The following is a 114,883-nucleotide window of genomic DNA, read 5'->3' on the forward strand; positions in this document are numbered from 1 at the left end:
CGCCAGCACGATGGCGACCACGTATGGCAGCTTCAATTCGCCGAAGTAGTAGAACAGGGCGTAGCCGCCCAGCATGGCGAAACTGCCATGCGCGAAGTTGACGACTTTCATGATGCCGAACAACAGCGTGAAGCCGAGCGCGATCAGCACATAGATCGCACTCAGGCTCAAGCCATTGATCAGCACCTGCATCAGCACAGGTGCGGAGAACATGAGCATTCCTCGAAACGGGACGGGCTTATTCCTTGACCGGAACCAGGGAAGTCAGGGCATGCGGCTTGCCGTTCTTGATCTCGGTGATCCAGAACTTGTTCAGCAATTGATGGTTGACGCCATAAGCGCGTTCGCCGCCCCAGACCACCGGGCCGTAAATGCCGGCGTCAAAGCCGCTGATGCTCTCCATCGCCTTGCGTACCTTATCGGTGTCGCTGACCGTTCCCGCTTCTTCGATGGCCTTGAAGAGAATCCGCGCCGAGTTGTACCAGCCGGGCGTCTGGGCATTGATGACGCCGCTCCAGCGCTTTTTGTAGTTTTCGACGAACTTCCTGGCGGCGGGTTCGTTGAAGTCGAACACGTCATAGGACATGAAGCCCTCGGCCAGGGGGCCGGCGATATCGGCGACCTCATCGATGCCAGGGCCGCCCACCTGCCAGATGATGCCCTTGTAGCCGATCTGGCGAGCCTGTTTGACCAGCAGGCCGGCCTCGCCTGGCGCGTTCAAATTCAGGTCCAGCACATCGGCATCCTGGGCCATCATGCGCATCAAGAGCGGCGTGAATTCTTTGGAGCCGCGCTCATAGCCTTCCGACCACACGCTGTAGCCGGCGTCTTTATAGGCCTGGCCCAGCGTGGGCATCACGACTTGCCCGGTGGCGTCATTGGGCACGATCAGGGCCACTTTCCTGGCTTCCGGACGGTTCTCCTTCAGCCACTTCACCATGGCCGGGCCGAACTCGACATTGCTGTTCATGGTGCGGAAGTTGTAGCCGTCCTTGCCGTTTTGCTTGAGGATGTCCGGCGCATAGCCATTGGACAGCATGATGACGCGGCCCTGATTGACGATGGGAACTGCCGCCATGACCGACGGCGTGCCGATGGGCCCGACGATGAACTTGACCTTGTCGTAATTGACCAGCCGTTCGGCGGCCGTGCGCCCACCGGTGGCGCTGTACTTGTCGTCATACATCAGCAATTCGGGCTTATAGGTCTTGCCGCCCACCTTGAGGCCGCCTTGCGCGTTGACTTCGTCGATCGCCATCTGCACGCCGCGCTGCACCGCCAGGCCCCACGCGGTGCCTCCACCCGACAGTGGCCCGATACCGCCGATCTTCAGTGTCTCCTGGGCGTGGGCGCCCAGGCTCAATGCACTCAAGGCCAGTGTGGCCAGGATATGTTTTGCGTTCATTGGTATTCCCCTTGTAGTCGTACTGCGGTTGACTGGATTCACGAGGCAGGCGGCGGTTGCAGCGCCTCGGTCACAAAGCGGGCGGCGGCGAGCAGGCGCGTGTCCTGGCCATAGGGGCCAATGAGCTGCGCGCCCACTGGCAGGCCGCCCGGGCCGATCTCCAGCGGAAAGGAGATGCAGGGCAAATGCAGCAAGGTCCAGATCGCGCCATATCGGGGCGAGCCGGCAGACTGGTGGCCGGCTTCTGCTTCGCCTTCGGCGGCGGGATACAGCAGCACGTCGTAATCGTTGAACAGCCGGCGCGCACGGGCGCGCAGCCGCGCGGCCTGTTGCAGCATGAGGGTGTACTCGTCCAGGCCGATTTCGGTGCTGAGCCGGGCAGCCAGGCGCGGGCTCAGGCGATCTGCGTGTTGGAGACGTTCCTGCGCCAGGGACAGGCGAGCCTCGAAGGCAAAGATGCGCAGCTGAAGCGCTTCCAGCGCTTCGAACTCGTCCGGCAGCCAGAAGCGTTCAACCGTGCAGCCCTGGCGCTGCAATGCGGCGGCGGCGCGCTCGATGGCGCCCAGTGTTGCCGCTTGCGCATAGTCCCATTGGCGCGACAGGCAGAGCCCCACGCGCGGGCGTGCGCCCGTCGCGGCCATGACGTCGCGCGCGGCATGCAGGCCCAGGGTGAAGAACGCCGCGTCGGCCACATCGCGAACAATCACCCCGACCGTGTCTTGCGAGGGGCTCAAGGCCTTCATGCCCGCTGAGGCGATCAGGCCGAAGCTGGGCTTGAAGCCCACGACGCCGCAGTAAATGGCGGGCCGGACAATGGAGGCGGTGGTCTGAGTGCCGAAGGCAACCGGCACCATCCCATCCGCGACTGCGGCCGCAGAACCGCTTGAGGAACCGCCAGGCGTATGGCTCACGCGCAGCGGATTGGCGGCGCGGCTGGGCGTTTGCGTGGCAAATTCGCCGGTGGCGACTTTGCCCAGAAGCATCGCGCCATGATGGCGGGCCATGGCGATGCAGCTGGCGTCGGTGGACGGGCGATGGCCTTGATAGATGGGGGAGCCATACTCGGTTGGATAGTCCGCCGAGTCGAAGATGTCCTTGGCGGCAAACGGCACGCCACGCAACGGCGCGCCGGCCAGCGGCGTGACACGCCGGGCTTCCGCCAGGACGCGCTCGGGGTCATGCGCCACAAAGGCCTGTATTTCGTCGTTGCGCTCGGCGATACGGTCCAGGCAGGCCCGCGCCACCGCTTCGGGGGTGGTGTCGCCGCGGGCGATGGCGGCGGCCATGTCGCAGGCCGTCCATTGATTCAAAGGCTTCACAGTGAGATCCGTTGTGGGCTACGTCACTGAGAACTTTATGGTTGGCCAATTGGTATGTCTAATACAATAAAAAACAGCAATTAAGATGAAAACTGACCTAATGTTCGGGGTAAACCATGTCCTTGGTTTCACGCGCGCTGCGTGCGTTTGTGGTGGTGGCCGAAGAGCTGCACTTTGGCCGGGCGGCAGTCAGGCTCAATCTCAGCCAGCCGCCGCTTAGCCAGTTGATACGCCAATTCGAGGCCCAGGTCGGCACCGAGCTGTTCGTGCGGTCCACCCGGTCCGTCAAGTTGACCAAGGCGGGCGAAGTGCTCTTGCTGCGCGCGCGGCGTTTGCTCGACGAGGATGAGGCCGCCGTGCATGCGGCGCGGCGTGCCGGCAGCGGGGATGCCGGGCGGCTGGCGGTGGGTTTTGTCAGCACCGCGGCTTATCAGGTCTTGCCGCGTGTGCTGGCGAAGTACCGCGCGGAGTATCCGGACGTCGAATTGGTGCTGGAAAATGCGCTAACTAGCGAGCTGACGGAACAGTTGATGGCCAATACCATCGACCTGGCGATCTTTCGCCGTTTGCCGCGCGCGGTCGAGCCCGATCTGGTGTTTGAGCGGGTGCACCGCGAGAAGATGATCCTGGCCTTGCCGCCGGGACATCCGCTGACACGTTATGAACGCGTGCCGATGGCGCGTCTTGACGGTCAGGATGTGGTCGGCTTTAAACGTGAGGCCTCGTCGTACTTCAATGCCGTGCAGACGCGATTGTTCCGGGATCACAATGTGCGGCCGCATATCGTGTACGAGAGTGTTCTGCCGACCTTGCTGGCGCTGGTGGAAGGCGGAATGGGGGTGGCCCTGGTGCCGGAATCGGCGGCGACGCTGCGCATTAACGGCGTCGAATACCGGCCGCTGACGGGGCAGCAAAATGCCTTCGATGTGGACCTTTACTGTGCTCGTCGCCCCGATAACGTCAACCCCACGGCAGAGGCCTTCGCCCGGATTCTGCGCGGATCCAAGAAGGGCTTGTCCGCCGGTTCCGAGGCTAAAACGAAGTGACCGCGATTGATGGATGCGTTGAGAAGTAAGCCATCACCAGCGAGCGGTCAGATCGCAGCGGAAGGCGGCAGGTATGCGCCCTGTGTCTGCGCATACGCCTGTTGCGAGGCCAGATAGGCATCGCGCGACGGAATCAGGTGGTCGCGGCACACGGCCATCAGCGCGTCGCGATTGCCGTCCCGCAGCGCCTGGATCATCGTCCAGTGTTCCTGCCGCGCCCGTTCGCGGTGGCCGGCTGTCACCAGCGAGCCGAAGCGGATCGGGTGGGTGCGGCGCGCGTATTCCTCGATGGCCTGCCCCAGCACGGCGTTGTCCAGCAGGCCGACGAATTCACGGTGAAAGTGCTGGTTGCTGCGGAACACGCGGCGCGCGTCGCCCGCCGCCACCGCCGCGTCGTGCTCGCGCTGCACCGCCACCAGCGCGGCCAGCCGCGCTTCGGGCACGGGCAGCGGCATCTGGCGGGCGGCGTGCACTTCCAGCACCTCGCGCAAGGCGTACAGCTCCATGACCTCGCGCACCGAGAACGCGCGCACCACCGCGCCGATGTTGCGCTTTTTCTCGACCACGCCCAGAAGCTCCAGGTCGACCAGCACCTGGCGCACCGCGTGCCGCTTCATGTCAAAGCGCGCCATCAGCTCGTCCTCGGTCAGGCGTTCGCGCGGATGCAGCCGGCCGAAGACGATGTCTTCCTCCAGCGCGGCCACCGCCGCCTGTACGGCGTCGGGGGCGGGTTCCTGCAAGGCGGCGGGCGTGATGGCGTTCATGGCGATGAGGGCAGGTTTACTTCTTGGGCACCGTGTCGTGCGTGACGCCGGCGCGCAGGAAGTCGAAGTCGACGCCTTGGTCGGCCTGCGTCACGGACTGCAGGAAGAGCTTGCGGTAGCCGCGGTCGGCTGCCGGCCGCGTGATGGGTTGGGCGGCGGCGCGGCGCGCCAGCTCGGCGTCGTCGACCAGCAGCGCGATTTCGCGCCGGGCCACCGACAGGCGGATGCGGTCGCCGTTCTGCACATAGGCCAGCGGACCGCCGATGGCGGATTCCGGCGTCACGTGCAGCACGATGGTGCCGGCCGCGGTGCCGCTCATGCGGCCGTCCGAGATCCGGACCATGTCCTTGACGCCGGCGCGCGCCAGCTTTTTCGGGATCGGCATGTAGCCGGCTTCGGGCATGCCTGGCGCGCCAGTGGGGCCGATGCGCTTGAGCACCAGGATGTCGTCGGCGGTCACGTCCAGCGCGTCGTCGTCGATGCGGCGCGCCATGTCCTCGGCGTCTTCGAACACCACCGCGCGGCCTTCGTGCTCCATCAGTTGGGGATTGGCCGCCGACTGCTTGATGATGGCGCCGCCGGGCGCCAGATTGCCGCGCAGCACCGCCAGGCCGCCCACCGGATAGATGGGCGCGGCGGCCGTGCGGATGACGTCCTGCTTGAAGGGCGGGGGGGCGTCGTCCAGTTCTTCGCCCAGCGTGCGGCCGGACACGGTGAGCACGTCCAGATGCAGGAAGGGGCGCAGCTCGCGCAGCAGGGCGGGCATGCCGCCCGCGTCGTGGAAGTCTTCCATGTAGTGCTGGCCCGACGGCTTCAGGTCGACCAGCACGGGCGTCTCGCGGCTGATGCGGTCCAGGCCGGCCAGGTCGATGTCGATGCCCAGGCGGCCTGCGATGGCGGTCAGATGGACGATGCCGTTGGTCGACCCGCCGATGGCGAGCAGCACGCGCAGCGCGTTTTCGATGGACTTGCCGGTCAGGATGCGGTCCGGGGTCAGGCGCGAAGCCGCCATGGCGACGGCGGTGGCGCCGGTGTGCTCGGCCACGCGCACGCGGTCGGCGGTGACGGCCGGGGCCGAGGCGCCGCCGGTCACCATCATGCCCAGCGCTTCGGTAATGCAGGCCATCGTGCTGGCCGTGCCCATGACGGAACAGGTGCCCACGCTGGCGACGAGCTGGTTGTTCACGTCGGCGATCTCGACGGCGTCGATTTCCTCGGCGCGGTAGCGGCCCCAGTAGCGGCGGCAGTCGGTGCATGCGCCCACGCGCTCGCCGCGGTGCGAGCCGGTCAGCATGGACCCGGTGACCAGCTGGATGGCGGGTACGCCTGCCGAGGCGGCACCCATCAGTTGCGCTGGCACGGTTTTGTCGCAGCCGCCGATCAGCACGACGGCGTCCATCGGCTGCGCGCGGATCATCTCCTCGGTGTCCATGGACATGAGGTTGCGCAGGTACATGCTGGTGGGCTGCGAGAAGCTTTCGTGCACCGAGATGGTGGGAAAGTCCATCGGCAGGCCGCCGGCCAGCATGACGCCGCGCTTGACGGCCTCGATGAGCTGCGGGGCGTTGCCGTGGCAGGGGTTGTAGCTGCTGCCGGTGTTGACGATACCGATGATGGGACGCGCCAGGGCGTCGTCCGACAGGCCGGCGCCCTTGATGAAGGCCTTGCGCAGGAACAGCGAAAAACCCTTGTCGCCGTAATTGGTCAGCCCGCGGGCGACGCCTTGCGCCGTGGCGCTGTCGCTGTCGAAGGGGCCCTTGCCGGGCTTGCCGCCCTTGGTCTCGTCCGTCATTTTCAGTCCCGATAATATTATTGATAATCCTGCGGCGACATCATATCCAGCCCCTTGCAACGCTCGCAAGCGGTTTGTGCACATGCCTTCTATTGATCTGAAATGAAGATCAGTCGATAGAAAAATGGCGATTCTTCAATCAAGCACGGCCCCCTACACTGGCGCGGTTGACGAACCGGGCGTCCGTTCATTCCTATACCCATCCCGGCTTGGAGAGACCCTATGTCAGACCTGCGTCTGCGGCCGCGCCGCGCCGTGCTGTTTTCCCTGCTGGCCCTTTGCGCCGGCGTTTCCGCCCCGGCGCATGCCGCCGACGCCTATCCGGACAAGCCCATCCGCATGATCGTGCCTTACCCGCCCGGGGGCGCCACCGACGTGATCGGCCGCGTGCTTGCGCAGGAATTGACGGGCGCGCTGGGCCAGACCGTGGTGGTGGAGAACCGCGCGGGCGCTGCCGGCAACATCGGCGCGGATCAGGTCGCCAAGGCCCAGCCCGACGGCTACACGCTGCTGATGGGTGCGCTGACCAGCCACTCCATCAATGCCGCGCTGTACCGCGGCCGCGTCACGTACGACGTGGAAAAGAGCTTCGCGCCGGTGTCCATCGTCGGCACCGTGCCGCTGGTGTTCGTGGTCAACCCGTCGGTGCAGGCCAAGACGCTGCCCGAATTCATCGCGCTGGCCAAGTCCAAGCCCGGCTTTGTGACCATGGCCTCGGCCGGCAATGGCTCGCCCCAGCATCTGGCTGGTGAAATGTTCAAGCGCGCGGCGGGCGCCGACATCCTGCACGTGCCTTACAAGGGCAGCGGCCCGGCCATGACCGACCTGATGGGCGGTCAGGTGCTGAGCATGATCGAGACAGTGCCTGCCGCGCAGGCGAACATCAAGGCCGGCAAGCTGCGCGCTTTGGCGGTGACCTCGCCGCAACGCGTCGATGCGCTGCCAGACGTGCCCACGGCCGCCGAAGCCGGCCTGAAGGACTTCGAGGTCAGCTCGATGTTCGGCATCGTGGCCCCGGCCAACACGCCGGCGCCGGTCATCGAACGCCTGAATGCCGAGCTCAAGAAGATCCTGGCCAAGCCCGAGGTGAAGGCGTCGCTGCTGAACCAGGGCGCGATCGCCACGTGGACCACGCCCGCCGACGCTGGCGCGCGCGTGTCGGCCGAAGTGGCGCGCTGGACCAAGGTGATCGACGAGGCGGGCGTGAAGGGCGAATAAGCCCATTAGCGCCGGCGCCTTGCGCGCCATCTCCGCCATACGCCGGAAATCCGCCAAGGGTTTCCGGCGTTGTCGTTTTTGCGGGTATTGAAAGGAAGCGAAATAATCGATTCCCGTCGCACGCCGGCTGCGCGGGGAAAGCAACTGTATTTCAGACAATTGCAAAGCTGCGGGAACGGCGGTGCAATAAACCGCAATAAACAGGTTTGCACCGCCGCAAAGATGGTTGACCCCAAATTCAGTAGCCCGTAATGTGTTTCGCGGGCCTTAGGACGGCGGGGGGATACCAATGACTGAGAACCAGGACGAAAAGTCGATCCTGCACACGCATTTCGGTACGCAGAGCCCATATTGGCGGTTGTCCGCCGATAGCGATGCGATTGAACTCGCCGCAGTCAAGGGCGCGACCAATATCGCAATGGCCTTGCGCCCGGATCAGGCCGAGGCCGTGCGCAGCCTGACTGGCATCACGTCCAGCGTGCGCATCGACATCATGCTGTATGGCGATCTGCTGCACCTGCACCTGGTGGGCCGCAAGATCAACCCGAATGAATGGGCCGGCACCGCATCGGCCCACACCGATACCGAATCCGTCGCCAAGGACCTCGTAGAAGGCCTGTCGTTCGCGGAAACGGTGGTGTCGGAAGCCAATTCAGTCATCGTCATCGTCGACCAGAACGGCCGCGTGCAGCGCTTTAACAAGCTCAGCGAGGAATACACCGGCAAGCGCGAACAGGACATCGTGGGCCGCAGCGTCTTCGAGATGTTCATGACGCGCGAAGAAGCCATCGCCTCGCGCCGCAATATTGCCGAGTTCTACAAGCGCGGACAGTCGTATGAGGTCGAGCGCACGATCAACACCGTCAAGGGGCCGCGCCTCTTTCTGTTCCGCAACAAGTTCGTCACCAGCGGCAGCGGCGAAAAGCGCGTCTACCTGATCTGTTCGGGCACGGACATCACCGAGGAACGCCAGGCGCAGGAGCGCCTGCGGGTGCTTGCCAACACCGACATGCTGACCAACCTGCCCAACCGGCACGCGATCACGTCGCGGTTGAAGGCCGCGCTGGACGCCGGCCGGGAAGGGCGGGGCGGGGTGCTGTTCCTGGACCTGGATAACTTCAAGCGCATCAACGACCACTACGGCCACGGCTTCGGCGACCGGCTGTTGAAAGCCGTGGCCGTCGCCATCTCGAACTGCCTTTCCGATGGCCAGACGCTGGCCCGCCTGGGCGGCGACGAATTCATCGTGCTGCAGGAAGAGGCGCAGGCCTGGCAGCTGGAGGCCACCGCGCAGCGCATCATCGACCGGCTGCGCGAGCCCTTCCGCCAAGGCCTCATCGAGGTCTACACCAGTTGCTCCATCGGCATCGCCATGTACCCCGACCACGGGGCCGACCTGGACAGCGTGGTGCGCAGCGCCGACATCGCCATGTATGTGGCCAAGGAAGCGGGCCGCCATACGTACCGCGTGTTCCAGCCCGACATGGACCGCCGCAACGCGGACTACGTGTGGCTGGATACCAATCTGCGCAAGGCGTTGGCCGAGAATCACCTGATGCTGTATTACCAGCCCAAGCTGGTGGGACGCACCGGCGAGGTGGACGGCGTGGAAGCGCTGGTGCGCTGGCGCTCTCCGGAGCGCGGCATGGTCGGACCCGACACCTTCATTCCGTATGCCGAGGAGTCGGGCCTCATCTCGCCGCTGGGTGTCTGGGTGATGCGCGAAGCCGCGCGGCAGGCGGCGGCCTGGAAGCGCGACGGCCTGAACCTTCGCATCGCCATCAACATGTCGGCCCGCCAGCTGGACGACAAGGGCGTGGTCAGCGAATTCATGCGGGCCATCAACGACGCCAGCCTCAATCCCTGCCTTCTCGATATCGAACTGACGGAAAGCTGCCTGATCGACGATGAAGACGCCGCCATCGAACTCATCAAGCAGTTCCGGCAACTGGGCGCGCGCGTACACCTGGACGACTTCGGCACGGGCTATTCGTCGCTGTCGCAGCTGGCGCGCATTCCGCTGGACGCGATCAAGCTCGACGCCAGCTTCGTGCGCGGCGTGAACGAGAATCCGGTGTCGCAGGCGCTGGCGCGCGCCATCGTCGCGGTGGCGCGCACGCTGGAGCTCAAGGTCATCGCCGAGGGCGTGGAGACCCAGGAAGAAACGGTCTTCCTGGACACCCTGGGCGTGGACGCCAAGCAGGGCTATCTGTACGCCAAGCCCATGCCGGCGGAAGAGTTCACCGCCTGGCTGGCGCAACGCCGCCGGCTGCATCTCATTGCGTGACGCAACCGGCGGCGCGCCGCCGGATCAGTGCATGGTGGCCACTTCGGTGGCCTCCGAGCTGCCTGCCGTGCGGCGGTTCTGCGCCATCACCAGCCGTTCCATGTAGGCGCGGTCCTTCGGATCGATGGAGAAGGCCGCCTCGACCCAATCCTCGGTGATATCCATCAGTTCGGAACGCGACAGGCTCAGCACACGCTGGCGGGCGCGCAGCATCGCGCGCATGCCGTTGAGCTTGGGGCGCATGACGTCAATGAAGGTGCGCGTGGCCTTGTAGGCTTCGCCGGGCTCGAACAGCACGTCGACCAGGCCGCGGCCGTGATACCACTCGGCCGTGTGCGATTCACCGGTGCCGATCAGCTCTTCGGCCAGCTTCATGCCCGAGCGGCGCGCGACCAGCGAATAGCCGCCCATGCCGGGAAACAGGTTGAACGCCATTTCGGGAAAGCCCATGCGCGCATTGTTCTGCGCCAGCACGAAGTGGTGGGCCAGCGCGGCCTCGAAGCCGCCGCCCAACGCGGTGCCTTCGATCATGGCCAGCGAGATGGCGCCCGTATCGAAACCGCGCGTGGCGGCATGCACGCAGTCGACGCAGGCGCGGGCATAGGCCCGAAGCGCCTCGCGCTTGCCGGTGCGGATGGCCTCGGCGAAAAAGTTCAGGTCGCCGCCAACGTTGTAGATCTGGGGCACCAGCGAACCGGTGACCCAGAAGTCGATGGGCAGGCCGGAATCCTTGGCGGCGCGCGCCAGGGTCATGATCTCGTCGATGAGTTCATGGTTAAAGCACGGGCGCGGTTGCGCGCGCAGCATCATCCACATGACACGGCGACCTTCCTCGTAATACGCGGAGATCTGCTTCAGATTGCCTGCGGCGGTAAAGGGGTGGCAGTCCGGATGAATGAGTTGATTCATTGCTTTCGTCCAATCGATCAAGGTGAGTCGGAGTACTGCCGGGTCAGGCTAAACCACGGCTTAGGCACTCCGTCTCATGCAAACCTCGTCCAACTGGCCAGACTTTTCTGTAATGCAAAGTCCCGAGCGCGCGATCGGAAAATTTCAAAACCCGCAACAGCCCCTCGGTCCATCGGCCGAGGCACGCATGGGTAGAACGGATGAGGACAGCAGCAAATATGCGGCGTTCAGCGCCGTGAAAGAAAAGCCCGGCCGACTGGCCGGGCTCGTGCGTTGGGATGAGAGCGCGCCGCAGGAAGGCGTCAGCGCTCACGAAAAATTTTCAGGCCACGCCGCCATTCGCACGCACGATCTGCCCATTTACCCACCCGCTGTCCGGTCCCGCCAGGAACGAGACGATGCCCGCGATGTCATCCGGTTGGCCCAGGCGTTCCAGCGGCGGCATCTTGGCGTAGTGCTCGATCAGCTCGGGGCTCTTGCCCTTGAAGAACAGCTCGGTGGCGACGGGGCCGGGGGCGACGGCATTCACCCTGATCTGGCGGCCGCGCAGTTCCTTGGCAAAGACCTGCGTCAGGCTTTCGACCGCGGCCTTGCTGGCAATGTAGACCGAGTAGCCGGGCAGGTTGAGCGCGACGGTGGTGCTGGACACATTGACGATGCTGCCGCCATCGGCAAGGCGGGCGGCCGCCTCGCGCAAAGTGTTGAAGGTGCCGCGGGTGTTGATGTCGAACGTCCGGTCGTACAGGTCGTCGCTGGTGTCCGCCAGCGGCTGCACCTGCAGCACGCCCGCGCTGTTGACCAGCACGTCCAGGCGGCCGAATTCGGCCGTGACGGCATCGAACATCGCGCGCACCGCATCCGGCTTGGAGACGTCTGCACGCACCGCGAGGGCACGTCCGCCGGCCTGCCGGATGTCGGCGGCCAGGGCGTCGGCGTCTGCCGCGCCGGACGCATGGTTGATGGCGACGGCAAAGCCGTCATTGGCCAGGCGGCGCGCGATGGCGGCGCCGATGCCGCGCGATCCGCCCGTGACGAGGGCAACACGTTGGGAAGCTTGGTCGGTCATGGGATCTCTCCGTGAAGGGGTGAGGCGTATGATCGACTATTCCGTTCGAAAGATAATTAGCCTGCGTTTGCTAAGATAATTTCATTTGCGTTAACAATGGGCCTGCGCGGCAGGCAACCGAAGGCATGGATCGATTCCAGGAAATGCAGGTGTTCGTGCGCATTGCGGAGCGCGGCAGCTTTACCAAGGCCTCCGATGACCTGCGCATTCCGCGCGCCACGGTGACCAACCTGATCAAGCGCATGGAGGCCCGGTTGGGCGCACGCCTGCTCGAGCGCACCACGCGCCAGGTGCGGCTGACGCACGACGGCGAGGCCCACTACCGGCGGTGCGTGCGCCTGCTGGCCGACCTGGAGGAGGCCGATGGCGCGTTCCTGGATACGGCCCCCAAGGGGCTGCTCCGGGTCAATGCGCAGGGCACGCTTGCCCGCTTTTTCGTGATGCCCGGCCTGCCGGACTTTCTGAAGCGCTATCCCGACATTGCCCTGCACTTGGGCGAAGACGACCGGCTGGTGGACCTAGTGCGCGAAGGCGTGGATTGCGTGCTGCGGGCGGGCGTGCTGCAGGATTCGACGCTTGTCGGGCGGACGATCGCGCAGATGCCGCAGGTGACGGTGGCCAGTCCCGCCTACCTGGCCCGTCACGGCATGCCGGACAGCGTGCAGGCGCTGGAAAAGCACCTGGCCGTGGACTACGTGTCCAGCGCCACGGGCCGCGCGACGCCGCTGGATTTTTGGGTCGATGGCCGCATCGTGCAGGTGCGCCCGCGCGCGGTGGTCAGCGTGAGCGGCGCCGAGCTTTACACCAGCGCGGCGTTGGCGGGCCTGGGAATGGTGCAGGTGCCGCGCTATCGCGTGGAACGCGAACTGGCGGCGGGGCACTTGAAGATCGTGCTGCCCCACGCGCCGCCCGCGCCGATGCCGGTGTCGGTGTTGACGCCGCAGAACCGGCAGGTGCCGGCGCGGGTGCGCGTGTTCACGCAGTGGCTGGCGGGCGTGTTTGCCGCCGCCTTCGATCAGACGATGCCGGTCAGGTAGAACACGCCGATCACCAGGAACACCGACAGCGTCGATATCAGGGTGATGGCGAAGATGTCGCCATAGGACTGGCGGTGCGTCAGGCCCGTGACGGCCAGCAGCGTGATGACCGCGCCGTTGTGCGGCAGCGTGTCCATGCCGCCGCTCGCCATCGCAGCGACCCGGTGCAGCACTTCCATGGGAATGCCGGCCGCCAGGGCGCCGTCGATAAAGGTCTGCGACATCGCGGCCAGCGCGATGCTCATGCCGCCGGAGGCCGATCCGGTGATGCCGGCCAGCGTCGTCACCGCCACGGCTTCGCCGACCAGCGGATCGGGAATGGCCTTCAGGGCCTGCGCCACCAGCAGAAAGCCCGGCAGCGCGGCAATCACGCCGCCGAACCCGTACTCGGCCGCGGTGTTCATCGAGGCCAGCAACGCGCCCGACACGGCGCTCTTGCTGCCCTCGGCAAAATGCGACTTGATGGCGCGAAACGAGAACAGCAGGATGGTGACGATGCCCGCGATCAGCGCACCCATTACGGCCCATAGCGCCACCTGTTCGTCCGCGTTGACGGGCAGGGGCTTGGGCAGGCCGGGCAAGTCCACTTCGGAACCGGCCGGGTACCAGCCCGGGATCCAGCGCGTCAGCAGAAAGTTCATCACCCCCACCACCACCAGCGGCAGCAGCGCGATCAGCGGATGGTGATTGCGTTCGGCAGGGGGCGTGGCGGGTTCGTTGCGCAGGTCCGTGCCGTAGGTCTCGCCGGCCGCGGCGGCGCGCTTGCGGCGCCATTCCAGGTAGGCGATGCCCGCGGTCAGCGTGAACGTGGCGCCGATGAGGCCCAGCCAGGGCGCGGCCCAGGTCGTGGTCTCGAAGAAGGTCGTCGGAATGATGTTCTGGATCTGCGGCGTGCCCGGCAGCGCCGTCATGGTGAACGTGAAGGCGCCCAGCGCGATCGCGCCGGGCATCAGACGCTTGGGGATGCCGCCCTGGCGGAACATCTCGGCGGCAAACGGGTAGACGGCGAACACCACCACGAACAGCGACACGCCGCCGTAAGTCAGCACCGCGCACACCAGCACGATGGCCACGATGGCGCGCTCGGCGCCGATCAGCCGCAGTACCGCCTGCACGATGGCGCGCGAGAAGCCCGATAGCTCGATCAGCTTGCCGAACACGGCGCCCAAAAGGAACACGGGGAAGTAGAGCTTGGCAAAGCCTGCCATGCGCTCCATGAAGATGCCCGAAAACACGGGCGCCAGCGCCGACGGGTCCGTCAGGAGGACCGCGCCCATGGCCGCAATGGGCGCGCACAGGATGACGCTGTAGCCTCGATACGCCGCCAGCATCAGAAACGCCAGCGCCGCCACCACGATGAACAATCCGGTCATTCGGTACTCCAGGAATGAAGAGACAAGGGGTGTGGGGCTACACCTTAACGTATCGGGCGGTCAGCGCGCTGCCATCAAATCCGCCGCCTTGTGCGCCAGTTCCGCCACCCCAAAGCTCGCGGCCAGCGCGTGGGCATCAAGATCGTCCAGGGACACCCAGCGCGCGTCGCGGGCATCGTCGCCGGCGACCGGTTCGCCTGACACCCAGCGGCACAGCACCGCGATCAGGATGAAGTGGCGGCGCAGGGCGCCTGCGTCGTCGCGGTCGAACACGTCGACGGCGTCGAAGACGTGCAGCGGCTCGGCCGTGACGCCCGTTTCTTCCAGCAACTCTCGCGCGGCCGCATCGGGAAGGCGTTCGCCCGCATCGATCTTGCCGCCCGGAAACGCCCAGCGGTCCTGATCGGGCGGATTGGCGCGGCGCACCAGCAGCACGTGGCCGTCGCGCACGACGGCGGCGATGGTGGCGGCGATGGGGCGCGGGGCGGGTTGGGTCATGCGGGTCTCCAGCGGCAGTCAGGCATGCGGCAAGGATACGCTGGTCCGTTCACACCTCTTCGATGCGTTGGCTGGGGGCGAACGGCGTGCCCAGACCGAGCAGCGCGTAGATGCGTTCGGTGATGCGCTGGCGCCGCGTCGGCCTGCCCATGCGCCACCGAATGTCGAGCCACAGAAGCGGCAACGCAAAGCACAGCCATACCAGCAGGAACATCCCCAGGATGAAGAGCGCGAGTTCCGGAAAATCGCCCTGTAGCGCGTCGGCGTCCATGAACCAGATCAGGCCAATCAGAAACAGCCAGACCGCAAGCATCAAGCCGCCGATGGCCTTGAGCAGGGGCGCGCGCTGGTTCATGCCGACGCCGACCGGCGTGTCGCGGCCGGGAATGGCGCGGAATCGCAGGTGACACAGGTAGGCCCGCCCGTCCTCCAGATTGCGCAGCGCATACACCGCATGCGGTTCGCCCGGAACCGACAGGGCGTTGACGGCCATTTCAACGGCATCGTCCTGCGCCAGGAACGGCTGCCAGCTTCCCAGCGATTCATCGACCGTCATCAGGAACGCGCGGCCCTGGATGGAAAAGCGATAGTGGCCGTAGGTCGGGCCTTTGTGCACATGCCGCGTTTCATGCGTGATCCCGTCGAGCTGCCCCCGGATCAGGAGCAGGGGCGGATCGCCATCCTGCGTCAGCGCAGCGGGTTCCTGCCGGGGACGCGGGGCGGCTGGCGCAGCTGAAGTGGCCGCCATGGCCGCTGGCCGCCGGGTGGGATCGAACTGCGCCTCGCTGGCGAGAATGCGCGGCCGCTCGCGGCGGTTGTGCCAGAGGACATGCAAGGCATTCGCGGCAAGTACCAGCCCCATCAAGGCGATCACCAGCGCGAACACCATCAGGAATACGCGCGGCAGCGTCGCGATCCCGGACAGCCACGCTGCACCCAGCGCGGTCACGCCCACGGCGCCGCAGATCGCGGCCTCGCGCCCGCTGCGCCTTTGCGCGGTCTGGTAGGTGAGCGGAGCAATGGGATCGCCCTGCGCCGGCACGGCCCAACAGAAGCGGTTCAGGCCATGCTGGGCCTCCAGCACGCCAATGCGCACGGCCGTGCCTTTGTCGTGAAAGGCGCGCAGCTGGGCGATGTGCGATGGGTCCAGCCCGGGCCCCCAGAGGGTTTGCGCGCCGATCCGCAGGAAGACATCGTTTCGCCGGACTGGCGTTGCGAGCCGGATCTGGTCAATCTTTCCCTCGATGATGCGGGCTGCGCGGTGTGGCATGTCGGAGCGGCGAAGGCAAAGCCGCAAGGATAACGCGGCGGGCGTTTCCCGCGGCGGGCGTTACCCGCGGCGGGCGTATCCCGCGGCGGGGGTTACCCGCCGCGGATGCCATCAGCCGCGTCCGCCTGCCGCGGGAGCGCCTGCCGCGGGACCGCCTGCCGCGCTACTTCTTCACCAGCGGACACGTCGACCGGGACAGCGGCATGAAGGCCTGGTCGCCGGGCAGCGTGGCCACCAGCTTGTAGTAGTCCCACGGCCGCTTGGACTCCGACGGCTTTTTCACCTCGAACAGGTACATGTCGTGGACCATGCGGCCGTCCTCGCGGATGCGGCCGTTGGTGGCGAAGAAGTCGTTGATGGGGGTGGCCTTCATATGCTTCATGACGGCAGTGGGCTCGTCGGTGCCCGCCGCCTGCACGGCCTTCAGGTAGTGCATCACCGACGAATACGTGCCCGCCTGGCTCATGTTGGGCATCTTCTTGAGCTTGTCGTAATAGCGCTGCGACCAGGCGCGGGTCTGGTCGTTCATGTCCCAGTAGAAGGCTTCCGTCAGCGTCAGGCCCGCGGCGGCGTCCAGGCCGATGGCGTGGATGTCGTTGATGTACAGGAGCAGGCCCGCCATCTTCTGCCCGCCCTTGGTCAGCCCGAATTCGCTGGCCGCCTTGATGGCGTTGACCGTGTCGCCGCCCGCGTTGGCCAGCCCGACGATCTGCGCCTTGCTGGCTTGCGCCTGCAACAGGTACGAGGCAAAGTCGCTGGAACCCAGCGGGTGGCGCGAGGCGCCCAGCACCGTGCCGCCGTTGGCCTTCACGACGTCGGTGGCCGAGGCCTGCAGCGTGTGGCCGAACGCGTAGTCGGCCGTCAGGAAGTACCAGCTCTTGCCGCCTTGCTCGACGGTGGCGCGCGCGGTGGTGTTGGCGAGCGACCAGGTGTCGTAGGTGTAGTGCACGGAATAGGGCGAGCACAGGTCGTTGGTGATGCGCTCGGTGCCCGGTCCGCTGAAGACGACGATCTTCTTCTTTTCGCGCGCCACTTCCAGCACGGCCAGCGCGGGCGCGGAGCCGGCGACGTCCATGATGGCATCGACCTTCTGGGTGTCGTACCACTCGCGCGCCTTGGCGGCGGCGATGTCGGCCTTGTTCTGGTGGTCCACCACCAGCAGGTCCACCTTCTTGCCCAGCACGGTCCCGCCGAAGTCGGCGATCGCCATCTCGGCGGCGGTGGCGCTGCCCTTGCCGGTCACGTCGGCATAGACGCCGCTCATGTCCAGGATCAGGCCCAGCCGCACGACGTCGTCAGAGACGGCGGGCGCAGGCGACTGCGCGTGTGCGCCGGCGGCGGCAGCTATCGCCGTGGCGGTAAACAATTGGATGATCTTGCTGCGGCACTGCATTGAAATCCGGGTCTTGTCGGCATGCTTCATGGTTGTCTCCCTGTATGCCGGATTCTTTTCGGATAGTGCGGGCGCGTGTCCTGGTTTTATTGATCTGGCGCCTTGTGTGGGGTTGGGACAGCGGGCGGGCGATGGGTGGGCGATGGTCTCCTTGAAGCGGGTCAGCGGTTGGTGAGCAGGTCGAATTCCATCCGCACTTTGCGAAACGGAAATTCCAGCCGCGCGAAATACACCACGCGGCCGTCGATGCAGGCATAGCGGCGCAGCTCGGCCACGGGCGAGGACACAGGAATCTGCAGCGATTCGGCCGATTCCTGGCCCGCTTCGATCACATTCAGGACTTGGCGGGCCTCGGAGATGCGCGCCCCGTAGAACTGGTCCAGCACCGGCGCGACGGTGCTCTTCTGGATGCGGGCGCGATGCTTGCGAAAGAGGCCGCTGTCCAGAAAGACCTCGCTATAGCAGAAGGGGCCGGCATCGGTCGTGTGGATGCGCCGCAGGTACTGGAAGCTGCCGCTGCGGTCGGCGCCGCACGGCATGCCCAGCGTGTCGGGCAGGGGGGAGTCGGCGTTGGACTCGACCAGCGACACGGTGCCCAGCTGGTTGCTCAGCTCGACGGTTTCGGCCCAGGTCTTGGGAATGAGCAGCGTGGGCGTTTCCGGCAGCTCGGCATTCACGAAGGTGCCCGACCCGCGCGAGCGCCGGATGAGGCCGTCCTCTTCCAGCAGGCCGAACGCCTGGCGGATCGTCGCGCGCGAGATGCCGTAGGTTTCCATCAGCGATTCCAGCGGCGGAATCTGTTGTCCGGGCCGCCACGTCCGGTTCTGGATGTGGCTGCGAAACAGCGCGGCGGCCTGCAGATAAAGCGGCTGGGGACTGCGCGAAAAAAGCTTGCGGGCGGGCATGGCGGGCGGAGGGTTATGACGCGGAACCCGAAAGCATAGCGTCCGCCATCTCGCGCAGCCGGTGCTTCTGGATCTTGACCGAGTTGGCGCTCTCGACCGACGGAAAGGCGTCCAGCACGGTAAACCCGGCGGGCGCCTTGAAACCCGCCATGGCCGCCTTGCACGCGGCGGTCCAACCGGCCGGGTCGGCCTGGGCGCCTGCGTGCAGCAGCACGAAGGCGTAGGGCACGATCTTGCCGTGGCGCGTGGCGCCCACCACCTGGCAGGCGCGCACGCCAGGCAGGGCTTCGACGACCTGCTCGATCTCCACCGGATTGACCAGAAAGCCCGAGAGCCGCAGCGAATCCCCCATCCGGGTCTGGAACACGAATTGCCGGTCGGTCAGCGTATAGCCCAGGTCGCCGGTCTTGAAGTAGCCGTCGGCCGTCAGGGCCGCGCGGGTGGCGTCCGGATTGTCCAGGTAACCCAGCATCAGGCTGGGCGACAGGATTTCGATCTCGCCGGACTGGCCGTGCGGCAGCACCTGGCCGCTTTCGGGATCGCGGGCCCGCACGCGGGCGCCCGGGTAGATCAGCGTGCCGCCGGGCTGGTGCCGCGCCGACACGTCGCCTTCGGCGGGATCGCGGGGCTGGCCGGCCACCAGCGCGATCAGTTCGCTGGAGCCATACAGGCCGGTGAGCGGGACGCCGGCCGCGCGGGCCAGGTCCAGCATGTTGTCCAGCGCGGGCGTGAAGCTGGCAAACCCGAACAACTGGACGGACGAGAACGTGCCGGGCGCGGCGGCCTGCATCATGCCGACCAGGGCCTCATTGTTGGCGTAGGTGTGCGTGACGGCGTGGCGGGCGATGGCGCGTGCCGATTGGGCCGCATCGAAAACGGGCGCGCAGACGACGGGCACCCCGCGGGCCAGGCCGCCCACCAGCGTGGCAAACCCGAAGGCGCCGCAGAATGGCGCGCTGGCCAGCACGCAGGCCCGGTCGTCGTAGGCGAACGCCTGCGCGACCATGGCGCCGTGCCGCAAGAGGGTCTTCTGGTCGTGCAGGACGAACTTGGGCTTGGAGGTGGTGCCGGATGTGGTGAAGCACAGCACGCCGGCATTGGGGTGGGCGGCGGGCGCGGGGTCGGCGCAGGCCAGCAGGGCGTCGTACCGGTGGACCGGTTTGCCGTGCAGCGATGCCGGGGGCAGTTCGTCCGGTCCGGCCAGCGCGACCGCGCCCTGCAACGGCTCCGCATCCACCGGCGCCACGCCATCCAGGATGCCCTGGAAATCGATGCCCTTGAAGTCGGGCCAGTACACCAGCCAGTCGGCGCGGCCGCGGCCCAGGATGTCGGCCACCTCCACCGACCGGAAGCGCGTGTTGACGGCTAGCACCAGCGCGCCCAGATGGGCGCACGCCAGAAAGGTTTCGACCCAGGCGGCGCAATTGGGCAGCCAGACGGCGACGCGGTGGCCGGGCTGCACACCGATGCGGGCAAGGCCAGCCGCCAACGCGCGGCTACGCGCGCGCAGGTCGGCAACGCGCAGCGGCTGGTCGCGGTCGATCAGCACGATGGCATCGGGCTGACGGGCCGCCAGCGCATCCAGGTGTTGGGAGAACGTAGAGTGGGACAGCGGCATGGCTTACACCGTGGCAATGGGCGTCACGGGCGAACCGACCGCGCCGGGCATGCGCAAGGGCGGGGCGGTCAGCAGGAACCGGCTGCGGCCGTGCGCGTGAAGCCAGTCGGCGAGGTCCTTCAGGTACCACAGCTCGGCCAGCGGCACGCCCAGCTTGAACAGGCAATGATGGTGCAGCGGCAGGATGGAATGGCCCGGGCCGGCGGTGCGCGCGGGATAGGCCTCCACCGCATAGTTGTCGGCGCAGATCGCCGCAATGCCGGACTGCGTGATCCAGTCGAGCAGGGCGGGGTCGGCCCCGTCCAGCACCGCGCCGGTTTCCTCAAGCTTGTGCGGATCGGGCTGGCCGTTCATGGCCACGATGGCTTCGGCGAATCCGGTCCGCAGCACCAGCATGTCGCCGGCCTCGGGCACGGCGTCCTGCTCGCGCATGGCAGCCTGTAGCTGGTCATGGCCGACGAGGGTGCGGCCGGGGCCAAACGCGCGCGCCAGATCGACCAGCACGCCGCGGCCCTGCATGCCTTTTTCGGCGTAGCGGCTGACGCTGAGCTTGCGCGCAAAGGAGCCGCCCGGCGGGCAGCAGGGGGCTTGCGAGTCGTCGGGATCCGCGCCGCCAAACACGTCCACGCCGGCTGCGTAGCCGTTGTAGTAGACGCGTCGCGCCTGGCCGTCTCCCTGGATGTCGAACATCGCGCCCACGTGGCACAGTCCGTCCCATTGCGTGGAGTACTGCATGGACAGGGTGACCTGATCGTCCGACAGGACGTCGACCGCCTCGGGCTGCACCTGCGACATGGCGAAGTTCAAATAAGGCGTGCCCTCGCGGAAGGTGGGCTTGAGCGTGGGCGCGTGACGGCGGGGATTGAGGACGCTGCCGCCGGGCAGATCCAGCGGCAGCGACAGGCAGAAGACCTTGCCGGCTTGCACTTCGCGCACCGCCTGCAGCACCTTTTCCTCGGTCAGGAGGTTCAGGCGGCCCAGTTCGTCGTCGGGGCCGAAGTCGCCCCAGGTGGAACCTTCGGGGCGTTGCGTCCAGCGTTTCATCTGCTTGTCTCCTGTCGGTTTTCTATGTTCTTATGAATATAGTACGTATTTACGTACTTTAAAAAGAAATCCGCAATCAGCGGGTTCGATAGGAGACGAGACCATGACGCATTTGCCGCAGCCGCGCGCCGGATGGCGCATTGCCCTTGCCGCGCTGGCCGTTCTGGCGCTACCCGCAGCCCACGCAGCGGGCTATCCCGAGCATCCCGTGACCGTCGTCGTGCCGTATCCGCCCGGCGGCGGTGCAGACCTCTTTGGCCGCGCCATCGCCAACGCGCTGCAGCCCGGCCTGAAGCAGACGGTGCTGGTCGAAAACAAGCCGGGGGCGGGCGGCAATATCGGCATGGCGTACGTGGCCCGAGCCAAGCCGGACGGCTACACGCTGGGGCTGGGCACGATCGGCACGCAGACGATCAATCAGTTTCTCTACAGCAACATGCCGTTCGATCCCGAACGCGACCTGGTGCCGATCGCGCTGGTGTCGACCACGCCGAACGTCATCGCGGTGAGCGCCAAGTCGCCGTACAAGACGGTGGCGGACGTGATCCGGGCCGCCAAGCAGTCGCCGGACAAGAAACTGACGTACGCATCGCCGGGCATCGGCTCGTCCGTACACCTGACGGGGGCGTACTTCGAGGCCATGGCCGGGGTGACGATGCTGCACGTGCCGTTCAAGGGCTCGTCGGCCTCGCTGCCGGCGGTGGCGGGCGGGCAGGTGGACCTGCTGTTCGACAACCTGCCGGGCGCGCTGGCGCAGATCAAGGACGGCAATCTGGTGCGCGGGGTGGCCGTGACCTCGGCCGCGCGGGATCCGTCGGTGCCGGACTTGCCCACGGTTGCCGAGTCGGGGCTGCCGGGTTTTGACGTGACGGCGTGGTTCGCGCTGTACGCGCCGCGCAATACGCCCCAGCCGGTCGTCGACCAGTTGATCGCCGCCGCGCGCAGCGGGTTGCAGACGCCGGCCATCGCCGCCAATTTTGCCACCATGGGCGCCAAGCCGGGTACGCTGTTCGGCGCGGATCTTGCCGCATTCGAATCCGCCGAACGCACGAAGTGGGGCGGGCTCATCAAAGACCAGGGAATCAAGGCGCAATGAACCCACCCATCGCTCTCGTCACCGGCGCCAGCCGGGGAATCGGCCGCGCCATCGTGGCGCGCCTGATCGAAGACGGCTTTCAGGTCGTCAATTTCAGCCGTACGTCGCCCGAGACGCTGCTGCCGGGGGAAACGTTCCGGTCGGTGGACCTGTGCGACGCGGCCGCAACCATTGCCGCCGCCCGCGAGCTTGCGGCGCAGCAGCCGGTGCTGAATCTGGTCAACAACGCGGGCATGATCCAGGTCGCCAACATCGAGGACATCACGCAAGAGGAACTGGCGCGCACGATGGCGCTGAACCTGACCGCGCCGATCCTGCTGATGCAGGCGCTGCTGCCAGGGATGCGGCAGGCGAAGTATGGGCGCGTGGTGAACATCGGCAGCCGGGCCGCGCTGGGCAAGGGCGGGCGGTCGGTGTACGGGGCGTCGAAGGCGGGGTTGGCCGGCATGACGCGAACCTGGGCGCTGGAGCTGGCGGGCGATGGCATCACGGTGAACACCGTGGCGCCGGGGCCTGTCGCGACCGAGCTGTTCAATCAATCCAATCCGCCGGGTGCGCCGAAGACGCTGGCACTGGAGGCGGCGATTCCCGTGGGGCGGGTCGGCCAGCCGGATGAGGTGGCGCATACCGTGTCGATGTTCCTGGATCGGCGTGCTGGGTTTGTGACGGGGCAGGTGCTTTATGTTTGTGGGGGGATGTCGGTGGGGTTGGTGGGATAGGTTGGAGTGCTGTTGCTGGTAAAGGATTGGGTTCTTTAGGCGCCCGGCGCGGCGTGGGCCTGGGGCGGGCGGGGCTCCGATTGCGGTCCGGAGCCTTCGCTCCGGACTGCCCCATCCTCATCCTCGTTGCCGCCTCCGGCGGCTGCCTTCGGATTCCGTCGGGCGCATCTAAACGCCCCGCCCACCCCAGGCCCACGCCACACCGGGCTCTATGGTTGAATCTTTTCGGGCGGCGGGGGGAGTTGGGTTCTTTAGGTTCTTGCACGCAGTTGGGTGGTAGAGAATGATCTTGCGGGGCCCGCCCACGGGCGGCCGCGCGGGCGGCCTTCGTGGGCTTACGCGGTGTCTTGCGTCGTCGCGATGGCGCTTCGCGTGTGGCTGCTTCTGCTCCTGGTGTTTCTGCGTCAGGTGTCTGACACCCTGGTGAGATTGGCTTCATATCAAGTTCATCTACCAAGGGTGTCAGACACCGGCAGCGGCGGACGATCGGCGGCCGCGCAGATGTGCTGCCCCGACCACGGGGACCGCAACGTCGGGCGGCCTACGACGATCTGACGCTGCCTAGCCATTACTGCCGTGGGCGCTTGTGCACCGGGCCCACGTGTTGCTCGACGGCCTTCCTTGTCATCTTGCCGGCGCTCTCCAAGGCGTCGGCACGCTCCTCGCGCAGGCGTCGCAGGACTTCGGTGGGTGCGACGCCGAAGTGGGCCGCGAACTTGCGTTGGAAGGTGCGGCGCGACATCTGGCAGGCGTCTGCCATGTCGTCCACCGACCAGCGGGCCGATAGCCGCGCTTCCATTTTTTCGACCAGTTCGCGAAACGGCGCGGCCACGCGGTCCTGCAGCCGCAGCGTCTGGCTGTATTGGCGCTGGTCGCCGTTGCGGCGCATGAAGACGACGAGGCGGCGCGCGACCTGTTGGGACAGCGCGGCGCCGAAGTCGCGCTCGATGAGCGCCAGCGCCAGGTCGATCCCGGCTGTGACGCCGGCTGACGTCCAGTATTTGCCGCTTTCGATGAAGATGCGGTCGTCGTCGACGCGCAGGCCGGGGTAAAGCTGGCGCAGCCGGTCGGCCGACCGCCAGTGCGTGGTGACCGCGCGGCCGTCCAGCAGTCCGGCCGCCGCCAGTACGAACGCGCCGGTGCAGACGCTGCTGGTGCGGCGCGTGCCGGCGTCGCGCCGCCGCAGCCAGGCGCGTGTTTCGCCGTGCGCCGCGGCCCGGTCGACGCCGGGGCCGCCGGGCACCAGCAGCATGTCGATGGGCGCATCGCCGTCGGCCTCGAAGGTGCCGTCGACCTGCATGCGCAGCCCCTGTTCCCACGTGGCGACGATGGGCGTCGCCGCGATGGTGTGCAGGGCGTACAGCTGGCGGCCCGCCTCTTCGTTGGCCGAGCTGAAGGCCTGCCACGGTCCGGCCAGGTCCAGCGGCTGGAAACCGTCGTACAGCACGAACATCACGCGTTGTGGCTCGATTGGCGCGATTGGCGCATTTGGCGCGCATTCTGGCGCGCCGTGCGTGGCGCGTTCGCCTATGCTGGGTTCTGGCGTTTCCATGGGAGCATCGTCATGAAGGTGAATATCGTCTTGTTCGAAGGGCTGACCCAGCTTGATATGACCGGGCCGTACGAAGTGCTGGCGAACGCGCCGGGATTTACGGTGGATTTTGTCGCAAAAACGATGGAACCGGTGCGTTGCGACCGGGGATTGTGCTTCGTGCCCACGCAGACGATCGCATCGGCGCAGCCTTGCGACTTGCTGGTGGTGCCGGGCGGGCCGGGCACTGATGACGCCATCGTCGACCCAGAATGGGTGGATTTCACACGCAGGCAAGGGCAGGGCGCCAAGTATCTGTTTGGCATCTGCACGGGTTCCTTGCTGCTGGGCGCGGCCGGGTTGCTGCGGGGCAAGCGGGCGTCCAGTCACTGGCGCGCGCGGGAACTGCTGTCCCGTTTCGGGGCCACGCCGAGCGACGAGCGCCTGTGCGTGGATGGCAACGTGTTCACCGCGGGCGGCGTGACGTCGGGGATCGACATGGGGTTGAAGGTGGTGGCGGCGCTCTGCGGCGAGGACGTCGCCAAACTGATCCAGTTGCAGATCGAGTACGACCCGAAGCCGCCGTTCCCGGGCGGCACGCCGAAGACGTCGGACCCGGCGATCGTGGAACGCTATCTGGCGATGTCGCAGGCGCGTTTCGAGCGGCGCCGCGCGGCGGTGGACAGGGCGGCGGCGGCCATGCCCTGACCGCGCCGCGCCAGCATCACTTTCCGAAGGCGAGCGAGGCAGCGTCCACGTCGTCCGCCTGCGCGGGCGGCGGGACGGCGCCGTCTTCCAGGAGTTCGGCCGGGTCCAGACCCTTCGTCAGCTCCAGCGCCTGGCGCTCGAACAGGCGCCGGTACAGGCCGCCCTTCAAGCGGATCAGCGCGTCATGGCTGCCCTCCTCGATTACGCGGCCATGGTCCATGACCAAGAGGCGGTCCAGCGCGCGGACCGTCGACAGGCGGTGCGCCACGACCAGCGTCGTGCGGCCTTCCATCAGGCGGTCCATCGCGCGCTGGATCAGCACCTCGCTTTCGCTGTCCAGGCTGGACGTGGCTTCGTCCAGGATCAGGATGGGCGCGTCGGCCAGGAATGCGCGCGCAATGGCCACGCGCTGGCGTTCGCCGCCGGACAGCTTGACGCCGCGTTCGCCCACCAGTGTGTCGTAGCCCTTGGGCAGCGCCATGATGAAGTCATGCGCGCTGGCCAGCCGGGCTGCCTGCTCGATGTCGGCCTGCGACGCGCCGGGCCGCGCGTAGGCGATGTTCTCCGCCAGCGTCCGGTGAAACAGCACGGGCTCCTGCTGCACGATCGCGATCTGGCTGCGCAGCGACGCCTGCTTTACCTGGGCGATGTCCTGTCCGTCGATGGTGATGCGCCCGCCATTCACGTCATACAGGCGCTGGATCAGCTTGATGAACGTGGTCTTGCCGGAACCCGAGTGGCCGACCAGGCCCACGCGTTCGCCCGGCGCGATCCGCACCGAGAACCGGTCGTACAGCGCGGTGTGGTGCGACCCGTAGCGGAACGTCACGTCCTCGAAGCGGATCTCGCCCGCCGTCACGGCGATGGCGCCCGCGCCCGGCCGGTCTTCCACGCCAAGCGGCTGCTTTTCCAGCGACACCAGTTCCTCCATGTCGTTGACGGACCGCTGCAGGTTGCGGATGTGCATGCCGACGTCGCGCAGATAGCCCTGCAGGACGAAGAACATGGTCAGCGTGAACGTGATGTCGCCCACGCTGGCCTGGTTGCGCGACCACAGCAGCAGCGACGCGCCCAGGATGGACGCCTGCATCGCCACCAGCATCGCGCCCTGGATGCCGCCGTTGAACGTGGCGCGGATCCAGGTGCGGCGCGTGCGCCGGCGCCACTTGTCGATGACCCGGTCAAGGCGCGCTTCCTCACGCGTCTCCGCGCCAAAGGCCTTGACCACGGCGTTGCAGCTGACGGCGTCGGCCAGCGCGCCGCCCATGCGCGTGTCCCAGGCGTTGCCCAGGCGCGCCGCGGGCGCCACATAGGCCAGCGACAGCGTGGCGGTGACGGCGATGTACAACACCGACCCCAGGCCCACCACCAGCCCCATCAGCGGCCAGTGCGCGCCCAAGAGGGCGGTGGCGCCCACCAGCATGACGACCGACGGCAGCAGCGCCACCAGCAGCGTGTCGTTCAAGAGGTCCACCGCCCACATGCCGCGCGTGATCTTGCGCACCGTCGAGCCGGCGAAGCTGTTGGCATGCCAGTCCGTGGAAAACCGCTGCACGCGGTAGAACGCGTTGGAGGCGATGCCGTTCATCATCTTCAGCGTGAAGGTGATGATGTTCTGGAAGACGGCCTGGCGCAGCAGCGTGCCGCCCACGCCCAGCGCGACCAGCAGCCAGAAGGCCGTGATGGCGGCATTCCAGGCAAGCTGGTCGCCGGCCGCGCCCGACGCCACTGCGTCGACCAGACGGCCGGCATACATCGGCGTCAGCACGTCGGCCACGGCGGACAGCAGGGCCAGCGCCACGATGACCACGATGCGCAAGGGTTGCCGGCCCCAATAACGGAAGGTAAAGCCCAGGACATCCTTGAAGGCCTGTCCTCGAAAGTCGATTTTTTTTCTAGCCATTGCCATGGTCTGGCGGGACGAACGCGCCAGGTTCCTTGTAAGGAAAGAGGGAAAAACACGCCGGGCGCCTATTGGGCGCTGGCCACTGCGTTCAAGGGTTCAGATAGGCACGGCGGACCGGTCGCCAGATACGGAACTGGCGACGGGGCCGCGCGGGCGACGACTTAATGGCGTCGCGGGGACACGCGCGGGACGGCGTTCGGCATGGGGTACATCATGCAGCCTCCCTGTCGGTGGGTGAGGGGGAAAAAAAGAATGGGCAACGGCCCGAATTGCCGATTCTATCGAAGTGATGTAGGCGAATCAACGGGCCGTGCGGGGGGACGGAAGGGGCTGTCGGTTTTTTTCAACGCGGCGTTAGCCGGCCTGCGATGCCGCGGCCGCGTAGCCGCCCTGATGGCTTGCCAGCCGCGCATACACGCCTTGTTTGCGCAGCAGCTGATCATGCGTGCCGGACTCGGCCAGCGTGCCGCGGTCCAGCACCAGGATCAGATCGGCGTCGCGGATGGTGGACAGGCGATGCGCAATCACGAGCGTCGTGCGGTGGCGCATCAGCACGTCCAGCGCGCCGCGCACCTGCATTTCCGATAGCGTGTCCAGGTGCGAGGTGGCCTCGTCCAGAATCAGCACCGGCGCGTTCTTCAGGAAGGCGCGCGCGATCGAGATGCGTTGGCGCTGGCCGCCCGACAACTGCATGCCGCGTTCGCCCACGCGCGTGGCCAGGCCTTCGGGCAAGCGTTTGACGAAGTCGCCCAGCGCCGCCTGTTCCAGCGCGCGCATCAGGTCTTCGCGGCTGGCCTCGGGGCGGGCCAGCCGGATATTGCCTTCGAGCGTGTCGTTGAACAGGTAGGTGTCCTGCGTCACCAGCGCCACGCGCTCGCGCAGGCCGTCGAGCCTGAGCTGCCGCACGTCCACGCCGTCCAGCTTGACCGCGCCTTCGCGCGGGTCCCAGAAGCGCAACAGCAGACTGGCCACCGTGCTCTTGCCGGCGCCCGAGGCGCCCACGATCGCCACGGTGGCGCCGGCCGGCACGGTGAAGCTGAGGTCGTGCAGGGTGTCCTGGCGCTTGCCGGGATAGGCAAAACTGACGTGATCGAAGGCGACCGACAGGCCGTGGGCCGCCACCGGCGCGGGCAGGGGGCCGTCCACGACCGGTTCGGGTTCGTTGGCGACCACGTGCAGGCGGCGCGTGGCGGCGATGGTGTCGGCCAGTTGCCGGCTGACCTGCGAGATCTCCGACACCGGCAGGAACGTGGCCAGCGCAATCAGCACCAGCAGGGGCAGCATGCCGGCGGACAGCGCGCCCGCTTGCACCTGCAACGCGCCCACGACCGCCACGGCAAGGCCGCCCAGGCCCATCGACGTTTCGAACCAGGCGGTCTGGCGCGACAGGTCGCGCAGAATGGCAAGACGCCGCGCGCGGTAATGGTCGGCGACCTTCAGGAACTGGTCGCGGCGCCGGCCCGTGGCCTGGAAGGCGGTCAAGTCCGCGAGGCCTTGGATGGTGTCGGTGGTGTGGGCGCTCATTTCGCCCAATGCCTGGCGCGCCTTGTCGCCCAGGGCGTCCACGCGCTGGCGGCCGCGTACCGGCGACAGCAGCGCGTAGGCCAGGAAGGGCAGCAGCGCCAGCGCAACCGGCCAGCTGTAGAACCCCAGAAAGCCCAGCACGGACAGCGGCACCAGTATCGACACGATGGCCGGCGCGATGGTGTGCGCGTAGAAATACTCCACCATCTCCACGTCTTGGGTGGCTAGCGCGACCAGGTCGCCGGAGCGGCGCTGCAGCAGATAGGCGGGCGCCAGGCGTTCGAGTTTGTCGTAGAGCTTGACGCGCATGTCGGCAAGCAGCTGATAAGCCATTGCGTGCGCCAGCCACGACTCCAGCCAGTGGAAAAGGGCGGCCAGCGGCGCGGCGATCAAGAGGCCAGCGACCAGCGCGCCGGTCTCGCGGCCATCGCGGATGGCGGCCACGATCAGAGCGCTGAACACGCCCACGCCGATGAAGGCGGCCACGCGCGCCACGCCCAGCAGGAAGGTCGCAATCAGCGTGCCGCGCCACGGCCGCACCACCGACAACAGCGTGCCCAGCGTGGCGCGCCAGCCGACCTGTTCGGCGTCGGCGTCCAGCGAGCGCAGGGCGGGGCCCTGGCCGTTGCCGTCGTCCGGGACAGCCGCCCGCGCCGTCTCGGGCCGCGCGGCAACCGGTGAGCCCGCGGCGGGATTCCGATGCGCGGCGGCCTGTTCGTGCATCAGCCGGTGGTACAGCCCGCCTTGGCGCATCAGCGCGGCATGGGGTCCCGATGCCGCCACGCGCCCCTGGTCCAGGACCAGGATGCGGTCGGCGCCGATCACGCTGGCCAGGCGGTGGGCCAGGATGAGCGTCGTGCGGCCGGCCATCAGACGGTCAAGCGCCTGCTGAATCAGCGCCTCGTTCTCGGTGTCCACCGACGACAGCGCCTCGTCCAGGATCAGGATGGGGGCATCGCGCAGCAAGGCCCGGGCGATCGCCACGCGCTGGCGCTGGCCGCCCGACAACTGCAGGCCGCGTTCGCCGATGCGCGTGGCGTAGCCGTCGGGCAGCGCCATGATGAAGTCGTCGATGTTGGCGGCGCGCGCGGCCGCGCGCACCTCGTCATGCGTGGCGTCTGGGCGGCCTAGCCGCAGGTTGTCATCGATGGTGCCGTGAAACAGCGTGATGTCCTGGCTGACCAGCGCAAAGTGCGAGAGCAGGAACTGCGTGTCCAGCGTGTTGATGTCGTGTCCGCCGACCCGCACCACGCCGCCTTGCGGCACGCATTCGCGCAGCAGCAGCCGCACGATGGTGGACTTGCCCGCGCCGCTGGGGCCGACCACGCCAACGCGTTCGCCCGCCGCGATGCGAAACGCCAAGCCCTGGTGGGCGGCGCGTTCGGGCGTATACGAAAACGCCACGTCGTCGAACTCGATGGTGGGCGCCAGGCGGGCAGCGCCCGCTCGCACGGCGCCTGCTCGCATGGCGGTGTCCGGGGCGGGCGTCAGCGGCTGCGCGTCCATCAGCGCGTGGATGCTGGCGGCGGCCGATTGGCCCAGCATGCCCCGGTGGAGCACCGCGCGCAGGTCGCGCAGCGGCCGGAAGATCTCCGTGCCCGCCATCAGCACGATCAGCAGCGCCTCGACGCTCATGTCGCCGGCGGCGACGCGCCATGCGCCCAGCGTCAGCGCCAGCGCGGCGCCCAGCGCCACGCCCAGGTCGCTGATGCCGCGCGTCAGCAGGCTGACGGACAGGACCCAGAAGGTGTTGTCCGACAGGCTGCGCGCGCGGGCGGCCAGCCGTTCGCCCCAGGCCTTGCCCTGGCCATACGACTTGAGCGTGGGCAGGCCCTGCACGGCGTCCAGGAATTCTTCGCCAAATTCGTTCAGCGACCGGCTGCGCGCCAGGCTGGCGCGCCGGTCCAGCATGTGCACCGCCATCGGCCCGAACAGCGCGAACAGCGCCGCGGCCAGGAACACCAGGGCAGTCGGCACGTCCCAGAATGCAATGACGGCAAAGATCGCAAACGGCGCGGCCGCGGCGATGGCGACCTGCGGGAGGTACTGTCCGAAAAATGTCTGCAACTGTTCGACGCCATCCACCACGGTGAGCATGACGCCGCCGGTGCGCTGGTTGGCGAACCACGCTGGCCCCAGCGCGACGATGCGGTCGTAGAGGCGCGCGCGCAGCGTGTGCTGGATGGCGGCCGACGTGCGGTTGGCCTGCACCGTGCGCCAGTCGTCCAGGAACGCGCGCAGCAGCACCATGGCCGCCACGCCCAGCGCGGGCGCCGCCCAGTCCTGCCACGGCGCACCGTCGAACACGCGGGCCAGCAGCTGGCCCAGAAACACGTAGCGTGCAATCCCGGCTGCCAGGGCCAGCAGGCCCAGAAAGATGCCGCCCGCCATGCCGGCGCGCAGACCCTCGGTCAGGCGCCACAGCCTCGAATCGAAATACATAGCCATTACTCCATCCAGAGCCTGCATGGTCCCCGATCCGGCCTGCATGCGAAAGCGATGAATTTTCAATCAAGGGTTGAGATAAACTCAACCGATGTCCGACGCCTCCACCCGCACTCCGCCGCTGGCCGCCTTGCGCGCCTTCGAAGCCGTGGCCCGGCTGGGCAGCCTGAGCCGCGCTGCCGCAGAGCTGAATGTCACGAAAAGCGCCGTCAGCCATCAGTTGCGGGCGCTTGAGGCCGATCTGGGGGCGCCGCTGCTGCGACGGGGCGGCACCGTGCGGCGCGCCGAGACCACGGAAGCGGGCGCGGCGCTGCTGGCGTCCGTACAACAGGCCTTGACCCTATTGGAAACAGCCTGCCGCAACGTCCGGGCCAGCGCCCGCGGCAAGCGGCGCTATACGTTGAACGTGTCCGCCAACCCCTCGCTGGCCGCGCTATGGCTCGCGCCGCGCATCGGGCGGTTCATCGAACTGCATCCGGACATCGACATTCAGGTGTATCTGCACGCCAGCCAGGATCCGGCCTGGAAAACCCAGGACATCGATCTGGCCTTCCTGCACGTGCGCGCGATGGGACCGCACATCGCCGCGCCGGGCGACATCCCGCTCATGACCGAAACCGTGGTGCCGGTGTGCAGCCCGGCGCTGGTGCCCGAGGCCGAGCGCAACGATCCGGGCGTGTTTCTGCGCCATCGCTGGCTGGAGGAAAAGCACATCGACAGTCCCGAGACCGACTGGCGAACGTGGCATCCCCGGCTGGGTCTGGCCCCGGACGACTGGCAGGACCCGATGGTGCTGAGCGGCCTGAGCACCGTGGTGGCCGCTGCGGCGGCGGGCGTCGGCATCGCGCTGGGCCGCGCGCCGCTCATCGACGAAGACCTGGCGAGCGGCCGGCTGGTGCCGTTGGCGCCCCACCTGCGCATGGCGGGTTCGTGGGGCTATGTGATGCGCATCCACGCCAACCGGCCGATGGATCCTTCGTTGCCGGCGCTGGTGGAGTTTCTGGCCGAGGAAGGCCGCCGCGCGTAGCAGGGCGTGGGGGAAGGGCGGGGCGCCCCTCGGGCCCCCCCACGCAATTAGTCGGCCGCCAGCTCCATGCTGCGCGTGACTTCCTCCTGCACGCGCTCCCAGATGGCGCGCTTCAGTTCCACGAAGCGGGGCGACAATTGCACGTCGGCGCTGCGCGGATGTGGCAGGTCGTTCTGGATGTCCTGCACGATGCGGCCGGGCTTGGATCCCATGACGGCCATGCGCGTCGACAGGGTCAGCGCCTCGTCGATGGAGTGCGTGATGAAGACGATGGTCTTGCCGCTCTGCTCGTAGATCGACAACAGCTGGTCTTGCAGCACCTGCCGCGTCATCGCGTCCAACGCGGCGAAGGGCTCGTCGAACAGCATCACGTCCGGGTCGTTGGCCAGCACGCGCGCGATCGACACGCGCTGCTTCATCCCGCCCGACAACGCGTGCGGATACTTGTCCGCCGCGTGCTTCAATCCCACCATCTCGATGAATCGGCGGGCGATCGGCGCACGTTCCTGGCGGGACATGCCCCGCATCTTCAGGCCGAACTCCACGTTTTCCTGGACCGTGCGCCACGGAAACAGCGCGTACTGCTGGAATACCATGCCGCACGCGGCGGTCACGTCGGTGACCTCTCTGCCGTTGATCTGCACCGATCCGGTGTTGGGCGTGATGAAGCCGGCCATCAGGTTCAGCAGCGTCGACTTGCCGCAGCCCGAGGCGCCCAGCAGCACCAGGAATTCCCCGCGCTTGACCTCCAGGTTCACCTTGTCCAGCACGGGCACGTCGCCGTAGGCCTTGGAGACATCCGTCAGCCGGATCATCGTGTCGTTTATCGCTGCCATGCCAGCACCCACCGTTCAAGAAGCCGCAAACACAGATCGGTCACCAGCACGGTGAAACTGATCAGCACCATGCCCAGCACCACCGTGTCGGTCTGGAAGAATTCCTTGCCGTTCATGATCATGAACCCCAGGCCTTCCTTGGACGCCACCAGTTCCGCCGAGATCACGCAGGTCCAGGACAGGCCCAGGATGATCTTCATGCCCGACAGGATCTGCGGCAGACAGCCCGGAAACAGCACCTCGCGCATGACCTGCCAGCGGTTGGCGCCCAGGTTGCGCGCGGCGCGCACCAGCACCGGATCGATGCTGCGCGAGGCTTCCATCACGTAAAGCAGGGCGGGCACGAAGGAACCCATGAAGACGATGCTGTACTTCTGCGTTTCGGTAATGCCGAACCACAGCAGCGACAGCGGAATCCAGCTCATGGACGGCAGCGGGCGCAGGAACGAGATGATGGGATCGAAGACGGCGCGCGCCACCTTCGAGGTGCCCAGCAAAATGCCCAGCGGAATCGCGACGATCACCGCGGCCAGAAAGCCCACCATGACGCGGCGCGTCGAGGCCAGCACGTTGTAGAACAGCGTGCCCTGGTCGGACATGGACAGCGCCCGCGCCAGGACCTGGGACGGCGCGGGCAGGAAAATGGGATCGACCGCGCCGGCGCGGCACAGCCCCTCCCACAGCAACAGAAAACCGAGCAGCGAAAACACGCTGACCCAGAGCAGGCGTGTTTCGCGTGAAGAAGAACGTGCGGACATAGGCAGAATGTCCCGGGTTCAGAGATACGCGGACTGGACCCAGTCCTTGACGGCGGGCGCGCGGTCGATCTGCTTGAGCGTCACCAGCATCTCGGCCAGTTTCTGCATGCCGTTCACGAAGTTGCCCGGTTCGATCATCAGGGCTTTCTGGTCCTCGGCCGAATACCACTGCGTCTGCTTGATGACCGCAAGCTGTTCGTCCTTGGACAGGCCCGTCAGCGCCAGCAGCACGCCCGCGGCGTCCTCGGGCTGGTTCGTCAGCATCGCATTGGCCTGGAACACCGCCGTGAGGAACTTGCGCACGGCCTCGGGGTTCTCCTTGCCCAGCTTGGCATGGGTCAGCAGCACATCGGGACCCGGGGTGATGGCGTACTGCTTGTAGAGCGAGAACGCCGTATCGTCCAGCAGGACATGCGTGCCCGGCACGGCCTTGATGCGGTCAAAGGCCGGCGTCCACGCCACGGCGGCGTCGATCTGCCCGCCCTGGTAGGCCGACAGCAGGTTGGTGGCCGGCAGGTTGATGATGGCCACGTCGCGGTCGGGGTTCAGACCGGCCTGGCGCAGCACGTCCAGCAGCAGCACGTGGGCGCTGGAGGCGTAGGTGACGCCGATCTTCTTGCCCTTCAGGTCGGCCACCGACTTGACGTTCTCGCGCACCAGCACGCCCTCGGCGCGGCCAAAGTTGTTCGGGGTCGCGATGACCTGGAACTGGCGCGCGCCCGCGGCCATCAGCGCCAGCGACGACACCACGCCGGTGCCCGCCAGATCGATGTTGCCGGCCATCACCGCGCTCATGCGGTCGGACGACGTGGCAAAGCTCTGCCATTTGATGTCCAGGCCCTGCTTGGCGAACAGCCCCGTCTTCATGGCGATGTAGGCGGAGTAATGGCCCAGCCACGCGGAGCCGCCATAGGTGTAGGACGCGCCCGCGGCGCGGCCGATCATCGGAAAGCCCAGGGCGCTGGCGCCCGCAAGCGCGGCCGTACGCACCAGCATGGCGCGGCGATTCATGTTCATATTTTTCCCCTACTGTCTGTAGATTGGCCGATGGATTCCATGTCGCCGGCACTCTGGGGTGCGGCAGACGAGACTTTCACCCGAGCATCCGGCCGCGGCATGAATATAAGGAGCGGCGATGGTCAACATCAGCGGCGCTTAATCGGCGCACCGCAGGCAGCAAGGGAAAGGCGGGCGCGGCCGCAACGCGCGGCCGTGCCCGAGGCGCCCGTGTCAGATGCCCTGGCCGCCCGAGACTTCGATGCGCTGGGCGTTGACCCAGCGGTTGTCTTCGGACAACAGGCCGGCAATCATCGGCCCGATGTCGTCGGGCACGCCCACGCGTCCCAACGCGGTCATGTCCGCGAACGCCTTGTTGAACTCGGGCGTGTCGCGCACCGCGCCGCCCAGGAAGTCCGTTTCGATGGCGCCCGGCGCCACGGTGTTCACGGCAATCCCGCGGTGGCCAAGCTCCTTGGCCAGGTAGACCGTCAGCACCTCGACGGCGCCCTTGGTCGCGGCATACGCCGCCCAGCCGGGCGCCGACACGCGCGTCAGGCCGCTCGACAGGTTCACGATGCGGCCGCCGTCGGCCAGCAGCGGCAACAGGTGCTGCGTCAGAAAGAACACGCCCTTGAAGTGGACGTCGACCAGCTTGTCGAAGGCCTCGACGCGCATGTCGGCAATCGGCGCCATCTCGCCATGGCCGGCGTTGTTGACCAGATGATCGAAGCGGTCACGCTGCCATGTCCGGGCCAGCGCCGCCTGCAGGCGGGCGGCAAAATCCGGAAACGCGGCGACGTTGCCTGCATCGAGCTGCAGCGCCACGGCCTTGCCGCCCAGTTGTTCCACCTCGGCGACGACCTCGTTGGCCTGCGCCTCGCGGCTTTGGTAGGTGATGACGACATCGTTGCCGTGGCGGGCGAGGGCCAGGGCGGCGCTGCGGCCCAGGCCGCGGCTCGATCCGGTGACGAGAGAAATCTTGCTCATGGAATGGCTCCTTGGTGGCTTGCGGTGAGGCTTCCATTCTGTGGCGGATGCCGCCCATGGCCTTTGCCTGAACGTTGACGCTGTTGGCCCGATCCTCCAAATGTGCGCCCGGCCCGACGAGAACCCATTACGATGGCCCCGTGGCAACCTCTTGCGATTCCTCCATGAACGACGCCTTGCGCGCGGCCGCCAGCCGCTACGCGGCGTGCCACGCCGGGCCGGCCGGTTTGGCACAAACCCCCATCCCGGGACTCGCCGTCATCCGCGCGGTGCAGCCTAGCGGGCTGGACCACGCGATCTCGCGGCCGCTTGCGTGCCTTGTGCTGCAGGGCGCCAAGCGCGTGTCGCTGGGTGCGGATACCTTCGATTTCGGCGCGGGCGATTCGCTGCTGATCACGGCCGACGTGCCCACCGTCAGCCAGATCACGCGCGCCAGCGCGGCGCAGCCTTATCTGTCGCTGGTCCTGGATCTGGATCTGGCCGTCATCGCCGAACTGGCCCTGGAAATGAAGCTGGGGCCGGGAGAGCCCGGCGCGCCGGTGCGGGTGGAGCAGACGGATGCCGAAGTCGCCGACGCCGCGCTGCGTCTGCTGCGCCTGGTTGAACGGCCGGCGGCGCTGCCCATTCTGCAAGCCCAGCTGGTGCGCGAAATGCACTATTGGCTGCTGGCTGGCCGCCACGGGCAGGCGATCCGCCAGTTGGCCGGGCCGGCCAGCGCCGCCCCGCGCATCGCGCGCGCCGTCGCGCTGCTGCGGGCCGAGTTTGCGCAACCGCTGCCGGTCGAGCGGCTCGCGGCCGCGGCCGGCATGAGCGCATCATCGTTCCATCAGCACTTTCGCGCGGCCACGTCGCTGTCGCCGCGCCAGTTCCAGAAGCAGCTGCGCCTGATCGAGGCGCGCCGGCGCATGACGGCCGAAGGCGTGTCCGCCAGCAGCGCGGCGTTCGCCGTGGGCTATGAAAGCGTGCAGCAGTTCACCCGTGAATACCGGCGGATGTTCGGCCTGCCGCCGGGCAGGGATGCCGAGGCGATACGCGCCGCCGCGAGCGCAGCCGCCTGACACCCGGCGCGCTTTTCCAGAACGCTTTTATTAAGTATTCGCGGCGCTTATATTGCCGCGGCTCCGAAAGGCCGGGCCCACACTCGCGGCACTTGTCCTTGGAGCCTTGTCGTGAAAAGTTATGACGTGATCGTGATTGGTGCCGGCGTGATCGGCAGTTCGGTGGCCTTTCACCTGGCCGAGCTCGGCGCGAAGAACGTGCTGGTGCTGGACCGCGAGACCATCGGGGCGGGCACCACGTCGCAGTCGTCCGGCATCCTGCGCACGCACTATTCCGTGCGCGAGAACGTGGAGCTGGCCCAACGCTCCTGGAGCGTGTTCAACAATTTCGCCAGCTATCTGGGCGACGACGAGGCCTCCTGCGGACTGGTCAAATGCGGCTACCTGATTACCGCCGCCGACGACGACAAGCTGGAACCGCTGCGCGGCGCGCTGGCGCAGCAAAAGGCGCAGGGCATCGCGCTGGAATTGCTGGACGCCGCGCAGGCCCGTGAACTGTTGCCCATCGCGTCTTTCGACAACGCCGCGCTGATCGGCTACGAGCCGGAAGCGGGCTTTGCCGACGCGTACCTGGTGGCCACCAGCTTTGCGCGCGGCGCGCGCCGCCGTGGCGTCACCATCCGCGAGAACGTCAACGTCCAGCGTCTGCTTATCGACAACGGCCGCGTGACGGGCGTTTCCACCTCGGAAGGCGACTACCACGCGCCATTGGTCATCAGCACGCAGAACATCTGGACGCCCGAGCTTGCCGGCTGGACGGGCGTTGCCATGCCCGTCGTGCCTGAGCGCCACGCCGTGCTGGCGCTGGAATGCGACGCGGCGCCCTATACGTATTCGATGCCCGTCTTCAAGGACCTGGCGTCGCCCGGCATGCTGTACTGCCGCAGCTACGGCGGCAACCAGATGCTGGTGAGCGAGGGCATCGTGGGCGAGGCGCTGCAAAAGAGCGACGCCGAACAGGGCGACATTCCGCTGGACTACGTGGCCGAAGTCGGCGCCCAGGTCGCCGACCGCTTTCCGGCCTACGAGACCGCGGGACTGGCGTCGTCCTGGACCGGCGTCTACGACGTGACGCCCGACTGGAATCCCGTGCTGGGCCGCGTGCCCGGCGTGCAGGGCCTGATCGTGGGCTTTGGCTTCTCGGGCCACGGCTTCAAGCTGTCGCCCACCGTGGGCCGCGTGCTGGCCCAGGAGGCGCTGGGCCTGGCGACCGACGTGTCGCTTACGCCTTATGAACTTGGCCGCTTTCAGCGCGGCGCGTTGTTGACCGGGAAGTACGGCCTTGGCGCGGTGTCCTGATTTGGCCGCGCCGCAGCGCGCCAGCTGGCTGGCGCTGCCGCCCGAGCCCTGGAAGAACGGCGGCGGCGTCACGCGCACGCTGGCGGCCGACCCGGACGGGCGCTGGCGCGTCAGCATCGCCGATATTGAGCGCGACGGTCCGTACTCGCGCTTTCCCGGCTACGACCGCGTGTCGGTGGTGCTGTCCGGGGAAGGCGTGACGCTGCAAGGGGAAGGGGTTTTGGTGGTGCTGCGGCCGCGCGAACCCGCGCCGTTCGGGGGCGATGACGGGCTGCAGTCCACGATGATCGGCGGGCCGGTGCGCGTGCTGAACCTTTTTGTCCGGCGTGGCGAGGCGGTGGCGTCGGTGACTTGCGCGGGCGTGGCGGCGGGCCAATGCGACGTGGGCGGCTTGCCCGGCGCGATGGCGGGGCGTGCGGTCACGCAGTTGATCGTGGCCGCCGACGCCGGTGGCGCGGGCGGTCAGGGTAGTTTTCCGGGGGAGCTGGCGTCAGGCGAATACCTGCTGTGGCGGGGCGTCCCCGCACCAGACACCCACCCGCTGCCGGCCACCCCGGCCGCCGGATTCGCCGTGATCCTCACCATCGCCGTCTCCGCTGCCAGCCCCGGCTGAACAAGCTGCATCCGTTTCCGCCGTGACGCGGTAACGGCCGTTGATTCCTTTCACTCAGGAGTGTTTCCATGAAGGTACTTGCCGCGGTCAAGCGCGTGGTTGACTACAACGTCAACGTACGCGTCAAGGCCGACCAGAGCGGCGTGGACATCGGCAACGTCAAGATGTCGATGAACCCGTTCGATGAAATCGCCGTCGAGGCCGCCGTGCGCCTGAAAGAGCAGGGCGCTGCCGCCGAGGTCGTGGCCGTGTCCTGCGGCACGGCCCAGTCGCAAGAGACGCTGCGCACCGCGATGGCCATCGGCGCCGACCGGGGCGTGCTGGTGCAGACGGATGCCGCGCTGCAGCCGCTGGAAGTGGCCAAGCTGCTGCGCGCCGTCGTGGAGCAGGAAGCGCCCGCGCTGGTGATCCTGGGCAAGCAGGCGATCGATGACGACGCCTGCCAGACCGGCCAGATGCTGGCGGCCCTGCTGGGCTGGCCGCAGGCCACCAACGCCAGCGCCATCGCCATCGGCGACGGCACGGCGCGCGTCACGCGCGAGGTCGACGGCGGGCTGGAAGTGGTGGAACTGACCCTGCCCGCCATCGTCACCGCGGACCTGCGCCTGAACGAGCCGCGCTACGTCACGCTGCCCAACATCATGAAGGCCAAGAAGAAACCGCTGGATGTCCAGACGCCCGACGCGCTGGGCGTGGATCCCGTATCCCGCCTGCAGACGCTGCGCGTCGAGGAACCCGCGGCGCGCGCGCCCGGCATCAAGGTGGCGGACGTGGCCGCACTGGTCGACAAACTGAAGAACGAAGCCAAGGTGATCTGATGACGGTCCTTGTTATTGCCGAACACGACAATCGGGCGCTCGCCGGCGCCACGCTCAACACCATCGCCGCGGCCTCCCGGCTGGGCCTGCCCGTCCACGTGCTGGTGGCGGGCGGCGACGCGCAGCCCGTGGCCGACGCCGCCGCGCGCGTTGCCGGGGTGGACAAGGTGCTGCTGGCGCAAGCGCCGCAGCTTGCCGATGGCTTGCCCGAAGCCCTGGCCGCGCAGGCGGTCGCGCTTGCCCCCGGTTACTCGCACCTGTTCCTGCCCGCGACGGCGCAGGGCAAGGGCGTGGCGCCGCGCATCGCCGCCTTGCTGGACGTGGCGCAGATATCGGATGTCATTGAAGTGCTGGCGCCCGATACGTTCAAGCGTCCCATCTACGCCGGCAATGCCATCGCAACGGTCAAGAGCGGTTACCCGGTGATCGTCGCCACCATCCGGCCCACGGCCTTCGACCCCGCGCCCGCCGAGGGCGGCAGCGCCACGGTGGAAACGGTCGAAGCCGTCGCTGGAAGCGGGTTGGCGCGATTTGTCAGCCGCGAGATCGCGGTGTCCGAACGCCCCGACCTGGGCGGCGCGCGCGCCGTGGTGTCGGGCGGACGCGGCCTGGGCAGCGCCGAGAACTTCAAGTTGCTGGATCCGCTGGCCGAAAAGCTGGGCGCCGCACTGGGCGCCTCGCGCGCCGCGGTGGACGCGGGCTACGCGCCGAACGACTGGCAGGTCGGCCAGACCGGCAAGATCGTCGCGCCGGAGCTGTACGTGGCAGTCGGCATCTCGGGCGCCATCCAGCATCTGGCGGGCATGAAGGATTCCAAGGTCATCGTCGCCATCAACAAGGATGGCGATGCGCCGATTTTCGGCGTGGCCGACTACGGGCTGGTCGGCGACCTGTTCGAGGCCGTGCCGGCGCTGACGGCATCGCTGCCGTAATCAGGGGCGTCAACGCCGCAGGCTGCGCCACAGCGTGGCCGGCGGCAGCCCCAGGGCCGGCGCAAGTTCCTTCTGGATCAGGCGTTCCATGGCCATCAGGATCACGTCGCGCGCCTCAAAGGGCAGCTTGCCCACTTCCTGCTGGCGCGCGGCCAGGAACAGCGTGCGCGACAGGCTGGGATCGTCGTCCCGCGCCGCGCCCAGGTAGGGCGCCAGCGGCAGCACGCGCAGCTGGTCCAGAAAGTGGCGCGACTGCCAGATGCACAGCGGCGTGCTGATGCCAAAACCCAGGCCCGCGGTGACCAGGCTGAGCAGCGGGTCGGTGTTGTCGAATTCGTAGGTGCGTTCAATCGCCACGCCGTGCGACTCGACCAGCCGGTCGATCTCGGCGCCGATGAACGAACGCGCGCTGTAGCGGATGAACTGCGCGCGCTTGCCCAATTCCTTGAGCGTATCGATCCGGTCCATGTTCATCGAGCGCGGAACGATCAGCACGTAGGGCTCGCTGAACAAGCTGTACTTGCGGATGTTGGGTTTGCCCGCGGACGCGCTGGTGGTGACGACGAGGTCCAGCTGCCGGTCCTCCAGCTGCTTGTCCAGCACGGGCGTGATGCCCGACCACAGCCGGATCTGGCGCGACGCGCCGGACAGGCCATGGATCAGCGTGGGCCCCAGCGTGCCCGCAAAGGAATCCACGCAACCGAAACGCACGATGTTGCGCTTGGCCCGGCTAAGGTTGCGCACGCTCTCGGTCATGTCGCCGGCCTGCGCCAGCAGCCGCGCGGCGTGTTCGAACAGCAGCTCGCCGGCCGGCGTGGGCCGGGCCGGGCGGGTGCTGCGGTCCAGCAGCTCGGTCGACATGGCGGCTTCAAGCTGCTTGATCCGCTGCGACACCGCCGCCTGCGAGAACCCCAGCAGCCGCGCCGCGCCGGACACCGACGCGGCCTCCACGACCGCCACCCAGGTCAGCAGCAGGTTCCATTCCGGATAGTTTTCCGTGGTGCTGAACGAAAAGCGGGTCATGGCGTTGGCGTCCGGCTGCGAAGGGCGGGGGGTCAGCGTTGGCGCGCGGTGGTCTGGCGCAGCGCGGCAGTCACCATGCCTTCGACCACCGGAATGACCTTGCCGGCCAGGTCGGGGCGATAGCCGTACGGGTACGTTTCGTCCATGTAGGTGGACTGGCACATCTCGAGCTGGATGGCGTGGACGTTGTCCGCCGGGGCGCCATAGTGGCGCGTGATGTAACCGCCCTTGAAGCGGCCGTTGACGGCCCAGGTGTAGTCGGTGCACGCGTCCAGCTGGCCTTGCACGGCGGCCAGGATATCGGGCGCGCACGACGCGCCGTCAGACGTGCCGATGTTCAGGTCCGGCAGCTTGCCGTTGAACAGGCGGGGCAGGACGCTGGCGATCGAGTGGGCTTCCCACAGCAGCACCGTGCCGTGCTCGGCCTTGATGCGGTCGAGCTCCTCGCGCAGCTTGGCGTGATACGGCTTCCAGTACGCCTCCAGCCGCTGGGCGCGTTCGGCGTCGGTCAGCACGGCCTCGTTCTGGTACAGGGCATCGCCGCGAAACGCCTGGGTGGGGCACAGGCCGGTCTTGGTCTGCCCGGGGTACAGGCTTTCGTCGTTGGGCGGACGGTTCAGGTCGACCACGTAGCGCGAATGGCGCGCGCCCAGCACGGAGGCGCCCAGCGCCTGGGCAAATTGGTACAGGGTGTCCAGGTGCCAGTCCGTGTCGCCCGACTGCAGGGCGACGGACGTCATTTGCGGCTGTTGCGCCTCGGGAATCTGGCTGCCGAGGTGGGGAATGGAGATCAGCAGCGGGGCGGTGCCGCGGCTGAAGTGATAGATGTCGCTCAAGAGAAACTCCGGGTGGCAATGGCAATGCGCCGCGGCAGAACCGCGGGCGGCGGGCGCTTGTATGCTAGGCAGCGCGGCCCGCTGCGGGAATTGCATCAGTTTAATGGATGCTGATGATTAGCCGGGACGATGCTGAACGCCTTGACCAAGGCGCGGACGCGGGGGGAGGCACCCGGGTCGTGGCCGCGCGGCAGCAAACCGCCGGGCAGGGTGAGGTAGAGTAGATGGCTCGCACACTCTAGCGAGCCTTCATGATCGATGAACTGATTCAACTGGGCAAGCTGGTCAGCCTGGGGCTGGCGCTGATGCTGCCGCTGGCCAATCCGCTGACTTCCATGACGCTGCTGCTGTCGCTCGGAAACCAGATTCCGTTCAAGGAACGGCAGAAGCAGGTGACCCAGGCGGCGTTCTATGTCGTCGGGATCATGCTGGTCACGTACTACGCCGGCGCGCTCTTGATGCACACCTTCGGCATTTCGATCCCCGGGTTGCGCATCGCGGGCGGGCTCATCGTGGTCACCATCGGCTTCAGCATGCTGTTTCCGTCGGACCATCCACGCGCCCTGGAGGCCGAAGCCACGGCCGATGCGCTGGAGCGCGAAAGCCCGAACATCGCCTTCGTGCCATTGGCCCTGCCGGGCACCGCGGGCCCGGGCACGATCGCGATGATCATCAGCGGCGCATCCTCGGTCGATTCCGCCATTGCGCCGGACTATGTGCGCTGGGTGGTCGCCGTCGCGCCCGTCATCGTGTTCTCGCTGCTGGGGCTGCTGTTCTGGATCTGCCTGCATTGGGCGGGCCGCATCGTGGCCGTGATCGGCAAGAGCGGCGTCGAGGCCATCTCGCGGGTCATGGGCTTTCTGCTGGTCTGCATGGGGGTGCAGTTCGTCATCAATGGCGTGCTGGAGATCGTGGGCACGTACCCCAATCTGTAGATGCCGGGCCCCGACCGCGAATTCGTGACCTGGGCCTGATCGGGCGGGCCTGCCTCGCGTGCGTGACGGGCGTCCGGCGGGTTCTGGTCCCGTTGACGGCCCGTCAGTTTCCCGCCATTCGCCGTTCCGGCCGATCCAAGCCCAGATGTCCGCGCAGCGTGGCGTGTTCGTAGTCTTTGCGGAACAGCCCGCGCTTTTGCAGCACCGGCACCACCTGTTCCACGAAATCGTCGATGCCGCTCGGCAGTGACGGGGGCATGAGATTGAAGCCGTCGGCGCCTTCGTTCCTGAACCAGTGTTCCATCCGGTCGGCGATCTGCTCTGGCGTTCCCACCATCGTGCAGTGCCCGCCGCCCGCGGCCAGCCTGCCCAGCAACTGGCGCACCGTGGGCTGTTCGGTCTCGATGATGCGCAGGATCGTTGCGTAACGGCCCTGGGGCCCCTTGAACTCGGACAAGGGGGGCAAGGGCGGCACGGGGGCGTCCAGTTCCCAACCCGAGCAATCCTGCAGGACGAACATGCCCAGCTGGCGCAGCGAGGCGTCCGCGGGCAGCAGCTCGTCCAGTTCGCGCTGCTTGGCGCGGGCTTCGGCTTCGGTCGCCCCGACATAGGTCACCAGCCCGGGCATGATCGGCACGAAGGCGTCGCGGCCCGCGGCCCGCACCCGCTGCTTGATGTCGCGGTAATAGGCTTGCGCGGCCGGCAGGTCGTAGGCCACCGCGTAGATGGCTTCCGCGCGCCGCGCCGCCAGATCGCGGCCCTGGTCCGAGGCGCCCGCCTGGAACAGCACCGGATGGCCTTGCGGCGGTCGCGGCACGGTCAACGGGCCGTCCACCAGGAAATGTTCGCCGTGGTGATCGATCTTGTGCAGGCGGTCGGGCACGCCAAAGTAACCGTTGCGGTCGATGGCCAGGGCGTCGTCGTCCCACGAGTCGAACAGCCGCAGCGCGACGTCGACAAACTCCTCGGCGCGCGCGTAGCGCCAGTCGTGACCGGGCATGGCTTCGTAGCCGTGGTTGCGCGCTTCGGCGTCGAACATCGACGTCACCACGTTCCACCCCATTCGGCCGCCGGAGATGTGATCCAGCGAGGCCACCATGCGCGCCGCATGAAAGGGCGTGAAGAACGTGCTGGATACCGTGCTGATCAGGCCGATGTGCGTGGTGGCGCGGGCGATGGCCGCCATCGTGGTCAGGGGTTCCAGGTACCAGCGCGGACCGTCGCCGATGTTGTCCATCGACTGGCCATCGGCAAAGAAGATGGCGTCCAGCTTGCCGCGTTCGGCCGTGCGCGCCAGGCTTTCGTAATAGGCGATGTCACCCAGCCGCTCTGCCGCCGAGTCCGGGTGGCGCCAGGCCGCGCGGTGGTGGCCGCAGCCGAAAATGAACAGGTTCAGGTGCATCATGGCGATCAGGTCTTCGTTGGCGTCATCGGTTGCCGCGTCCGGCACGCCCGCCGGTGCCGCAAGCGGGCGAAATTAGCATAAATCGCCCGCGCGGGCGCCCGCCACCCTTGCCAGCCACCCCCGCCCGCCACACCGGCCTGCGCCGCGCGTTGACATCGCCGCGCCGCTCTCCTAACCTTGCGGCAATTCCTGGGGGAGCCCTGCATGGGCTGAGATTCCGCGGCAACGCGGTAACCCTTTGAACCTGATCCGGGTAATGCCGGCGAAGGGAAGGACTCCGCAAGTCTCGCGCGCCCTCCCTGATTCCACTCATCTTGCGGCCTTCCGACGGCGGGCCGCCGCGTTACGCGTGTGGCCGCAGGCCGCCCGCGGGAGGACCGACCTTCATGTTGACCCAAACCACCGCCCTGATATGGCTGTTGCTGTTCTCGGGCGGCTTTGCCGTGGCCAGCGTGCTGTACACCCGGCGCAAGCGCAGCACGCTTGAAGACTACATCGTCGCGCGCAACAGCCAGGGGTCGTTTGGCACGATCCTCACGCTGATGGCGTCCACGCTGGGCGCCTGGATTCTCTTCTCGCCCGCGCAGGCGGCCACCTGGGGCGGCCTGGCCGCCGTGATCGGCTACGCGCTGGGCTCGATGTCGCCGCGACTGGTCATGATTCCGCTGGGACGCCGCATGCGCGAACTGATCCCGCACGGTCACACGCTGACGGAGTTCCTGATGGCGCGCTACGGCCGGCCCATGTATGGCCTGGCGCTGTTCATCATGCTCTTTTATCTCTTTATCGCGCTGTCCGCCGAGGTCACGGCCATCGCCAAGCTGGTCGCGATGCTGGCGCCCGTGCCGCTGTGGACCACGGCCGCCATCGTGATGGGGACGACCTTGCTCTACACCACCTACGGCGGGCTGCGCTCTTCGATCTTCACCGATCAGGTGCAGATGATGATCATCGTGCCGCTGCTGGTGGTGTTGTGCGTCGTGGGCTGGCAGGCGGCCGGCGGCGCATTGCCCACCATCGAGGCGCTGCAGGCCAAGGCGCCGCAACTGCTGGATGTGACCGACCCGGTGGGCGTGAAAGCCGGCCTGACCTTCTTTGTCGCCATCCTCTTGACCGGCATCTTCCACCAGGGCAACTGGCAACGCATCTACGCCGCGCGCGACGCGCGCACGATGCGCAACGGCTTTCTGCTGGGCGGCGTGCTGGTGGCGCCGTTCATATTCCTGATGGGCCTGTTCGGCCTGGCGTTTGTCGGCCTGGCCCCGGCGGGCGACAGTTCCATTGCGCTGTTCAGCGTCATCATGCCGCACGCGCCGGTGTGGTTCGTCGTCGCCCTGATCCCGCTGGGCCTGGCGCTGGTCATGAGCACCGCCGACACCGCCATCAGCGCGGTGACCAGCATCATCGCGGTCGATCTGCGCCGCCTGATGCCCAACGCCACCGCCGGCACCATGAAGCGCCTGGCGCGCTCGCTGGTGCTGCTGATGGCCATTCCCGTCATGATCGTGGCCTCGCAGGGCTACAGCGTGCTGTACCTGTTCCTGCTGGCCGACCTGCTGTGCTCGGCCGCCGCGTTCCCGGTGTTCTACGGCCTTTTCAGCCGCAAGCACGACGGCTTCACCGCCACGCTCTCGACCATCACCGGCCTCGTCGCCGGCCTGTTCTTCTTTCCCGCACCGGGCGACAAGCCCGTGTTCCTGCTGGAATCGTTCCTGCTGGCGGCGTTTGTGCCGGTGGTGACGACGGTGCTGATCCGGCTGTTGATGCGCGGACGCAAGGAGTTTGATTTTGCGACGCTGAGCGGGGCGGTGCGCAGGTTGGATCAGGAGCGGGTTTGAGGGGATCATCGAAAATCCATCGGGATGGCAACTTCTTTGTCGCGAACCCGATTGATGCATTCGATCTCTTTTTCACTCAATGACCCGGCTTTACGAGCGATGGATGCCAAGGCAGAGCCAACCTTGAGGCGTCCATCCAAGCGCGCTGCCTCTTCGAGACTGCTGCAAACTTCTGCTTCGATACTTCCGCCATGCTTGGCGTTGTGCTCGGGTAGGGTGCTCCGCATCTTGTCGTGAATCCTGTCTGCGTGTCATTTTGGATCTGGTATCCCTGTCACGCGCTTGGCCGATGTGGAGCGCGGACGTCTGTGGGGAATGCCGCCGAATTGATAGCGATTGTGTGCTTCGGGAGGCAAAGTCGCTACGCCAGCCCTGGAAAAGTCGGACGTAGAGAAATATCTGCGAATGCAAGACCGTTGCCCGACATTTGCCCACAAATTGCGGCTCGATATTGTCATCCGTCCGAAAAAGATATACAAATATCGGACAGACATGCCCATATGAACGATATCAAGACTCAAATCGTGTCCTGCCTGGATGCCGCCAAACCTGGGCATGTCTGGGGGGCGTCGGATTTTGCCCACTTGGGGGCGCGCGATGCCGTCGACAAGGCGCTACAGCGCCTCGTGGCGGCTGGGCGATTGCGCCGGGTCGACCGCGGGCTGTACGACCGGCCAAGAATAAACAGCCTGACAAAAGCGGCAACAGCTCCGGATTACCGCGCCGTTCTGGATGCCATTGCCCGCCGTGACCAATTGCGCTTGCTGGTCGATGGCATGACCGCAGCCAACGATTTGGGACTAACCCACGCGGTACCGGCGCACGTCACGATTCATACCGACGCGCGGCGGCGGACCATTCAGGTAGGCAATCTGATGATTCGGTTCAAGCTGACGGCCCCAAGCCGATTGTTCTGGGCCGGCCGGCCTGCAATGCGTGTCGTGCAGGCGCTGCACTGGCTCAAAGATACGCTGCCCGCCAACAAACCGAACGTCCTTAAACGGCTGTCTGCAATACTGGATGGATCTCCTCAAGGAGAAGCCATACGCCAAGACATACTTGCAGGGTTCAACACCTTGCCGGCATGGATGCAGGACTTGGTCCGAGAATTGCCGGGGTGTGATCCCCAGATGGGTACATCCAAGGCGACAATGCCGGTCTCCAGATAGCGCCAATCACGCCGTGGGACCTTGGCATGAATTTGAACTTCCAGAGGGTCATTCAGGCAAGCGACGCCGAGCGTCGAGGCCTGTTTTTCGCTACGGCCACGCGTTTGGGCACTGCGGTTCAGCATGTGGAAAAGGATTTTTGGGTGTGCTGGGTTCTAGATGCGCTGTTCAACGGCTTGCCAGCCGAGGGACCGCGGTTGCTGTTCAAAGGCGGCACTTCCCTATCCAAGTCATTTGGACTGATTTCGCGCTTCTCCGAGGACATCGACATTACGGTATTTCGCCACGATATCGGCGAAGCGATTGAGGCTTCCACCCTCCACGCCATGAGCGGCAAACAACGGCGCATTCGTCTCAATCGCATTCGCGATGCCTGTCAGCAATACATTGCGGAGGTGATGGCCTTGCATCTGGACGAGATTGCGGCTCGGGTCATGCCCGTCGGCCATTTTCGTGTCGAATTGGACCTCGAAGATCCCGACCGGCAGACGTTGTTGTTCTGGTATCCCGCCGTGACGACGGTAGAGGGGGGCTACATTCGCTCCGCCGTAAAGATCGAAGCAGGCGCCAAGTCGGCGCTGGACCCGCATGCAACGGCTACCGTCGTTCCCTATATTGCTGACGATCTGCCCTACCTGGACATGGCCGTACGCAACGTTACGACAGTCAAGCCAGAACGCACTTTTTGGGACAAGATCATCATCTTGCACGGAGTGCGCCAATGGCATGACCGCCGGGGAGAATTACGCCAAGGCGGACAGCGCGTCTCACGGCACTTTTATGACATCCACCGCCTGTTGCAGCATCCGGAAATAGACATCTGGTTGGCCAACCAGCATTTGGCGCAGGACTGCGCGCTGCACGCCCGGCTGTTTTTCGGCAGCGGCGATCTGGGGTTGGAATTGGCTGCGCGCGGCTCATACACTTTGGTGCCGTCGCTGCCTATGAGCGAATCGTTAGAGCGTGATTACGCGGCGATGGGCGGAATGGTTTTTGGCGCGTTGCCTGAGATCCATGATGTGTTGCAATCCATTGATGCGCTGGAACGTCGCCTCAATGCGAGGGAGGGGTAAGAAAGAGGAGTGAGCGCTGCATGAGATCAAGCCAGATACCCGGCAATGCGCAGGCTCTCCGCTTTGAGCAGAACAGCAAGGGCCGAGATCTCGCTGTCGGTGACATCCATGGCCATTTGTCCGGCTCAACGGGGCGCTCGCTACCACCAGATTTTCCTTCGACCAGGATCTACTGTTCGCCGCCGGGGACCTCGTTGATCGCGGGCAGGAGAAATTCAGTCTGCAGAAACAAAAAAGCCTTGGCACACAAAAGTGTCCAAGGCTTTTCCGTCTGGAATTTGGTGGAGCGGAGGAGGATCGAACTCCCGACCTTCGCATTGCGAACGCGACGCTCTCCCAGCTGAGCTACCGCCCCAAATCAAGCAAGAGCAGAAATATACAGGAATTCGGCCCCGCTACGCAACACGGGACGGCACTAAATTTTTTCAGACGAATTGCAGGGTGGCGATGACCGGCGCGTGGTCCGAGGGCTGCTCGTTGCGGCGGGGTTCCTTGTCGATGACGCAGGCGACGCAGCGCTTGACGAGCGGGGCGGACAGCAGCACGTGGTCGATGCGCAGGCCGGCGTTGCGGCGGAAGGCGAATTGGCGGTAGTCCCACCAGCTGAACGACTTTTCCGGTTGCTCGAACAGGCGGAACGAGTCGGTCAGGCCCAGGTCGATCAGCGAGCGCAGCGCCTGGCGTTCGGGTTCGGACACCAGGACCTGGCCTTCCCACTTTTCGGGGTTGTGCACGTCTTCGTCGGCCGGGGCGACGTTGTAGTCGCCCAGCACGGCAAGGCGGGGGAATTGCTTGATCTCGTCGGCCAGCCACTTGCGCATGGCTTCGAACCATTCCAGCTTGTAGGCGTACTTGTCGGAGCCGACCGACTGGCCGTTCGGGCAGTAGGCGCAGACGACGCGCACGTCGCCCTCGGGGCTGGGGAAGGTCAGGGCCAGCACGCGTTGCTGCGAATCCTCAAAGCCGGGAATGTTGCGCACCATCGTCGTGCCGGGCATGCGCGAGATGATGGCGACGCCGTTGTAGGTTTTCTGGCCGGCCCAGACGGCGTGATAGCCGGCTTCCTTGAACGCCGCCTCGGGGAACTTGTCGTCGGTGAGCTTGAGCTCCTGGATGCACAGCACGTCGACGGGATTGGCGGCAAGCCAGTCGAGGACCTGTTGCAGGCGCACGTTCAGGGAGTTGACGTTCCAGGTGGCGAGTTTCATGTTTTCTTCAGACCGTTTATTCAGGCGGTTCTTGGCGGTGGCGCCTTCCAAAACCCCGGTCTAGCTACTCATCTGGCTACGCATCCGGGGCGTGGTTGGCATTCGCCGGGGATAAGGCCAGATGATACCCGCTCATGCTGTCTTCTTCTGCTTGCTGAACTCCGCAAGGTCCGCAAGGTGTCTGACACCCTGGGGAGACGATCCTCAGTTCGTGGCGGCGTCCCAACGGGTGTCAGACACCGGCCAGCGAAGCTCCACCGTCGCCGCAAGGTGTCCGACCCCTTCAAGCAAAAACCCCGATTCCTGCGAATCGGGGTTTTTCTTTTGCTACTCACTGATGTGATTGAACTCGACCGAGCCCGGTTCGATGCCGCCGCGCCGCAGCCGGCCGTCGACATCGTCCGGATTTCCACCCGCCGCGTCTGCCGCCGGCAGGTCCAGCCAATTTGCCAGTTCCTGCTTCGCCTGCTGGCTATCGGAGATCCCGCCATTGACCAGCGCCACGCCGTCGCTGCCGTCGAGCTTTCGATAACTGATCTGTGTCTTCATCTTGCCTCCTGGGTTGCGGTGGATTGCTGGTCCACCGTAACACACGACGCGTTGGCGCCATCCGGGGGGCAACCCGGAGGTGACGGTCAGCCCTTGACCAATCCGCCATCCACAATCAGGTTTTGCCCGGTCACCGCGCGTGACCACGGGCTGGCGAAGAACAGGACCGCGTCGGCGAATTGTTCCGGCGTGGTGACCTCGCGCAGCGGAGTGCCGGCGGCGATCATGTCGAAGACGGCGTCGGGGGTGGCGGCGGAGGCGTCGGTGGTGCGCAGCAGGCCGCCGGACACCATGTTGACGGTGATGCCGTCGGCGCCCAGCTCGTGCGAGAGCGTGCGGGTGAAGGCCAGCAACGCGGCCTTGGCGGCCGTGTAGTCGTGGTACGGCACGACCGGGTTCTGGACGAGGTTGGTGCCGACGTTGATGATGCGTCCGCCGCCGGCGGCGCGCATGCCGGGCAGGGCAGCTTGGGTGGTGTTCAGCGCGGCGCGCACGCTGCCTTCGAGCTGGGCGTTCATCTGCGCCCAGTCCAGCGTGTCGGCGTGGGGGCGGGCATCGCCATTGAACTGGAAGGCGGGCAGCGCGTTGTTGACGATGGTGTGGACCGGTTGGCCGAAATGCTGGCTGGCGCGGGCGACCATGGCGGCGACGTCCGCGGGGTCGCGCACGTCGGCCTGCACGGCCAGGGCGCGGTCCGGGGCGGTGGCGGCAAGGGCCTGCGCGCTGTCGGCGCTATTCAGGTAGTTGATGACGACCTTGGCGCCTTCACGCAGAAAGGCCTGCGCGATGGCGGCGCCCAGGCCGCGGCTGGCGCCGGTGACGATGACGAGTTGCTGGTCCAGGGTGGGTTGCGGGCGTTGCGATGACATGAATTGAAGCTTCCTGCTTAGTGTTCCGAGCCGCTGTTGAGCATGCGGCTGCGGGCTTTTTCGATATGGGCGCGCATGACATTGCGGGCGCCCTCGGCATCCTGATCGCGGATCAGTTGATAGATGTGGCGATGTTCGTCGATGGCGGCGCGCGTGCGCTTCCAGGGTTCGCTGTGGACCAGGTGGCGCATGACGTTCACGGCGTGGCTGACGTCGTACTCCAGCGACTTGAGCACCTGCACGAAGCGCTGGTTTCCGGTGGCGGACGCAATGGCGCGGTGAAACCCGTAGTCGTGATGGTGGGCGATGGCGCCGGACGCGTCGGCCTCTTCGTAGCCGGTCAGCATGCGGTCCATTTCCTGCAGGTCTTCGGGCGTGCGGCGCAGCGCGGCAAGGTGGGCGCATTCCGGCTCGATCACCATGCGCAGTTCCAGGCCTTCCAGGATATGGCCTACGCGGCGCGCGGGGTCCACGGCGGGCATGCCGCCCATCAGGTCCGGTTTGGACTTGACGTAGGTGCCGGAGCCGCGGATCGAGTCCACGAGCTGATCTTCGCGCAGGCGGTCCAGCGCCTGGCGCACGACCGGCCGCGACACCTCGAAGAGGGCGGCCAGTTCCAGTTCGGTCGGCAGCTTGTTGCCGGGCGCGATCTTGCCGGTGGCGATCGCGTAGAACAGGCTTTCGTAGACGCGCTCGGCAAAACGCTCGGCGCGCACGTAGCCCAGGCCGGACGCCACTTCGGCCAGCACGTCCAGTTCGGGACGGGGGCGGGTGGCTGCGGCCAGCAGCGATTCCAGCTGCGGGTCACGCACGTTGCTCATCGGACGCTCCTTGAAGTGGGGACGGGTTGTCATGCGGCATGACTTCCACGCAGGGCGCTAAGCCCCTGAAATGTTAGGGATAACCCGATCATCCAGAAAAATATCCTGAACCTTGGGATAAAAGCTGTCATTCCAATTGACAAGTTACGGAGGGCTCCCGTACCTTGCCATCACACCACAACGCCCGCGCGCATGACGCGCGGGCGGCGCGGCTGGCCCTCTGCCGGCAAGCGCCTGGAGACACGCAGATTCCCCCAACCGGCCGTTCGGCCGCTACTTTACTCCGCACATCGTGACTCAGAAGAACTTTATCGCCAACCAATGGGTGGCCGCGGCCACCGGTGAAACCATTCCCGTCCTGAACCCGTCCGATGGCAAGCCTTTCGAGGAACTGGCCCGCTCGAACGAGGCGGACGTGGACCGTGCCGTCAAGGCCGCCCGCCAGGCCTTCGAGGGCGAGTGGGGCCAGATGGCGCCCGCCGTGCGCAGCCGCCTGTTGATGAAGATCGCCTTCGCGCTGCTGGACCGCCAGGAGGAACTGGCGCAGCTGGAGTCGGCCGACACGGGCAAGCCCATCAAGCAGGCGCGCGCCGACGCCGCCGCGGTGGCGCGCTACTTCGAGTTCTATGCCGGCGCGGTCGACAAGCTGCACGGCGAGACCATTCCCTACACGCCCGGCTTCACGGTGCTGACCGTGCGCGAGCCCCACGGCGTGACTGGCCACATCGTGCCGTGGAACTACCCCCTGCAGATCTTCGGCCGCAGCGTCGGCGCGGCGCTGGCCGCGGGCAATGCCTGCGTGGTCAAGCCCGCCGAGGACGCCTGCCTGTCGCTCCTGAAGCTGGCCGAGATCGCCGCTGAAGTGGGCCTGCCCGCCGGCGCGCTGAACATCGTCACCGGGTACGGCCATGAGGCGGGCGCCGCGCTGTCCGCGCATCCCGGCATCGATCACATTTCGTTCACGGGCTCGCCGCAGACGGGCAAGATGGTGGCCCATGCCGCCGCCGAAAACCACGTGCCCGTCACGCTGGAGCTGGGCGGCAAGTCGCCGCAAATCGTGTTTGACGACGCCGACCTGGACGCCGCGATGCCGGTGCTGCTGGGCGCCATCATCCAGAACGCCGGCCAGACGTGCTCGGCCGGCAGCCGGGTGCTGATCCAGCGCGGCGTGTACGAAACCGTGCTCAAGCGCCTGTCCGACGCGTTCTCGGCCACGGTGACCGGCCCGGCGGCGGCCGACCTGGATGTGGGGCCGCTGATCAACGCCCGCCAGCAGGACCGCGTACGCGGCTTCCTGGCCGAAGCCGAAGCGCAAGGCATGAAGGTCGCGGCGCGCGGCAAGCTGAAGGACGGCACGCCCGAGGCCGGCTTCTACCAGCCGCCCGTCCTGTTCCGCGACGTGCCGCCGGACAGCCGCCTGGCGCAGGAAGAAGTCTTCGGCCCGGTGCTGGCCGCCATGGTCTTCGACACCGAGGAAGAAGCGCTGGAAATCGCCAACGGCACGCTGTACGGCCTGGTGGCCGGCGTGTGGACGCGCGATGGCGGCCGCCAGATGCGCCTGGCGCGCAAGCTGCGTGCCGGCCAGGTGTTCGTCAACAACTACGGCGCGGGCGGCGGCGTGGAGCTGCCGTTCGGCGGTTCGCGCCAGTCGGGCTATGGCCGCGAGAAGGGCTTTGAAGCGCTGTACGGCTTCACGTCCTTGAAGACCATCGCGATCCGCCACTGATCGCGGGCGGGGCGGCGGCCCTGACCAAGGACCCGGGCAAAATATCGGTTAACGTTGATGTTTTGCTTCCGGGGCCTGCCGCCCCGCATTCAGGATCCGTATGTTCACCGGTATTGTTCAAGGCACCGCGAAGATCGCAAAGATCGCGGATCGCGAAGGCCTGCGCACCTTCACGCTGGATTTTCCCCCTGGTTTCTGCACTGACCTGGCCATCGGCGCCAGCGTTTCGACGGATGGCGTCTGTCTGACCGTCACGGAAATCCTGTCCGAGAACCAGGCCACGTTCGATGTCATGCTGCAAAGCCTGGCGATCACCACGCTGGGCAGCTACGCCGAGGGCGACAGCGCGAATGTGGAGCGCGCGGCCAAGGACGGCGCCGAGATCGGCGGCCATCCGCTGTCCGGCCATGTGGACTTCACCTCGCAGGTGCTGATGGTGAAATCGTCGGACACCAATCGCCTGATGCGCTTCAGCATCCCCGAGGCCTTTCGCAAATACGTGTTCGCCAAGGGCTACATCGCCATCAACGGCGCCAGCCTAACCGTGTCGGAAGTGAACCGCGCAGAGGGCTGGTTCGAGGTCTGGCTGATTCCCGAGACGCGCCGCACGACGGTCTTCGAGGACAAGCAGGTGGGCGATGCGGTCAACATCGAGATCGAACGCAGCACGCAGGTTATCGTCGACACCGTGCGCGAAACCGTTCAGGAAAGCCTGGGCAAGCTGCAACCGCTGCTGGAAGCGATCCTGAAGGAAAAGGGACTGACGCTGGAGGACTTCGTCAGCCCGCAGGGCAAGCTGAAGTAATACTGCCCAAGCGCGGCCATCGTGGCCGCCCTGACTGCAATGGCCGGCACCTTCGCGCCGGCCATGTCGTTTTCACGCCGTCCTGAACGGCTGCCCCTGCGGCCGCACCCGCATCCCGGGCTCAAGCCGCGTCCACGGCAGATCCGCGGGATCCGCCTGCATCGGGCCGGGCGCCTTGGCCACCAGCACCTCGTGCGCGATCGGCTGGAAGTCGGCCCGGAAATGCACCGAGCTTTTCACCACCAGGATCGCCATCTGTTCGGGCTGCACGCCGCCGACGCGGAAGAGGTTGCGGTCCAGCATCTGCGCCTTGCCGGCGCTGGCCACCACCCGCACGCCGCCGATCCGCAGCGTGGCCGTCGCGCCCAGGTCCACGTCCATGCCGTTCATCATCGGCCCGTCAAATCGCAGCTTGCCGTCCGATAACGCCTCGACGACGAATTCGCCTTCGAAGGCGGCGTCGCCCGCGACGCCGGACTGCCCGCCCAGACTGAGCGCAACCGTGGCGCCGACACCCGCCTGCGTGGCGCGACGCACCGCCTCGGGGTCGTACATCAAGCCCAGCGCCGCGTTCTGCGCGTCGGCTTGCACGAGCGCGCGCAGCATGCCGGTGGTGTTGGCGTCGCCGCCAGCGCCGGGGTTGTCTTGCGTATCGGCGATCACGACGGGCCGCGTGGCGCCAGCGGCGAGGGCCTGCGCGCGGCGCACGGCTTCGGCCGGTTCCAGGAAATCAGGCGACCACTCGGGTTCCAGTTCCAGCACGCGCGCATACAGCGATTCTGTGACTGCTTCAACCGCGGCGGCGTCCGTGCCGTAGGCCCACACCACCGGCCCGCACTCAGGGAAATCCGCCGCCGGAAAGCCCGGCGCGAAAGACACGGAGGCAACCCCCGGCGTCTGTTCCAGTTCGCTCAGCAGCGCGTATACGCCCTGCGAGGGTTGCAGCATCGTGCACATGCCGTTGATGGGAATCAGGAAGGGCAGGCGGCGTTCGCTGCGGGTCCATTGTTCTCCGGCCTGAATGCGCGCCATCAGCAGCCGCGCGGCCAGCACGCCGGTATCGGCCATGTCCACGTGCGGATAGGTGCGAAACGCCACCAGGCCGTCCGCGCTTTGCAGCATCCGCGCGGTGACGTTGGCGTGCAGGTCCAGGCTGGCGACCACGGGCACGCCGGGTCCCACGATCTCGCGCACGCGGGCCAGGAGTTCGCCTTCGCCGTCGTCCAGGTGCTCGGTGACCATGGCGCCATGCAGGTCCAGGTAGATGGCGTCAAAGCCGCCGGCCCGCACCGCGTCCAGGATCTCGCCGGCAATGCGCTCGTAGGCATCGCGCGTCACGTGGGCCGACGGGCTGGCGCCCGCCCAGATCACCGTCTGCACGGTGTGGCCTTCAGCCGCCACGGCATTGATGAAGCCGCCGGCCGGGATGTTGACCTCGCGCAGTGCCAGCATGTCCGCGCCGCGCACCATCGCGGGAAAGCCTTCGCCGCGCACGAAATTGTCGTAACCCGCCTTGGAGGGCGCAAAGGTGTTGGTCTCGTGCTGGAAGCCAGCAACCAGGATGTGCATGAGCGTTTTTCCTTGCCGTGTGAGAGAGGGGGAATGCGAGCGTTCGGAAATTATTGGGGGCGGCGCCGCGATCAGCAATACCGCTGTCCACGCCCGAACGTGACAACGCATCCACAAGCCCGCCAGCGCGGGAAATCCCTGATGAATCGCGCGTTGCGTGCCTCGAAGTTGCTCGCTTAGAATATTTTTATGTACTACATCAGTATTGCTAAGCAATACTTCAAACGTAGGCAGTAAATCAGGGCATCGAATCGGATGCGGGCTATCGCGCCGGCCACCCAGGCGCATCAAGGTTGCAGGGAAGTCATGCGGACAGACGAGTACGAAGAGCAGGACGGTTTGGCGTTGGCGGGGCTGGTTGCACGCGGCCAAGTCACGCCGGCCGAGCTGATGGAATGCGCGTTGCAGTTGGCCGAGGAACGCGGTGCGCCATTGAACGCGCTGACCTATGTGCAGCGCGAAACGGGGCGCAAGCTGGCGCGCGACTGGACCGAACGCGGCCTGTTCCGCGGCATTCCCTTCCTGCTCAAGGATTCGGGCCTGCCGAGCATGCGATTTCCGTCCAGCCTGGGTTCGGCGCTGTTTGACGACACGGAATATACGTTCGATGCGACGCTGGCCCAGCGCTTCGAAGCGTCGGGACTGATTCCATTCGCGCGGACCACGGTATCCGAGCTGTGCATGGGGCCGTCTACGGAGGCGCGCCGCAACGGCGGCGCCACGCTGAACCCGCGTGCGCTGGACCGGTCCGTCGGCGGTTCCAGCGGCGGTGCGGCGGCAGCGGTGGCGGCGGGCATCGTGCCGGTGGCCCACGGTAGCGACGGCGGCGGATCGATCCGCATCCCGGCGGCTTGCTGCGGGGTGTTCGGGCTCAAGCCCAGCCGGGGACGAGTACCGATGGGACCTGCGCGCGGCGAGGGGTGGGGCGGCATGGCGTGCGAAGGCGTGCTGACGCGCAGCGTGCGCGATACCGCGGCGGCGATGGACGGCATCAGCGGTTATGCCGCGGGCGCGCCCTATGCCGCGCCGCCCGCGCCCGGGTCGTATCTGGATTCCGTGCGCGAGCAGCGCCGCGAGCCGCTGCGCATTGCCCTGTGGCGCCAGGCATGGAACGGGATCGCCATCGCGCCGGAATGCCTGGCAGCGGTTGAGCGCACCGCCCGCCTGTGCCGGGAACTGGGGCACGAAGTGGTGGAAGCGCCTTTGCCGGATCTGGACTATTCGGGATTCGTCCGCGCCCACGGCACGGTGCTGGCCACCAACATCGTGCTGGCTGTGCAGACGCGGCTGGCGATCCGCGGCCGCGAACTGCGTGACGACGACCTGGAACCGGTCATCCGCGACGGCCTGTCGGTCGGACGCGAACTGACGGCCACGCAATATGTGGATTCGATCAACCGATTCCACGCCATCGGACGCGCCATCGAGGCGGCCATGACGGATTTTGACCTGGTGCTGACGCCCACGCTGGCGCAACTGCCGGCCAAGCTGGGGGATCTGGCGCTGGAAGGCGAGTTCTGGGCGTTCCGCGAAAAGGTGTCTCGCTACGCGACATTCCTGGCGGTGATCAATGCTTCGGGCCAGCCGGCGGCCAGCCTGCCGCTGGACTGGACGGAATCGGGTGTGCCGGTGGCCAGTCAGCTCATCGGGCATTTTGGGCGCGAAGACCAGATCCTGCGCCTGGCCGCCGAGCTGGAGCGCGCGGCACCTTGGGCGGGACGGCAGATACTGCTGCCCTGATCCGCACCCCGGCCCGCGGCACGCTGCCGGCGCCGGACCAAACCATAAAAGGGGAATAAATGAAGCGATCCTTTCTGTTTTCCGCAGCAATGTTCCTGGCCGCAGCCGCACCGCTGGCCGCCGCGCCGGCCGCCAGCCACGCCGAGACCACGGCAAAGTTCGTGATGCATGCACCGCTGCGCGTGCTGGATCCGATCCTGACGTCGGCCTATGTCACGCGCAACCACGGCTATCTCGTGTACGACACGTTGTTTTCGATGGACGCCTCGGGCCGGCCCCAACCGCAGATGGTGGACTCGTGGACGGTGTCGGAAGACGGCATGACCTATGTATTCAAGTTGCGCGCCGGGCTGGTGTTTCATGACGGGGCGCCTGTCACGGCCGAAGACGTCGTCGCGTCACTGCAGCGGTGGCAGGCTGGCGACGCCACGATCGGCAACCGGCTGAAAAACGCCACGGCCGAACTGGCTGCGTCCGGCCCGGATACCTTCACGCTCAAGCTCAAGTCGCCCTACGGGCTGGTGCTGGAGTCGCTGGCGAAGGAGAGCTCGCCGGTGCCGTTCATCATGCCCAAGCGCATCGCGTCCGTGCCGGCTTCACAGGCGATCAGCGAGACGATCGGCTCCGGTCCCTACAAGTTCGTGCAGGCCGATTTCCAGGCTGGCGTGAAAGCCACCTACTTGAAGTTCGACGGCTACGTGCCGCGCAAGGAACCGGCCAGCGCGTTCGCTGGCGGCAAGGTTGTCACCGTGGACCGGCTGGAACTGCTGAACATCCCCGACAGCCAGACGGCGGTGAACGCGCTGCGCAATGGCGAGATCGACTTTCTGGAAGACGTGCCGCCCGACCTGATGCCGCAGCTGAAGGACGCCAAGGGCATCTCGCTCAAGTCTTATGGCAAGAACTCCAATATGTTTACCTTGCGGATGAACTGGCTGCAGGCGCCGTTCAATAACGTGAAGGTGCGCCGTGCGGCGCTGGCCGCCTTGTACCAGGCGGACTATCTGGATGCGCAGATCGGCGATCCGGACGTCTATCAGGTCTGCGGCGCGGTCCTGACCTGCGTGTCGCCCTATGCGTCCGAGGAAGGCGCCACCCAGATCAAGACGCCGGACCTGGCGCACGCCCGCAAGCTGTTGAAGGAAAGCGGCTATGCCAACGAGAAAGTGGTGGTGCTGCATCCGACCGACCTGCCCATCTTCGCCAACATTGCGCCGGTCACGGCGCAGGCGCTGCGCAGCATCGGCATGAACGTCGAGATCCAGTCGATGGACTGGGCCACGCTGCTCAGCCGCCGCAGCAAGAAAGAGGGCGTTGATCAGGGGGGGTGGAGCATCTTCCAGTCCAATATGTCCAGCCTTGACCTGATCTCGGCGGTCGGCAATCCCAATCTGGACGGGCGCGCCGACTCGACCTATCCCGGCTGGACGCACGACGCTGTCATGGACGAACTGCGCAGCCGCTTCGCTGCCGCCCGCACCGAGGACGAGCGCCGCGAACTGGCCCAGGCCATCCAGCGCCGCAACTACGAACAGGTGATGTACGTGCCGCTGGGCGGGTACTCCAAATTCAAGGGCTACAACGCCAAGTTCGCTGATCTGGTCGATGCGCCGATTCCGCTGTTCTGGACCTCGCCCAAGTAGCGCAAGGGGATCTCCATCATGCTCAACCTGATCTTCAAGCGCGTGCTGGCCGCCATCCCCGTGATGCTGGTGGTGGCCACCGTGGTGTTCCTGCTGCTGCGGCTGGCGCCGGGCGATCCTGCCCGCGTCATCGCCGGCGACATGGCCAGCGAGCAGGCGGTGGCCGAGGTCCGCGCCGAAATGGGCCTGGACCGTCCGCTGGCCACGCAATATGCCCTGGCGATGGGCGCACTGCTCAAGGGCGACCTGGGCTCCTCGATCATTTCGAAGGACCCGGTCACCACGCTGATCGGCCAGCGGCTGGGGCCGACGATGGCGCTGGCGATCTGCGCGATCCTGCTCACCATCTTTGCCGCAATTCCGCTGGGCGTCTTTTCCGCCTGGTGGCACAAGGGCCTGTTCGACCGCGTGACGCTGGCGGTCACGGTGCTGGCGTTCTCCGTGCCGGCGTTCGTGGTGGGCTATCTGCTGATCCTGGCGTTCTCGGTGAAGCTGAACTGGTTTCCGGTGCAAGGCTATGCGGGACTGGCGTCGGGCTTCGGCACGTTCCTGTACCACATGGCGCTGCCCACCATCACGTTGGCGACCGTGTTCGTGGCGCTGATCACGCGCATTACGCGCGGCAGCATGCTGGAAGTGCTGGGCGAAGACTTCGTGCGCACGGCACGCGCCAAGGGCGTGCCCGAACGCTACGTGCTGTACCGCCATGCCTTGCGCAACGCCGCGGTGCCCATCGTCACCGTCATCGGGCTGGCGCTCACCACGCTGATCAGCGGGGTGGTCGTTACCGAGACCATCTTCAACATCCCCGGCGTGGGCCGCCTGATCGTCGACGCCGTGCTGGCGCGCGACTATCCGGTGGTGCAGGGCACGATCCTGTTCTTCTCGTTCGTGTATGTCTTCATCAACCTGGCGATCGACCTGCTGTATGTCGTGCTCGATCCGCGCATCCGCTACTGAGGCCGGACATGACCACAACTGCTCTGGACCGTCCCCGTTCCTTCTGGCCCGCGCTCACGCGCGATCCGCTCATGTTCACCGGGCTGGCGCTGCTGGCCGCGCTGGTGGGGCTGGCCATGCTGGCGCCCCTGATCACCTGGCATGACCCCGCCGCGCTGGCGCCCCGGATGCGGCTCAAGCCGGTCAGCGCCGAATACTGGCTGGGCACCGATTCGCTGGGCCGCGACCTGTTTTCGCGCGTGCTTTACGGCGGCCGGCTGTCGATCACGCTGGCGGCGCTGGTCAGCGTGATCTCGGTGTGCGCCGGCCTGCTGCTGGGCCTCCTGGCGGGCTATTTCCGCCAGTTGGATGCGGTGGTGATGCGCATCATCGACGGCATCATGGCCATTCCCGGCCTGCTGCTGGCCATCGCCATGGTGGCGCTGGGCGGCGCGACCATTCCCACCATGGTGACGGCCATCGCCATCCCGGAGATTCCGCGTGTGGCGCGGCTGGTGCGCAGCGTGGTGCTGTCAGTGCGCGAAGAGCCCTACGTCGAGGCGTCGCTTGGCATGGGCACGCCGACATGGCGCGTGCTGTGGCGCCACGTCCTGCCCAGCACGATCAACCCGCTGGTGGTGCAGGCCACGTTCATCTGCGCCTCGGCAATCCTGATCGAAGCCGTGCTGGGTTTTCTGGGCCTGGGCTTTCCGCCCGAGATCCCCAGCCTGGGCAGCATCATTTCCGAGGGCCGTCCGTTCTTCCAGCGCGCGCCGTGGATCGTCCTGTTCCCGGGCGTCTTCCTGGCGCTGCTGATCCTGTCAGTGAACCTGTTCGGCGACGCGCTGCGCGATCGCCTGGACCCGCGCATGGCGCGTCAACGCAAGGGCTGAAAGCCAATGTCCTCTCATCCCATTCTGGAAATCCGCGACTTGAAGGTCAGCCTGCCCGGCGCCGGTGACCGGCGTTACGCCGCCGAAGGCATCGCGCTGACCGTCAGCCCGCGCGAAATCGTGTGCATCGTCGGCGAATCGGGCTCGGGCAAGTCCGTCACGGCCAGCGCCGTCATGGGCCTGCTGCCCAAGAATGTGCTCAAGCTCGAAAGCGGACAGATCCTCTTGTCGGGCCGCGACATCACGCACGCTTCCCTGGCCGAGCTGCGTGCGCTGCGCGGCGACCGGATGGCCATGATCTTCCAGGAGCCCATGACGGCCCTGAACCCGCTGATGCAGGTGGGCGACCAGATCGCCGAGATCTTCCAGTTCCATGGCCCGTCGCTGTCGCGCCGGGAAGTCGACCGGCGCGTGCTGGCGTTGCTGGCCGATATGCGGCTACCGTCGCCCGAGACGCTGCGTCACGCCTTTCCCCACCAACTGTCGGGCGGGCAGCGCCAGCGGGTGATGATCGCGATGGCGCTGGCGATGGAACCGGCGCTGATCATCGCGGACGAGCCGACCACGGCATTGGATGTGACGTCGCAGGCCCAGGTGCTGCGCCTCTTGCACGGCCTGCGCGAGCGTCACGACACCGGCATCCTGTTCATCACGCACGACTTCGACGTGGTGGCCGAGATTGCCGATCGCGTGATCGTGATGCAGCACGGCCGCATCGTCGAGGCCGGCACGGCTGCCGAGGTGCTGGCCAATCCCCAGCATCCCTATACCCGCAAGCTGATCGACGCGGTGCCCAAAGGCAGGTTCGGCGCCGGCGCGCCCTTGGCCGCAGCCGATCCCGTCATCGCGGTCGAAAACCTGGGCATGCGCTTCGTGACGTCCAGCCTGTTCCGGTCCAAGCGGCGCGAGGTCAATGCGCTGGATGGCGTGTCGCTGTCGCTGGCCCGTGGCGAAACGCTGGGCATCGTCGGCGAATCCGGGTCGGGCAAGACGACGCTGGGCCGGTGCCTGGCGCACTTTGCCCGGCCCACATCCGGCCGCATTGTGATGAACGGCCAGGACGTCTCGAACCTGTCGCGCGCGGCCTGGCGGCAGTGGTGCAAGCGCATCCAGATGGTGTTCCAGGATCCCTACCGGTCCTTCAACCCGCGTCTGACGATCGAAGCCACGCTGTCCGAGGGGCCGCTGAACTACGGCGAAGACCCGGCCCGCGTGCAGGCGCGGATGCGCGACATGCTGGCGCTGGTCAGCATCGATGCCAGCGCGCTCAAGCGCTATCCGCACGAGTTTTCCGGCGGGCAGCGTCAGCGGATTTCGATCGCGCGGGCGCTGATGATGGAGCCGGAAATCCTGATCGCGGACGAGGCGGTGTCGGCGCTGGACGTGTCCGTGCAGGCGCAGATCCTGGATCTGCTGGAGCAGATCCGCGCGCAACTGAACCTGAGCATGATCTTCATCACCCACGACCTGCGCGTGGCCGCCCGGCTATGCCACCGCATCGCCGTGATGCAGCGCGGCCGCGTCATGGAGATCGGCCCCGCCGAGCAGATATTCACGCGGCCCGCCAGCCGCTACACCCAGGAACTGCTGGCCGCCATTCCCGGCAAGGACGGGCTGGGCAGCCGCGATGCGGCCGGACTGGCGTTGGCCGGCGCTTGAAGGAAACCCCAATGACACGCGTTGCCTTGCTGAGCCGATCCGCCAATCTTTCCTACTTTCAGCCGCTGTTGCGGGGTCTGGCGCCCGACCTGGACGTTGCCGTCTGGCCCGATCCGCGCAGTCTGCACGCCGAGGTGGCGGTCTGCTGGAATCCGCCCGTGGGCGTTTACGACGACATGCCAAATCTGAAGCTGATCCACAGCATCGCCGCCGGCGTGGACAACCTGCTGGACGGCCAGCGCACGCGCGGGCTGCCGGTCTGCCGAGTGGTGGATCCGCAACTGGCGCAGGGGATGCTGCAGTACGTGCTGTGGTGCGTGCTGACCTTTCACCGCAAGCTGGATCTGGCGCTGTCCAACCAGCGCGCCGCGCGCTGGAACCGGCCGCCGCAGACGCCGGCCTCGCAATGCCGGATCGGGCTGATGGGCCTGGGCGAGCTGGGCGGCGCCATCGCCGCCGTGCTGCCGGGGCTGGGCTATGCGGTCAACGGCTGGTCGCGCACGCCGCGCGATCTTGACGGCGTGCGCGTCTATGCCGGCGAGGCAGCCTTTGACGAATTCCTGGCCAACACCGATGTGCTGGTGTGCCTGGTCCCGCTGACCGACGCGACCCGCGGCATCCTGAACCGGCGCACCTTCGACGCCCTGCCGCAAGGCGCGGCGGTGGTCAATTGCGGCCGGGGAGAGCACCTGGTCGCGGCGGACCTGATCGACGCGCTGGCGCGCGGGCAACTGCGCGGCGCCGTGCTGGACGTGTTCGCGCAGGAACCCCTGGATCCGGCCGATCCGCTGTGGTCGACGCCGGGGGTGATCGTCACCCCGCACATGGCGACCATGCCCGCGCCCGCCACCGTGGCCGAGCAGGTCGTGGCCAACATCCGCCGGCTGGGCCAGGGCGAGGCCCTGGCCCACACCGTGGACCTGACGCGCGGCTATTGACGCCGCCACCCGTTTTCCGATTGCCAACCCAAGACGAGACATTCCATGTATTTCGAAGATCCCGCGTTCACCATCCCGACCGGCACGCCTGCGCCCCTGGACCCGCAGATCGCCGAGTTCCTGCGGCGCATGGCGGCCGATGCGTCGCAGTATCCCCGCCGCGACACCCTGTCCATCGAACAGGGCCGCGCCAATGCCGAAAAGGTACGCCTGCCGTGGGCCCAGGGCGGCCCGCAGATGGCGCGCACAGCGGAACATCAGGTTGCGACGCGCCATGGACCGGTGCGCGTGCGCGTCTACTACCCGGCCGAGCGCCGGCTGCCGGGCGCCTTCATGTACATCCATGGCGGCGGCTTCGTGCTGTTCAGCATCGACACGCATGACCGCGTGATGCGCGAATACGCCGAGCGCGCCGGGGTCGTGGTGGTTGGGGTGGACTACACCCGCGCGCCGGAGGCCAAGTTCCCGCAGCCGCTGGAGGAATGCGTGGACGTGCTGCGCTGGGTCGCCGCGTCGGCGGGCGAACTGGACATCGACGCCGCGCAGATCTTTGTGGGCGGCGATTCCGCCGGCGCCAACCTGTCCATGGGCACGGCCCTGACGCTGCGCGACGAAGGCGTGCCGCTCATCAAGGGGCTGGTGCTGAACTACGGGGGCTTCGGCAGCAATCTGTTCCGCAACTCGGTCGTGCGGTATGGCGCGGGTGAGTACGGTCTGTCGCTGCATATGATGATCTGGTTCCGCGGCATGCACATCCGCCACGGCAAGGATTTCTTCGATCCGCGCGTGGACATCCTGCGCGCCGACCTGCAAGGCCTGCCGCCGGCCTGGCTGGTGGTGACCGAATGCGATCCGCTGCATGACGACAGCATCGAGCTGGAGCGCAAGCTGCGCGAGGCCGGGGTGGACGTTGCGTCCAAGGTCTACCCGGGCACCGCGCACAGCTTTCTGGAGGCCGTTTCGATTGCCGCCGTCGCGGGTGAAGCCTTCGACGACACCGCGCGCTGGCTGCACGCGAAGGCCTAGGGGACGCCATGTACACCCCGCCGGCCTATGCCGAATCCGATATCGGTGCATTGCACGCGTTCATGCGCACACACAGTTTCGCCACGCTGGTGACCGTGGGCGCGGCGGGCGCGAACGCCACGCACCTGCCGTTCCTGCTGCGCGAGGACGGCGCGTGCGGGACCTTGGTCACGCATCTGGCGCGCGCCAATCCGCAGTGGCGGGACCTGCAGGACGGCGCGCAGGCGCTGGTGCTGTTCCAGGGGCCGCATGCGTTCATTTCGCCCAGCTGGTACGTCAACCGGCAGACGTTCCCGACGTGGAACTACACCGCGGTCCATGCGCGAGGCACGCCACGCTTGATCGAGGCGCCCGAGGCCATCCGCGCGGTGCTGGCGGAAACGGTGGCGCGCTACGACACGCCGCTGGGTGGCGAATGGCGCTTTCCCGAGATGCCCGAGACCCTGACGGCGCCGCGCCTCACCGCGATTGCGGCGCTGGAGATCCCGATTGCCGGGCTGGAGGGAAAGATGAAGCTGAACCAGGACAAATCGGTGGCCGACCGCCTGGGCGTGATCCGCGAGCTGGAACGGTTGGGGGATGCGGCCAGCCTGGCGGTCGCCCGGCTGATCCGCGCCCAGCCGGACCTGGCGGCGGACAACGCCTGATTCCAACCGGAGCTCTCATGACGCAAGCACTCACCGAAGCGCACGTGCGCGACGAACTGGCCGCCCTGTACCGCCTCGTCGCCCACTTCCGCATGACCGATCTGATCGACACCCACATCAGCGCGCGGGTGCCGGGCACGCAGGACCATTTTCTGATTAACCGCTATGGCGTGCTGTTTCACGAAATGCGGCCACAGGACCTCGTGAAGATCGACCTGGACGGCAATCCGGTCGATCCGGGCGACGCCGACAGCCAGCAGGTCAACGCGGCGGGCTTCACCATTCATTCGGCGGTGCATGCCGCGCGCCACGATCTGGCGTGCGTGGTGCATACGCATACTGCGGACGGCATTGCCGTGGCGTGCCAGCGCGATGGCCTCCTGCCGATCACGCAGCATGCGCTGCGCTTCTACAACCGCCTCGGCTATCACGACTACCAGGGCATCGCGCTGGACCTCGAAGAGCGCGAAAGCCTCGTCGCCAGCCTTGGCCCGCACAAGGCCATGATCCTGCGCAACCACGGCCTGCTGGCGGCGGGATCGTCGGTGGCCGAGGCGTTCGTCAATATCTATTACCTGGAGCGCGCCTGCCAGGCGCAGGTCAAGGCCCAATCGGCCGGCGCGCCACTGGTGTTCCCGCCGGAGGCGGTATGCGAGCGCACCGCGAGCCAGTTTGAACGGCCCACCGCCCCGATCTACACGCAGCGGGTATGGACCGCCGCGCGGCGCCTGCTGGAGCCGGACCTGGAGACAATCGAATGAAAGACAGCCTGACGACAGCCCGCGCCGAACTGGCCGGGCCGCAGTTCCTGCATACGCCCGGCCCGACGCACGTGCCCGATGCGGTGCGCGAGGCCATGGGCCGCCAGTGCATGGATCTATCCGATCCGCGGCTGGCCGAATTGGTCGCGGATTGCGAGGCGGGCTTGGCCCGTCTGCTAGGTACGCGGCGCGCGGACGTGCTGATGTACGCGGCCAACGGGCATGGCGCGTGGGAAGCCGCCATTGCCAATCTGGTCCCGCCCGGCGCGCAGGTGCTGGTGGCCGGCAGCGGCCATTTCGCGGAGGCGTGGGCCGTGCATGCCGAGGCCATGGGCGCCACGGCTTTGCGCACGCCGACCCGCCCCGGACAGGCGCTGGATCCGGCCGCGATCGAAGCGGCGCTGCGGGCCGACACGGCGCGGCGTATCGCCGCCGTGTTCGCCGTGCATACCGACACGGCCAGCGGCGTGACCAGCGACATTGCGGCCGTGCGCCGGGCCATGGACGCCAGCGGCCATCCGGCGCTGCTGGTGGCCGACGTGATCGCCTCGTTGGGCGCCACGCCCTTCCGCATGGACGAGTGGGGCGTCAACGTGGCGATCGGCGCATCGCAGAAGGCGCTGATGGGACCGCCGGGGCTGTCCTTCACCGCGGTCGACGCGCGCGCGCTGCAGGCCGCGCAAGCCAATCCCACGCCGCGTGCCTATTGGGACTGGGAGAAGCGCAAGAGCGATCTGCTTTACCGCAAGTTTTGCGGCACGCCGCCGCAGAGCCTCCTGGCGGGCATGCGCGCCGCGCTGGCGCTGATTGCCGCTGAAGGCGAGGAGGCGGTGTTCGCCCGCCACCGGCGCGTGGCGGACGCGGTGCATGCCGCGGTGAACGCGTGGTCGCGCGGCGGCGCGCTCAAGCTGTTCGTGCAAGATCCCGCCGCGCGGGCGGTCTCGGTCACCACGATTTCGGTCGCCGACGGCGTGGACGTCGAAGCCATGCGTACCGTGGCGCGCGAACGCTTTCACGTTGCCGTGGCGGGCGGGCTGGGGCCGCTCGCCGGACGGATGTTCCGCATTGGCCACCTGGGCGACGTGCATCCCGCCATGATCCTGGGCGCGCTGGGCGGCGTTGACGCCGCGTTGCGGGCTTGCGGCATACCCATTGGCGACGGCGCGCTGCTGGAGGCAGTCAAGGCGCTGCACGACTGAATCGGTTTTGCTGGCGCGGCCCTGACCCGGCCGCCATTTCTGCCGTACCTACGATAAGGACACATGATGAGACAACGTGGTTTTGCGGCGGCCGCCCTGGCTGCCCTCGCGGTGGCGGTTTCCCTTTGTCCGGCCCAGGCCCAGGCCGAGCCGGTCAACGCCAAGGTGGTCATGCATGCGCCGCTGCGCGTGCTGGACCCGGTGCTGACCAATGCGTACATCACGCGCAATCACGGGTACATGGTGTACGACACGCTGTTTTCGCTGGATGCGCGTTCGCGTCCGCAGCCACAGATGGTGGCGTCGTGGACGGTGTCGCCCGACCAGCTGACCTATGTATTCACGCTTCGGGCGGGCTTGAAATTTCATGACGGTGCGCCCGTCTCCGGTGAAGACGTGGTGGCGTCGCTCAAGCGCTGGTCGCAGCGCGATCCCGTCGGTTCGCGCCTGGCCGGCATCACGCAGCGCATGGACAGCCCGTCGGCCGACACCTTCCGCATCGTGCTCACCAAACCTTACGGGCTGCTGCTGGATGCGCTGGCCAAGCCGGGTTCGCCTGTGCCGTTCATCATGCCCCGTCGCATCGCGGCGACGCCGCCGTCCGAGGCCATCAAGGAAACTGTCGGCTCGGGTCCGTACAAGTTCGTGCAAGCCGAGTTCCAGGCCGGCGTGAAGGCCGCGTATGTGAAGAATGCGGATTACGTGCCGCGCAACGAGCCGGCCAGCCGCTTTGCCGGGGGCAAGGTCGCCATGTTCGACCGCATCGACGTGGTGAACGTGCCGGATGCACAGACCGCGGTGAACGCACTGCGCCAGGGCGAGATCGACTTCGTCGAGAACGTGGCGCCCGACCTCTTGCCACAGCTGGACGGCGTGAAGACCGTGACGGTGCAGAGCTATGGCGACGCGTCCGAAACCTACACCTTGCGCATGAACTGGAAGCAGCCGCCCCTGGACAACGTGAAGGTGCGGCGTGCGGTGCTGGCCGCGCTGTACCAGGCCGACTACCTGGATGCCTCGCTGGGCGATCCGGCCTACTACAAGCTATGCGGCGCCATGTTGAGCTGTATCTCGGCATACCAGACCGAAGACGGCGCCACGCAGACCAAGCCCGCCAATCTGGCGCAGGCGCGGGAGTTGCTGAAGGACAGCGGCTACGCGGGCGAGAAGATCGTCGTGCTGCATCCGACCGACGTGCGCAGCCTGTCCAGCCTGGCGCCCGTGACCGCGCAGGCGCTGCGCAGCATCGGTATGAACGTGGAAGTGCAGTCGATGGACTGGGCCACGCTGCTCTCGCGGCGCAGCAAGGACGCGCCGCTCGCCGAAGGCGGCTGGAGCATCTTCCATTCCAGTCTGACCAGCATGGACCTGCTGAACCCCATCGTGAACGCCAATCTGGACGGACGGGGCGAGGGCGGCTATCCGGGCTGGACCAAGGACGACACCATCCAGCGCCTGCGCGCCGAGTTCGAGTCGGTGAATGGGCTGGAGGCGCAAAAGCGCGTGGCTGCCGAAATCCAGCGGCGCGCCTACGAGCAGGTGATGTTCGTGCCGCTGGGGGGATACTCGGAATTCAAGGCGTACGACAAGAAGTTCGACGGCATGGTGCCGGCCCCATTGCCGCTGTTCTGGCGCGGCAAGTAGGAAAGGCCGTTCAGGACAACCCCACCTTGCCGCTCAGCCCCCGCGCCGCGGTCAGCAAGAGCGGCGAATAGCGTCGCGCAAACTCCGCCGGCGAGGCCCATTCGGACACCAGCCCGGCGATCTGGATGGCCGCCACCGGCCGATGCCGATGATCCAGGATGGCGGCGGCCAGGTTCAGCTCGCCCAGCATGCTTTCCTCGATGGCCGTGGCATACCCATCCTGGCGCGCCTGCTGGACCAGCCCCCGGATGCGGTCCGGGTCGTTGTCGGTCTTGGGCGTGCTGGGGATGGTGTCGAGCGGCATGTCCTTGGACCGGGAAAGGATGTCTTCGACTTCCTCCTCGGGCAGGTGGGACATGATGGCCCGTCCGCCGGCCGTCTGCACCATGGGCAGGGCGCGGCCGGCCAGCGTGCTGCTGAAGGTCTGGCGCTTGGTCTGGCGGCGCAGGGCAAAAATGATGTACAGGTCGTCGAACAGGCTGAGTTCGACGCGTTCGTTGGTTTCGCGCTGCATTTCGGCGATCAGCGGAGTGGCGCGTTCAAGCAGCGGCACGCTGCGCATGTAATCGAAGCTGCGTTGCAGGATCTTCTTGCCGGGCGTGTAGCCCTTGCCGCCCGCGCCGCGTTCCAGGTAGCCCAGCGTGACCAGCGTGTGGGTCATGCGCTGCGTGGTGCTACGGTCAAAGCCGGTGATCTCCATGAGCTCGTTCATGCTCATGGTTGACGGGCGCTGGGCAAAGGCTTCCAGCAGTTCGAAGCCTTTGGCCAGGGATTGCACGAAGAGAGGGTCGGGACGGCTCATGGGAATCGCTTGTAGGGTGGCGGTGGGCGTCCGCGCCGGTTGGAAACTGCAGGGATTTTATAAAGATTCCAAGGTATTTCCTAGAGATACTTGCGTGCTCGCAACGGGCCCCGTTTCCAGAAGGCGGGACGTGTGGGCTTGACATAGAATGGCCGCACATCAGCGGTCATCTCGAGGTACCCATGTCGGCCACATCCGATATCAAACTACGCCCGCTCGAACGCGGCGACCTGCACTTCGTGCACAAGATCAACAATAACGACGTCATCATGCGCTACTGGTTCGAAGAGCCGTATGAAGCCTATGACGAACTCGTCGCGCTGTACGACCGCCACCTTCACGACCAGAACGAGCGGCGCTTCATCATCGAGCACGACACGGGGCAGCCGGCCGGGCTGGTCGAGCTTGTGGAGATCGACTACATCCATCGCCGGGCAGAATTCCAGATCATCATCGCGCCCAGCTACCAGGGCAGGGGCTACGCCAAGGCCGCGACGCGCATTGCGGTGGGCTATGCGTTTCGGGTGCTGAACCTGCACAAGGTGTATCTGGTGGTGGACAAGGACAATACCGCCGCCGTGCACATCTACGAACGGTGCGGCTTCCAGATCGAAGGCCTGCTCAGGGAAGAATTCTTTTCCAACGGCGCGTACCGCGATGCCTACCGGATGGCGCTGTTGCAGCACGACCATCTGCGCGACGTGGGACCGGGCGCGCCGGACGCGCCCGTGCTGCGGGACTGGCCGCAGGAAGAGCAGGCGGGCTAGCGCCGCCTGCTGCGTGCTACATCAGGGCTTGAAGAACGCCGTCGGCGTCATCAGGCGGTTTTCCTGGCTGATCAGGTAGCCGGCTTCGGCGCTCTTGGTCAGGTAGGTCGCCCAGGCCGGGTCCTTCTGCAGCGCCTGGCGCTTGGCTTCGCGGTCGGCGGCGCTGTCATACACCCAGATGTGCATGTAAGTGTTGACGTTGCCGGTTTCGGTCTGCATGTAGGCGAGCGGCTTGCCCAGATGGCGGCTCTGCACCTCGTAGCCGTGCTCGGCATAGAGCGCCAAGTGTTTCTTGATGGTGCCGGCGCGGCACGTGTAGGTACGGACGTCGTAAAGCATGTTGATCCTTGATAGGGGTAGCGGAAAGCGTGTTATTCGGCCGTGGCGCCGGACTGCTTGACCAGCTCGCTCCAGCGTTCCACTTCGGTGTTCACGTATTTCTGGAAGGCGGCGTGGCCGTCGCCCACGGGGTCGGCGCCCAGGCCCTTCAACTTGTCCTGCACGGCCGGGTCGGCGACGCTGTCGGTGACGGCCTTGGACAGCTTCTCGACCACGGGCGCGGGCGTGGCGGCCGGCACGAACAGGCCGAACCACGAACGCGCATTCATGGCCGGGTAGGCCGCCTCGGAGAACGCGGGCACGTTGGGCAGCGCCGAGTGGCGCTGCGTGCCGGTGACCGCGATGGGCGTGAGGCGCCCGGCCTGCACCTGCGACAGCACTTCGGGCAGGTTGGCGAACATGATCTGGACCTGTCCGCCCATGAGGTCGTTGAGCGCCTGCGCGCCGCCCTTGTACGGCACGTGCGTCATCTGCGCGCCGGCCAGCGAATTGAACTGCGCGCCGGCCAGATGCGAAGCCGTGCCGGTGCCGCCCGAGGCGTAGTTCACGCGGTTGCCGTTGGCCTTGGCATAGGCTGCCAGTTCCTGCGGGGTCTTGGCCGGCACCGAGGGGTTCACCACCAGCAGCAGCGGCACCGACGCCAGGTTGGACAGGCCGGCGAAGTCGCGCGTCAGGCTGTAGTCGAGCTTGTGATAGAGCGTGGCGTTGATGGCGTGGCTGGACGTGGCCATCAGCAGCGTGTAGCCGTCGGGCTCGGCGCGGGCGGCCATCACGGCACCGATGTTGCCGTTGGCGCCCGCCTTGTTCTCCACCACCACGGGCTGGCCAAGCCGCGTCGACATGGCCTGCGCCACGGTGCGCGCGATCACGTCGGTGGCGCCGCCCGCGGCGAAGGGCACGATGATGCGCAAGGGGCGTTCGGGGAAATCGGCCGCGGCGGCCGTTGCTGCCGTGCCCAGCGACGCGGCGGCCATCAGGACGGCGGCAGCCAGGCGCCGCACGGGGGTCAGGGTTTTCGTCATGTCTCTCTCCAGTGTTTTGGGTTTTTTTATGGGTTGCCGGGCCTGGTCTCTCAGGCGCCGGCGGTGCGCGCCTTTTCGCGCAGGCTCGTCAGGGTGGCCCGGGGCGTGATCACCTCCGGGTCCAGGCTGAGTTCGATCAGATACGGGGTTCCGCTGTCCAGCGCGCGCGCCAGCGCGGGCGTGAAGGCTTCATGCGTCTGTACGCGTTCGGCCGTCACGCCGAACGATTGCGCGTAGGCCACGAAATCCGGGTTGCACAGGTCCGTGCCGATGGTGCGGCCGGGGTAGTGCACCTCCTGGTGCATGCGGATCGTGCCGTACATGCCGTTGTTGAACACGATGAAGACGATGCCCAGCTGGTGCTGCTTCACGGTGGCCAGCTCCTGCGACGTCATCAGGAAGCAGCCGTCGCCCGCCAGGCAGATCACCTGGCGGTCGGGATGGCGCAGCTTGGCCGCGATGGCCGCGGGCACGCCGTAACCCATCGCCCCACTGGTCGGCGCCAGTTGTGTGCGCGGGTGGGTGAAACGGTAGTAACGATGCGCCCAGGCGCTGTAGTTGCCCGCGCCATTGGTCAGGATGGCGCTCGGGTCCAGCTGGTCGCGCAGCGCGGCAATGACGCGCGCCGGGTCCAGGCCCGTGCGCGGGGCAGGCAGCTCGGTGTAGCGCAGGTAGTTGTCGTGCAGGCGCTGCGCCCACGCGCGCCACGGCGTTGCGTCCACGGGCTCCAGCTCCACCGCCGTCTTGGCGAAGGCGTCCATGCCGGCCTGGATCTTCACGGCCGGCTGGTACACGCGGCCCAGCTCTTCGGGGCTGGCCAGCACGTGGATCAGGGTCTGGCTGGGCACCGGCGATTGCAGCAGCGAATAGCCGCCCGTCACCATCTCGCCCAGCCGCGCGCCCACGGCCAGGATGACGTCGGCCTGGCGCACCGCCTCGGCCAGCTCGGGGTTCACGCCGATGCCGACTTCACCCACGTATTGCGCGTGGTGGTTGTCAAAGAGGTCCTGGCGGCGGAACGAACACGCCACGGGCAGGCCGTTCAGTTCGGCAAAGCGGGTCAGGCTTGCCAGTCCCGCGTCGGTCCAGCCCGAGCCGCCGACGATCATCAGGGGGCGCTGGGCGCCCGCCAGCAGCGTGCGCATGCTGGCCAGGGCGTCGGGGGCCGGATAGGCCTGCGGCACCTGGATCGTGCCGCAGGGCAGGGCCGGGGCCACGTCGGTCAGCATGTCCTCGGGCAGCGCCAGGACGACCGGGCCGGGGCGGCCGGACGTGGCGACGGAGAACGCGCGGTTCAGGTATTCGGTGACGCGCGCGGCGCTGTCGATCTGCGCCACCCACTTCGTGAACTGGCCGAACATGCGGCGGTAGTCGATTTCCTGGAACGCCTCGCGCTCGACCATGTCGTTGCCGACCTGGCCCACCAGCACGATGAGCGGGGTGGAGTCCTGGAAGGCCGTCTGCACGCCGATGCTGGCGTTGGTGGCGCCGGGGCCGCGCGTGACCATGCAGATGCCGGGGCGGCCGGTCAGCTTGCCGTGCGCTTCGGCCATGAATGCCGCCGCGCCTTCATGGCGGCAGGACACCAGCCGGATGCGGTCGCTGTGCGCGTACAGCGCGTCCAATACGTCCAGGTAGCTCTCGCCGGGTACGCCAAATACGGTGTCCACGCCGTGGTCCAGCAGGGCCCGCACCACGTGCTGGCCGCCCGTCATCAATGTCGAAGTGTCGTTCATCGCAATTTCAATCTGGCCGCAGCGCGGCGGGTTGAGTCCGGATGAACTTTACGCAGCCTCGGTCAGGGCGCGTTAGGACAGATCAGAGCTTGTTTTGCACTTTTTTGCGGGCCAGCCCGCGCGGCCGCAGTCCGCCGGTCACTCAGCCATCATTCGATGGGGCGGTAGTACTTCTTGCGGAAGTCGCCCGGCGTGCAGCCGGTGTGCTTCTTGAAAAAGCGCGCGAAATAGGCCGGATCCTCGATGTTCAGCTGAAAGCCGATCTCTGCGATGCCCAGATCCGTGTTGCACAGAAGCCGCTTGGCCTCCAGCGCGATGCGTTCCTGCACGAGCTGGCTGGCCGTGCGTCCCACGCTGCGCTTGACCGCCTCGTTCAACTGGCGTTCGCTGATGCACAGCGCGTCGGCGTATTGGCGGATGGCCGAGAAATCCAGGTAGTGCTCTTCGATCAGCATGGTGAAGCGCTTGGCCAGCGAATAGCTGGGGCCCGCCGCGGTTTCACGCTCGTCAGCCGGATACAGCCGGCGCAGCTGCGTCAGGAGGATCAGCAGGTAAGAGCGCACCACGTCGAAACGGCCTGTCTGGCGGTCGCGCGTTTCGCGTTCGATTTCCGCCAGCAGCGGCAGCATGGCGTCGTGCTGCTCGCGCGTCAGGTAGATGACCGGCGATCCGCCCGCCAGGTGAAAAAACGGGAACTTGGCGATGTCGTCGGCGCGCGGGAACATCTGCGCGAAGAACTCGGTGCTGATGTTCATGACGTAGCCGCTGGGCTTGACCGACGACGTCCAGGCGTGGATCTGGCCGGGCGACAGGAAAAAGACCGAGTGGTCGCGCACGGCGTGCTGCTCGAAGTCCAGCAGGTGGGTGCCTTGCGCCTCGGTCATCCACAACAGGTGGTAATAGCGGTGCCGATGCAGGAAGCCGCGCGGGATGTCGTCGTGGTCCTGCAGGCGCACGAGGTCGAAGTAGAAGGATCCCTCTCCCGAGAAATCCGAGGATTCGAAGGTGGGAAAGGTCTCCGGGACGGGCGAAATCGTACCTGCGGACAAGCGGGCGTCTCCTTGATGGCGCGCGGGGCGGCTCTGTTTTTCGCCATCATACGGGGATTCGCCGCCAGGGCCGCGGCGCTTACCGGCTGGCCGGGGCGGCGCGCAGCAGACGCAGGCCGTTCGCCACCACCAGCAGGCTGGCGCCCACGTCGGCAAACACCGCCATCCACAGCGTCGCGTGACCCGTCACGGCCAGCGCCAGGAACACCACCTTGATGCCCAGCGCCAGCGCGATGTTCTGCACGAGGATGCGGTGCGTGGCGCGCGACAGGCGCAGGAAGGTGCCGATCTTGCGCAGGTCGTCGTCCATGAGGGCCACGTCGGCGGTCTCGATCGCCGTGCCGGTGCCGGCCGCGCCCATGGCAAACCCGATGTCGGCCCGTGCCAGCGCGGGCGCGTCGTTGATGCCGTCGCCCACCATGCCGACCCGGACGTCCGGCGCCAGCTTGCTTTCAATGGCGGCCAGCTTGTCCTCGGGCAATTGGTCGCCGCGCGCCTCGTCGATGCCGACCTGGCGCGCGATGGCCTGCGCGGTCGGCGTGTTGTCGCCCGTCAGCATGAGCGTGCGCACGCCCAGCCCGTGCAGGTCGGCGATGGCCTGCGCGCTGGTGGGCTTGACCGTGTCGGCCACGGCAGCCACCGCCAGCACGCGGCTGCCGTCCGACAGCGCGATGACGCTCTTGCCCTGGCTTTCCAGCTCGTCAAAGCGCGTGTCGAGCGCGGCGCTGGAGACGCCCAATTCCCGCATCAGGCGGCGGTTGCCAAGATGGTAAGTCTGCCCGCCCACCTGGCCGCTGACGCCGCGGCCGGGCAGGGCGGTAAAGGCCTCGACTTCCAGCAGCGTGCTGCCGGCCTGGCGCGCGGCGTTGGCCACGGCCAGTGACACCGGGTGATCCGATCGGGCCGCCAGGCTTGCCGCGACGAGGGCGGCGGGGTGAGGGCCAGCCGCCGCCGCGTCCCAGTCCTGCAGGTCGGTTTGAACGGGCTTGCCGTGCGTCAGCGTGCCGGTCTTGTCCAGCGCCAGCCATTTCAGGTTGCGGCCTTCTTCCAGATAGACCCCGCCCTTGACGAGGATGCCGCGGCGCGAGGCGGCGGTCAGGCCGCTGACGATGCTGACCGGCGTGGAAATCACCAGCGCGCACGGGCAGGCGATGATCAGTAGCGCAAGCGCGCGGTACAGGGCATCGAACCACGGCTGGCCCCACAGCAGCGGCGGCAGCACCGCCACGGCCAGCGCAATCGCCACGACCGCAGGCGTGTAGATGCGCGAGAAACGGTCGATGAAGCGCTGCGTGGGCGCGCGCGCGCCCTGCGCCTGTTCCACCGCGTGGATGATGCGCGCCAGCGTGGTGTTGCCCGCCGCGGCGGTCACGCGGTACTCAAAGGAGCCGGAGGTGTTGATGGTGGCCGCGAAGACGGGATCGTCCTGCGTCTTTTCGACGGGCAGGCTTTCGCCCGTGATCGGCGACTGGTCCACGGCCGACGTGCCGTTCACGACGATGCCATCGGCCGCGATGCGCTCGCCCGGCCGCACGCGCACGATCCCGCCCGGCTGCAGCGACGCGGCGGGCACTTCCACCCAGCTGCCGTCCGCCTGCCGCAGGGTCGCCGTCTCGGGCGCCAGGTCCAGCAGGCCGCGCACGGCGTTGCGGGCGCGGTCCAGCGAGCGGGCTTCGATGAGTTCGGCCACGTTGAACAGGAACATCACCATGGCCGCCTCGGGCCACTGGCCGATCAGCACCGCGCCGGTGACGGCGATGCTCATCAGGGCGTTGATGTTCAGGTTGCCGTTGCGCACGGCGATCCAGCCCTTGCGATAGGTGCTGACGCCGCAAGCCAGGATGGCGGCCACGGCCAGCGCGGCGGTCACCAAGAGCGGGGCGTCCAGGTAGTGCGAGACTTCCGACAGGGCGGCCAGCACGCCCGCGCCGCCGATCAGCCACCAGTTCACCGCCTTGGCGGCGGGGGCGGGCGCGGCGGCCGCGCCGTCGGCCAGGGGCTCGGGCGTCATGTCCAGCGATTTGATGGCCGCGACGATGCGATCCAGCGCGCCCTCCGCGTGGACTACGGTCAGGATGCGCTGCATCAGGTTGAAGTCCAGCGCATGCACGCCATCCACGCCGTCCAGCTTTTTGCGGATCAGCGTTTCCTCGGTGGGGCAGTCCATCTGACCGATGCGCAGGCGCGCCAGCAGCTGGCCGGGGCCGGCAGTGAGCGTCGCGGCAGCGGCGGCCGGCTGCAGGACCGCATCGCCATGCGCGTGGTCGCAGCAGGCATCCGCGCCATGGGCGTGGCCAGGGGCCGCGTCGGCGTGCTGGTGGGCGGGTGCGCTGTGATCGTGGTCATCGTGATGGTGGCCGTCGTGGCCCTGATCCGCGTGGCCGGCGGTCGCATGCGGCGACTTGCCCTCATCGTGACCGCAGCAGGAGCCGCAGGCCCCACCCGACTGATGTTCGCGTTGTTTGACCGGAGGTAAAGACATCGGCTTGACCCTTCAAATAAGCTGGTGACGCAATTCCACACCTTGGAGTTACTATAGGGTCAACCCCTAATCATCGGATCGGATCCGGGAGGCAGCGATGCGTATCGGCGAATTGGCCACGGCGGCCGGCACCACGGTCGAAACCGTCAGGTATTACGAAAAGGAAGGACTGCTGCCCGCGCCGGAGCGGGGTCTGAACAACTACCGCAGCTATGGGCAGATGCACCTGGAGCGCCTGCGCCTCATCCGCAACTGCCGGGCGCTGGACATGACGCAGGACGAGATCCGCGCCATCCTGTCCGTGGCCGACAACCACCGCACCGGTTGCGGCCCGATCAACCAGCTGTTCGACGAGCACATCTCCCACGTGGACGAGCGCATTGCCGAACTGATGCAGCTGAAATCCCAACTGAGCGAATTGCGCCAGCGCTGCGTGTCGGCGCGCCCGGACACGGACGACTGCGGCATCCTGCACGGCCTGACCGAAATGCAGGTCGAAGAGCGGCAGGAGCGCCATACCCATCTGGGGTGACCGCGCACGGCGCGATGTCCTTGTTGCAGGTCAGGGGATCGGCGATGGGGCGGCCGTCATCGCGTACTATCGGAATCTGTTTTTTCCCATTTGCGCATCGATCAATGACCGTCACCCAGACCGCCACCCCGCTTCACGCCCTGACTTCGCGCCGCTCCTTCAAGTTCCTGCGGGCCCCGGCGCCCAAACCCGACGAACTCGAACAGATCCTGCAGGCCGCCATGGCGGCGCCCGATCATGGCGCGCTGCGCCCGTGGCGCTTCGTCGTGATCCAGGGCGAAGCCATCGGCAAGCTGGCGGACATGGCGCTGGACGCGGTCAAGCGCAGCGGCGATCCGCGCATGACGCCCGAAAAGGAAAAGTCTGTCCGCGAATGGATGGCCGGCGTGCCGCTGTTCATCGCCGTGGCCCAGAAGATCGCCCACGACAACACCAAGATCCCCGAGCAGGAACAGCTTCTGGCCACGGGCTGCTCGGTCATGAACATCCTGAACGCGGTCCACATGCTGGGCTACGCCGCCTTCTGGAGCACCGGCCTGGGCACCTACGTCGAAGACGTGCAGAACGCGCTGGGTCTGGACTCGCTGGATTACCGCTTCCTGGGCTTTCTGGCCGTGGGCACGCCCGCGTGCGCGGTGCCCCCCGCCAAGCGTCCCGACTACCGTGAATTCGTCACGGAATGGACCGGCGCCGCCTGAGGAAAACCCTCAGTCCAATACGGCCCCAAAAGGCCGCGCGGCCCGCTCATCGGCCCTGTCCCCTGTGCTAATCTCGTCAACGGCCTTGCCCATGTATCCCCGGGCGCAGGCCGGCGACGGCAGCGTCCGAGGTCACACGCCTCTGGCAATGCCTTGGTAGGAAGAAAACGCATGACACGATCAAGCGTGGAGACAATACATGAGCCAATATGGGCCGCTGAAGTTGCACGTCCCCGAGCCGACAGGGCGACCGGGTTGCAAGACAGACTTCTCCTATCTGCATCTATCGCCGCCCGGCGAGGTGCCCAAACCCCCCATTGATGTTGCCGCGGTCGACACCGGTCCACTGGCCTACAGCCTGGTCCGGGTCATCGACAATGACGGCCATGCCGTCGGGCCGTGGGCGCCGGAGATCAGCCACGACATGCTGCGCGCCGGCATGCGGGCAATGCTCAAGACCCGCATCTTCGACGGGCGCATGCTGACCGCGCAGCGCAAGAAGAAGATCTCGTTCTACATGCAGAGCCTGGGCGAGGAGGCCATCGGCACCGCCCACGCGATGGCGCTGGAAAAGGGGGACATGTGCTTTCCCACCTATCGCCAGCAAAGCATCCTGCTCTCGCGCGATGTGTCGCTGGTGACGATGATGTGCCAGCTCATGTCCAACGAGCGTGACCCGCTCAAGGGCCGCCAGCTGCCGGTCATGTATTCCGACCGCGAAAACGGCTTTTTCACGATTTCGGGCAACCTGGCCACGCAGTTCATCCAGGCGGTGGGCTGGGCCATGGCGTCGGCCATCAAGGGCGACACCCGCATTGCCTCGGCCTGGATCGGCGACGGCGCCACCGCCGAAGCCGACTTCCACACCGCGTTGACCTTCGCGCACGTCTACCGCGCGCCCGTCATCCTGAACGTGGTCAACAACCAGTGGGCCATTTCCACCTTCCAGGCCATCGCCGGCGGCGAGGGCGCGACCTTCGCGGGCCGTGGCGTGGGCTGCGGCATTGCGTCGCTGCGGGTGGACGGCAACGATTTCCTGGCGGTCTATTCCGCCTCGCGCTGGGCGGCCGAGCGCGCCCGCCGCAACCTGGGCCCGACGCTGATCGAATGGGTGACCTACCGCGCGGGGCCTCACTCCACGTCTGACGATCCCTCCAAGTACCGGCCCGGCGACGACTGGAGCCACTTTCCCCTGGGCGACCCGATCGAGCGCTTCAAGAAACATCTCATCCTGTTGGGCATCTGGTCCGACGCCGAGCACGACGCGGTCCGCGCCGAACTCGACGCCGAGATCCTGGCGGCCCAAAAGGAAGCCGAGAGCTACGGCACCCTGGTGGACGGTCACGTCCCCAGCGCCGCCAGCATTTTTGAAGACGTGTACAAGGACATGCCGGAGCATCTGCGCCGGCAGCGCCAGCAGCTCGGAGTCTGACCATGGCAATCGATAACAACGCTGGTCCGGCCTCGGCGCCGATGACCATGATCCAGGCTTTGCGCTCGGCCATGGATGTCATGCTTGAGCGCGACAACAACGTCGTGGTGTTCGGGCAGGACGTGGGTTATTTCGGCGGCGTGTTCCGCTGCACCGAAGGCCTGCAGGCCAAATACGGCAGCTCGCGCGTGTTCGACACCCCCATTTCCGAAGGCGGGATCGTCGGCGTGGCGGTGGGCATGGGCGCCTATGGCCTGCGGCCGGTGTGCGAGATCCAGTTCGCCGACTACTTCTATCCGGCTTCGGACCAGATCGTGTCCGAGGCCGCGCGCCTGCGCTACCGGTCGGTCGGCGAATTCATTGCCCCCATGACCATCCGCATGCCTTGCGGCGGCGGCATCTACGGCGGGCAGACGCACAGCCAGAGTCCCGAGGCAATGTTCACGCAGGTCTGCGGGCTGCGCACGGTGATGCCGTCCAACCCGTACGACGCGAAGGGGCTGTTGATCGCCGCCATCGAGAACGACGATCCGGTGATCTTCCTGGAACCCAAGCGGCTCTACAACGGCCCGTTCGACGGCCACCACGATCGGCCGGTCACGCCGTGGACCGGCCGTCCCGGCAGCGTGGTGCCCACGGGCTACTACACCGTGCCGCTGGAATCGGCGGCCATCGTGCGGCCGGGTTCGGAACTGACGGTGCTGACCTACGGCACCACGGTGCACGTGTCGCTGACCGCGGCCGAGGAAACCGGCATCGACGCCGAAATCATCGACCTGCGCAGCCTGTGGCCGCTGGACCTGGACGCCATCGTCAACTCTGTCAAGAAGACGGGGCGCTGCGTGGTCGTGCACGAGGCCACGCGCACCTGCGGCTTTGGCGCGGAACTGATTTCCCTGGTGCAGGAACACTGCTTCCATCATCTGGAGGCGCCCGTCGAGCGCGTGACCGGTTGGGACACTCCCTATCCGCACGCGCAGGAATGGGCGTACTTCCCCGGCCCGCGCCGGGTCGGCGAAGCGTTCAAACGCGCGATGGAGGCATGACATGGGGATTCATATCATCAAGATGCCCGACATCGGCGAAGGCATCGCAGAGGTCGAGCTGGTGGGCTGGCACGTCAAGGTGGGCGACACGGTCGCCGAGGACCAGCCGCTGGCGGACGTGATGACGGACAAGGCCACGGTCGAGATCCCATCGCCGGTGGTCGGCAAGGTAATCTCGCTGGGCGGCGATGTTGGCCAGGTGATGGCCGTGGGCGGGGAGCTGATCCGCCTGGAAGTCGAAGGCGAAGGGAATGTGAAGGCCGGCGCTGCTGCGGCGGCCGCGCCGGCGGGGAAAGCGGCTGTGCCTGCGGCTGGCGGGATTGCTGCCGACGGCGCGCAGCGCGCTGGTGGTCCGAGTCTGGTGGAAAGCGGCGTGGCGGCATCGACGCCCGGCGCAGCATCGGCGCCCGCAACTTCCCCGCCGGCCAAGTCATCATCATCCGCATCAACATCCGCATCTGCCTCTGGCCCCGCGTCGGCGCCGGCCAAGTCGCCAGCCGCCCGCCAATCCGGCGGCGCGCCCGCAGCAGTCCGTCAGCCCGGCGAAAAGCCGCTGGCGTCGCCCGCAGTTCGCAAGCGCGCGTGGGACCTGGGCGTGGAGCTGCGCTACGTGCAGGGCAGCGGCCCGGCCGGGCGCATCCTGCACGAAGACCTGGATGCCTGGCTGCAAGGGCAGGGCGCCGCCAGCAGCGCACGCGGCGGGTCGGCCTATGTGGAACGCAACGACGAAGACGCCGTGCCGGTGATCGGTCTGCGCAGGAAGATCGCGCAGAAGATGGCCGAGTCCAAGCGCCGCATCCCGCATTTCAGCTACGTCGAGGAAATCGACGTGACCGAGCTCGAAGACCTGCGCGTGCAGTTGAACGCCAAATGGGGCGAGTCGCGCGGCAAGCTGACGCTGCTGCCGCTCCTGGCCCGCGCGATGGTGGTGGCGCTGCGCGATTTCCCGCAGATCAATGCGCGCTACGACGACGAGGCGGGGGTGGTCACGCGCTATGGCGCGGTGCACATCGGCATTGCCACGCAAAGCGACGGCGGCCTGATGGTGCCGGTGATGCGCCACGCCGAGGCGCGCGACCTGTGGTCCATGGCTGCGGAGATCAATCGGCTGGCGCAGGCGGTGCGCAGCGGGTCGGCCGGCCGCGACGAGCTGTCCGGTTCGACCATTACCATCACCAGCCTGGGTCCCTTGGGCGGCATCGTCACCACGCCGGTCATCAACCATCCCGAGGTCGGTATCGTGGGCGTGAACCGCATCGTCGAACGCCCCGCCTTCCGCAACGGCGCCGTGGTGGCGCGCAAGCTGATGAACCTGTCTTCGTCCTTCGACCACCGCGTGGTGGACGGCATGGACGCGGCGCGCTTCATCCAGGCCGTGCGCGCGCTGCTGGAACAACCCGCGCTGCTTTTCGTGGAGTGAGCATGAGCCAGATCACAAAGACAACGACATTGCTGGTGATCGGCGGCGGCCCCGGCGGCTACGTGGCCGCCATCCGCGCCGGGCAGCTGGGCGTGCCGACCATTCTGGTCGAGGGCGCGCAGCTGGGCGGCACCTGCCTGAACATCGGCTGCATCCCCTCCAAGGCCCTGATCCACGCGGCCGAGGAATTCGACAAGGCGCGCCACTACGCCGGCGAATCGGCGCTCGGCATCGCCGTGGACACGCCGCGCATCGACATCGCCAAGACGGTCGCCTGGAAAGACGGCATCGTCGGCAAGCTGACGGGGGGCGTGGGCGCGCTGCTCAAGAAGAACGGCGTGGAGGTCGTGCGCGGCTGGGCGACGCTTCTGGACGGCAAGACGGCCGAAGTCGAAACGCCCGACGCGGGGCGCGTTCGCATCCAGTGCGAGCACCTGCTGCTGGCGGCTGGCTCCGAACCCACGCCGCTGCCGTCCATGCCTTTCGGCGGCATGGTGGTGTCGTCCACCGAGGCGCTATCGCCCGCCAGCATCCCGAAGCAGCTCGTGGTGGTGGGCGGCGGCTACATCGGCCTGGAACTGGGCACCGTCTACCGCAAGCTGGGCGCCGAGGTCGCTGTCGTGGAGGCGCAGGACCGCATCCTGCCGACCTACGACGCCGAGCTCACCAAGCCCGTCGCGGCCGCGCTGGGCAAGATGGGCGTGGCGTTGCACCTGGGCCGCAAGGTGCTGGGGTTGAACGGCAAGGGCGACGCGGTGCGGGTGCAGGACGCCAGCGGCGCCGAAACCCTGCTGCCGGCCGACCGCGTGCTGATCTCGGTGGGACGCCGTCCGCGCACGCAGGGCTGGGGGCTGGAAAGCCTGCAACTGGACCGCAAGGGCAACGCGCTGCGCATCGACGACCAATGCCGCACGTCCATGCGCGACGTCTGGGCCATTGGCGACATCGCCGGTGAACCCATGCTGGCGCACCGCGCCATGGCGCAGGGCGAGATGGTGGCCGAACTGGTGGCGGGCAAGCGCCGCCACTTCCAGCCGGCCTCCATCCCGGCCGTGTGCTTCACCGATCCCGAGGTCGTGGTGGCGGGCCTGTCGCCGCACGAGGCCGAAGCCGCCGGCCTGGATTGCGTGACGGCCTCCTTCCCCTTCGCCGCCAACGGCCGCGCCATGACGCTGGAATCCACCGACGGGTTCGTGCGCGTGGTGGCCCGGCGCGACAACCACCTGATCGTGGGGTGGCAGGCCGTGGGCCGTGCGGTGTCGGAGCTATCGACGGCGTTTGGCCAGTCGTTGGAAATGGGCGCCACGCTGGAAGACGTAGCCGGCACCATTCACGCGCATCCCACGCTGGGCGAGGCGGTCCAGGAGGCGGCGCTCAAGGCGCTGGGGCATGCTTTGCATATCTGACGGTCTGCAGACCTGATGCCCCGGCACGGCGCGGCCCGCAAAGGCCGCGCCGTGTTTGCTTTCGTCCTGTTCATGCCGCATGCAGAACCTGCGCTGCCGTCCCATCGGACGCCTGGCGCGTTGGTTCAGCGGCTCCCATCGATGTAAGGCCGCGCCTGCAGGATCAGGATCTTGTCTGCCTGCACGGCCCATTCGATGTCCTGGTCTCCATTTCCCAAGCGCTTTTTCACCTGCCGTCCCACGGCGGCCAGCCGGGCGACCAGGGCATCATTCAGCACCTGGCGTGCGCCCTCGATCGGCACTTCGCGCACGCCGCCGCCCGCGTCAGCCACGAGCTGCGTGTCCTCGGCGGAACGGCTTAGCACCTGAACTGCCTTGGACCAGCTTGAGTACATGACCTGTTCGGCCTGCCGCTTGCCTTCCACCACCTTGATGCCCAATCCGCGCTTGGCGGACAGGTAGGTGACGTGGCGGCGCGAGGCGTCGAAGGGATCGCGCGTGATCATGACGCCCGAGCTGTCCGACGCCGCGGCCTGTTGCACCAGCACCGCCATGACGACGGCGTCCTGCCCGAAGCCTGCGGTGCGGCGCGCCTCGTAAGCCTCGAAGTTGTAGACCGAAGCCCACACCGTCTGCACGGCCCGGGCCAGCGCATCGGCCTGCGTGACGTTCGGCACGGTGGTGTACAAGCCCGCGCCGCCGAAGCCCGGCAGGTCTTCGGAATTGGACGAGCTGCGCACGAAGACGCCGTGGCCACCCAACTGCTTTTCCCAGCGGGCGCGCCAGGCGGCCGACAGGGTGGGGTCGGGCGTTGCGTCGACGATGTCCTGGCGCAGCTTGGCCAGTTCGGCGCGCCGCACGTTGGCGTCGCTGGCAAAGTCGGCCCGCTGCGCCAGCGCCGCCAAGCGCGCGGGCACGCCCAACTGGTCCATGAACGCCGCGTATTGGGCAAACGGGATGCAGAACCCATCCGGCACGCTGGCCGCGGGCGGCAACACGGCCGTCAGCGCGCCCAGGTTTGCCGCCTTGACCCCGCAGTGGCGGCTGTCGCGCGTGGTCATGCCGGACAGCGGCTTGAGGGCGCGCACCGACAGGTCGGGCTTGGGCAGCGAGGCGGCGGCGGATGGGGTTGCCGCCGTGGCTGGCGACGCGGCGGGCTGCGCGATGCGCTGCACCCGGTAGCCGTTGCTTTCAACGGTCAGTTCGACCCATTGGCCATCATGCTCGCGCAAGGCGGCCACGGCGTCGCGCACGTAGGCATTCGGAATGCGCCAGCCCTTGGCCAGCAGATTCACGTGGGACAACAGCGTGGACGGGCGCTGCGTGACCAGGCCTGCCACCGGCGTCAGCGCCACGGGCACCTCGTCCAGCACCACGATGTCGGTGGGCGATAGGTCAGCCGTTTCATCCACGGCCTTGACGATGCGCAGCCGTCCTTGCGCGCGCCCGGTGTTCAGCGGCAAGAAGGTCTGCTCGCGCAGCAGCGCCTCCTGCGTGACGAAGTCCAGCCCGGCCCGCCGTGCGGTCGCTTCCTGCAGCGTGGAGTTGCTCTTGAATTTCAGCGGGTGAGGGAACGTGGCCGCGAGCCGCTGCGCCGTCAGGGTCAGCAGTTCGGGCGTCAGCAGATCGCCTTCCCAGAACTCATAGGTATAGCCGGGCAGGCTGTTCTGCCAGCTCAGCGTGCCGAACAGCAGACGACGATTGGGATCCTTGTACTGCGCCACGAGCGCGGCCCGGTCGCCGGACAGCAGCCGCCGCTCGCGCGCAAAGGTCTCGTGCAGCGCGTACCGCGGCGTGTTGACGTAATAGATGCGGTCGGCGCGCTGGCGGTCGATGACGAACAGCACATGGGGGATTTCCAGCGGCGTGCCGGCGTTATAGACCCGCGCCAATTGATCGAATTCGGCCCGGGTCTTGATCTGCGCCAGGAACCGCGGGCCTCCCCACCGCGCGTCCTCGGCCTTGCGCGCCTCGACCTCGTCGGGACGCAGGGGGCGGCCGTTTTCGTAGGGGGAGGGTTTGCGGGCGGTTTGGGCTTGGACGGGCGGCGCGCCGGCGCCAACGAGCAGCGCGGAGACGGCCAGCACGGCCAGCAACATCCGCGGCGGAACAAGGGGCCTGAGCGGCGCGCGCGCGAGGATCATGGTCTCGGGGACAGAGCGGCAAAGGCGCCATCATATCCGGCCCGGGAGCGGGATTGCTGCCTGAGGGCGGAAACAACAAGGCCCCCAAATGGGGGCCTTGCATCCAACGCATCTACGGCAAGCCGAAATCAGCCTTGCGCCGTTTCCGCCAGCACGCGCTGGGCTTCTTCGGCGACGCGTTCGGGGGCGGTGCCGCCCACGTGCTTGCGCGCGGCGACCGAGCCTTCCAGCGTCAGGACCTGGTGCACGTCCTCGGTGATGCTGGGGTGGTAGGCCGTGAGTTCGGCGGTGGACAGGTCGGCCAGGTCGCAGCCGCGCTGTTCGCAGTCGCGCACGGCGTGAGCCACGACTTCGTGGGCGTCGCGGAAGGGCACGCCGCGCTTGACCAGGTAGTCGGCCAGATCGGTGGCGGTGGCAAAGCCCTGCAGGGCCGCGGCGCGCATGTTGTCGGCCTTGACCTTGATGCCGCCGGCCATGTCCGCGAAGATCGTGAGCGTGTCGCGCAGCGTGTCGGCCGTGTCGAACAGGCCTTCCTTGTCTTCCTGGTTGTCCTTGTTGTAGGCCAGGGGCTGGCCCTTCATCAGGGTCAGCAGGGCGACCAGGTTGCCGTTGACGCGGCCGGTCTTGCCGCGGGCCAGCTCGGGCACGTCGGGGTTCTTCTTTTGCGGCATGATCGAGCTGCCGGTGCAGAAGCGGTCGGCCAGGTCGATGAAGCCCACGCGCGGGCTCATCCAGAGCACCAGCTCTTCGGACAGGCGCGAAACGTGCGTCATGATGAGCGCGCCGGCGGCGCAGAATTCGATGGCGAAGTCGCGATCGGAGACGGCATCCAGCGAGTTGCGGCACACGCCCTCGAAGCCCAGCGTCTTGGCGACGCGTTCGCGGTCGATGGGGAACGACGTGCCGGCCAGGGCGGCGGCGCCCAGGGGCAGGCGGTTGACGCGGCGGCGGCAGTCGGCCAGGCGCTCGGCGTCGCGGCCGAACATTTCGGCGTAGGCGAGCAGGTGGTGCCCGAAGGTGACGGGCTGGGCGACTTGCAGGTGCGTGAAGCCGGGCATGATGGTGCCGGCGTTTTCCAGGGCGACCGTGGCCAGGGCGTGGCGCAGCTGGCGCAGCAGATCCTGCAGGGTGTCGATTTCGTCACGCAGCCACAGGCGGATGTCGGTGGCGACCTGGTCGTTGCGCGATCGGCCGGTATGCAGGCGCTTGCCCGCATCGCCCACCAGTTCCACGAGGCGCTTTTCGATGTTCAGGTGGACGTCTTCCAGGTCGAGCAGCCACTGGAACGAGCCAGCGTCGATCTCGGACAGGATCTGGGTCATGCCGCGCTGGATGTCGGCCAGATCCTGGGCGCCGATGATGCCCTGGGCGGCCAGCATGTCGGCATGCGCGAGCGAGCCCTGGATGTCGTGGCGCGCCAGGCGCTTGTCGAAATCCACGGACGCCGTGTAGCGTTTGACGAGTTCGGAAACCGGCTCGGAGAACCGGGCGGACCAGGCCTGCGCCTTGTTGGCGAACTGGTTTTGATCGGAGGAGGGAGTGTTTGCCATGATGGGCAGGATTATAGGGCCTTGCGCCACGCCGGGCGACGGCGGCCGTTATGCGGGGCCGGAACCCGCTAAGGGCGCGAGTTGTCGGATAATCCCGGTCAGTTCAAGACCCCGGTTTCACGACCCTGGTTTCAAGACCCTGTAAAGCGAGTACGGATCCATGCCCCTGGAATGGGAAGAGCTAGTCACCCAAATTGATACCCATATGCCCCGGGAGATCTGGGCGCAGACGCTGATCGGCATCGGCGCGCTCGTCCTGACCGCGCTGTTCGTGCAGTGGGTGGTCGCGCGGGTGGTCCTGCTGCTGGCGCACCGGCTGCTCGTGGTCAGCGGCCACGGCGATTGGGACAAGGCGCTGCAGCGCCGCCGCGCGTACCAGAACCTCTGGTACGCGGTGCCGTTTGCGGTGGTTTCCATGGGCATCGACCTGGTGCCCCATGCCGAGCGGGTGGTCACCATCGTGGGCCGGCTGGCGCACGCGGGCGCCTGGATCTGCGTGTTCATCGCGTTTTCGGGCGTGCTGAGCGCCTGGCAGGACACCTATTCGGCCACGACCCGCGCGCAGACCCGGTCCATCAAGGGCTACATCCAGATCGGCAAGCTGATCCTGATGGCGGTGTGCACCGTCCTGGTGCTTTCCATCCTGATCGACCGCTCGCCGCTCTGGATGATCTCCGGCCTGGGCGCGCTGTCGGCGGTGCTGCTGCTGGTGTTCAAGGACACGCTCCTGTCGCTGGTGGCCAGCACGCAGCTCACCAGCAACGACATGCTGCGAATCGGCGACTGGATCGAGATGCCGCAATGCAACGCGGATGGCTTCGTCAAGGACATTGCGCTGCATACCGTGAAGGTGCAGAACTGGGACAACACCGTTACCACGGTGCCAACCTACAAGCTGTTCTCGGAAAGCTACCGCAACTATCGGCACATGTTCGAATCCGGCGGCCGGCGCATCAAGCGCACCATTCGCATCGACGCGGCCAGCGTGCGCTTTCTGACCGACGACGAGGCGCAGCGGCTGATGAAGTTCCGGCTGCTGCACGACTATCTGCAAAGCAAGACGCAGGACATCGTTCAGGCCAACCAGACGCTGGGCGAACTGGCCAGCGTGCCGGCCAACCGGCGCCGTCTGACCAACATCGGCACGCTGCGCGCCTATGCGCTGGCCTACCTGAAGCAGAATCCGGAAATCCGCCAGGACATGGCGATGATGGTGCGCATGATGGAGCCCACCTCCGAGGGCATTCCGGTCGAGGTCTATTGCTTTACCGCCGTGACCGCGTGGGTGGAATACGAACGCATCCAGGGCGACGTGTTCGACCATCTGCTGGCGATCCTGCCCGAGCTGGGCCTGCGCCTGTACCAGCAGCCGTCCGGCGCCGACATCGGCGCCATGGGCGGATACCTGCGCGACAGCGCAATCCAGGCGGCGCTGTCGGCCGAGCGCGACCGGCAAGGATCCATGGACGGCAGTCCGGCGCTGCCGTTCGAGCGCGGCCTGACCGACGGCAAGATGCCGCGCCAGGCGGAATAGGGCCCGTGAGATAATCCGGCCGTTGATTCCCGGGCCTCCAGCCCCCCCCGGCGCACCCCTCCACGTCGCAATCTCCAGGCGAACCTCCCAGGCGAAATCCCCGATGTCGAATCCGTTCTTCAACCTGTATTCCCACGGCTTCGCCCGGGTCGCGGTCGGCGTGCCCGAGTGCCGGGTCGCCGATCCCGCGTTCAATGCCGCGCAGACCATCGCGCTGGCGCAGCAGGCTGCCCAAGGCGGCGCGGTGCTGGCGGCTTTCCCGGAACTGGGCCTGTCGGCCTACACCTGCGACGACCTCTTTCACCAGAAGGCCCTCTTGGACGCCTGCGAGGCGGCGCTGGCCCAGGTGGTCGAGGCGACCGCCGGCCTGGATATCGCCATCGTCGTGGGGGCGCCGCTGCGGGTGGCGCACCAGTTGTTCAACTGCGCGGTGGTGGCGGCCGGCGGGCGGGTGCTTGGCGTCGTGCCCAAGACGTATCTGCCGAATTACGGCGAGTTCTACGAAGCCCGCCAGTTCAGCGCGGCCGACTGCGCCATCGGCACGCAGATCGACCTGCTGGGCCAGACGGTGCCGTTCGGGTCCGAGCTGCTGTTCCAGATGGAAAAGCTGCCCCTGTTCCAGTTCCACGTTGAAATCTGCGAAGACGTCTGGGTGCCCATTCCCCCGTCGTCCTATGCCGCGCTGGCCGGCGCCACGGTGCTGGTCAACCTGTCGGCCTCCAATATCGTCATCGGCAAGTCCGCCTACCGTCACCAGCTCGTGTCGCAGCAGTCGGCGCGCTGCCTGTCGGCCTATATGTACACCTCGGCCGGCCGGGGCGAATCGTCGACGGACCTGGCCTGGGACGGGCAGGCGCTCATCTACGAAAACGGCGAGCTGCTGGCCGAATCCGAACGCTTCCTGAACCATTCCCACCTGCTGTTCTCGGACGTGGACCTGGAGCGCCTGTCGCGTGAACGCATGCGCCAGAGCACCTTCGGCCAGTCCGTGCGCCGCCACGCGGACGAGGTCCGCCGGTTCCGCCGCGTGGCGGTGCCGGTCAATCCGCCGCTGGAGGACACCGAACTCGCGCTGGAACGGCGCGTGGCGCGCTTTCCCTATGTGCCGGCCGACCCGCAGCGACGAGACGCGCGCTGCAAGGAGGTCTACAACATCCAGGTGCAGGCGCTGGCGCAGCGCTTGTCGGCCAGCGGCATGAAGAAGGTGGTCATCGGCATTTCGGGCGGGCTGGACTCCACGCATGCGCTGCTGGTGTGCGCCAAGGCCATGGACGCCCTGGACCTGCCGCGCTCGAACATCCTGGCGGTCACGATGCCGGGTTTTGCCACCAGCACCCGCACGCTGCAGCAGGCGCGCCGCCTGATGGCGGTGGTGGGCTGCACGGCTTCTGAAATCGACATCCGCCCCAGCTGCCTGCAGATGCTCAAGGACCTGGGCCATCCCTACGCCAATGGCGAGCCGGTCTATGACATCACCTTCGAGAACGTCCAGGCGGGCGAGCGCACCAACCACCTGTTCCGGCTGGCCAATTTCAGCAATGCCATCGTCATCGGCACGGGCGACCTGAGCGAGCTTGCACTGGGTTGGTGCACGTACGGCGTGGGCGACCATATGTCGCATTACAGCGTCAACGCCAGCGTGCCCAAGACGCTGATCACGCACCTGGTGCGCTGGGTGGCCGAATCGGGCAGGCTGGGCGACGAGGGCGCACAGGTGCTGCTGGACGTGCTGGGCACCGACGTCAGCCCCGAGCTGGTGCCGGGCGGCGCGGACGACAAGCCCGAGCAAAAGAGCGAGGCCTCGATCGGCCCTTACGAGCTGCAGGACTTCAACCTGTACTACACGCTGCGCTACGGCTTTGCGCCGACCAAGGTGGCCTTCCTGTCGTGGACGGCCTGGCGCGACCGCGAGGCGGGCGCGTGGCCCGAGGCCGGCCACGTCGTGCGCAACGAATACGATCTGGCCGCCATCAAACGCAACCTGAAGATCTTCCTGGACAAGTTCTTCCGGACCAGCCAGTTCAAGCGCACCTGCATTCCGAACGCGCCCAAGGTGGGTTCCGGCGGCTCGCTGTCGCCGCGCGGCGACTGGCGCGCGCCCAGCGACTCCGAGTCCGTGGTCTGGATGCGCGAGGCCGACAAGATTCCCGACGAAGCGCCCAAAAGCTGACGGCGGCGCCGCGCACCACATCGGGGCGGCGGCAGAAGATTCGCGGGCGCCGCTTGGCGACCGCGCGGTGTTATTCTCTGTCCATTGCGCCCGGCGCCCGCCTGTGTCACAAGACATCGGGCCGCGCGGCAGGGCGACGCACCACATCAAAAACCCAGGACGACCAACGTGAAACAAGTCACCGCCATCATCAAACCCTTCAAGCTCGACGAAGTCCGCGAGGCGCTGGCGGAAGTCGGCGTCAGCGGCCTGACGGTCACCGAAGTCAAGGGTTTCGGCCGCCAGAAGGGCCACACCGAACTCTATCGCGGCGCCGAATACGTGGTGGACTTCCTGCCCAAGATCCGCGTCGAAGTCGTGCTGCCCGACGACCAGGTCGAAGCCGCCATCGAAGCCGTCGTCAAGGCCGCCCGCACCGGCAAGATCGGCGACGGCAAGATCTTCGTGACGCCGGTCGAACAGGCCATCCGCATCCGCACCGGCGAGAGCGACGAAGAGGCGCTCTGATCCGCATCTTTCTCGGGCCGCGCCAACACGCGGCCTGTATTCCCCAGGCCTGCCGTCTGGCGGCCCGCGTTCCTACCTGATCAACTGGTTCATCTCCAGAATCGGCATCATCACCGCCAGCACGATCAAGAGGACGAATCCCCCCATCAGCAGTATCAGCGCCGGCTCCAGCAGGGCCGTCATCGCCATCGCGCGCCGCTCCAGGTCGCGCGACAGGTTTTGCGCGCCCCGGTCCAGCAGTTCGGGCAACCGCCCGGTCTTCTCGCCGCTGGCGATCAGGTGCACCAGCAGCGACGGAAAGACCTTTTGCGCGCCCAGTGATGACGACAGCGCCGCGCCCTCGCGCACGCGCGCCGCGGCCTCGTCGACCGCCAGGCGCAGCACGTCGTTGCTGAGCGTGCGCCGCGCGGCTTCCAGCGCGGTCAGAAGGGCCACGCCGCTGCCGCTCAGGATCGCGAGGGTGGACGCAAAGCGCGCGGCGTTCACGCCCAGCACGAAGCGGCCGGCCAGCGGCAGCCGCAGCACGCGCGCGTGCCAGGCCCGCCGCGCGGCCGGCGCGCGCAGCGTGTAGCGCCATAAGGCGATGGCCGCCACCACCGCAATGCCCGTGACCGCGCCCCATTCGCGCACGTAGTCCGACAGCCCCAGCATCACGCGCGTGAGCATCGGCAATTCCTGCTTGGCCTGGCTGAAGGCGGACACCACCTGCGGCACCACATAGCCCAGCAGGAAGATCACGATGACCACCGATACGCTGGCCACCACCGCCGGGTAAATGAAGGCCGTCATGACTTTGCTGCGCAAGGTGTTGCGTTCCTCGATGTAGTCGGCCAGCTTTTCCATCACCTGCGCCAGGTCGCCCGATTCCTCGCCCGCGCCGATCAGCGCGCGATAGATTTCGGGAAAGTCGCGTGGCCGCGAGGCCAGCGCCGCGGACAGGCGATGGCCGGCGCGCACATCGTCGCGCACGCCGCCCAGCGTGGCGGCAATGTGTTTTTTCTCGGCCTGTTCCAGCGTGGCACTGAGCGCCGCATCCAATGGCAGGCGAGCGGCCAGGAGGCTGGCGAGCTGGCGCGTCAGCCACGCCAGATCGGCGTCCGACAGACGCGCGCGCAGCGCCGCGCCCATGCCTTCGGCGCGCGCCGCCAGCGCGGTCGACAGGGGCAACAAACCGCGGCCGCGCAACTGGTTCCGGGCGCCGCGTTCGGAGTCGGCATCGATCGTGCCGCGCACGATTTTTCCGAGCGCGTCGGTGGCTTCATAGCGATAGGAAGGCATGGCTGTAATAAAGCGGAAGCACCTGCCGAAATCGCCAAGAGCCCCGAATTTAAAGGGTTTCCAGCCCGTCACCTTGCCTATGAAATATGACCGGGATGTTGCAGTCACACCCCGTATACTCCGACGCGCTTTCCCGTTTTTCCAAACGATTTCACGTCTCGGGCACCTATCTCGTCATGCGTCACATCGCGCAATTCAGCCTTGCATTCCTGCTTGCCGCAAGTCAACTCGGACCCGCCGCCGGCACGGCTCACGCACAACAGGCGGACAACCGCGTCAGCCTGAACTTCGTCGACACGGACATCCCCGCCGTGTTGCGCGCGCTGTCCCTGTTCACGCAGCGCAACTTCCTGGTGGACCCTCGCGTCAAGGGCAAGCTCACCCTGGTTTCGGATCGCCCCGTCGATAGCGCGCAGGCGCTGTCCATGCTGACCGGCGCATTGCGGCTGCAAGGGTTTGCCATCGTCGACGTGGACGGCGTGACGCGCGTCGTGCCCGAGGCCGATGCCAAGCTGCAAGGCAGCGCCGTTGTGGGCGGAGCGGGACCGGCAGGCGCCAAGCCTGCGGCTGGCGCGCCGGCCGCGGCGGGCAGGGCGCCCGTGCCCGTGTCGGCCTTTGCCAAAGGCGGGGGCAACAGCGGCGAAATGCTGACGCGGGTGTTCCCGCTGAAGTACGAGAACGCCGCGAACCTGGTGCCGGTGCTGCGCCCGATGGTGCCGCCGAACAACCCGATCAACGCGTACCCCGGCAACAACACGCTGGTCGTGACGGATTACGCGGACAACCTGGAGCGCATCGCCGCGGTCATCGCGCGCATCGACGTGCCCAGTTCGATGGACACGGACGTGGTGCCGGTGCAATCGGCCATTGCGACGGACATCGCCATCCTGGCCTCGCAGCTGCTCGACACGCAAAGCAGCGACCCCACGCAGCGCATCGCGGTCGTGGCGGATCCGCGCAGCAACAGCGTGCTGGTGCGTTCGGGCAGCCCGGCGCGCACGCGCCTGGCGCGCGAACTGATCCAGAAGCTGGACGCGCAGCAGAACCGCGCGGGCAATCTGCATGTGGTGTACATGCGCAACGCGCAGGCCACGCGCATCGCCGAGGTGCTGGGCGGGCTGCTGACGGGCCAGGCAAATTCGGCGCCGGGCGCGGCCCCGGGCGCCAGCAGCAGCACCGGCGGCGCGCAGGGCGGCGCGCGCGCGCAGAACACGGCCAGCAGCTCGGGGACGCAGGCAGGCATGGGCATGTCCAGCCAGTCGGGCTCGTCGCGCAGTGGCCTGTCGGGCGAACAGGAGCGCATCGCGCGCGAAGACAATTCGACGCAGGCGGTGTCGTATTCCGCGGGCGGCGCCACCATCCAGGCAGACCCCGCAACCAACTCGCTCATCATCTCCGCGCCCGAGCCGCTGTACCGCAGCCTGCGTGAAGTGATCGACCAGCTTGACCAGCGCCGCGCGCAGGTGCTGGTGGAAAGCCTGATCGTGGAAGTCAGCGAAGAGAAGGCCGCCGAATTCGGCATCCAGTGGATGACCGGCGCGGGCAACATCAACGGCAACGGCACCAGCTTCATTGGCGGCACGAACCTGGGCGGCAGCGGCATCACCGGCAACGGGCCGACCTCGATCGACGCGCTGGGCAGCGGCTTGAGCCTGGGCGTGGTCAAGGGCACGGTCGACGTGCTGGGCAACGAGGTCATCAACCTGGGCGTGCTGGCGCGCGCCATGCAGAACACGGGCGAGGCCAACATCCTGTCCACGCCCAACCTGCTGACGCTGGACAACCAGTCGGCCAGCATCCTGGTCGGTAAGACGGTGCCGTTCGTGACGGGCCAGTACGTGACCTCGGGCAGCAATGGCAGCTCCAATCCGTTTCAGACCATCGAACGCGAGGACGTGGGCCTGAAACTGAACATCCGGCCGCAGATTTCCGAAGGCGGCTCGGTCAAGCTGGACATCTACCAGGAAGTCAGCAGCATCGACGAAAGCCGCTCGAACGCCACCACCGGCATCGTCACCAACAAGCGCGCGATCGACACCAGCGTGCTGATCGACGACGGCCAGATCATCGTGCTGGGCGGCCTGCTGGAAGACAACGTGACGCTCACGTCCAACGCGGTGCCGGGATTGAGTTCGCTGCCGGTGATCGGGTCGCTGTTCCGCTACGACACGCGCAAGCGCACCAAAACCAACCTGATGGTGTTCCTGCGCCCGTACGTGGTGCGCGACGCCAACCGCAGCGCCAGCGTCACGATGGACCGCTACGACTACATGCGGCGCGCGCAGGGCGCGGTGCAGCCGCGCGACCACTGGGCGCTGCCGGACATGCAGGCGCCCATGCTGCCGCTGCCGGGCTCGGCGCCGTCGGTGTCGAACAACGCCTACGATCTGCGGCCCGATCAGCAGGCGGCCACGCTGCGCCGTCCGCCGCCGGCCACCGTCGAGACCTTTGCGGTGCGCCAGTATCCCGGCACGCCGCCCGCGCCCGCCCAGCAACCCATCCGCGCGCCGCGGCCCGTCATGATGACGGTGGCGGTGGACCCCGAGAAGCTGCTATGAGCGCGCACCCCTTACCGTACGCCTGGGCCCGCGCGCAGCGCGCGGTGCTGTCGCTGCGCGGGGGGCAGGCGCAGTTGACGGTCAGCCCGCGCACGCCAGAATGGGCCGTGCGCGAGATCCGGCGCTGCCACGGCGATATCGGCCTGACGCGAATCGACGACGAGGCTTTGGAGACGCTGCTGACCGCGGCCTACAGCCACTCGGAAGATGCGGCCTCGGTCATGGGCGTGGCGGAGAACGAGATCGACCTGGACCGGCTGATGCAGGACATGCCCGAGGTGGCGGACCTGCTTGAAGCGCAGGACGATGCGCCCGTGATCCGCATGATCAACGCGCTGTTCGCGCAGGCTGCGCGCGACGGCGCCAGCGATATCCATATCGAACCTTTCGAAACGCATTCCGTGGTGCGCTACCGCGTGGACGGCACGCTGCGCGATGTGGTGTCGCCGCGCAAGGCGTTGCACGCCGCGCTGATTTCGCGCATCAAGATCATGGCGCATCTGGACATCGCCGAGAAACGCCTGCCGCAGGATGGCCGGATCGCGCTGCGCGTGGGCGGGCGTCCCATCGACGTGCGCGTGTCCACGTTGCCGACCGGGCATGGCGAGCGCGCCGTGCTGCGCTTGCTGGACAAGGAGGCCGGCCGGCTGCAACTGGAAAAGCTCGGCATGAGCCCGGGCGTTCTGTCGCAGCTGGACCGTCTGATCCGCCAGCCGCACGGCATCGTCCTGGTGACCGGCCCGACCGGCAGCGGCAAGACCACCACGCTATATGCGGCGCTGAGCCGTCTGGACGCCTCCACCAGCAACATCCTGACGGTGGAAGATCCCATCGAATACGACCTGGCCGGCATCAGCCAGACGCAGGTCAACGCCAAGATCGACATGAGCTTTGCGCTCGCCCTGCGCGCCATCCTGCGCCAGGACCCGGACGTCATCATGATCGGCGAAATCCGCGACCTGGAAACCGCGCAGATCGCGGTGCAGGCCTCGCTGACCGGCCATTTGGTGCTGGCCACGTTGCACACCAACGATGCCGTGTCCGCCGTCACTCGCCTGACCGACATGGGCGTCGAACCCTTTCTGCTGGCGTCGTCGCTGCTGGGCGTGCTGGCGCAGCGGCTGGTGCGCAAGCTATGCCCGGCGTGCAAGTCGCCGGCGATGCTGGTCGGCGTGCAGGTCTTTCACCCCGTGGGCTGCGAGGCCTGCAACCACACCGGCTACAGCGGCCGCTCTGGCATCCACGAGCTCTTCACGGTGGACGACGAGGCCCGCCGCCTGATCCACGAAGGCCGCGACGAACGCGAACTGCGCCGCGCTGCGGCGGCCGCCGGCATGCGCAGCATGCGCGAGGACGGCCAGCGGTGGGTGGAAGCCGGGCAGACGTCGCCGGAAGAAATCCTGCGCGTGACGCGCGACGCATAGCAGTCGCGCCCGTCGCCGCCCCTATCGCCCGGATTTCCCCACGCTGAACGTCACCGTGTCGCCCGAGCGGCGGCCCAGGGTCGACAGCAGGCCGTCCAGCGCGGCGCGGTCGGCCTCATTTGCCGTTCGGGCGAACGTGGCTTCGCCCTGGAAGCTGATGCCTCGGGGGCCATTGCCTCGGGGGCCGTTGCCGCCCTGGCCCTTGACGTCGAGCAGGCCGCTTTCCGTGCTGAGGACCAGCGTCGCGCCGGTTTTACCGCCCTGCACGCGCAGCAAATAAGTCCCCACTGGCGAGATGGGCGAGAGCGCAGTCGCGGCGTTGCGCCAGCGCACGTCCACGGCCGGGCCGGGGGGAAGCGGGGCGCCCAGGCGCAAAGGCTGCCAGCTGATTTCCAGCATGCCTTGCGGCGACAACGTATTCCAAGGCGCGCCGAGCGCGGGCAGAACCGTCGCGGGCACGCGCAAGGACGACGCGGGCAGCGCCAGACCGCTCCACCCCGGGCGCGCGCGCAACGCGCCTTGCAGCCAGGGGTGCGAGATGTCGAGCGCCATCGTGTCCCAGCGCCATTGCCATTGCACCGGTTGCGGCAGCACGCGGCGCGCGCCTTCGGCGCCAAGGGCGATCCACGCGCTGCCGTGCCACAGCGTGCCGCTGGCGTCGGCCAACGTGACCGGCGCGTCGGCGGGCAAAAGCGCCAGCACCCATCGCGCAGGCAGTACGGCGGCACCCGCAGCTGCGGCGCACAACACGCCAGCCAGCCACAGGCCCGCCACGCGGCGTGAAGGAAGTTTCAGCGGCATCAGCGGCTCCCGGCCGCCTGCGGCGGCAGCAGCACGACCTTGCCGTTGACCAGGCCCGGCAGCGGCCGTCCGTTGGCGTTTGCGGCGCGCGTCAGGTCCACCTGCGAGATGGCCAGTCCCCAATCACGTCCCGCGCCGTCCAGCCAGCGCATCAGCGCCGATGACGGCGCCTGCGCCAACGACAGCGTGACGCCGCCCGCGTCGGCTTCGGCCAGCGTCCATTGTCCGGCGGGCAGGCCGGCGCGTTCCAGGTTGGCCGACAGTTCCTGCGTGCTGGGCATGGCCCCCGCGGGCACCGCGTTGCGCTGACGCAGGGCGGACGCTTGCGCCGTCAGGTCGGCGACGGTGGCGGCCTGCGTGCGCAGGCCTGGCAGCTCGGCGTGCAGTTTGCGCACGGTGTTCAGGGCGGGCTCGATCAGCGTCACAAAGCCAATCGCCGCGCCCAGAAGCAACGCCGCGCCGGCGACGAGGCGGCGTTCGCGCGGGGCCAACGCCTGGTAGCGCGCGCGGGTGCGCGCCAGCGCGGGGTCCACGGGTTTGCGGGCGGCCTGCCACGCGGCTTGAAGTCGATGTAGCGGTGTCATGGTTGGCTGCGCACGATGCGCCAGGTGTTGTCGGTGTCGCCGCGTTCCAGCTTCAGCCCCAGGGCGGCGGCTTGCTGGATCAGCGCCGGCGTTTCAGCGACGCGTTGCGCTTGCGGGCCGGCGTCCGCCAGTTGCAGCGTGAGCGCCTGGCCGGCATACGTCAGGTGAGCGACCTTGTCGGCGGCAAAGGGCAGCGCCTGCGCGGCGGCGCGGGCCAGCGGCAGGAAGTCGCCAGCGCTGGCGGCGCCGCGGTTGGCCTGCAACGCGTCCAGCCCCTGCTGCGCCTGGCGTGCGGGGTCCAGCACGACGGGCACGTTCGGAAATGCCGCCAGCACCTGGTCGTGCATGCCACGCCGCAAGGTGTCGGCTTCGCCGCGCAGTTGCGCGGCATACAGGTTCAAGCCAGCGATCCACACCACGGCCGCCAGCGCGCCCCAGCGCCACACCGGCCGCCAGCGTGACACGCTGACCGGCGCAAGATGCGGCATGGCCAGCGACCAGGCGGGCGAGGGCGCGTGCCAGCGAGGATCGGCAGGGTCGCGCAGCGGCGCATCGGTGGCTGGCGCCAGCGCTTGCGGGGCGATCAGCGCGCGCACGCGCAGGCCTTGCTCGCTCAGCAGGCTCCACGCGCGGCGCACCGGTTCGCGCGGGGACCAGGCCAGCGCAACGGACCCGTCTGCGGCGCGCGCGCCGTGACCGATGGCAAGGCCATCCAGGTCGCTCAGCACCAGCGGTTCCAGCGCGCCGCGCACGGCCGCCCCGAAGTGCGCGCGCGCCACGGCGGGAATCTGCACCGTGGCCGAAATGACGTCGGCCGGGTGCAGAACCGCTTCGCACGCGGCCTGGGGCCAGGCGTGCCCAAGGGCGCGTAGCGCCAGCTCGCCTTGCCGCACGCAGCGGCCGCGCCGGTCGAACCAGGCGTAGGGCAGCGGCGAATCGGCGCCAAATTCCTCCAGCGCCGGCAGGGCGATGCGCAGGGTGTTCTTCAAGGTGTTTCTCTCGTCCAGAGGGTTTCGGGAGCGGCCGGCGGGGCGCTGCGCATCAGCGCCTGCATGGAGACGCGCGCCCGTTCGTAGACCACGGTGCCGCTGGCCAGGAACCAGCTGCTATTGGTGGAGACGGCGGGTGCGGGCGTCTTCACGCCCGTGCCCGCCAGCCGGTTGGCGAAGTCGCCGGTGTTGTTGAACCAGTTGCCGCGGTCGCGCTCGCCCGCCAGGGCACGGGCCTGCGCAAGCGACAGCCCCGGCACCAGCGCGGCGATCACCTCCGCGGGCGCGGTGTTGACGTTGACCTGGGTGGCCGACGGCAGCAGCGTCATCGTGCGCCGCAACGCGTTTCGCATGGGCGGTTCAAGGTCCAGCAGCGCCGCGACTTCGTCCACGCCGCGCGGCAACGGCGCGCGCGCCAGCGGGCCGGGCTGCGCCGCGGTGTTGGGCGCGTCCGCCGCCAGCGCGGGCGGCTGCGCGGCCGCAACGATGTCCACGATGCGCGCGGCCAGCGTGTCGGGCAGTTCCAGCGTGCCGAGCAGGCGCCGCAGAATCTCTTCCTGCTCGGGCTGCGCCACGCCATTGCGCGCCAGGTTGTAGAGGTTGTACTTGCCCTGTTCGTCCTGGACCCCGCCCGAGAACACCGCCACGCGGTCGTCGCCGGGGCGCTCGATACGGGTGTCCAGCACCGGGGTCGCCCAAATCTGGTCGCCGCGGGTGGTGGGCTCGCGCCGGCCATGGTCGCGCACCACCAGCCGCGCCCAGTCGATGCCGCCCGCAAGCATCGCGCGCGCCTGCACGCGCGCCAGTTCGTTCTCCACGCGCCGCGTGCTGGCGGTCTGCCGCTGGAACAGGCTGGTCGTCAGCGCGGCCACGATCGCAACCACAATGAGCGCGCTGACGACCGCCGCGCCGCGTTGGCGGGTCCCGCCGCCTCTCCCATGACCGCTGCACGGGGCCTGTGTGTGAACAGCCCTGCGGCTCATGGCAGCTCCAGGATGCGCGAGTAGCGCCGCAGATCGCCCGGCACGCCACGATCAAAAACAATCTCCAGCCCGCTGGGCGCCGCCGCGAACGCCGCGTTCGCGTCCACCCAGCCCACGCCCGGCACCCAGGCGCGCAGCGCAAGGTTGCGCACGCCCGGCAAAAGCAGCACGCCGTCAACGGCCGCCGGCAGCGGACTGCGCGGCGCGGATGGGCCACTGGTGCGCCACAGTCCGTCGCTGCGGACCTGCCATTGAACACGCTGCCACAGGCCGTTGCCATCGGGATCGGGACGCAGGACTTCCAGCGTCTGCCCACCGGCGGCGCGCGGCAACAGCCGCAGGCCCGCCGTGAACGACACCGCGTCCAGACCCGGTGAATCGAACGCAGGGCCCGCGTACGACAGCTCCACATCGCGCGCCATCTGGCCCAGCGTGCGTACGATGGCGTCCGTGTCCTCTGCCTGCGCGGCGATAAGATCGCGCGCACCCGACACGCTGGCCAGGCCGCGCCAGGCCATCAGGCTTACAAGCGCCATCAGCGCCAAGGCGACCAGCACCTCGATCAGCGTGAAGCCGGCCTGGGATTGCGGTGGGCGGCGCACAGTCATCGCAGGCTGGACAGCAGTCCGTCGAGCTGCAGCAGGATCGCGCCATCGCGCGAAGACGCGGCGTCGTGGACCTTCACCGACACCTGCCGAAAACTGCGGTTCATCGAATTGGTAAAGACCAGTTCGCACTGCAGCGCCAGGCCGCCTTGCGGACACGGCACCGTCCGCGAGCCGGCGCGCGGCAGCGTCTGTTCCAGACGCAGCTGCGTAAGCGCGTTCTGCGCCGCCAGCAATGCCAGGGTCTTGTCCTGCAGCGCGCGGTTGTTCGCGGCCATGACGCCCGTGGCACGCAACGCCGCGCCCATCGCCACGGCGATGATCGCCAGCGCGACCAGCACTTCAATAAGCGTGAAACCGCGTTCGCGGTTGCGCGGACGCGGCAATGCCGCGCCATCGAGGGCGGCCTGGGCGAATTCGTCAGCGGATCTCATAGCGTCCCGCCGCATCGCGTTGCAGTGTCACGCGCACGTCTGCCGCGCTCAACGTCAACGTCACGGGCGCGGCGACCCATTCCGTATTGAAGATCAGCGGCCGGTCCGGATCCAGCCGCCATTGCACCGCCCTGGCCGACCAGGCCTGCGGACGCAACACCTCGTCCGTGTCGAGACGGTCGGGAGGCACCGGGATGTCGTCTTGCGCGGTAGGGCCCGCCGCGCGGCCGTTGCGCTCGAACGACCACCCCTGGCCGTTTGCCAGCCAGCGGATCGGGCGCCCGTCGCTGCGGGCCTCGCTCTGCGCCACGGTGAACGCGTCCGCCAGGCGCTCGGCGTCGGCGCGCAGACGATTGTCGCCGCGCCCGACCGACAGGCTCACCATGCTGGCCGCGATGGCCACGATCACCAGCACCACCAGCACTTCGACTAGCGTGAAACCGCGTTCAGAGTTCCCAGGAACCGATGTCGGCATCGCCGCTTTCTCCGCCGGGCTTGTTGTCGGCGCCGAACGAGAAGACATCGACGTCGCCTTTGACGCCGGGGCTCAGATATTGGTAGGGGTGTCCCCACGGATCGTTGGGCAGCTTGTCCAGGTAGCCACGCCAGTTGGCAACGCCCTCCGGCTTCTGCGCCAGCGCCCGCAGGCCCTGCGCCGTGGTCGGATAGCGGCCATTGTCCAGCCGGTACAGCTTGAGCGCCTGCATGATGCCCGCAATGTCCTGCCGGGCGGCCGCCTGACGCGCCTGATCCGGGCGATCGAGCACGCGCGGCACCACCAGCGCGGCCAGAATCCCCATGATCACAATCACCACCATGATCTCGATGAGGGTGAAGCCCTGCTGGCGGGCAAGCCCGCGCGGTAACTGACGCACTTTGCAACTCCGGTCTTTCAGTAGAAGCCCGGGATTGTGGACATGAAATATGACAGTAATGCGCACGCCGGCAGGTCACCCGCCGGCATTCACTTCAACCGCGTGATTCCGCCCGGCGCGTCCTGTGCGGCCGGCGCCGCCAGGCGGCTCGCGCGGCCCGACTGCTCGACCGTCACGGCGTCCGCCGCGATGTCGCGAAGCACGATGCCCGGCGCCACCTCAGCCCCCGCGCGCCAAGCCAGCGGCGGTCCGCCGTCCACGCTCAGCACGGCCGCACCGTCGGGCCCAGCCGCGATCACCCCCAGCACCGTGATCTGCGTGCGCATGGCTTCGTCCTTGCCGAACCACAGCGCGACCGGCGTATTGTCGGCCGCACGCGGCGCAGCGGCCGAGACCGCCGGGGGCAGGGGCCCGGGCTGTGGCGCAAACAGGATAGACGCCCACACGCCAAGCCCCGCGGCAAAAACCAGCACGGCAAGGACACGCAGCAAGGCGGGCGCGGAGGGCAGGGGCAGGCGCAGGGACAAAGGCATGGAATTCAGGCACGGACAACACGACCCGGCCGACTATAGCGGCGATTCATGACAGCAATGTTGGGTGTCTGACACCCATGGAAGTGAATGCCGGTCTGCCGCAATGTCTCATTGGGTGTCAGACACCTGGCACCGTCGTCTTTCCCCAAAAGAAATCAATACGGGGTGTCTGACACCCATGGAAGTGAATGCCGGTCTGCCGCAATGTCTCATTGGGTGTCAGACACCCGACACGATCATCTCCCCCCAAAGAATTCCGACCCAAACCCCGCCACACGCGAAGCGTCATCGCCACGCCGCAAGACACCGCGTAAGTCCCCGGAGGCCGCCCGCGCGGCCGAACGGGGACGGGCACCGCAAGCCGCTTCAACCCCGTGCAAGTCTCCAACAGAACGCCAAGCACACTGACCGTCCCGCCGGCCCGAAAACTTCAACTGCTCGAGTCCGGTGCGGTGGCGGCCCGGGGTGCGCGGGGCGTCGATAAGCCCGAGGGAATCTGAAGGGAGCCGAAGGCGGACGAAGATGACGACGGGGGGGGCCGCCTAGGCGAGTCCGGAGCGAAGGCTCCGGACCGCAATCGTGGCCCCGCGCGCCCCGGGCCGTCGCCGTGCCGGACGTCTCAAGAACTCAACCCCAGGCAAGCCAAAACGCAAAAAGCGAACAAGCCGTCAGGCAGCTCGGGGAGAAGCTCACCGGCATGTCGTGTCGAATTTCCGAGTGTCAAACACCCGCCATCACCACATTCCCAGCCGCCGAAAACCCACCCGCTCCCTTGCCTCGCAGGCAAACGAACCCACCGAACTGCACATCTGCATTGCCTCATCCGCAAAAGAATCCTGATTCAGCAATCAAGGTTTCTCGCCTTTGCTTCACGGGTCTTTCACGTTCGGTCGCCACCATGTCGGCCAGCGTAAGACCCCCTTCATGAAAAAGAGAAGAGAAGCAATGCAGACATTGAATTGGAGAAGATGGTGCGCCATGTTGCTGGCGACCAGCGTGTTGGCAGGCTGTGGCGGCGGCGACGATGACGACGACGTGCCCGTTGCCCCGCCTGAGCCGACCCAGCCGCCCGTGACAACGCCGGGCGAGGCGAGCGCCAGCAAGGTGCTGTTTGTCGGCGTGGACGGCCTGACGTATGACGCGCTGCGGCGCGGCGTGGCGGACAACACGCTGCCCAACTTGAGCCAGCTGACCGTCACCCGCGCCTGGACCGGCGGCGTGACCGGCACCGTGACCCAACAGCCCACGCTCACCGCACCTGGCTGGGCCACCTTGCTCACCGGGCAATGGGCCGACGTCCACGGCGTGCGCTCCAATGCACAGAGCCAGGGCATGAAAGCCCCCAGCCTGTTCCAACGCATCAAGACCGCACAGCCTGAAGCGCGCACCGCCGGCGCCTTCAACTCATCGTTGCTGGCCAGCCTTTTAAACATCGACCGCGACGCCGGCTACGTCCAGACGCTAACCGACTGCGCAGGCCAGGACGACTGCGTCGCCTCTCAAGCCCGCGACCGCATCGCCGAAGGCTACGACCTCGTCGTCGCGCAATTCGGCGCGCCCGAACGCGCCGCCGCCGAAAACGGCTTCGGCACCACCTACGACGCCGTCATCCGCCAGACCGACGCCGCCCTTGGCGTCCTGGCCAAACAGCTGGCCGACCGCCGCGCCGCGCATCCCAACGAAAACTGGCTCATGGTCGTCGCCACAAGCCACGGCCTGGACAAGACCGGCGGCAGCGACGGCCTGCCGTTCTCCTCCAACAAGACCATTCTGCTCGCCGCCAATCAGCCCGCGCTGCTCGGCGGCAGCGCCGACGACGCCTCGTTCGACGGCGTATGGGACACCAACTGGTACGCGCTGCCCAGCGCTGCCGACGTGGCGCCCACCGTCCTGTCGCACCTGGACGCCTTGCCCGAGGCCGCCGCCTACGACATGGCCGGCACCGCGCTCAGCGAGCCGCTGGCGCTGCGCCGCGTCGCCACCCGCACCTCCATGGACAACAAGAGCGTCACCGTCACCTGGGTCCGCGTTGGGGAACCCGCCGGCGACATCGTCGTCAGCCGCGATGGCAAGGAAGTCGCGCGCCTGCCCGGCACCGCCACCGAATACGTCGACACCGGCTTCACCTTCACGGCCGAGGGCGTGCATGAGGTGGCCTACAGCGTCTCCACCGGCCACGCGGTCAGCGCCGCGCGCGCCACGGTCGTCTACGTCAAGCCCGTGCCCCTCTTGGCCTCGCTGCGCACCGGCCTGACCATGTTCTTCCCCTTCGAGGGCGACGTGGCCGACAAGGCCGCCGGCGGCGGCGCGATCACGCCCTTCGACGGCACCCAGGCGCCCGCCTATGCCGACCCCGGCGTGTACGGCAAGAGCTTCCGGAACGAGCGCGGCTCGGCGGCCCTGGGCGCCTTCAAGCTGGACTATCCGGCGGGCCTTCTGGACAGCGTGCAGGCGTTCACCATCGGCTTCTGGTTCCAGTCCGACGGCACCGCCAATGACCGCTCGATCATCGGCAACAAGGACTACAACTCCGGCGGCAACCCTGGCATCACCATCGCCCAATGGGCAGGGCCCGAACTGCGCTTCAACATCGCCGGCGGCGGCAAGCGCGCGGACATCAACGGCGTGAAGTTCACGCCCAACAAGCCCGTCTACATCGCCATGACCATCGACAAGACGGCCCGCACCATGACCGCCTACCGCTACGACAGCGAACTGGGCTTTGTGCGCAGCGTGACCTCCACCGCCACGCCCGGCGTCAACTTGGCCCAGGTCGCCGGCATCTTCGGTCCGCACATCGGCCTGAACGAAGACGGCCGCGGCACCTACGGCATCTGCTGCGCCGGCACCAAGGGCCCGTACACGATGATTTTCGATGACCTGGCGTTCTGGTCGCGGGCGTTGACCGAGGAAGAAGTGAAGTCCCTCGCCCTGTCCGGCAAGTCCGTCCACGAACTGTTTCCCTGATGTCCCAAGGATAAATAACCCATGAGCAAGTCCATGATTTTGCGCGGTTTCCTGCGCGCCGGCGCGGTGCTGATGCTGACCGCCACCCTGGCCGCCTGCGGTGGCGACGATGGCGGCGACGACGACGCCGCCACGCCCGGCAATCCCGGTACGCCCACCCAGCCCGAAACGCCCACCACGCCGCCGCCGGCCAAGCCCGAACTGCGTTGCGCGCCCTGAGCCGCGCCTATTCCAGACACATAGGAAAATCCTCCGTGAAGTCCGATAAAGACACGATCCACGCCGGCAAGCGCCGGTTCCTGCGCAACGCCGCTGCCTCCACGGCGGGCCTCACCGCGCTGTCGATGTTCCCGCCCGCGATCCGCCGCGCGCTCGCCATTCCCGCCAATAACCGCACCGGCACCATCAATGACGTCGAGCACGTGGTCATCCTGATGCAGGAGAACCGTTCGTTCGACATGTACTTCGGCACGTTCAAGGGCGTGCGTGGGTTTGGCGACCGCATCACCATCCCGCTGCCGCAGGACCGCTCGGTCTGGGAACAGACCAACGGCACGCGCGTCGTCATGCCGTACCACCTGGACAGCACGCAGGGCAACGCCCAGCGCGTGGCCGGCACGCCCCACGACTACGTGGATGCGCAGATGGCCTGGGACGGCGGCCGCATGTATCAATGGCCTCGCTACAAGCAGAACCAGTCGATGGGCTACTACCGCCAGAAGGAAGTCGAGTTCCAGTTCGCGCTGGCCGATGCCTTCACCCTGTGCGACGCCTACCACTGTTCCACCCACGGTGGCACCAACACCAACCGCCTCTTTCACTGGACCGGCACCAACGATCCGCTGGCGCAGGGCAACGGCCCGTCGACCCGCAACCAGTGGGACAGCCTGGGCGCCTCGAACATCGGCTGGACCTGGAAGACGTATCCGGAGCGCCTGCAGGAAAACGGTGTGACGTGGAAGGTCTACCAGAACCTGCCCGAGAACTTCGGCGACAACCCGCTGGCCGGCTTTCAGCAGTACCGCCGCGCCAACGAACTGGCGGGCAACGGCAGCAACGGCGCGCCTTATCCGGCCTGGACGCCCAGCATGGACGCGGCCAATCCGCTCTACAAGGGCACCGCCAACACGATGCCGGACGGCGGCTTCCTGCAGGCGCTGCGCGACGACGCGATGAACGGCACGCTGCCGCAGGTGTCGTGGATCGTGGCGCCGGCAACTTATTCCGAACACCCCGGCCCCTCCAGTCCCGTGCAGGGCGCCTGGTACATCCAGGAAACGCTGGACGCGCTGACCGCCAATCCGGACGTCTGGAGCAAGACCGTCCTGCTCATCAACTTCGACGAGAACGACGGCTACTTCGACCACGTGCCGCCGCCCGCCGCGCCCTCGTTGAATACCGATGGCTCGATGGCCGGCGCCTCCACGGTCAACACCGACCTGGAGCGCCACACGCACGCGTCCGCCCAGGACGCCGCCGACAACCGCGTCTACGGCCCCGGCCCCCGCGTGCCCATGTACGTCGTGTCGCCCTGGAGCCGCGGCGGCTGGGTCAATTCCCAGGCCTTCGACCACACCTCCGTGCTGCAATTTCTGGAAGCCCGCTTCGGCGTGAAGGAAGAGAACATCAGCCCGTGGCGCCGCGCCGTGCTGGGCGACCTGACCTCGGCCTTCAACTTCGCCACGCCCAACGACGAAAAACTGCCCGACCTGAACATCCTGACCCGCAGCGGATCGGACCAGGAACGCGCCGCGCAGGAAGCGCTGACCGCCGTGCCGCTGCCCGATCCCTCCACGCAGGCCAAGGGCGTGCAGGCGCCCGGCGTGCGTTATTCGCGTGCGTTGCCATACGAACTGCATACCAGCGGCCGCAGCCAGCCGGGCACCGGCAACATGTGGCTGGTGTTTTCGAACACCGGCAAGCAGGCCGCGGTGTTCCATGTGTATGACCGCCTGCATCTGGACCGCCTGCCGCGCCGCTACACCGTGGAACCGGGCAAGCAGCTCGAAGGCAGCTGGGACACGGCGGCCGACGGCGGCAAATACGACCTGTGGGTCCTGGGCCCCAACGGCTGGCACCGCCATTTCGCCGGCGACGTGGCGCATGACCGCACGGCGCAGCAGGATGCCGAGATCCGCGTCTGCTACGACATCGCCAATGGCGACGTCTACGTCAGCTTCATCAACGCCGGCAAGACCCCGTGCACCTTTGAAGTCACGCCCAATGCGTATTACGCCAACCACGAGCGCTGGACCTTCACGGTCGCAGCCGGCGCGCAGGTCGAGCAGCATTGGGCGCTGGCGGGCAGCCACGCGTGGTACGACTTCACGGTGCGGCTGGCCGAGGATCCGTCGTGGCTGCGCCGCTTTGCCGGCCGCGTCGAAACCGGCAAGGCGTCCGTGACCGATCCGGCCATGGCGATGTAAACGTCACGCGGCGGTCTGCGGTTCGCGTGCGCGGAAGGCCTGCGCGCACGCCTCGCAGATCGCTGCCGTGATGCCCTGGCGGGCGTGTTCGCGGCGTTCCAGCATCCCGATGGAGCGCGACAGCGGCCCCAGGTCGTCGGGCAGGTGAAAGATCCGCAACTCCGGACTATGCTGCCAGTTCGCGCCGTTGATCAGCGGCAGCAGCGTCACGCCGACTTCCTGGCGCACCAGTTCCACCAGCGTCTCGATCGCGTTCAGTTCCAGGAAGTCATTGACCGGCACCGCCATCCGGCGCAGCAGCCGGTCGATCTGCAGCCCGGTGCGTTGGGTGCGGTCAAAGCGCAGGAACGGATTGCCCGCCAGCACCTCGCGGGCGTCCTTGCCGGCCGCCGAGCGCGGGGCGATCACCACCATCTGTTCTTCATAGAGTGCGGTCCAGCGCGTGCTGGCCATCTTGCGCCCGGCTTCCACCAGGAATGCCGCATCCAGCTCGCCGTCCTCGACCTTGCCCGCCAGCTCGCTGGCCTTGCCCGACAGGATGCGCACGTCCAGCTTGGGGTGGGCCTTTTTCAATCCCGAGATGACCTTCGATAGCGTCCCCATGCAGGACACGATGCTGCCCACCGACACGGACCCGGCCAATTCGCCGGGCGCGGTGTTCGGCCGCCGCAGTCTGTCGTATAAATCAAGCAAGTGCTTGATTTCAGGAAGCAATTCGCGCCCGGCCGCGTTCAGGATGACCAGGCGCCCGCTGCGGTCGAAAAGTTCTCGCCCCAGCTCGGCTTCCAGCGAGCGCATCTGAAAGCTGACGGCCGCCTGCGTCAGGGCCACCTGCTCGGCCGCTTCCGAGAAGGAACCGTGGTGCGCGACAGCCAGAAACGTGCGCATGAACCGGATCGTACTCATAAAAAATTCTTTTATGACGGAACAAAAAATCAAATTGATTTAATTAAAGCACGAGAGTAACTTCGCCCGCTTAACCTTATGAGACCCGCCACATGAAAACCTTCGACTGGGCCAACCCGTATCCTTCCGTCCGCATTCCGCTGTTTGCCCGCAACGTGGTTTCCACGTCGCACCCGCTGGCTGCCCAGGCGGGGCTGCGCATGCTGCTCAAGGGCGGCAACGCCGTGGACGCCGCCATCGCGGCCGCGGCCACGATCGTCCTGGTCGAACCGGTTTCCTGCGGCCTGGGCGGCGACTGCTTTGCCATCGTCTGGGACGGCAAGGAGCTGCACGGCCTGAACTCGTCGGGCGTCGCGCCCGCCGCCTGGAACACCGAATACTTCAAGCGCAAGTACGGCACCGACGCCAATGGCCTGGCCATCCAGCCCAAGCGCGGCTGGGACGCGGTCACGGTTCCCGGCGTGGTGGCCGGCTGGGCCGCGTTGCATGAAAAGCTGGGCAAGCTGCCGTTCGAACAACTGTTCGAACCCGCCATCGAGATCGCCGAACGCGGCTACGCCGTGCCGCCCGTCGTGGCGCACAAGTGGGCCGCCGCTGCCGAAGAATTGAAGTCGCAGCCCGGCTACGCCCAGGCCTTCCTGCCCGAAGGCCGCGCGCCCAAGGTCGGTGAGCACTTCCGTTTCTCCGACGCCGCCAACACGCTGCGCCGCATCGCCGAATCCAAGGGCCGCGACTTCTACGAAGGCGAACTGGCCGAGCGCATCGCCGCCTTCAGCAAGGAATGCGGCGGCGCGATGACGCTGGAAGACCTGCGCGGCTACCGTCCGGAATGGGTCAAGCCCATCTCCAAGTCCTATCGCGGCTACGAGCTGCACGAAATCCCGCCGAACGGGCAGGGCATTGCCGCGCTGATCGCGCTGGGCATCGTCGAACGCTTCGACATGGCCGACTTTCCCGTGGATTCGGTGCAGTCGCAGCACATCCAGATCGAAGCCATGAAGCTGGCCTTCGCCGACCTCTACAAGTACGTCGCCGACCCCCGCGCCATGCAGGTCACGCCCGAGCAGATGCTGTCGGACGCCTACCTGGACAGCCGCGCCAAGCTGATCCGCCTGGACCAGGCCACCCACTTCGAGGCCGGCCGTCCGCACGCAGGCGGCACCATCTACCTGACCGCCGCCGACGAAAACGGCATGATGATCTCGTTCATCCAGTCCAACTACATGGGCTTCGGGTCGGGCGTGGTCGTGCCGGGCACGGGCATCAGCATGCAGAACCGCGGCGTGGGCTTCTCGATGGATCCCAAGTCGGCCAACGTGGTCGAAGGCGGTAAGCGCCCGTTCCACACCATCATCCCGGGTTTCCTCACGCGCGGCGGCAAGCCGGTCATGAGCTTTGGCGTCATGGGCGGCGACATGCAGCCCCAGGGCCACATGCAGACCGTGGTCCGCATGATCGACTACCACCAGAACCCGCAGGCCGCATGCTGCGCCCCGCGCTGGAAGGTCAACCGCGACTTCACGCTCGACATCGAGACCAATATGAAGGCTTCTACGATTGCGGGACTGAAGGACCTGGGGCATGCTTTGAAATCCGTTGACGATCCGTACATGGATTTCGGCGCCGGCCAATTCATCTGGCGCATGTCCGAAAACGACAACGAACTGGGTTACGTCGCCGCCAGCGACAGCCGTCGTGACGGCCAGGCGGTGGGCTTCTAAAGCGCTTCCTTAAACCGGCAAATGCAGCAACAAGGGGAATAAACACAATGAAACGCTTGACCATGACCTTCGGCGCCAGCCTGCTGGCGCTGGCCGCCGGCGCCGCCAGCGCCCAGAACATCCGCATCGGCCTGCAGGAAGATCCCGATGTCCTGGATCCGCACCGCGCCCGCACCTACGTGGGCCGCATCGTGTTCACGTCGCTGTGCGACAAGCTGGTGGACATCGATCCCAAACTGCACTTCGTGCCGCAACTGGCCACCTCGTGGTCGTTCAGCGACGACAACAAGGTGCTGACCTTCAAGCTGCGCGACGACGCGTCGTTCCACGACGGCACCAAGTTCGACGCGGCCGCGGCCAAGGCCAACCTGGAACGCGCCATGAGCCTGCCGGACAGCCTGCGCAAGGGCGAGCTCCGTTCGGTCGCCAAGGTCGACGCGCCCGACGCCACCACGCTGGTGCTCACTCTGAAGGAACCGGACGCCACGCTGCTCGCGCAGCTGTCCGACCGCGCCGGCATGATGCTGTCGCCCAAGACCTTCTCGGACGACGTCGCCGCCGTGGGCCGCAAGCCCATCTGCTCGGGTCCGTACAAGTTCGTCGAACGCATCCAGAACGACCGCATCGTTCTCGAAAAATTCGACCAGTACTACGGCGCCAAGGACTACGCGTTCAAGCGCCTGACGTTCCTGCCCATCCCGGACACCACCGTGCGCCTGTCCAACCTGCGCGCCGGCGACCTGGACATGCTTGAGCGCCTGAATCCGTCCGACGCCCCGCAGGTCAAGACCGACGCCAACCTGACGTTCGCACCGGTCGCGGGGCTGGGCTTCCAGCAGTTCATGTTCAACGTGGGCAACGGCAAGCGCGCCGAAGACAACCCCTTCAAGAACAAGCTGGTGCGCCAGGCGTTCCAGTACGCCATCGACCGCAACGCCATCAATGAAGTGGCCGGCGGCGGCATCTTTGAACCGGCCCAGCAGCCGTTCCCGCCCGCCAGCCCCTATCACAGCGACAAGTTCCCCGTCACCCAGCGCGACGTGGCCAAGTCCAAGAGCCTGCTCAAGCAGGCGGGCTTTGACCGCGTGAAGGCCGAGCTGGTGTTTGGCAACAACACCACCACCTCGTCCATCGCCGAAATCGTCCAGGCGATGGCCGCCGAGGCGGGCTTTGACCTGTCGCTGCGCCCGACCGAATACGCGGCGCTGCAAAAGGAAGCCTCGGGCGGCAACTTCCAGATCGTGATGCTGGGCTGGTCCGGCCGGGTCGATCCCGACGGCAACATCCACGCCTTCGTCACCTGCAAGGGCGCGCTGAACGACGGCCACTACTGCAACCCTGAAGTCGACAAGCTGCTCAACCAGGCGCGCACGGTGCCGGACGAGGCCAAGCGCAAGGCCATCTACGACCAGGCGCAGACCATCATCCAGGACGAACTGCCCGGCGTGTACAACTACTACCAGCCGTGGCCCTTCGTCATGAGCAAGAAGGTCCAGGGTTTCACTCCCTACCCGGACGGTATGATCCGGCTCAAGGGCGTGACGTTCGCGCAGAAGTAATGTTGGGGCGGCAATCGACCGCCGCACCCGCCGGACGCGCCTTGCGCGTCCGGTTGTCGTTTGCGGCGGACGCGCATCGTCCCTTGTCCGGCCGGCGCCGTCCGTCGTTCCTGTCTTACGGTTTTCCTCATGCTTAAACTCATCTTGCGCCGCGTGATCGTCGCGATCCCGACACTGATATTGGTGTCGATGATCGTGTTCATGCTGCAGAAAATCCTGCCCGGCGATCCGGTGCTGACCCTGGCCGGCGAAGAGCGCGACCCGGCCGTGCTGGACTACCTGCGCGACAAATACCGCCTGAACGACCCGTTGCCGATGCAGTACGCGGCCTGGGCCGGGCAGGTGCTGCAAGGCGACCTGGGCAAGTCCCTGCGCACCGACGTGCCCGTCACGACGCTGATCGCGCAAAAGCTGCCCGTCACTCTGCAACTGGCCGCCATGGCGATGTTCTTTGCGCTTTTGGTGGGCATTCCCATGGGCATCATCGCCGCGGTGCGCAAGGGCAAGCCCGTCGAGATGGGCGCCAACATCGCGGCGCTATCCGGCATGTCCATTCCCAATTTCTGGCTGGGCATCATCCTCATCATGGTGGTGTCGGTGCAGTGGAAGCTGCTGCCGGCCTCGGGCTACGTGTCGCCGTCCGAGGACTTCTGGCTGTCCATCAAGACCATGCTGATGCCGTCGCTGGTGCTGTCCACCGCGATTGCCGCATACCTGATGCGCCACACCCGGTCGTCCATGCTGGAGGCGCTGTCCGCGGATTACGTGCGCACCGCCCGCGCCAAGGGCGTGTCGCCGCGCAGCGTGGTGCTGCGCCACGCGCTGCGCAATGCGCTCATGCCGATCGTCACGCTGGTCACGCTGCTGTTTGGCGAACTGCTGGCCGGCGCCGTGCTGACCGAACAGGTCTTCACGATCCCGGGCTTCGGCAAGCTGGTGGTCGACGCGGTGTTCACCCGCGACTACGCGGTGGTGCAGGGCGTGGTGCTCTGCGTGGCGGTGGGCTTCATCCTGATGAACCTGCTGGCCGACATCCTGTACATCCTGGTCAATCCCCGCCTGAGGCACTCATGAGCGCAATTCCTGCAACGGCCGCAGCCGTCACGCCGCCCCGCAGCCGCAATCGCGCGTGGGCCAAGTTCAAACGCAACCGCATCGCGATGCTCGGCCTGGGCATCGTGCTGTTCTTCGTGCTGGTGGCCATCCTGGCCCCGTTCATCGTCAGCCAGGATCCCCTGCAAACCAGCTTCACCACCATCCGCAAGGCGCCGTCGGCGGCGCATTGGCTGGGCACGGACGAGCTGGGCCGGGACATCTACAGCCGCATGGTCTACGGCGCGCGCGCCTCGCTGATGGCGGGCCTGGTGTCGGTGTTGATCGCGCTGGTCGTGGGCGTGCCCTTTGGCCTGGCCGCGGGCTACTTCGGCGGCTGGACGGACAGCGTCATCTCGCGCGCCACCGAGGCGCTCTTGGCCATTCCCTTCCTGATCCTGGCCATTGCGCTGGCCGCCTTCCTGGGGCCCAGCCTGACGAACGCAATGATCGCCATCGGTGTATCGGCGGCGCCCAAGTTCATCCGGTTGACCCGGGGGCAGGTCTTGGCGGTCAAGAACGAGGACTACGTGCAGAGCGCCCGCGCGCTGGGCGCTTCCGACCTGCGCATCATCGGCCGCCACGTGTTTCCCAACGTCATGCCGCCGCTGATCGTACAGGCCACGATCACCATCGCCACGGCCATCATCGCCGAGGCCAGCCTGTCCTTCCTGGGCCTGGGCCTGCAACCGCCGACGCCGTCGTGGGGCTCGATGCTGAACACGGCCAAGAACTTCATGACCCAGGCGCCCTGGATGTCGATCTTCCCCGGATCGGCCATTTTCCTGGTGGTGCTGGGCTTCAATCTGCTGGGTGACGGGCTGCGCGACGCGCTCGATCCGCGTCAGGAAAAGTAATCGATATGGCAACCATGGATTCCAACCGCGTCGTGCAAGTCAATGACCTGACGGTGCGGTTCAAAACGCCCGAACGCACCGTGGAAGCGGTGCGCAATGTTTCCTTTCACGTGAACCGCGGCGAGACGCTGGCCATCGTGGGCGAGTCGGGGTCCGGCAAGTCCGTGACCTCGCTGGCGCTGATGCGGCTGGTCGAGTACGGCGGCGGACATATTGCCAACGGCGGGATGCTGCTGCGCCGGCGCAGCGGCGACGTGCTGGATCTGGTCAATGCACCCGATTCCACGCTGCAACGCGTGCGCGGCGCGGATGTCGCCATGATCTTCCAGGAGCCGATGACCTCGCTGAACCCCAGCTTCACGGCCGGCAACCAGATCGCCGAGGCCCTGCAGCTGCATCAGGGGCTTGACGCCGCTGCCGCCCGCGCCGAGACGCTGCGCATGCTGGAGCGCGTGCGCATTCCCGAGGCGCGCGCCATTCTGGACCGCTATCCGCACCAGCTGTCGGGCGGCATGCGCCAGCGCGTGATGATCGCGATGG

99 protein-coding genes, 1 tRNA gene and 1 riboswitch (2 of these 101 only partly in view) are annotated in these 114,883 nt (G+C 67.1%); of the genes, 50 read left to right on the forward strand and 50 right to left on the reverse strand.

All coding sequences use genetic code 11. The features are described from left to right. The 3 genes in view from H4P35_RS09925 to H4P35_RS09935 are tightly spaced (at most 38 nt apart) and all read right to left on the reverse strand, a layout consistent with a single transcriptional unit that may run on beyond the window. Positions 1–213: the start of a branched-chain amino acid ABC transporter permease gene (locus tag H4P35_RS09925; protein ID WP_226848828.1), read on the reverse strand. It extends 657 nt beyond the left edge of the window; 213 of the gene's 870 nt are visible here — the first part of the coding sequence; its start codon is at positions 211–213; its stop codon lies off the left edge, out of view. Positions 214–238: 25 nt separating this feature from the next. After that, a complete protein-coding gene (locus tag H4P35_RS09930; protein WP_226848831.1) occupies positions 239–1,405 on the reverse strand; it encodes an ABC transporter substrate-binding protein in 1,167 nt (388 codons plus the stop codon). A gap of 38 nt (positions 1,406–1,443) precedes the next feature. Then, positions 1,444–2,724 (reverse strand): amidase, encoded by a 1,281-nt coding sequence (locus H4P35_RS09935; protein WP_226848833.1) that lies wholly within the window; start codon positions 2,722–2,724, stop codon positions 1,444–1,446. A gap of 116 nt (positions 2,725–2,840) precedes the next feature. Between H4P35_RS09935 and H4P35_RS09940 the strand changes: the two genes are divergently transcribed. Next, positions 2,841–3,770, forward strand: a complete 930-nt coding sequence (locus tag H4P35_RS09940) for a LysR substrate-binding domain-containing protein (protein ID WP_226848837.1) — start codon at positions 2,841–2,843, stop codon at positions 3,768–3,770. Positions 3,771–3,817: 47 nt separating this feature from the next. Here H4P35_RS09940 and H4P35_RS09945 read toward each other — a convergent pair whose 3' ends face one another. Further along, positions 3,818–4,534, reverse strand: coding sequence for a GntR family transcriptional regulator (locus H4P35_RS09945; protein ID WP_226848841.1), 717 nt, complete (start codon positions 4,532–4,534; stop codon positions 3,818–3,820). Between the two features lie 16 nt (positions 4,535–4,550). Further along, entirely contained in the window at positions 4,551–6,326 is a 1,776-nt protein-coding gene (locus tag H4P35_RS09950; protein ID WP_062840811.1) for an IlvD/Edd family dehydratase, read from the reverse strand. A gap of 222 nt (positions 6,327–6,548) precedes the next feature. Here H4P35_RS09950 and H4P35_RS09955 point away from each other — a divergent pair, with 222 nt between their 5' ends. Next, a complete protein-coding gene (locus H4P35_RS09955; protein WP_108696745.1) occupies positions 6,549–7,544 on the forward strand; it encodes a tripartite tricarboxylate transporter substrate binding protein in 996 nt (331 codons plus the stop codon). 289 nt (positions 7,545–7,833) lie between these two features. Continuing rightward, a complete protein-coding gene (gene pdeR / locus H4P35_RS09960) occupies positions 7,834–9,831 on the forward strand; it encodes a cyclic di-GMP phosphodiesterase (RefSeq protein ID WP_128828042.1) in 1,998 nt (665 codons plus the stop codon). Positions 9,832–9,855: 24 nt separating this feature from the next. On the opposite strand, the gene H4P35_RS09965 is transcribed toward pdeR, so the two are convergent. Then, positions 9,856–10,740, reverse strand: a complete 885-nt coding sequence (locus H4P35_RS09965; protein WP_175156749.1) for a crotonase/enoyl-CoA hydratase family protein — start codon at positions 10,738–10,740, stop codon at positions 9,856–9,858. A 322-nt stretch (positions 10,741–11,062) separates the two neighbouring features. Next, positions 11,063–11,806: an SDR family oxidoreductase gene (locus H4P35_RS09970; protein WP_226848842.1), complete on the reverse strand. Its 744-nt coding sequence runs from the start codon at positions 11,804–11,806 to the stop codon at positions 11,063–11,065. A gap of 125 nt (positions 11,807–11,931) precedes the next feature. Between H4P35_RS09970 and H4P35_RS09975 the strand changes: the two genes are divergently transcribed. Then, positions 11,932–12,843 (forward strand): LysR family transcriptional regulator, encoded by a 912-nt coding sequence (locus H4P35_RS09975; RefSeq protein ID WP_226848844.1) that lies wholly within the window; start codon positions 11,932–11,934, stop codon positions 12,841–12,843. On the opposite strand, the gene H4P35_RS09980 is transcribed toward H4P35_RS09975, so the two are convergent. The 7 genes from H4P35_RS09980 to H4P35_RS10010 form a co-directional block, all read right to left on the reverse strand. Beyond that, a complete protein-coding gene (locus tag H4P35_RS09980) occupies positions 12,822–14,216 on the reverse strand; it encodes a GntP family permease (RefSeq protein ID WP_152384053.1) in 1,395 nt (464 codons plus the stop codon). The two genes, H4P35_RS09975 and H4P35_RS09980, sit on opposite strands and share 22 nt — an antisense overlap. 60 nt (positions 14,217–14,276) lie before the next feature. Then, positions 14,277–14,714: an NUDIX hydrolase gene (locus H4P35_RS09985; RefSeq protein WP_226848846.1), complete on the reverse strand. Its 438-nt coding sequence runs from the start codon at positions 14,712–14,714 to the stop codon at positions 14,277–14,279. Between the two features lie 49 nt (positions 14,715–14,763). Beyond that, positions 14,764–15,984 carry a hypothetical protein gene (locus H4P35_RS09990; protein WP_226848847.1) on the reverse strand — a complete coding sequence of 407 codons (1,221 nt, stop codon included), beginning with the start codon at positions 15,982–15,984 and terminating at the stop codon, positions 14,764–14,766. 163 nt (positions 15,985–16,147) lie between these two features. After that, on the reverse strand, positions 16,148–17,377 hold the full coding sequence (locus tag H4P35_RS09995) for an ABC transporter substrate-binding protein (RefSeq protein WP_370638977.1): 1,230 nt from the start codon (positions 17,375–17,377) through the stop codon (positions 16,148–16,150). Between the two features lie 161 nt (positions 17,378–17,538). After that, complete coding sequence (locus H4P35_RS10000; protein ID WP_108696996.1) at positions 17,539–18,282, reverse strand: GntR family transcriptional regulator; 744 nt, start codon at positions 18,280–18,282, stop codon at positions 17,539–17,541. A 13-nt stretch (positions 18,283–18,295) separates the two neighbouring features. Then, the gene (locus H4P35_RS10005; RefSeq protein WP_226848851.1) at positions 18,296–19,900 is read right to left on the reverse strand and encodes an AMP-binding protein; all 1,605 of its coding nucleotides are present in this window, start codon (positions 19,898–19,900) and stop codon (positions 18,296–18,298) included. A 3-nt stretch (positions 19,901–19,903) separates the two neighbouring features. After that, complete coding sequence (locus H4P35_RS10010) at positions 19,904–20,944, reverse strand: cyclase family protein (RefSeq protein ID WP_226848852.1); 1,041 nt, start codon at positions 20,942–20,944, stop codon at positions 19,904–19,906. Positions 20,945–21,047: 103 nt separating this feature from the next. Here H4P35_RS10010 and H4P35_RS10015 point away from each other — a divergent pair, with 103 nt between their 5' ends. Together H4P35_RS10015 and H4P35_RS10020 are read left to right on the forward strand one after the other, a co-directional pair. Next, positions 21,048–22,040 carry a tripartite tricarboxylate transporter substrate binding protein gene (locus H4P35_RS10015; protein WP_226848853.1) on the forward strand — a complete coding sequence of 331 codons (993 nt, stop codon included), beginning with the start codon at positions 21,048–21,050 and terminating at the stop codon, positions 22,038–22,040. Continuing rightward, the gene (locus tag H4P35_RS10020) at positions 22,037–22,759 is read left to right on the forward strand and encodes an SDR family oxidoreductase (RefSeq protein ID WP_226848854.1); all 723 of its coding nucleotides are present in this window, start codon (positions 22,037–22,039) and stop codon (positions 22,757–22,759) included. Before H4P35_RS10015 ends, H4P35_RS10020 begins: the two co-directional genes overlap by 4 nt. A gap of 568 nt (positions 22,760–23,327) precedes the next feature. Here the strand turns inward: H4P35_RS10020 and H4P35_RS10025 are convergent. After that, a complete protein-coding gene (locus H4P35_RS10025) occupies positions 23,328–24,215 on the reverse strand; it encodes a GlxA family transcriptional regulator (RefSeq protein WP_226849455.1) in 888 nt (295 codons plus the stop codon). A gap of 108 nt (positions 24,216–24,323) precedes the next feature. On the opposite strand from H4P35_RS10025, the gene H4P35_RS10030 reads away from it, so the two are divergent. Next, positions 24,324–24,998, forward strand: coding sequence for a DJ-1/PfpI family protein (locus H4P35_RS10030; protein ID WP_226848855.1), 675 nt, complete (start codon positions 24,324–24,326; stop codon positions 24,996–24,998). A gap of 16 nt (positions 24,999–25,014) precedes the next feature. Here H4P35_RS10030 and H4P35_RS10035 read toward each other — a convergent pair whose 3' ends face one another. Together H4P35_RS10035 and H4P35_RS10040 are read right to left on the reverse strand one after the other, a co-directional pair. Next, entirely contained in the window at positions 25,015–26,901 is a 1,887-nt protein-coding gene (locus H4P35_RS10035; RefSeq protein ID WP_226848857.1) for an ABC transporter ATP-binding protein, read from the reverse strand. A 357-nt stretch (positions 26,902–27,258) separates the two neighbouring features. Further along, complete coding sequence (locus H4P35_RS10040; protein ID WP_226848859.1) at positions 27,259–30,870, reverse strand: ABC transporter ATP-binding protein; 3,612 nt, start codon at positions 30,868–30,870, stop codon at positions 27,259–27,261. A 94-nt stretch (positions 30,871–30,964) separates the two neighbouring features. On the opposite strand from H4P35_RS10040, the gene H4P35_RS10045 reads away from it, so the two are divergent. Continuing rightward, positions 30,965–31,900: a LysR substrate-binding domain-containing protein gene (locus tag H4P35_RS10045; RefSeq protein ID WP_226848861.1), complete on the forward strand. Its 936-nt coding sequence runs from the start codon at positions 30,965–30,967 to the stop codon at positions 31,898–31,900. Positions 31,901–31,947: 47 nt separating this feature from the next. On the opposite strand, the gene H4P35_RS10050 is transcribed toward H4P35_RS10045, so the two are convergent. The 4 genes from H4P35_RS10050 to H4P35_RS10065 all read right to left on the reverse strand — a co-directional run bounded on the left by H4P35_RS10050 (position 31,948) and on the right by H4P35_RS10065 (position 35,480). Beyond that, positions 31,948–32,736: an ABC transporter ATP-binding protein gene (locus tag H4P35_RS10050; protein WP_226848863.1), complete on the reverse strand. Its 789-nt coding sequence runs from the start codon at positions 32,734–32,736 to the stop codon at positions 31,948–31,950. Next, a complete protein-coding gene (locus H4P35_RS10055) occupies positions 32,724–33,494 on the reverse strand; it encodes an ABC transporter permease (RefSeq protein WP_056316301.1) in 771 nt (256 codons plus the stop codon). Before H4P35_RS10055 ends, H4P35_RS10050 begins: the two co-directional genes overlap by 13 nt. 18 nt (positions 33,495–33,512) lie before the next feature. Next, a complete protein-coding gene (locus H4P35_RS10060; RefSeq protein WP_226848865.1) occupies positions 33,513–34,511 on the reverse strand; it encodes an aliphatic sulfonate ABC transporter substrate-binding protein in 999 nt (332 codons plus the stop codon). A gap of 213 nt (positions 34,512–34,724) precedes the next feature. Beyond that, positions 34,725–35,480: an SDR family NAD(P)-dependent oxidoreductase gene (locus H4P35_RS10065; RefSeq protein ID WP_226848867.1), complete on the reverse strand. Its 756-nt coding sequence runs from the start codon at positions 35,478–35,480 to the stop codon at positions 34,725–34,727. A gap of 164 nt (positions 35,481–35,644) precedes the next feature. On the opposite strand from H4P35_RS10065, the gene H4P35_RS10070 reads away from it, so the two are divergent. The 5 genes from H4P35_RS10070 (at position 35,645) to H4P35_RS10090 (ending at position 40,200) form a co-directional block, all read left to right on the forward strand. Next, the gene (locus H4P35_RS10070; RefSeq protein WP_226848869.1) at positions 35,645–36,538 is read left to right on the forward strand and encodes an AraC family transcriptional regulator; all 894 of its coding nucleotides are present in this window, start codon (positions 35,645–35,647) and stop codon (positions 36,536–36,538) included. 111 nt (positions 36,539–36,649) lie between these two features. Further along, positions 36,650–37,837 (forward strand): FAD-binding oxidoreductase, encoded by a 1,188-nt coding sequence (locus tag H4P35_RS10075; protein ID WP_226848871.1) that lies wholly within the window; start codon positions 36,650–36,652, stop codon positions 37,835–37,837. Position 37,838: 1 nt separating this feature from the next. Continuing rightward, positions 37,839–38,450: a HutD family protein gene (locus H4P35_RS10080; protein ID WP_226848873.1), complete on the forward strand. Its 612-nt coding sequence runs from the start codon at positions 37,839–37,841 to the stop codon at positions 38,448–38,450. Between the two features lie 68 nt (positions 38,451–38,518). Next, positions 38,519–39,268: an electron transfer flavoprotein subunit beta/FixA family protein gene (locus H4P35_RS10085; RefSeq protein WP_056316320.1), complete on the forward strand. Its 750-nt coding sequence runs from the start codon at positions 38,519–38,521 to the stop codon at positions 39,266–39,268. After that, the gene (locus tag H4P35_RS10090) at positions 39,268–40,200 is read left to right on the forward strand and encodes an electron transfer flavoprotein subunit alpha/FixB family protein (protein ID WP_226848875.1); all 933 of its coding nucleotides are present in this window, start codon (positions 39,268–39,270) and stop codon (positions 40,198–40,200) included. Before H4P35_RS10085 ends, H4P35_RS10090 begins: the two co-directional genes overlap by 1 nt. 9 nt (positions 40,201–40,209) lie before the next feature. Here the strand turns inward: H4P35_RS10090 and H4P35_RS10095 are convergent, their stop codons facing one another. Together H4P35_RS10095 and hutG are read right to left on the reverse strand one after the other, a co-directional pair. Further along, positions 40,210–41,223: a LysR family transcriptional regulator gene (locus tag H4P35_RS10095; RefSeq protein WP_226848877.1), complete on the reverse strand. Its 1,014-nt coding sequence runs from the start codon at positions 41,221–41,223 to the stop codon at positions 40,210–40,212. A gap of 32 nt (positions 41,224–41,255) precedes the next feature. Beyond that, complete coding sequence (hutG, locus tag H4P35_RS10100; RefSeq protein ID WP_226848879.1) at positions 41,256–42,059, reverse strand: N-formylglutamate deformylase; 804 nt, start codon at positions 42,057–42,059, stop codon at positions 41,256–41,258. Positions 42,060–42,310: 251 nt separating this feature from the next. Here hutG and H4P35_RS10105 point away from each other — a divergent pair, with 251 nt between their 5' ends. Beyond that, on the forward strand, positions 42,311–42,994 hold the full coding sequence (locus H4P35_RS10105; protein ID WP_056316331.1) for a MarC family NAAT transporter: 684 nt from the start codon (positions 42,311–42,313) through the stop codon (positions 42,992–42,994). A 103-nt stretch (positions 42,995–43,097) separates the two neighbouring features. Here the strand turns inward: H4P35_RS10105 and H4P35_RS10110 are convergent, their stop codons facing one another. Beyond that, on the reverse strand, positions 43,098–44,399 hold the full coding sequence (locus tag H4P35_RS10110) for an LLM class flavin-dependent oxidoreductase (RefSeq protein WP_226849456.1): 1,302 nt from the start codon (positions 44,397–44,399) through the stop codon (positions 43,098–43,100). A gap of 181 nt (positions 44,400–44,580) precedes the next feature. Further along, positions 44,581–44,687: riboswitch (TPP riboswitch) on the forward strand. Positions 44,688–44,785: 98 nt separating this feature from the next. On the opposite strand from H4P35_RS10110, the gene H4P35_RS10115 reads away from it, so the two are divergent. Continuing rightward, complete coding sequence (locus H4P35_RS10115) at positions 44,786–46,237, forward strand: sodium:solute symporter family protein (protein WP_226848881.1); 1,452 nt, start codon at positions 44,786–44,788, stop codon at positions 46,235–46,237. 5 nt (positions 46,238–46,242) lie between these two features. Here the strand turns inward: H4P35_RS10115 and H4P35_RS10120 are convergent, their stop codons facing one another. Next, entirely contained in the window at positions 46,243–46,464 is a 222-nt protein-coding gene (locus H4P35_RS10120; protein ID WP_226848883.1) for a plasmid stability protein stbC, read from the reverse strand. A 273-nt stretch (positions 46,465–46,737) separates the two neighbouring features. Here H4P35_RS10120 and H4P35_RS10125 point away from each other — a divergent pair, with 273 nt between their 5' ends. Together H4P35_RS10125 and H4P35_RS10130 are read left to right on the forward strand one after the other, a co-directional pair. Then, positions 46,738–47,406: a DUF6088 family protein gene (locus H4P35_RS10125; RefSeq protein WP_226848885.1), complete on the forward strand. Its 669-nt coding sequence runs from the start codon at positions 46,738–46,740 to the stop codon at positions 47,404–47,406. 26 nt (positions 47,407–47,432) lie between these two features. Then, entirely contained in the window at positions 47,433–48,479 is a 1,047-nt protein-coding gene (locus H4P35_RS10130; protein WP_226848887.1) for a nucleotidyl transferase AbiEii/AbiGii toxin family protein, read from the forward strand. 279 nt (positions 48,480–48,758) lie between these two features. Here the strand turns inward: H4P35_RS10130 and H4P35_RS10135 are convergent. The 5 genes from H4P35_RS10135 to H4P35_RS10155 form a co-directional block, all read right to left on the reverse strand. Continuing rightward, positions 48,759–48,834 (reverse strand) — tRNA-Ala (locus H4P35_RS10135). A 70-nt stretch (positions 48,835–48,904) separates the two neighbouring features. Further along, a complete protein-coding gene (gene xth / locus H4P35_RS10140) occupies positions 48,905–49,687 on the reverse strand; it encodes an exodeoxyribonuclease III (RefSeq protein ID WP_226848888.1) in 783 nt (260 codons plus the stop codon). Positions 49,688–50,014: 327 nt separating this feature from the next. After that, positions 50,015–50,236 carry a hypothetical protein gene (locus H4P35_RS10145; protein WP_063952506.1) on the reverse strand — a complete coding sequence of 74 codons (222 nt, stop codon included), beginning with the start codon at positions 50,234–50,236 and terminating at the stop codon, positions 50,015–50,017. An 86-nt stretch (positions 50,237–50,322) separates the two neighbouring features. Then, positions 50,323–51,105, reverse strand: a complete 783-nt coding sequence (locus H4P35_RS10150; protein WP_226848889.1) for a 3-oxoacyl-ACP reductase — start codon at positions 51,103–51,105, stop codon at positions 50,323–50,325. Positions 51,106–51,122: 17 nt separating this feature from the next. After that, positions 51,123–51,926, reverse strand: a complete 804-nt coding sequence (locus tag H4P35_RS10155) for a FadR/GntR family transcriptional regulator (RefSeq protein WP_056316345.1) — start codon at positions 51,924–51,926, stop codon at positions 51,123–51,125. Positions 51,927–52,215: 289 nt separating this feature from the next. Between H4P35_RS10155 and H4P35_RS10160 the strand changes: the two genes are divergently transcribed. Then, positions 52,216–53,652, forward strand: coding sequence for an aldehyde dehydrogenase family protein (locus H4P35_RS10160; protein ID WP_174245458.1), 1,437 nt, complete (start codon positions 52,216–52,218; stop codon positions 53,650–53,652). 100 nt (positions 53,653–53,752) lie between these two features. Continuing rightward, complete coding sequence (locus tag H4P35_RS10165) at positions 53,753–54,457, forward strand: riboflavin synthase (RefSeq protein ID WP_062840838.1); 705 nt, start codon at positions 53,753–53,755, stop codon at positions 54,455–54,457. A gap of 72 nt (positions 54,458–54,529) precedes the next feature. Here the strand turns inward: H4P35_RS10165 and H4P35_RS10170 are convergent, their stop codons facing one another. Then, on the reverse strand, positions 54,530–56,026 hold the full coding sequence (locus tag H4P35_RS10170; protein WP_226848890.1) for a M81 family metallopeptidase: 1,497 nt from the start codon (positions 56,024–56,026) through the stop codon (positions 54,530–54,532). A gap of 306 nt (positions 56,027–56,332) precedes the next feature. On the opposite strand from H4P35_RS10170, the gene H4P35_RS10175 reads away from it, so the two are divergent. The 11 genes from H4P35_RS10175 (at position 56,333) to H4P35_RS10225 (ending at position 69,115) form a co-directional block, all read left to right on the forward strand. Continuing rightward, entirely contained in the window at positions 56,333–57,766 is a 1,434-nt protein-coding gene (locus H4P35_RS10175) for an amidase (protein WP_226848892.1), read from the forward strand. 59 nt (positions 57,767–57,825) lie between these two features. After that, positions 57,826–59,409, forward strand: a complete 1,584-nt coding sequence (locus H4P35_RS10180) for an ABC transporter substrate-binding protein (RefSeq protein ID WP_226848894.1) — start codon at positions 57,826–57,828, stop codon at positions 59,407–59,409. Between the two features lie 18 nt (positions 59,410–59,427). Then, a complete protein-coding gene (locus tag H4P35_RS10185; protein WP_062840841.1) occupies positions 59,428–60,369 on the forward strand; it encodes an ABC transporter permease in 942 nt (313 codons plus the stop codon). 8 nt (positions 60,370–60,377) lie between these two features. After that, on the forward strand, positions 60,378–61,241 hold the full coding sequence (locus H4P35_RS10190; protein WP_062840842.1) for an ABC transporter permease: 864 nt from the start codon (positions 60,378–60,380) through the stop codon (positions 61,239–61,241). A 6-nt stretch (positions 61,242–61,247) separates the two neighbouring features. Beyond that, a complete protein-coding gene (locus H4P35_RS10195) occupies positions 61,248–62,900 on the forward strand; it encodes an ABC transporter ATP-binding protein (protein WP_226848896.1) in 1,653 nt (550 codons plus the stop codon). 11 nt (positions 62,901–62,911) lie between these two features. Beyond that, on the forward strand, positions 62,912–63,838 hold the full coding sequence (locus H4P35_RS10200) for a glyoxylate/hydroxypyruvate reductase A (RefSeq protein WP_226848898.1): 927 nt from the start codon (positions 62,912–62,914) through the stop codon (positions 63,836–63,838). Between the two features lie 45 nt (positions 63,839–63,883). Then, positions 63,884–64,864, forward strand: coding sequence for an alpha/beta hydrolase fold domain-containing protein (locus tag H4P35_RS10205; RefSeq protein ID WP_226848900.1), 981 nt, complete (start codon positions 63,884–63,886; stop codon positions 64,862–64,864). Positions 64,865–64,872: 8 nt separating this feature from the next. Continuing rightward, on the forward strand, positions 64,873–65,511 hold the full coding sequence (locus tag H4P35_RS10210) for an FMN-binding negative transcriptional regulator (RefSeq protein WP_226848902.1): 639 nt from the start codon (positions 64,873–64,875) through the stop codon (positions 65,509–65,511). 17 nt (positions 65,512–65,528) lie between these two features. Continuing rightward, positions 65,529–66,272 (forward strand): class II aldolase/adducin family protein, encoded by a 744-nt coding sequence (locus H4P35_RS10215; RefSeq protein ID WP_062840847.1) that lies wholly within the window; start codon positions 65,529–65,531, stop codon positions 66,270–66,272. Continuing rightward, positions 66,269–67,471 (forward strand): alanine--glyoxylate aminotransferase family protein, encoded by a 1,203-nt coding sequence (locus H4P35_RS10220; RefSeq protein ID WP_226848904.1) that lies wholly within the window; start codon positions 66,269–66,271, stop codon positions 67,469–67,471. The genes H4P35_RS10215 and H4P35_RS10220 overlap by 4 nt, the downstream gene beginning before the upstream one ends. Before the next feature lie 63 nt (positions 67,472–67,534). Beyond that, positions 67,535–69,115 carry an ABC transporter substrate-binding protein gene (locus tag H4P35_RS10225; protein ID WP_226848906.1) on the forward strand — a complete coding sequence of 527 codons (1,581 nt, stop codon included), beginning with the start codon at positions 67,535–67,537 and terminating at the stop codon, positions 69,113–69,115. 10 nt (positions 69,116–69,125) lie between these two features. On the opposite strand, the gene H4P35_RS10230 is transcribed toward H4P35_RS10225, so the two are convergent. Further along, on the reverse strand, positions 69,126–69,917 hold the full coding sequence (locus H4P35_RS10230) for an IclR family transcriptional regulator (protein ID WP_062840848.1): 792 nt from the start codon (positions 69,915–69,917) through the stop codon (positions 69,126–69,128). 182 nt (positions 69,918–70,099) lie between these two features. Between H4P35_RS10230 and speG the strand changes: the two genes are divergently transcribed. Next, positions 70,100–70,684, forward strand: a complete 585-nt coding sequence (gene speG, locus H4P35_RS10235) for a spermidine N1-acetyltransferase (protein WP_226848908.1) — start codon at positions 70,100–70,102, stop codon at positions 70,682–70,684. Between the two features lie 21 nt (positions 70,685–70,705). On the opposite strand, the gene H4P35_RS10240 is transcribed toward speG, so the two are convergent. From H4P35_RS10240 to H4P35_RS10260, 5 genes are all read right to left on the reverse strand, one after another. Further along, complete coding sequence (locus H4P35_RS10240) at positions 70,706–71,023, reverse strand: NIPSNAP family protein (protein WP_056316357.1); 318 nt, start codon at positions 71,021–71,023, stop codon at positions 70,706–70,708. A gap of 32 nt (positions 71,024–71,055) precedes the next feature. After that, positions 71,056–72,045: a tripartite tricarboxylate transporter substrate binding protein gene (locus H4P35_RS10245; RefSeq protein ID WP_226848910.1), complete on the reverse strand. Its 990-nt coding sequence runs from the start codon at positions 72,043–72,045 to the stop codon at positions 71,056–71,058. Between the two features lie 50 nt (positions 72,046–72,095). Next, positions 72,096–73,781 carry a thiamine pyrophosphate-binding protein gene (locus H4P35_RS10250; RefSeq protein WP_226848912.1) on the reverse strand — a complete coding sequence of 562 codons (1,686 nt, stop codon included), beginning with the start codon at positions 73,779–73,781 and terminating at the stop codon, positions 72,096–72,098. 149 nt (positions 73,782–73,930) lie between these two features. After that, on the reverse strand, positions 73,931–74,830 hold the full coding sequence (locus H4P35_RS10255; RefSeq protein WP_056316364.1) for a helix-turn-helix domain-containing protein: 900 nt from the start codon (positions 74,828–74,830) through the stop codon (positions 73,931–73,933). Positions 74,831–74,909: 79 nt separating this feature from the next. Beyond that, on the reverse strand, positions 74,910–77,312 hold the full coding sequence (locus H4P35_RS10260) for a heavy metal translocating P-type ATPase (RefSeq protein ID WP_370638963.1): 2,403 nt from the start codon (positions 77,310–77,312) through the stop codon (positions 74,910–74,912). Between the two features lie 97 nt (positions 77,313–77,409). On the opposite strand from H4P35_RS10260, the gene cadR reads away from it, so the two are divergent. The 6 genes from cadR to lpdA all read left to right on the forward strand — a co-directional run bounded on the left by cadR (position 77,410) and on the right by lpdA (position 83,846). After that, the gene (gene cadR, locus H4P35_RS10265) at positions 77,410–77,844 is read left to right on the forward strand and encodes a Cd(II)/Pb(II)-responsive transcriptional regulator (protein WP_056316368.1); all 435 of its coding nucleotides are present in this window, start codon (positions 77,410–77,412) and stop codon (positions 77,842–77,844) included. Between the two features lie 104 nt (positions 77,845–77,948). Next, on the forward strand, positions 77,949–78,542 hold the full coding sequence (locus H4P35_RS10270; RefSeq protein ID WP_056316369.1) for a nitroreductase: 594 nt from the start codon (positions 77,949–77,951) through the stop codon (positions 78,540–78,542). A gap of 199 nt (positions 78,543–78,741) precedes the next feature. After that, complete coding sequence (locus H4P35_RS10275; RefSeq protein ID WP_056316373.1) at positions 78,742–79,974, forward strand: 3-methyl-2-oxobutanoate dehydrogenase (2-methylpropanoyl-transferring) subunit alpha; 1,233 nt, start codon at positions 78,742–78,744, stop codon at positions 79,972–79,974. A gap of 2 nt (positions 79,975–79,976) precedes the next feature. Then, a complete protein-coding gene (locus H4P35_RS10280; RefSeq protein WP_062840853.1) occupies positions 79,977–81,020 on the forward strand; it encodes an alpha-ketoacid dehydrogenase subunit beta in 1,044 nt (347 codons plus the stop codon). A 1-nt stretch (position 81,021) separates the two neighbouring features. Beyond that, positions 81,022–82,440: a dihydrolipoamide acetyltransferase family protein gene (locus H4P35_RS10285; protein WP_226848914.1), complete on the forward strand. Its 1,419-nt coding sequence runs from the start codon at positions 81,022–81,024 to the stop codon at positions 82,438–82,440. Between the two features lie 2 nt (positions 82,441–82,442). Then, positions 82,443–83,846: a dihydrolipoyl dehydrogenase gene (lpdA, locus tag H4P35_RS10290; RefSeq protein WP_062840855.1), complete on the forward strand. Its 1,404-nt coding sequence runs from the start codon at positions 82,443–82,445 to the stop codon at positions 83,844–83,846. Positions 83,847–83,971: 125 nt separating this feature from the next. Here lpdA and H4P35_RS10295 read toward each other — a convergent pair whose 3' ends face one another. After that, positions 83,972–85,990, reverse strand: a complete 2,019-nt coding sequence (locus tag H4P35_RS10295) for a PEP/pyruvate-binding domain-containing protein (RefSeq protein WP_226848916.1) — start codon at positions 85,988–85,990, stop codon at positions 83,972–83,974. 128 nt (positions 85,991–86,118) lie between these two features. Next, complete coding sequence (gene argH, locus H4P35_RS10300) at positions 86,119–87,540, reverse strand: argininosuccinate lyase (RefSeq protein WP_056316393.1); 1,422 nt, start codon at positions 87,538–87,540, stop codon at positions 86,119–86,121. 160 nt (positions 87,541–87,700) lie between these two features. Between argH and H4P35_RS10305 the strand changes: the two genes are divergently transcribed. The 3 genes from H4P35_RS10305 (at position 87,701) to H4P35_RS10315 (ending at position 91,751) form a co-directional block, all read left to right on the forward strand. Further along, a complete protein-coding gene (locus tag H4P35_RS10305) occupies positions 87,701–89,074 on the forward strand; it encodes a mechanosensitive ion channel family protein (RefSeq protein WP_142049252.1) in 1,374 nt (457 codons plus the stop codon). A 103-nt stretch (positions 89,075–89,177) separates the two neighbouring features. Then, positions 89,178–91,244: an NAD(+) synthase gene (locus H4P35_RS10310; RefSeq protein WP_226848918.1), complete on the forward strand. Its 2,067-nt coding sequence runs from the start codon at positions 89,178–89,180 to the stop codon at positions 91,242–91,244. A 168-nt stretch (positions 91,245–91,412) separates the two neighbouring features. Then, positions 91,413–91,751 (forward strand): P-II family nitrogen regulator, encoded by a 339-nt coding sequence (locus H4P35_RS10315; RefSeq protein ID WP_006386376.1) that lies wholly within the window; start codon positions 91,413–91,415, stop codon positions 91,749–91,751. Positions 91,752–91,823: 72 nt separating this feature from the next. Here H4P35_RS10315 and gspF read toward each other — a convergent pair whose 3' ends face one another. Continuing rightward, positions 91,824–93,029, reverse strand: coding sequence for a type II secretion system inner membrane protein GspF (gene gspF, locus H4P35_RS10320; protein WP_142049246.1), 1,206 nt, complete (start codon positions 93,027–93,029; stop codon positions 91,824–91,826). 176 nt (positions 93,030–93,205) lie between these two features. On the opposite strand from gspF, the gene gspD reads away from it, so the two are divergent. Then, positions 93,206–95,587 (forward strand): type II secretion system secretin GspD, encoded by a 2,382-nt coding sequence (gspD, locus tag H4P35_RS10325; RefSeq protein WP_226849458.1) that lies wholly within the window; start codon positions 93,206–93,208, stop codon positions 95,585–95,587. Further along, positions 95,584–97,011, forward strand: a complete 1,428-nt coding sequence (gspE, locus tag H4P35_RS10330; RefSeq protein WP_226848920.1) for a type II secretion system ATPase GspE — start codon at positions 95,584–95,586, stop codon at positions 97,009–97,011. Before gspD ends, gspE begins: the two co-directional genes overlap by 4 nt. 21 nt (positions 97,012–97,032) lie before the next feature. Here gspE and gspN read toward each other — a convergent pair whose 3' ends face one another. The 9 genes from gspN to H4P35_RS10375 form a co-directional block, all read right to left on the reverse strand. Beyond that, positions 97,033–97,812: a type II secretion system protein N gene (gene gspN, locus H4P35_RS10335; RefSeq protein WP_226848922.1), complete on the reverse strand. Its 780-nt coding sequence runs from the start codon at positions 97,810–97,812 to the stop codon at positions 97,033–97,035. Beyond that, complete coding sequence (gspM, locus tag H4P35_RS10340) at positions 97,812–98,396, reverse strand: type II secretion system protein GspM (protein ID WP_226848924.1); 585 nt, start codon at positions 98,394–98,396, stop codon at positions 97,812–97,814. The genes gspN and gspM overlap by 1 nt, the downstream gene beginning before the upstream one ends. Continuing rightward, the gene (locus H4P35_RS10345) at positions 98,393–99,385 is read right to left on the reverse strand and encodes a GspL/Epsl periplasmic domain-containing protein (protein WP_180100054.1); all 993 of its coding nucleotides are present in this window, start codon (positions 99,383–99,385) and stop codon (positions 98,393–98,395) included. The genes gspM and H4P35_RS10345 overlap by 4 nt, the downstream gene beginning before the upstream one ends. Further along, on the reverse strand, positions 99,382–100,368 hold the full coding sequence (gspK, locus tag H4P35_RS10350) for a type II secretion system minor pseudopilin GspK (protein ID WP_226848926.1): 987 nt from the start codon (positions 100,366–100,368) through the stop codon (positions 99,382–99,384). Before gspK ends, H4P35_RS10345 begins: the two co-directional genes overlap by 4 nt. Beyond that, positions 100,365–100,976, reverse strand: coding sequence for a prepilin-type N-terminal cleavage/methylation domain-containing protein (locus H4P35_RS10355; protein WP_226848928.1), 612 nt, complete (start codon positions 100,974–100,976; stop codon positions 100,365–100,367). The genes gspK and H4P35_RS10355 overlap by 4 nt, the downstream gene beginning before the upstream one ends. After that, a complete protein-coding gene (gene gspI, locus H4P35_RS10360; RefSeq protein WP_180100050.1) occupies positions 100,973–101,407 on the reverse strand; it encodes a type II secretion system minor pseudopilin GspI in 435 nt (144 codons plus the stop codon). The genes H4P35_RS10355 and gspI overlap by 4 nt, the downstream gene beginning before the upstream one ends. Further along, positions 101,394–101,882 carry a type II secretion system minor pseudopilin GspH gene (gspH, locus tag H4P35_RS10365; protein ID WP_226848930.1) on the reverse strand — a complete coding sequence of 163 codons (489 nt, stop codon included), beginning with the start codon at positions 101,880–101,882 and terminating at the stop codon, positions 101,394–101,396. Before gspH ends, gspI begins: the two co-directional genes overlap by 14 nt. Beyond that, the gene (gene gspG, locus H4P35_RS10370) at positions 101,854–102,282 is read right to left on the reverse strand and encodes a type II secretion system major pseudopilin GspG (protein WP_056316420.1); all 429 of its coding nucleotides are present in this window, start codon (positions 102,280–102,282) and stop codon (positions 101,854–101,856) included. Before gspG ends, gspH begins: the two co-directional genes overlap by 29 nt. 89 nt (positions 102,283–102,371) lie before the next feature. Beyond that, positions 102,372–102,815 (reverse strand): general secretion pathway protein GspC, encoded by a 444-nt coding sequence (locus tag H4P35_RS10375; protein WP_142049230.1) that lies wholly within the window; start codon positions 102,813–102,815, stop codon positions 102,372–102,374. A gap of 978 nt (positions 102,816–103,793) precedes the next feature. Between H4P35_RS10375 and H4P35_RS10380 the strand changes: the two genes are divergently transcribed. From H4P35_RS10380 to H4P35_RS10390, 3 genes are read left to right on the forward strand one after another with little or no spacing between them, the layout of a single operon-like run. Continuing rightward, positions 103,794–105,782, forward strand: a complete 1,989-nt coding sequence (locus H4P35_RS10380; protein WP_226848932.1) for an alkaline phosphatase family protein — start codon at positions 103,794–103,796, stop codon at positions 105,780–105,782. A gap of 21 nt (positions 105,783–105,803) precedes the next feature. After that, complete coding sequence (locus H4P35_RS10385; protein ID WP_174245375.1) at positions 105,804–106,001, forward strand: hypothetical protein; 198 nt, start codon at positions 105,804–105,806, stop codon at positions 105,999–106,001. 35 nt (positions 106,002–106,036) lie between these two features. Beyond that, positions 106,037–108,208, forward strand: coding sequence for a phosphocholine-specific phospholipase C (locus tag H4P35_RS10390; RefSeq protein WP_226848934.1), 2,172 nt, complete (start codon positions 106,037–106,039; stop codon positions 108,206–108,208). 3 nt (positions 108,209–108,211) lie between these two features. Here the strand turns inward: H4P35_RS10390 and H4P35_RS10395 are convergent, their stop codons facing one another. Then, complete coding sequence (locus H4P35_RS10395; RefSeq protein ID WP_226848936.1) at positions 108,212–109,114, reverse strand: LysR substrate-binding domain-containing protein; 903 nt, start codon at positions 109,112–109,114, stop codon at positions 108,212–108,214. Between the two features lie 92 nt (positions 109,115–109,206). Between H4P35_RS10395 and ggt the strand changes: the two genes are divergently transcribed. The 5 genes from ggt to H4P35_RS10420 all read left to right on the forward strand — a co-directional run. After that, positions 109,207–110,835, forward strand: a complete 1,629-nt coding sequence (ggt, locus tag H4P35_RS10400) for a gamma-glutamyltransferase (RefSeq protein WP_226848938.1) — start codon at positions 109,207–109,209, stop codon at positions 110,833–110,835. 47 nt (positions 110,836–110,882) lie between these two features. Beyond that, on the forward strand, positions 110,883–112,394 hold the full coding sequence (locus tag H4P35_RS10405; protein ID WP_062840869.1) for an ABC transporter substrate-binding protein: 1,512 nt from the start codon (positions 110,883–110,885) through the stop codon (positions 112,392–112,394). Positions 112,395–112,523: 129 nt separating this feature from the next. Next, positions 112,524–113,468, forward strand: a complete 945-nt coding sequence (locus H4P35_RS10410) for an ABC transporter permease (RefSeq protein ID WP_056316436.1) — start codon at positions 112,524–112,526, stop codon at positions 113,466–113,468. Continuing rightward, on the forward strand, positions 113,465–114,343 hold the full coding sequence (locus tag H4P35_RS10415; RefSeq protein ID WP_056316437.1) for an ABC transporter permease: 879 nt from the start codon (positions 113,465–113,467) through the stop codon (positions 114,341–114,343). The genes H4P35_RS10410 and H4P35_RS10415 overlap by 4 nt, the downstream gene beginning before the upstream one ends. A 14-nt stretch (positions 114,344–114,357) precedes the next feature. Further along, positions 114,358–114,883 carry the 5' portion of a dipeptide ABC transporter ATP-binding protein gene (locus H4P35_RS10420; RefSeq protein ID WP_152385475.1) on the forward strand. The gene runs 1,343 nt beyond the window's last position, so only the first 526 of its 1,869 coding nucleotides appear in the window; the start codon lies at positions 114,358–114,360; its stop codon lies beyond the right edge, outside the window.

This window comes from Achromobacter sp. 77 (assembly GCF_020541125.1).
GTDB classification, from domain to species: domain Bacteria; phylum Pseudomonadota; class Gammaproteobacteria; order Burkholderiales; family Burkholderiaceae_B; genus Achromobacter; species Achromobacter mucicolens.

Coding starts and splice junctions, on each gene's coding strand:
- H4P35_RS09930 (WP_226848831.1), bottom strand. CDS start 1,405: ATGAACGCAAAACATATCCTGGCCACACTGGCCTTGAGTGCATTGAGC.
- H4P35_RS09940 (WP_226848837.1), top strand. CDS start 2,841: ATGTCCTTGGTTTCACGCGCGCTGCGTGCGTTTGTGGTGGTGGCCGAA.
- H4P35_RS09945 (WP_226848841.1), bottom strand. CDS start 4,534: ATGAACGCCATCACGCCCGCCGCCTTGCAGGAACCCGCCCCCGACGCC.
- H4P35_RS09950 (WP_062840811.1), bottom strand. CDS start 6,326: ATGACGGACGAGACCAAGGGCGGCAAGCCCGGCAAGGGCCCCTTCGAC.
- H4P35_RS09955 (WP_108696745.1), top strand. CDS start 6,549: ATGTCAGACCTGCGTCTGCGGCCGCGCCGCGCCGTGCTGTTTTCCCTG.
- pdeR (WP_128828042.1), top strand. CDS start 7,834: ATGACTGAGAACCAGGACGAAAAGTCGATCCTGCACACGCATTTCGGT.
- H4P35_RS09965 (WP_175156749.1), bottom strand. CDS start 10,740: ATGAATCAACTCATTCATCCGGACTGCCACCCCTTTACCGCCGCAGGC.
- H4P35_RS09970 (WP_226848842.1), bottom strand. CDS start 11,806: ATGACCGACCAAGCTTCCCAACGTGTTGCCCTCGTCACGGGCGGATCG.
- H4P35_RS09975 (WP_226848844.1), top strand. CDS start 11,932: ATGGATCGATTCCAGGAAATGCAGGTGTTCGTGCGCATTGCGGAGCGC.
- H4P35_RS09980 (WP_152384053.1), bottom strand. CDS start 14,216: ATGACCGGATTGTTCATCGTGGTGGCGGCGCTGGCGTTTCTGATGCTG.
- H4P35_RS09985 (WP_226848846.1), bottom strand. CDS start 14,714: ATGACCCAACCCGCCCCGCGCCCCATCGCCGCCACCATCGCCGCCGTC.
- H4P35_RS09990 (WP_226848847.1), bottom strand. CDS start 15,984: ATGCCACACCGCGCAGCCCGCATCATCGAGGGAAAGATTGACCAGATC.
- H4P35_RS09995 (WP_370638977.1), bottom strand. CDS start 17,377: ATGCAGTGCCGCAGCAAGATCATCCAATTGTTTACCGCCACGGCGATA.
- H4P35_RS10000 (WP_108696996.1), bottom strand. CDS start 18,282: ATGCCCGCCCGCAAGCTTTTTTCGCGCAGTCCCCAGCCGCTTTATCTG.
- H4P35_RS10005 (WP_226848851.1), bottom strand. CDS start 19,900: ATGCCGCTGTCCCACTCTACGTTCTCCCAACACCTGGATGCGCTGGCG.
- H4P35_RS10010 (WP_226848852.1), bottom strand. CDS start 20,944: ATGAAACGCTGGACGCAACGCCCCGAAGGTTCCACCTGGGGCGACTTC.
- H4P35_RS10015 (WP_226848853.1), top strand. CDS start 21,048: ATGACGCATTTGCCGCAGCCGCGCGCCGGATGGCGCATTGCCCTTGCC.
- H4P35_RS10020 (WP_226848854.1), top strand. CDS start 22,037: ATGAACCCACCCATCGCTCTCGTCACCGGCGCCAGCCGGGGAATCGGC.
- H4P35_RS10030 (WP_226848855.1), top strand. CDS start 24,324: ATGAAGGTGAATATCGTCTTGTTCGAAGGGCTGACCCAGCTTGATATG.
- H4P35_RS10035 (WP_226848857.1), bottom strand. CDS start 26,901: ATGGCTAGAAAAAAAATCGACTTTCGAGGACAGGCCTTCAAGGATGTC.
- H4P35_RS10040 (WP_226848859.1), bottom strand. CDS start 30,870: ATGTATTTCGATTCGAGGCTGTGGCGCCTGACCGAGGGTCTGCGCGCC.
- H4P35_RS10045 (WP_226848861.1), top strand. CDS start 30,965: ATGTCCGACGCCTCCACCCGCACTCCGCCGCTGGCCGCCTTGCGCGCC.
- H4P35_RS10050 (WP_226848863.1), bottom strand. CDS start 32,736: ATGGCAGCGATAAACGACACGATGATCCGGCTGACGGATGTCTCCAAG.
- H4P35_RS10055 (WP_056316301.1), bottom strand. CDS start 33,494: ATGTCCGCACGTTCTTCTTCACGCGAAACACGCCTGCTCTGGGTCAGC.
- H4P35_RS10060 (WP_226848865.1), bottom strand. CDS start 34,511: ATGAACATGAATCGCCGCGCCATGCTGGTGCGTACGGCCGCGCTTGCG.
- H4P35_RS10065 (WP_226848867.1), bottom strand. CDS start 35,480: ATGAGCAAGATTTCTCTCGTCACCGGATCGAGCCGCGGCCTGGGCCGC.
- H4P35_RS10070 (WP_226848869.1), top strand. CDS start 35,645: ATGAACGACGCCTTGCGCGCGGCCGCCAGCCGCTACGCGGCGTGCCAC.
- H4P35_RS10085 (WP_056316320.1), top strand. CDS start 38,519: ATGAAGGTACTTGCCGCGGTCAAGCGCGTGGTTGACTACAACGTCAAC.
- H4P35_RS10090 (WP_226848875.1), top strand. CDS start 39,268: ATGACGGTCCTTGTTATTGCCGAACACGACAATCGGGCGCTCGCCGGC.
- H4P35_RS10095 (WP_226848877.1), bottom strand. CDS start 41,223: ATGACCCGCTTTTCGTTCAGCACCACGGAAAACTATCCGGAATGGAAC.
- H4P35_RS10105 (WP_056316331.1), top strand. CDS start 42,311: ATGATCGATGAACTGATTCAACTGGGCAAGCTGGTCAGCCTGGGGCTG.
- H4P35_RS10110 (WP_226849456.1), bottom strand. CDS start 44,399: ATGATGCACCTGAACCTGTTCATTTTCGGCTGCGGCCACCACCGCGCG.
- H4P35_RS10115 (WP_226848881.1), top strand. CDS start 44,786: ATGTTGACCCAAACCACCGCCCTGATATGGCTGTTGCTGTTCTCGGGC.
- H4P35_RS10120 (WP_226848883.1), bottom strand. CDS start 46,464: ATGCGGAGCACCCTACCCGAGCACAACGCCAAGCATGGCGGAAGTATC.
- H4P35_RS10125 (WP_226848885.1), top strand. CDS start 46,738: ATGAACGATATCAAGACTCAAATCGTGTCCTGCCTGGATGCCGCCAAA.
- H4P35_RS10130 (WP_226848887.1), top strand. CDS start 47,433: ATGAATTTGAACTTCCAGAGGGTCATTCAGGCAAGCGACGCCGAGCGT.
- xth (WP_226848888.1), bottom strand. CDS start 49,687: ATGAAACTCGCCACCTGGAACGTCAACTCCCTGAACGTGCGCCTGCAA.
- H4P35_RS10145 (WP_063952506.1), bottom strand. CDS start 50,236: ATGAAGACACAGATCAGTTATCGAAAGCTCGACGGCAGCGACGGCGTG.
- H4P35_RS10150 (WP_226848889.1), bottom strand. CDS start 51,105: ATGTCATCGCAACGCCCGCAACCCACCCTGGACCAGCAACTCGTCATC.
- H4P35_RS10155 (WP_056316345.1), bottom strand. CDS start 51,926: ATGAGCAACGTGCGTGACCCGCAGCTGGAATCGCTGCTGGCCGCAGCC.
- H4P35_RS10165 (WP_062840838.1), top strand. CDS start 53,753: ATGTTCACCGGTATTGTTCAAGGCACCGCGAAGATCGCAAAGATCGCG.
- H4P35_RS10170 (WP_226848890.1), bottom strand. CDS start 56,026: ATGCACATCCTGGTTGCTGGCTTCCAGCACGAGACCAACACCTTTGCG.
- H4P35_RS10175 (WP_226848892.1), top strand. CDS start 56,333: ATGCGGACAGACGAGTACGAAGAGCAGGACGGTTTGGCGTTGGCGGGG.
- H4P35_RS10180 (WP_226848894.1), top strand. CDS start 57,826: ATGAAGCGATCCTTTCTGTTTTCCGCAGCAATGTTCCTGGCCGCAGCC.
- H4P35_RS10185 (WP_062840841.1), top strand. CDS start 59,428: ATGCTCAACCTGATCTTCAAGCGCGTGCTGGCCGCCATCCCCGTGATG.
- H4P35_RS10190 (WP_062840842.1), top strand. CDS start 60,378: ATGACCACAACTGCTCTGGACCGTCCCCGTTCCTTCTGGCCCGCGCTC.
- H4P35_RS10195 (WP_226848896.1), top strand. CDS start 61,248: ATGTCCTCTCATCCCATTCTGGAAATCCGCGACTTGAAGGTCAGCCTG.
- H4P35_RS10200 (WP_226848898.1), top strand. CDS start 62,912: ATGACACGCGTTGCCTTGCTGAGCCGATCCGCCAATCTTTCCTACTTT.
- H4P35_RS10205 (WP_226848900.1), top strand. CDS start 63,884: ATGTATTTCGAAGATCCCGCGTTCACCATCCCGACCGGCACGCCTGCG.
- H4P35_RS10210 (WP_226848902.1), top strand. CDS start 64,873: ATGTACACCCCGCCGGCCTATGCCGAATCCGATATCGGTGCATTGCAC.
- H4P35_RS10215 (WP_062840847.1), top strand. CDS start 65,529: ATGACGCAAGCACTCACCGAAGCGCACGTGCGCGACGAACTGGCCGCC.
- H4P35_RS10220 (WP_226848904.1), top strand. CDS start 66,269: ATGAAAGACAGCCTGACGACAGCCCGCGCCGAACTGGCCGGGCCGCAG.
- H4P35_RS10225 (WP_226848906.1), top strand. CDS start 67,535: ATGATGAGACAACGTGGTTTTGCGGCGGCCGCCCTGGCTGCCCTCGCG.
- H4P35_RS10230 (WP_062840848.1), bottom strand. CDS start 69,917: ATGAGCCGTCCCGACCCTCTCTTCGTGCAATCCCTGGCCAAAGGCTTC.
- speG (WP_226848908.1), top strand. CDS start 70,100: ATGTCGGCCACATCCGATATCAAACTACGCCCGCTCGAACGCGGCGAC.
- H4P35_RS10240 (WP_056316357.1), bottom strand. CDS start 71,023: ATGCTTTACGACGTCCGTACCTACACGTGCCGCGCCGGCACCATCAAG.
- H4P35_RS10245 (WP_226848910.1), bottom strand. CDS start 72,045: ATGACGAAAACCCTGACCCCCGTGCGGCGCCTGGCTGCCGCCGTCCTG.
- H4P35_RS10250 (WP_226848912.1), bottom strand. CDS start 73,781: ATGAACGACACTTCGACATTGATGACGGGCGGCCAGCACGTGGTGCGG.
- H4P35_RS10260 (WP_370638963.1), bottom strand. CDS start 77,312: ATGTCTTTACCTCCGGTCAAACAACGCGAACATCAGTCGGGTGGGGCC.
- cadR (WP_056316368.1), top strand. CDS start 77,410: ATGCGTATCGGCGAATTGGCCACGGCGGCCGGCACCACGGTCGAAACC.
- H4P35_RS10270 (WP_056316369.1), top strand. CDS start 77,949: ATGACCGTCACCCAGACCGCCACCCCGCTTCACGCCCTGACTTCGCGC.
- H4P35_RS10275 (WP_056316373.1), top strand. CDS start 78,742: ATGAGCCAATATGGGCCGCTGAAGTTGCACGTCCCCGAGCCGACAGGG.
- H4P35_RS10280 (WP_062840853.1), top strand. CDS start 79,977: ATGGCAATCGATAACAACGCTGGTCCGGCCTCGGCGCCGATGACCATG.
- H4P35_RS10285 (WP_226848914.1), top strand. CDS start 81,022: ATGGGGATTCATATCATCAAGATGCCCGACATCGGCGAAGGCATCGCA.
- lpdA (WP_062840855.1), top strand. CDS start 82,443: ATGAGCCAGATCACAAAGACAACGACATTGCTGGTGATCGGCGGCGGC.
- H4P35_RS10295 (WP_226848916.1), bottom strand. CDS start 85,990: ATGATCCTCGCGCGCGCGCCGCTCAGGCCCCTTGTTCCGCCGCGGATG.
- argH (WP_056316393.1), bottom strand. CDS start 87,540: ATGGCAAACACTCCCTCCTCCGATCAAAACCAGTTCGCCAACAAGGCG.
- H4P35_RS10305 (WP_142049252.1), top strand. CDS start 87,701: ATGCCCCTGGAATGGGAAGAGCTAGTCACCCAAATTGATACCCATATG.
- H4P35_RS10310 (WP_226848918.1), top strand. CDS start 89,178: ATGTCGAATCCGTTCTTCAACCTGTATTCCCACGGCTTCGCCCGGGTC.
- gspF (WP_142049246.1), bottom strand. CDS start 93,029: ATGCCTTCCTATCGCTATGAAGCCACCGACGCGCTCGGAAAAATCGTG.
- gspD (WP_226849458.1), top strand. CDS start 93,206: ATGCGTCACATCGCGCAATTCAGCCTTGCATTCCTGCTTGCCGCAAGT.
- gspE (WP_226848920.1), top strand. CDS start 95,584: ATGAGCGCGCACCCCTTACCGTACGCCTGGGCCCGCGCGCAGCGCGCG.
- gspN (WP_226848922.1), bottom strand. CDS start 97,812: ATGCCGCTGAAACTTCCTTCACGCCGCGTGGCGGGCCTGTGGCTGGCT.
- gspM (WP_226848924.1), bottom strand. CDS start 98,396: ATGACACCGCTACATCGACTTCAAGCCGCGTGGCAGGCCGCCCGCAAA.
- gspK (WP_226848926.1), bottom strand. CDS start 100,368: ATGAGCCGCAGGGCTGTTCACACACAGGCCCCGTGCAGCGGTCATGGG.
- H4P35_RS10355 (WP_226848928.1), bottom strand. CDS start 100,976: ATGACTGTGCGCCGCCCACCGCAATCCCAGGCCGGCTTCACGCTGATC.
- gspI (WP_180100050.1), bottom strand. CDS start 101,407: ATGAGATCCGCTGACGAATTCGCCCAGGCCGCCCTCGATGGCGCGGCA.
- gspH (WP_226848930.1), bottom strand. CDS start 101,882: ATGCCGACATCGGTTCCTGGGAACTCTGAACGCGGTTTCACGCTAGTC.
- H4P35_RS10375 (WP_142049230.1), bottom strand. CDS start 102,815: ATGCCTTTGTCCCTGCGCCTGCCCCTGCCCTCCGCGCCCGCCTTGCTG.
- H4P35_RS10380 (WP_226848932.1), top strand. CDS start 103,794: ATGTTGCTGGCGACCAGCGTGTTGGCAGGCTGTGGCGGCGGCGACGAT.
- H4P35_RS10385 (WP_174245375.1), top strand. CDS start 105,804: ATGAGCAAGTCCATGATTTTGCGCGGTTTCCTGCGCGCCGGCGCGGTG.
- H4P35_RS10395 (WP_226848936.1), bottom strand. CDS start 109,114: ATGAGTACGATCCGGTTCATGCGCACGTTTCTGGCTGTCGCGCACCAC.
- ggt (WP_226848938.1), top strand. CDS start 109,207: ATGAAAACCTTCGACTGGGCCAACCCGTATCCTTCCGTCCGCATTCCG.
- H4P35_RS10405 (WP_062840869.1), top strand. CDS start 110,883: ATGAAACGCTTGACCATGACCTTCGGCGCCAGCCTGCTGGCGCTGGCC.
- H4P35_RS10410 (WP_056316436.1), top strand. CDS start 112,524: ATGCTTAAACTCATCTTGCGCCGCGTGATCGTCGCGATCCCGACACTG.
- H4P35_RS10415 (WP_056316437.1), top strand. CDS start 113,465: ATGAGCGCAATTCCTGCAACGGCCGCAGCCGTCACGCCGCCCCGCAGC.